Genomic DNA, 115,343 nt, shown 5'->3' with positions numbered 1-115,343 from the left:
CGGGGTGCTTGTGGAGTTTCAGCGGGGTCCTTGGACTGGGCCGGCGAGGTGGGCCTAGCCAGACGCTGGCGCGGAAGGGACGCTGGTGTGCGATGGGGTTCCGGAGGTGGCCCAAAGAGAAGACTGCGGAGGAAGTCGAGCATCAGTGGGGCTTGGTCTCGTTGGCGTTGGCGGGCTCGTCTTTGGAGGGAGGATGAGCGATGAACCAGGCCTTCTGCTCTTCGATAAGCTGCGTGGCGGACTCGCGAAGGTCACGGACGGCTTCTAGGGCGAGCTTGCGGCTTACGCTGTAGGCTTCATTCTCAGCGGGGGTTTTGAGCGCGGTGGCCCAACGATCGGTGGCGGCGAGGAGCTTGGGGAGGGCTTTGCGGATGTCGCGATGGCGAGGACCGAGGTCGTCGAGGTTGTCGTCGAGTTCGTCCGCGATGGACGTGAACTGCTCGTAGAGGTCGTGGAGGTCTTCCTCGCGGCCAGGGCGGCGAGGCTTGGTGGCCAGGGACTGGATGCCGGAGCTGCGGGCGTCGAGGAACTTGACGAAGACAAGGACACGGTCGTTGGCGACGTAGGCTGAGTCGCGGAGAGCTTCGATCTCGCCTTCAGAGAGAGAGGACTCGTGGTCGCGTTGAGCGTGGACAAGGGCCGGCGTGGCAAGAAGGCAGGCGGCGAGGAGGAGGGGCTTCAGCATGGGACTGGTTCAATTGTAGTGGAGCTCCATATTCCGCCATCGAGACGTGGAGCCCCGCGCATTGGTCTGTACGGCTAGTCGATGGGCGAGCTAGTGGCTGAAGACCTGGTCGAGGAGCTCTTCCTGCACGGTATCGAGCTGCTTGAGGGTGGCCTGGAGCGTGGCCTTGTCTTCATCGGAGGCGGAGTGCAGGAATCCGGTGAGACGGTAGGTCGTCTTGTGCATCAGCATCTCGGCGTTTTTGAGACGCTTGGTGTCTTTGGCCAGACCCATGTGAATGAGTCGCGCATAGTGTTCGACCCGCTTGAGAGTCGCACTCGCGTGCTGGGTATCGCCCTCGTTCATCTGATGGGCGGCGACCTCGGTCATGTGGTGCACCAGCTCCGTGTAGAGGAAGCATTGTTCCCGGGGGTTGGCTTGGGCGGCACGGGCCTCAAGCTGGGCGATGGCCTGCTGATCGAGGAGGATATCGTCGCCTGTGGCAGCCCTGGCGGAGGGCAGTGCAAGCATCATGGAGAGGACTGGAAGGATGACGGTGGGAACCGCCATACGGCTTGCGAAACGGAGATGGAATCGCATGGAGCACCTCGAGTACGGGAGCGCGAGGGGAAGGTTCCTTCGGCGGAGGCGGTTGAGCCTGAGCCGTGGTGCTGTGCTTTGAACCGATTGCTGCCTAGCGTACTGCGAAATAGGCAGAGTTGTCATTCTTTTCTTCCTTATTTTTCATCGCATGTGCGCCAAAGTCACTAAACGGTGACGTGCCTCAAATTCTTCGTCGGGAAACTTGCCTTTGGCCGCTGCGAGGAACTGGTTGTAAAGATCGACTGCGAGCTTTACCTCATGCAGCTTGTCGTGTGCAGTCGCGGCGAGGAAGAGGCTGGACGGAGACTGGGGCAGGACTGTGGCACGCAGCGATAGGGCGCGCAAGACCTCCTGGGGGTCGTTGTTGTTGGAGGCGGCGAAGGCGAGATGGGCTGTGGCCTGGCCGTAGTCTTCCTTGGTGGGAAATGCATCGGGCTTCGCGACGGCCTGCTTCAGGAGGGTTTCGGCCTCGGCGTAGCGGCGCAGCTTGATGAGGTTCGCGGCACGGTCGTCGCGAAGGCGCGCGGAGGGGCGGGCGTCGAGGACGGAGATATAGAGCGGATCGGCCTGGGCAAAGGCGCCCGACTGCGAGTAAAGATGCGCGAGGAGGAGGTCGATGTTGAGGTCGTCAGGGTGCGCTGCGTGGAGGGGCTCGATGAGGGGGATGGCTTGGTCGTACTTGTCCTGATTGGCATAAAGGACGGCGAGCTGTGCGGAAAGGGCGGGGTTGCCGGGGTTGGCGGTGAGGGCGGCGTTCAGCAGGGATGCAGCCTCGGTGGGGTTGTTTTTTGCCACGATGCCAGCCAAGGCTGAGGTGGCGTCGGGATCGTTGGGGGTGTTGACGAGGACGCGACGATACTCTTTTTCGGCTGCGGCGGGGTCCTTGGCACGCTCGGCGAGCTCGGCGGCCATGAGGGTGTCATCCGAGGTTTCCGGAGTGAGCTTGAGGGCAGCGAGAAGTTCTTCGCGCGCGGCCTCCGGGTTTGATGCGAGGTCGAGGCGGGCAAGGGCGCGGAGGGCGCGGGCCTTGACGGGGGCGTCGCCGTTGGGGAGGTTCGCGGCCGCGAGGAGTTCGGTATGGGCGTCTTCGGGGCGGCCGGCGCGGGCGAGGAGGAGGCCGAGGCTCACGCGGGCCTCGAGCATATTGGGGTCGGCTTGGATGGCGCGGCGGTAGTTTGCCTCGGCGTTCGAGACCTGGTCGATGGCGTCCTGTGCGTAGGCAAGGTTGTAAAGGAGTTGCGGATCCTGGCGATCGTTGGGTCCGCGGTCGGTGAGGATAAGCAGAAGCTTGATGGCACCCCGGTAATCGCCCTTTTCGAGGGCCTCGTTGGCCTGCGTGCGCACGGCTGAGTTGGCGTCGGGAGCGATGGTCTGGGCTGCATCCGTGGTGCCGGCAGGGAGCTGGGCAAGCGAGGGCAGGGCGGATGCGGCGAACAGGGTAGCGGCGAAGAGGATTTTCTTAGGCATGGACACAACCTTTGGACGGCTTCGGGAGGGATTCTGTGCGGAACAAAAAGGCTATCTCGATAGTAATTGGGATCAGCTCTCGAGGCCGTTTTTGAGCTTGTAGGCCGCACGTTGGCGGGCAAGCTCTTCGTGCTTGCTCTCGGCCCACTCCCAGACGCCGCAGAACGCTGTTTACCGGTTGGGGAATACGGTCATTATTCTGGGCGCCGGAAAGACCTCCTAGAGGAGGCCGTCGAGGCGGATCCGGGATGATCTCCGAGCTGTTGGACATGCCGGATACGGCGGGACTATTGGCGTTTGCGGAGGGTCTTGTGCAGAGGTACCCGGGGTTGAACGCCGTGGTGCATATGGCAGGGATTGGAAGGGCGGAGAGGCTGACTGAGGGAAGCGATGTGGCAACCATCCATGACACGGTGTCGACGAACCCTCTGGCTCCCATGGTGCTGACCGGAGCGCTGCTGCCGCACCTGATGAAGCAGGCGAAGGCTACCATCATAACCGTGACTTCGGGGCTTGCGTTTACACCGCTGGCGATGACGCCGACCTAGAGTGCGACCAAGGCGGCGATCCATGCGTGGTCGGTGTCGCTGCGATACCAGTTGAAGGACACGTCCGTGCAGGTACAGGAGCTTGTGCCACCCTATGTGCAGACGGAGTTGATGGGTAAAGAGCAGGCGACCGATCCGCCGGCTATGCCTCTGGCCGAGTACGTGGATGAGGTAATGACGATCCTGACGCAGGAACCGGGTGCGAAGGAGATTCTTGTGAAGCGGGTGTATCCGCTGCGCTTTGCAGGCAACTCGAACCCGGAGAAGTTTTATGAGTTCTTCGAGCAGTTCAATGCGGCGATGGCCGGGCATTGAGCAGGGGCTCCCATGAAGCGGACATCGTGGCGTGGAAGCCGTTGCATATACTTGGCTGAATGACTAAGAGCGTGTACCGGAGTTCGATGGCAGGTTGTCTGCTCCTGGGAGCTTTGGCGTGTGGGCTGAATGGTGCGTTCAGTCACCATGGTTTCGATGGCTATGACCTGAGCCCGATGATTGACTCAGGCTGGAGAGTCTACTCAGGGCAGGTTCCGGGGCGGGATTTTCTGGTGACATTCCCACCCTCGCACTATCTCCTTACGGCGCTGATGTTTCGCGTATTTGGCGTAAGCTGGCATGCGCTTGTGGTGGGCGCGAGTTGTTTTTTCGGGATGATGCTCCTGCTTGGGCTGCGACTGGCGGCGTTGGTGCGGAAGGTCTACGGGGAGGATGCGGCGGTTTGTGTGGCGGTAGCGTTTACTGCGGGACAGATTATTTTCTTGCTGCCTTACAGCACGATCTGGCACGCGACGATCGCCATGGACTTCGCGATGTATGGGATAGGTGCGACGTATCTGCTGGCCGGGCAGGGAAGGGCAGGGTTGCGGCGCGAGGCGATGGCACATCTTAGTTTTGCCGTCGCGTTTCTGCTTTTGTCGAAGGCGAATACGGCCTATCCGACGATTGTGCTGTGCCTGATTGTGGCGGGGATGTGCAGTGTGGGGAGGCGTGGACTCCTGTTGATTGCCGGTGGTGGACTGGTGATGGCCAGTCTTGCTCTCTGGATGGTCCATATAACGCTCTTTGGCATGCTGGCGAGCTATGGCGGGCTTGCGGGGCGTTTGCTGCCTATTGGGTTTTTCTATGCCATTCTCTACTACCGGAACGACGTGATTGCGCTGTCGAATCTGCTGGTATACGCGATCATGGCTCCTGCGTTGGTTATGGTTTTGGCGCATGCGTGGAAGACGCGGACGCGGCCTGTCGTCGTGCTTGGTGCCGGATCGATTTTGATTGCGTTGCTTGCGATGGGGACGAATATTCAATTCAAGCTTTCAGACACGCCGTTGATGCTCCTGGGCTTCGTCTTGATTGCCTGGTCGGGAGGTGCTTCCTATGTGCGCATGAAGAGGCGCGTGATGTTCACGGTCTTCACGCTAACGTTGGTTGCCCTGTACTTCGGGCGCACACGGATGGCTTTTGTGGCATCGGGAGAATGGAACACCGAAGGATGTACGCAGGTTGCATTTCAGGATGCGTTTCTGGGCGCGATCACGGGATGCCCCGTGATGCAGACGACGCTGAGCGAGGTCGACCGTACGCTGGCGGAGAATCCGGGTGCCAAGGTGTTCTTTGGCTCCGGACTGGAGTTTTTGTATGCGGGGCGAATGCGGCCATCGCCGGGAGGGATACCGAACTGGTGGCATCCAGGAACCTCGTATCCGTTGGTGAAGGGTGATGAGATTGGGGCTGCGTGGACGCGAGATCAGTTCGATGTGCTGATCTTCAATGCAGCCGAGTATCGGGAACAGATGCCTGCGGGGATTGGGGCTGCAATCGATCGCGAATACATGCGCGTCGACGACACGACCTACGCGATCCATGTGTACAAACTTCGGCGATGATAGGTTTCGAGCTGAAATGCGTCCCGGCCTGAGCGATGGGGACCGCTATACTTGGTTCGATGAAACACACGACATACCGGTTCTGGATCCTTGTCTGCATTGTGTCAGGGCTCTTTGTCGCTTGGCTGAACGTTGTCTTTGGCCGCTACGGGTTTGATGGCTATGACTCCAGTCCGATGATCGATGCGGGTTGGAGGGTCTACTCGGGGCAGGTTCCTGGAAGGGACTTTCTGGTCACCTTTCCGCCATCGCTGTATCTCCCGACGGCGCTGTTGTTCCGGGTCTTTGGTGTTGGATGGCACTCTCTCGTTTTAGGCGCTTCGATCTTTTATGGTTTGATGACATTGCTGGGGATCCGGCTTTCAAGTCTGGTGCGGAAGACTCATGGAGACGATGCGGCGATCTGGACGGTGCTCGCGTTCACGGCGGGGCAGGCAATTCTGTTGTTGCCAGGCAATACTCTTTGGCACGCGACGATGGCGATGGACTTCGCGATGTACGGCTTGTATGCGGTCTACGTTCTGTGCGCGGGTGGCGGGCGTTGGTTGCGCGGGGAGGCGGCTGCCCACCTCACGATCGCGATCGCCGCGCTGCTGCTCTCGAAGCCGAATATTGCCTATCCGGCGATACTGCTGTGCCTGCTGGTTGCGTTTCGTGGCGGGGTTGGGAAGCGCCTTGTGGGTGTGATTGCTACGGCTGGGTTGGCACTAGCCTGTCTTACCCTTGCGTCTGTGCATGTTTCCTTCGTCAGCATGCTGGGGACGTACGCCGGGTTGACAGGCCGTCTGATGCCAAAGGCATTTCTGGCCGGGATCTTCTACGACAAGAACACGTCGTTTGCACTGGCGAACCTGCTGGTGTATTTGCTCATCGCGCCTTTGATGGTGGCGATACTGTTCTATGCGTGGCGGAGATGGCGCTCGATATGGGGGAGCCCCGTTTTGCTGCTTGGCTTCGGGGCCATTGGCATTGCGTTGATCGGGATGGGCACGAACTTTCAGTTCAAACTTTCAGATACACCGCTGTTGCTGCTGGGAGTTGCCATGGTCGTAACGGAGGTGCGTGGAGCAGAGGGAATTACACGGCACCGGTTACTGACTGTAGCCTGCGGGCTGTACCTTCTGTCGGTTTATTTTGGGGGGATCCGACTGGCGGTGCAGGTGACCGGCGGGTGGGCTGCGGAGGGTTGCTACAAGATATGGTTCGATGACCCGTTTCTGGGGCGGATGAAGGGATGCAGTATCATCCCGGAGACCTTGGCAGAAGTGGATAGCGCACGGGGTGCGAATCCGCAGGCGAGGGTGTTCTTTGGCCCTGGGATGGAGTTTCTTTATGCGGGTCGGAGGATCCAGTCGCCTCTGCATATGCCGAATTGGTGGCATCCGGGGTCGTCCTATCCGATCTCGAAGAGCGGGCAGATGGCCGAGGAGTGGAAGAAGAACCACTTCGACGTTTTGATCTTAGCGCCAATGGAGGATAGGGCGCAGATACCGCCAGGCATTTTGAAGACGATCGATGAGGAGTATGTGAGAGTCGGACAGACCTCGCTCACCCATGTCTATGCCCGGCGGGATACGGGCAAGTAGGTTCAGCTTCTCTTTGGTGCTTTGAGTCCGAGAACAGGGGCGAGCCAGTGACCTGTGTGACTGGCGGGGTTGGCGGCGATCTCTTCGGGGGTGCCGGCGGCTACGACCTGGCCGCCTCCGCTGCCGCCTTCGGGGCCCATGTCGATGACCCAGTCGGCGGACTTGATGACGTCGAGATTGTGCTCAATGACGAGGAGTGAGCCGCCTCCGTCGATGAGCTTGCGGAATGACGCGAGGAGCTTGGCGACATCGTCGAAGTGAAGTCCGGTGGTGGGTTCGTCGAGGATATAAAGCGTGCGCGATGCGGCCTTCTTGGCGGCCTCGTTGGCGGTGGACCCGCCACGGTTCTGGATGCTGCGTGCGGTGGCCAGATGTGAAGCCAGTTTTACGCGTTGGGCTTCGCCGCCAGAAAGGGTGGTTGCGGACTGGCCGAGGCGTACGTAGCTGAGGCCCACTTCGTCGAGAACGGACAGCTTGTCGACGATCCTGGCATGCCCGGCAAAGTAGACGATGGCCTCCTTGACAGTCATATTGAGAACATCGTGGATACTCTTGTTGCGGTACTTCACGTCGAGGACCGTGGCTTTGTAACGCGTTCCGTTACATTCTTCGCAGGGCAGCTCGATGTCCGCGAGAAACTGCATTTCAACGGTGACGGTGCCGTCGCCTTCGCAGACGTCGCAGCGGCCTCCGGGGACGTTGAACGAGAAGCTTCCGGCGGCGAGGTTCTTGCGCTTGGCGTCGGGCTGCGCGGCGAAGAGGGCGCGGATGTCGTCGAAGGCCTTGATGTAGGTGACGGGGTTGGAGCGGGGTGTGCGGCCGATGGGGGACTGGTCGACGAGGATGACTTCGTTGAGGTGCTGCGTGCCGGAGAGTTCGCGATAGAGATGGCTGGGGTCGCCGGCTCCGTCGCCTTGACCGAGGGCTTGCTGGAGAGCGCGGTAGAGGACCTGGTGGACGATGGTGGACTTGCCCGAGCCGGAGACGCCGGTGACGCAGCAGAGCAGGCCGAGGGGTATGTCGAGGTCGACGCCGCGCAGGTTGTGGATGCGGGCTCCGGTGAGCTTGAGGTGCTCGCGGCCGGGCTCGCGGCGGTGTTTGGGGACGGGGATGGTGAGGCGGCCGGAGAGGTATTTGCCGGTGATGGAGTTGGGGTTTGCGGTGACTTCGGCGACCGTGCCTGCGGCGAGGAGCTTGCCGCCGAGTTCACCGGCTCCGGGGCCGAGGTCGAGGAGATAGTCGGCGGCGCGGATGACATCGGGGTCGTGCTCGACGACGAGTATGGTGTTGCCGAGGTCGCGGAGCTCCTCCATGATGTGGATGAGCTTGGCGGTGTCGCGGGTGTGGAGGCCGATGCTCGGTTCGTCGAGGACGTAGAGGGCTCCTACGAGCCGGGAGCCAAGCGATGTGGCGAGCTGGATGCGCTGGGCTTCGCCGCCGGAGAGGGTGCTGGCGAGGCGGTCGAGCGTGAGGTAGTCGAGGCCGACCTGGTGGAGGAAGTGGGTCCGCTGACGGACCTCTTCGAGGATCTTGCCGGCGATCTCGGTCTCGGCGGGCGAGAGCTGGAGCGAGTTGAAGAACTCGCTGGCCGCAGTGATGGTGAGGCTTGTGACCTCGGTGATGTTTTTGCCTTGCAGCAGGACCGCGCGGGCTTCAGCTCGGAGGCGGGTGCCGCGGCAGTCGGGGCAGCTTGCGTATCCGCGGTACTTCGAGAGGAAGACGCGGACGTGGAGCTTGTATTTCTTGCGTTCGAGCTCGTTGAAGAAGCCGCGTACGCCGGGCCATGAGCCTTTGCCTTCGTAAATGAACTCCTGCTGGGCGGGCGTGAGGTCGTACCAGGGGACGTAGGTGGGGATGCCGGCAGCCTTGGCGGCGCGCTTCAACTCGCCGTGGAAGGGCCTGTACTTGCCCGAGGCCCAGGGGGCGATGGCGTCGTGATCGAGGGACTTGGACTTGTCGGGCAGGATGAGGTTGGGGTCGAAGTCGATGGTGTTGCCGAATCCCTGGCAGCGGGGGCAGGCGCCGAAGGGGTTGTTGAAGGAGAACAGGCGCGGTTCGGGCTCGCGGTAGGCACGGTGGCAGGTGGTGCACTCGAAGGCGGCAGAGAAGCGGAGTCTCACCGAGGCTTCGGAGTCACGGGGAACAGTGTGGAACTGGATCTCGCCGGACTCGCGGTAGCCGGTCTCGATGGCGTCCACGATGCGGGAGCGGCCTTCAGGGGAGATGGAGAGGCGGTCGGCGAGGACGAAGATGGGGAGATCGAAGTTGAGTTCGAGGAGGCTCTCGGGGGTGGAGAATTCGACGATGTTGCCGGGTTGGCATTCGATGGGCTGGTAGAGGCGGTTGTAGCCTCGGCGACGGAGTTCGAGGAGGCGCTCTTTGAGGGTTTCGGTAAGGGTGAGGGCGGCGATGTTGGTGATGGGAGCGGCTGCTTTTTTGGTGGCGGTCTTTTTTGCGGGTTTGGGAGCCGGGGCCTCCTCGACCGAGGGGGCCTGCATGGGCTCCAGCTTGATCTCGGCGCGGACGATGGGGAAGAGAGCGTAGGTGCGTGTGCCTTCTGGCAGGGCCAGGAGCGAGGCTACGATCTCGTCGACGGAGTCGCGTTTGACGATGCCTCCGCAGTGGAGGCAGGTGACGGTGCCGCAGCGAGCGTAGAGGAGGCGGAGGTAGTCGTAGATTTCGGTGGCGGTGGCGACGGTGGAGCGGGGGTTGCGGGTGGTGTTTTTCTGCTTGATGGCGATGGCGGGGGCGAGGCCGTCCATGTGGTCGACGTCGGGCTTCTCGATGCGCTCGAGGAACTGGCGGGCGTAGGCGGAGAGTGATTCGACGTAACGGCGCTGGCCCTCGGCATAGACGGTGTCGAAGGCGAGCGAGGATTTGCCCGAGCCGGAGACGCCGGAGACGACCGTGAGGGCGTTGTGCGGGATGTCGACGTCGATGCCCTTGAGATTGTGGGTGCGGGCTCCGCGGATGGTGATGTGATCGATCGCGGAGACGCGGGAGGTTGCTGGTTCTGCTATTTCTTCAATCATGGCCACTCTCTATTGTCGGTTAGATGGGCCGGGATTGCGAATCGATCGGGCAAAGAATACCGATGCTCTTGAAGCGGGGCTTTTGGAGGAGGTCCGGGCTCTCGCCCCTCTCCCCTGGTCTTTGTGTCTAAAGTACTCCAAACATGAGAGTTAAGTCTGGACTTGCATGCGTTGACAAAGAACTGGCCCCGGATGCTTGCCCGGGGGAAGACCATTTGTGGCCGCAAACTCTAGTTTACCGGATCGCAGTTTCTACGGAAGGATTGCATGTGCCTGAAACGAGGTGGCTTGCGAAATAGTTCTTGACAGAATCCGCACGGGTCAATCGCTGTCGGGATGCCGGTGGCGTTCGAGGCGGAGTTTCCGCCAGGATTCGGCCAGACTCTCCACTTCGGCTTCGTCTCCGGACGGGTCCTGTGCGAGGGTCGCGAAGATTTGCTCTTTGGCACGACGCTTCTGGTCCTGGCGGACGAGGCGGGTGATGTATTCGACGGCGTCTGCATACTCGTCTTCGCGGACAGCCTTGTCGATGACGAGTTGCAGGTCTTCGGAGATGGTGAGGATGGGCATGGTGCTACTCGGCGTCTTTGGGTTGGGGGCGGAGGATTTCGAGCAACAGCAGGCAGGCTCCGGTGACGATGGCGGAGTCGGCGATGTTGAAGCTGGGCCAGAAGTGGGTCTTGATGTGGAACTCGAGGAAGTCGACGACGTGCAGGTAGGCAATGCGGTCGTAGACGTTTCCGATGGCTCCGCCGAGGATGAGGGCGAGAGCTACGCCGGAGGCGTTGAAGATGCGGCCAGTCCGCCAGAGCATCACCAGCACGATGACGATGGCGAAGATGGAGAAGCCGATGAGCGAGCGGCGTACGGCGTCGGGCGACATGGAGTCGGCGAAGATGGAGAAGGCCGCGCCGGTGTTGTAGACGTGGTCGAGCCGGAAGAAGTTCGGGATGATCACGCGGCCGTATCCGCCGATGATGTTGTGCATGATCCAGAGCTTGGACCAGCGGTCGAGGAGGATGATGAGCACCGTGATGCCGAAGAGGATGGGGCGGGCATCACGGGTGCGGGTTTCGATGGTTCGGTCGTACTGGGTCGTGAGTGACATTTAGGCGTTGGACTCCGTGGTTACGGCGTAGGGAGCGAAGGCGATGGCTTCGAGGGCTTCGGCGCAGCGCTGGCAGACGGTGGGATAACTGTTGGAGGTGCCTACGTCGGAGACGTAGCGCCAGCAGCGTTCGCACTTGGGCTGATCGGAGGCGCGAACAGCGATCTCCTCGGTTTCGGAGAATTCCACCTCGGAGACGTTGAAGAGTTCCGGCAGCGCTGAGGCGTACTTTGCCAGGTGTGCTGCCTGGGTGGGAAGCGTGACGATGGCTTCGAGGGATTTGCCGATGATCTTGGCAGCGCGCAGGCCTTCGAGCCTGGCGAGCACCTGTGCGCGTGTGGCGAGGAGCTGTTCCCAGTCCTCTTCGAGGGCCTTGACGCTGCCGGGGATGATCTCCGACATGGCAGGGAAGAGGGCGAGGTGAACGCTGGCTTCGCGGCCTTCTATCTTCGGGAGCAATTCCCACACCTCATCCGCGGTGAAGCTGAGGAGCGGGGCCACGAGGCGGGTGAGGGCCTCGGCGATGCGCCACAGGGCTGTCTGCGCGCTGCGGCGGGCGGGGGCATTGGGGGCGAAGGTGTAGAGCCGATCCTTGAGCACGTCGAGGTAAAGCGCGGAAAGGTCCGTATTCACGTACTCATTAAGGGCGTGATAGGCGCGGTGGAACTCGAAGGTGTCGTAGGCGTGTCGGATTTTCGCGTCGAGCTCAGCGGTGCGGGCCAGGATGTACTGGTCGAGCGGTTCGAGCTTCGCGAAGTCCTGCACGGCGTCCGTGGCCGGGTTGAAGTCGTGGATGTTTCCGAGCAGGAAGCGCAGCGTATTGCGCAGCTTGCGGTAGTTGTCCGAGACGCGCTGCATCAGGGACTCCGAGGCGACTACGTCTTCGCGGAAGTCGACGGATGCGACCCAGAGACGGATGATCTCGCCGCCCAGGCGCTTGGCGACATCGACTGGGTCGACGCCGTTGCCGAGGGACTTCGAGAAGGCGCGGCCCTGCTCGTCGAGGGTCCAGCCGGAGGTTGCGACCATGCGGTAGGGCGCGACGCCGCGGATCGCCACGGAGTTGAGCAGGGAGGAGTGGAACCAGCCGCGGTGCTGATCGCCGCCTTCGGTATAGAGGTCAGCGGGGAAGGAGAGCTCGGGCTCGATGTCGAGGACCGCGTGCCAGCTTGCACCGGACTCGAACCAGACGTCGAGGATGTCCATCTCCTTGCGGAACTCGGTTACGTCGGCGTTGCCGCAGGCGCAGGCGGTTCCGGCGGGCAGGATCTGCTCAGGGGTGTGGGTGTACCAGGCGTCGGCGCCCTGTTCGCGGAAGAGGTCGACGACCTTGGCGTTGATCGCGGGGTCGCGCAGGGGGCTATCGCACTTGTTGCAGAGGAAGACGGCGATGGGCACGCCCCAGATGCGCTGGCGGGAGATGCACCAGTCGGGGCGGGTGGCGATCATGTTGGAGATGCGCTCTTCGCCCCAGGACGGATCCCACTTTACCTTCTTGATCTCGTCGAGCGCGCGCTGGCGGAAGGTGGTTGTGCCTTGAGCTTCGGTGGAATCCCACATCCCAGAAGCGGGATGTGGGGCACCCACGTTTGTGGCGGGCATGGGGGTTTCCATGGCGATGAACCACTGCTCGGTGGCGCGGACGATGACGGGGTTGTGGCAGCGCCAGCAGTGCGGGTAGGAGTGGACGAAGCTGGTCGCGCTGAGCAGGGCTCCGTGCTTTTCGAGGAGCTCGGTGATGACGGGGTTGGACTTGAAGACGGTGAGGTCTTCGAAGGGCTGGCCGTTCGTATTGCGCTGGCGGCCTGCGTTGTCGACGTACTGGATCTCCGGCAGGTTGTAGCGCTTGCCGGTGTAGAAATCGTCGACGCCGTGGGCGGGCGCGGTGTGGACGGCTCCGGTGCCCTGGTCGGCGGTCACATAGTCGGCGGTCACACCGAGAATCTGACGGTCGAGGAAGGGGTGTTTGTAGGTGGTGCCTTCGAGCTGTCGGCCGGCGAGGCGCACGAGGACATCGGCTGCGGTGGCCGGCTCTTCGGGTGCGAGGGCGCTCTTCAGGTTGCAGGCCTTGACGACCGAGTCGAGCAGTTCTTCGGCGACGATGTAGACGCCGGTGGTGCAGGCGAGCGCGACGTAGCTCATCTCCGGGTTGAAGGCGACGGCTTGCGAGGCCGGGATGGTCCAGGGGGTGGTGGTCCAGATGATGGTGTAGACGTCGTCGCGACCGGCGAAGGCTTCGTCGAGGGCGGCGGGGTCGCTCGTGAGTGCGTAGCGGACGTAGATCGAGGGGCTGGTGTGCTGCTCGTACTCGACCTCGGCTTCGGCCAGGGCGGTGCGGTCGTGGATGCACCAGAAGACAGGCTTGAGGCCCTTGTAGACGAAGTCGGACTCGAAGAACTCGTAGAAGGTCTCGAGGATGGCGGCTTCGTAGGGGAATGACATGGTCTTGTAGGGGTTGTTCCAGCGGCCGAAGACGCCCAGGCGCTTGAACTGCTCGCGCTGGAGGTCGACGTATTTGTCGGCGTAGGCGCGGCATGCCTGACGGACGGCGACGGGGTCCATGTCGAGCTTCTTGCGGCCCAGTTGCTCGTCCACCTTGATCTCGATGGGCAGACCGTGGCAATCCCAACCGGGGACGTAGGGGGCGTCGAAGCCTGCCATGGTCTTGGTCTTGACGACGAAGTCCTTGATGCACTTGTTGAGCGCATGGCCGAGGTGGATGGCGCCGTTGGCGTAGGGGGGGCCGTCGTGGAGGATGTACTTGGGCGACCCGGCGCGGGCGAGGCGAATCTGGGTATAGAGGTCCTGCGCTTCCCACGCGGCGAGTCGGATGGGCTCGTTGACGGGGAGGCCGGCCTTCATGGGGAAGTCGGTCTGGGGGAGATTCAGGGTGGACTTCAGAGGCTTTGGCGCGTCTGGATTCGGCTTCACAGGTGCTTCGGTCATTCGTTCCTCTAACTTTTGTAACTTTTGAGTGCGATCGTGCGTATCTTGTAGCGGTCCTGGCCGCAAACCTTTATTGTAGCCGGGATGCAGCCGGTTGACGGTATGCGCAGAGAAGCGTCCAATCTGCTGTCTCATGCGTCTATTAGTCGATGGGTGTGCGAAGGCTGGGATGAAGACTGAAATCTTTTGTAGACTTGAAGATGGAGCCAGGTTCGGTGAGCGAGATGGCGCGGACGGATAGCAGGGCATACGGGACTCGGCAATAAGACCGGGCACGTGCCTGGGAACACTTTAAGATTTGAGAAGGGAAGGCGTATCGGCTAAGACCGAACGCCGATCACGCGCATCACGCTATGGATAATCTGAATCTCGTTCCACATGAAGATGGCACCGAGCACGCAGCGCCGATCTTGAAGCCGGCGAATGAGCCGTTGTGGGGCAATCAAGTCGAAGAGGTCGGTGTCTTTGGTTCGCTCGTCGAGAGCATCAAGGACGTTTTCTTCCCGAAGAAGCTTCCTCCCCTGGTGCTGGAATCGAAGCCGATCGCGGTTGTAGACCGGATGGCGGTCAAGCGCGACCCGAAATCGACTGCGGTGGCGGTCGTAGTTCACGCGCTGGTGATCCTGCTGATCGTGTTTCTGGTAGCGAAGAAGGTGAAGTTCTCGGCGCCTCCGCCGACCATTATGACCAATCTGGAGGCTCCGCCTCCGATGAAGGCCCCTCCGAAAGCGAATGTGATGGGTGGCGGCGGTGGACAGAAGAGCCCTACTCCGGTGGCGCAGGGACGCCTGCCGAAGTTTGCGCAGGAGCAGATTACTCCGCCCAAGGCTCCTCCGCTGGAGCAGCCGAAGATTGCCGTTGAGCCGACGGTCGTGATGCAGAAGGACCTGAAGATGGCCGACAGCAAACTGCCCAACATGGGTATGCCGAACTCGCCGATTGTGGGCACGGGCAGCTTGGGCAATGGCAGCGGGACGGGTATCGGGTCGGGCAATGGTGCTGGTGTCGGTGCGGGTTCGGGTGGCAATACGGGTGGCGGCGCGATGAGGATTGGCGGAGGCGTTTCGGCTCCCGTGCCGATTTCGATGCCGGATCCGGAGTTTTCGGAGGAGGCACGTAAGGCGAAGGTCGCCGGGAATGTGCTGGTTTACCTGTGGGTAGACCAGAATGGCAACCCGACACACGTGCGTGTGATCCGCGGAATTGGCATGGGACTCGACGAGAAGGCGATGGAAGCTGTTCGTCAGTATAAGTTCAAGCCGGCCCGCAAGGACGGTAAGCCGGTTACGGTGGAGATGAACGTCGAGGTGAACTTCCAGATCTTCTAAGCGCTTTCCGGGCGGTGTCTCGACGCCTGGTGAGTTTTTGGATAATTTCGATCAGAACGCAAGAAGGGAGATAAGAACAGGCAAATGCCTTTTCTTATCTCCCTTCTTGCGTTCTTTTGGCTAGAAACGAGCTATTTCCAGCATCGCCTTGTAAAGGTCTTCGGGCTGGGGGAGGATCACGTCTTCGAGGACGGGCGCATACGCGACGAAGGAGTCCATGGCGGCGACACGGCGGACAGGCGCGTCAAGATCGTGAAAGAGCTCCTCGCCGATCTTGGCTGCGATCTCCGCGCCGTAGCCCCAACTCAGCATGTCTTCGTGGGCCACGATGACGCGGTTGGTCTTCTTCACCGAGGTCGAGATGGCATCCCAGTCGAAGGGGCTGAGGCTCCGCAGGTCGATCAGTTCTACGTCGATACCGGTCTCGCGGTGGAGCTTGACGGCAGCCTGAAGGGCGCGGGGAACGACCGCACCGTAGGTGAGGACGGTGACGTCCTTGCCGGGGCGGACGATTTTGGCCTTGCCGAAGGGGATGGTGTAATCCGGGCCAGGGTAGGCGGCGCGGCCGAAGGTCTCGCGGTAGAGGCGCTTGTGCTCGAGGAAGAGCACAGGGTCGTCGCAGCGGATAGCTGTGCGGAGGAGGCCGATGGCATCGAGGGCGTTGGACGGCATGACGACACGGACGCCAGGTGTGTGGGTGAAGATGCTCTCGCCAGACTGTGAGTGGTAGATGGAGCCGCCGGTGAGATAGCCTCCGATGGGCACTCGCATGACGATGGGGGAGCTGAAGGCTCCGTTCGAGCGCCAGCGCATGACGGAGAGCTCGTTACGCATCTGGTGCATGGCGGGCCAGATGTAGTCGAAGAACTGGATTTCGACGACCGGCTTGAGGCCACGGACGGCCATGCCGATGGCACGGCCCACGATGTTGGCTTCGGCGAGAGGAGAGTTCCAGACACGGTCACTGCCGAACTCGGTCTGTAGACCGGCGGTCAGCTTGAAGACGCCGCCCTTGCCCTTGACCTTGCCACCCTTCAGCGCGCCTTCGCGCGTGGCGTCGGCTACGTCTTCGCCGAAGACGACGATGCGTTCGTCGCGGCGCATCTCGTCCTTGAGGCAGGTGTTGATGAGGTCGGCCATGGTGCGCTCGTTCTTGTCGTCCGAGGCTGTTGGCTCGGTTGCGTAGCGCGGGTCGGTTGGCGACAGATCTTCGGAGTATTGGTTCTTCAGGATGGAGCTTGCGACTGGAAGGGCAGCGGCAACGGCGGCGTCGGCTGCAGCCTGGACTTCGGCATTCACGCTGGCTTCGAGTTCATCGATACCGGCCTGATCGAGGATTCCTTCGCGCAGCAGGAGCACCTGCATCTTGGCGATGGGGTCGCGGAGGGCGTCGGCTTCGAGCTCTTCGGCAGAGCGATAGTCCCGTTCGTCCTCCGAGAAGGAGTGCGAGTAGGGGCGAATGACGTGGCCATGGACTAGCGCGGGGCCGCGACCGGAACGGCAGTACTCGACGGCCTCCACGATCGTCCGATAACTCGCTACCGCATCGGTCCCGTCCACCTCGGCGAAGTGGAAGTTAGGGAAGTTGGCGATCAGCCTGGATATATTCCCGCCGGGGGTGTTGGCCTCGACCGGCGTCGAGATGGCATAGCCATTGTCTTCAACGATATAGAGGATGGGCAGCTTGCCGTTCGACGCGGTATTGAGAGACTCCCAGAACTCACCCTGGCTGGTTGAGCCCTCGCCAATGGAGACGTAGGTGACCTCGTCGCCGTGAAATTTGACGTCTTTGTACGCCCGATAATCCGTCTCGCTCTTGGTCGCGGCGGACGGGTGACGGGTAAAGTAGCGTCCGGCTTCGGCACAGCCGACGGCGTGCAGGCACTGGGTCGCGGTTGAGGAGCTTGGTGAGACGATATTCAGCTTTGGACTCGTCCAGTGAGAGGGCATCTGGCGTCCACCGCTGGCCGGGTCTGACGCGGCTCCCACGGCTTGCAGCATCTGGTCTGCGACCGTGTTGCCGAGTGCCAAGCAGAGCGCGCGATCCCGATAGTAGGGAAAGAACCAGTCGTATCCGGGGCGCATGGCCATGCCCGCGGCGACGAGGAGGGCCTCGTGTCCGGCGCATGAGATCTGAAAAAAGATCTTCTGCTGCCGTTTGAGCATGATCTCGCGGTCGTCGGTTCGGCGGGAGAGATACATGAGCCGGTAAAACTCGATCATCTGCTCCCGCGACAGGAGGTTCTTCTCAACCTCCCGGCCACGCACTACGCTCTGCGCCTTCTCTGCCATCTTCGATGTTCCTCGCTCCCAGATTGTAACGGCTCTCTCATACTCAGGGCGACCTCTGTCCGTGTCTCGAATGCGGACATCCCGTTTGCCGTGGCGATCGAGCGCCGATGTGAGTGGTGTGCATTGAGGTATCTCCATGAAACATATCCGCTTTGCCGCTTTCTTCGTTTGCCTCCCCATGGTTGCCCAACAGACGGCCAAGGTTGTGCCGGGGCGCTTTCTCGTGACCTACCGCGACGTGCAGGTTCCAGGTGATGTGAATGAGCCGATTCCTCATGCGCGCGTGGTTGTGACGCATCCGTTACTGGGGATCGCTGTCGTCGATACCACGCAGCCCCGCGGGACGATTACTGCCGTGCAAGACGCCGAGATGCTGGCAAAACTGAAGGCGCAGCCGCATGTCGCCTCCGTGGTTCAGGATCGCGTTGTGAGTGCGCACTCGCTTCTCGTTCGACCGCTTCCCAACACGGATCGTTACCCGGCTCATGTGCCTTCCTCCGCTGAGGGGTTTACGAGCATCGCGGAGCCTGTTCAGTCCGACAGCTTTTATACCAAGAACCCGCAGGACTGGGCCGTGAAACAGGTGGGTGGATATGGGAAAGGTGTCCCGGGAGGGCCGGCCACCGGGCCCTGGGATGTGACGACCGGGACCGGGGTGCGGATTGCGATCCTCGATTCCGGGCTCGATGAGCACCACCCGGATCTTGTGCCGAATCTGAAGCTGAACCTCTCCGAGATCGACGGGCAAGCGATGCCCAGTTCGTGCGACGATGGCACCCCGCAGGATCAACAGGGCCATGGAACGTTTGCCGCTTCGCTGGCAGCAGGGGCGATGGGGGAGAACACGGGGCTGATGATCGGCGTGGCACCCACAGCGACCCTCCTGAATATCAAGGTGCTCCAGCGGACTCCCGGTGCGGGGGCTAGCCTGGCTGAACAATGCAACGCAGGACAGGCCAGCGGGCTGTTGAGCTGGGTGATCAAGGGAATTGAGGACGCCGTCGCCAATCACGCCGACATTATCTCGCTTTCGCTCGGTTCGGTCGTCGACCTCTCCACGGGGGACGGTGCGGGGCTCAAAGCAACGTTCGATGCGGTGACCCACGCGGCCACGAACGCGGGTGTCATCCTCATCGCGGCAGCGGGGAACGACGGGGTGGACCTCAGCAATCCACGCTACGTCGAAATTCCGGCACAGTCGCGCGATGTACTCGCCATGGTTGCCAGCACGAACCCAGGCTGCGCGCAGACGCTGGCCAACGGAGCTGCGTGTGTTTCGGGGCCTGTGTCGCTCGCTTATTACTCAAACTACGGAACTCCTCTGAACGCTCTGGCCGCCCCGGGTGGAAGCTACCCGGCGGGTGACGATATGAGTGTCTCCGGGTGGGTACGCGGAGCATGCAGCGCGGGCTTGCCTCAGACCGAGACCGGATTGCCCGATGCGCAGCACTCCTTCGGGTGCTTCAACCTGGGGCAGAGCCAGTATGTGCAGGCCATTGGGACCAGTGCGTCGGCTCCGCTTGCGGCCGGAGTGGCTGCTCTTTATCGCGCTGCTCATCCTTCGTGGACCGCGGCGCAGGTTCTGTCCGCTATGCGCACAGCCGCTGTTTCGTCGTCGGGCCTACCATTTTCCCTGGTTTCCGCTGCATCGATTCAACCGTGATTTGCCGTTCCGGCGTATAATCCGGTCTCATCCCAGGAATATTGGAGAACTGCGCTTGAACGACGTAGTTATCATAGGAGCCGGACCATACGGCCTATCCCTTGCCGCGCATCTTGCCAAGACGAAACTTAACTTCCGCATCTTCGGAACCCCGATGAAGAGTTGGGCGACCCAGATGCCGCAGGGCTTCCATTTGAAGAGCGATGGAAACGCCTCCAACCTGTCCGATCCCGACAAGTCGCTGACGCTGGGCCAGTACTGCGCGGAAAAGGGAATCCGGTATGCAGACCAAGGCTACCCCGTACCCCGCGACGTTTTCGTGGCTTACGGCGAAGAGTTTCAGCGGCGGTTGGTTCCCAACCTCGATCGGACCGACATCGTCTCCGTGCGCCAGATTCCGGGAGGTTTCGAGCTGCAGAGTGCGGCGGGCGAGACCCTTCAGGCCAAACAGGTGGTGATTGCCGCCGGGATCAGCCATTTTGGCCACGTGCCTCCGCTTCTCTCTGACGTTCCCCCCGAGTATCTGTCGCATAGCCTCAAGATCAATGAGATTGGAGATTTTGAGGGGAGAAAGATTGCGGTGATCGGCGCTGGGGCGTCTGCGATCGACGTGGCCGCGCTTCTGCACGAATCGGGAGCGGATGTTGTTGTCATCGCTCGCCGCCATTACATTGCGTATCACCCACCACACAACCCCAATCCGTCTCTCTGGGAACGCCTCACGCACCCAATCTCGCCCCTTGGCGGGGGCTGGAAATCTGTCCTCGCTACGATCGGACCACTGGCTTTTTACCGCTTGCCACGCAATCTGCGGTTCCGAGCTGTGAAGCGGCATCTGGGGCCTGCACCTGGATGGTTCATGCGGGAGCGTGTCGAGGGCAAGATCGCCCGATATCTGGGAACGCAGTTGAAGGGGGTGCGAGTGGAGGACGGCCATGCCATTGTGGACTTCATCGCACAGGACGGAACCGATACGAGCCTGAAGGTCGATCACGTGATCGCCGCCACGGGCTTCAAGACCGATATTGCCCGTCTCAAGTTTCTTTCCCCGGAGATTCGCGCTTCCATCAAGACGGATGAAGAGGCACCGGTCCTTTCCAATTTCTTCGAGTCTTCTGTGCCCGGGCTGTACTTCGTGGGCTTGGCCTCGGCGTATCACTTCGGACCGCTTACGCGGTTTTCGCATGGCAACGCGTTTACGGCTAAACGGCTGACCCGTCACCTGGCTGGCTGAGACGACTTCCTGGGCTTCATCCGGTATCCTCAGAGAGAGCCGCGATGCCTTTACCTGCCACCTTCAACGATTTCCTTGGGAATACCCCCGCTGTTGACCAGCTTCGGACGGCGATCGCAGCCGGTCGCCTGCCGCATTCGCTGATTCTCGCGGGGCCGGCAGGAGCGGGGAAGTACACGCTGGCGCTGATGCTGATCATGGCGCTGGAGTGTGAGCGGCAGCCACGCGACCTGTGGTCCGGCACCAGCGAGCATCCGGGGCAGTCGCTGGCGAGCTTCTGTGGCGTTTGCCCGAATTGCACGCGGATCGCTTCGGCGTCGGAGTTGCAGGAGCTAGTGGATGCTGCGGTGGCGGCACGGGAAGACCTGCGTGAGACGGATAAGAAAGAGACACGGGTCTTGATTCAGCAGCACCCGGATGTGCTGATCATTCCTCCCGATCCTCCTCAGCTCTTGGTCAAGCTTGGGCAGGTTCGCACGGTCATCCAAAGGGCGCAGAGACATCCCTCGGAGGGGCCGCGGCGTGTGTTTCTGTTTACGGCGGCGAACTTCATGAAAGAGGCAGCGAACTCTCTGTTGAAGATTCTGGAGGAGCCGCCGGCGACGGTCCACCTCATTATCCTGGCGGAAAATCCTGGGGAGCTGCTGCCTACGATTCGTTCGCGCTGCGCTACGGTGCGGTTGGGTGCGCTTCCGGTGGAGGAGTTGGAGATGCTCCTGGCGGATCGCCGTCCGGACGTGACGCCAAAGCACCGATCGCTGATTGCGCGGCTGGCTCAGGGAGCTGCGGGACGAGCGCTGTCCTTCAACCTTGAGGAGTACACCGTCGCGCGAGCTGACGCGATGATGATTTTGCGCAATGCCGCTGCGTCTGCTTCCGATCAGGGCGATCCGGAGCATACGGAGCTGTTCCGCATGACCGAGACCTATCGGGCCGGCGCCGAAGGGCAGCAGAAGACGACCGCTCTGCTTCGGGGGATCACGTTGCTGCTCGAGGATTTGTTGTTGTTGATGTCGGGAACGCCGGAGCTGGTGCGGAACATTGACCTGCGACCGGAGCTCGAGCGAATGGCCAAGATGGTTACGTTCCAGTGGATTGAGCAGGCCAGCCGGGGGCTGGATCAGGTTTATAGCGGGATGCGCCGCAATCTGCTGCGGAACCTCTCGCTGGATAGCTTTGCGACGCAGTTGGCGCAACCCGTTCGGGGGTTCTAACGCGGGCGCGCAGCTTTTTCGAGGCGATCCCGCAGCGCCGCGCCAAGACCCTCGCCAAGGGGGCGGGGGCAGACGATCACCGATACACCTGCGGCATCGAGAGCGCGAAGGCCGGCGAAGACTCTCTGAGCGAGGACTTCCTGATCGGTCCATTCTCCCCAGTCGAAGACTGCGGAGGCAGCGCGAGCTGTCCAACCGGTGGGAAGCATGACTCCCACCTGAGCTTCGAGGCCGTCCACAACCTGCTCCACTTCGGCCTGCCCGGCGACAAGGATGAGTCGGGCCCGGGGGGCGTAGTGACGGATGCCGACGCCTGGGGACGGGAGGCTCTCGGGGGATTCCCCGACTGAACCGGAGAACATGGAAAAACCTTCGCCAAGGACCTCGAGGCTGATGGCGCCGGGGCGATAGACGACCTTCGCAGCGACATCGAGCACGGTCGACTCCACGCCGACGCTGGTTGGGCCTCCGTCCAGAATGGCGTCGATCCGTCCGTCGAGATCCGTGAGGACGTGCGCGGCCGTCGTTGGGCTGGTTCTACCGAATCGGTTTGCGCTGGGTGCGGCGATGGGAACCCCAGCGAGACGGATCAACTCCAAGGCTATGGGATGGTTGGGCATCCGTACGCCGACCAGATCTCTTCCGGAAGTGACGGCATCTGGAACCGTGACTTTTCGGGGCAGGAGGAGCGTCAGGGGGCCGGGCCAGAACCTGGCCATCAGTCTTTCGGCCTCATCGGAAACCTCTGCGATCCGGTCAACCATGAGGCGGGAAGAGACGTGAACAATCAGGGGGTCCCAGCCTGGACGCTGTTTAGCTTCGAAGATTCCCGCAACTGCTGCTGCATCAAGGGCATTCGCGCCAAGTCCGTAGACGGTCTCGGTAGGAAATGCGACGAGTCCTCCGCGTTTCAGGATCTCAGCCGCGTTTCGTATGCCGTCCAAACCCAATCTTTCGGTTAGTTTCATCCTCTTTATCCTATGCGGTCAGGCCTATACTCACGCTATGCAGAGCGCAGAGATTGAGCTGAAGTTCCTCATCGCCGACGCCGCCGACCTCGAAGCCCGCCTCCCAGCCCTGGGCTTCCATCTCGACACTCCCCGGACCTTTGAACAAAATACCCTGTACGACACGCCGGAACGACGCCTCCGGGAATCGCAGCAGATTCTTCGGATTCGCCAGTACGGCGATCTTTGGACCGTGACGCATAAGCGTCCCGATGCGGTGGATGGGGATCCACGTTATAAGGTGAGGATCGAGACCGAGACCCATGTGGATGACGCCCCCGCGATTGCCGAGATCTTTTGCCAACTCGGCTATTGCGCGATGTTCCGGTATGAGAAGTTCCGGACCGAGTGGTCGCATCCGACGGACGATGCCGTTTCGCCTCTGCATCTGGTGATCGACGAGACGCCGATTGGGATCTACGGCGAACTCGAAGGGCCTACGGCGTGGATCGACAGGATGCTCGAGGCGCTCCACATTGATCCTGCCGCCTGCACGACGAAGAGTTACGGCAAGCTCTTTCTCGACTGGAAGGCCCGCACGGAGAGCAGCGCCGAGAACCTGACCTTCGATGAAGTCGAGGCCGGGATGGCGGTTCACTCCGCCTAGGACCAATGGTGCATGGTAGGGTATCGTGGAAGCAATTCCAGGAGATCTCTTTGCGCATTTTTTCGACCCTTTGTCTTGCCTTGATAACCGTTACGGCTGTGTCGCAAGCTCCTATGCGCGGTGTGGCGGCAGAGAACATCGACCGCAGCGCGAATGCCTGCAGCGACTTTGACGCCTATGCGAACGGGGCGTGGAGGGCTGCGCATCCGATGCCGGCGATCCAGACGGTGTGGGCGGTGAGAACAGTCACCCAGGATGAGACGAGAGCGCGACTGAGGGTGATCGCAGAAGAGGATGCGGCGAAGGCCTCAACCCTGGCGAAAGGATCGCCGGGTAGGCTTACCGGAGACTTCTATGGCGCGTGCATGGATCAGGGAAAGGTCAATGCGCTGGGACTGAAACCGGTCGAGGGGGAACTGAAACGCATCGACGGGATCAAGGATGCGAAAGGACTCAGCGCGGAGATCATCCGTCTGCAGGAGATGGCAATCGACGCGCCGGTTCGCCTGCAGTCCACGCAGGATCTGCATGATCCGAAGCAGGTGATTGCGGAGTTGAATCTGGGCGGCCTCGGCCTCCCGGACCGCGACTACTACCTGCGGGAGGAGCCGCGGTTCAAGGATGCGCGCGACAAGTACCTGGAGTACATGAGCACGATCTTTACCCTGGCTGGCGCCAAGGACGTGGATGCTGCGTCTGCCGTAGCGGCTGTGATGAAGATTGAGACGGCGTTGGCCCAGGCACGTTTGAGCCGCGTGGCTCTGCGGGATCCAAAGGTGCAGGACAATCCGATGACCTTCGCGTCTTTGAAGGCACTGGCTCCGCATTTTGATTGGGACGCCGAGTTCAAGTTGTTGGGCGTGACGACCACGGGACATATGAATGTGTCGCAGCCGAAACAGGTGGCGGCCTTCGACACTCTGATCGGTGAGACCTCGATCGGGAACTGGAAGCTCTATTTGCGGTGGCAGCTTTTGAATGTCAGCGCACGGTACTTGTCGACGCCCTTTGAAGAGGCGCGTTTCGGGTTCTACGACACCACGCTGACCGGAGCGAAGGAACAGAGACCGCGTTGGCAGCGGTGCGTGATCGCGACCGATGGAAATCTGGGCGAGGCTCTGGGGCATGAGTATGTCGACCGGTACCTGCCACCCGAAGCGAAGGCACGAGCGCGGACCATGGCGGTGAACATCGTCAACGAGCTGAAGATCTCGATCGAGTCGCGCGACTGGATGACGGCTCCAACCAAGGCGAAGGCCCTGGAGAAGGTCGATGCGCTGACGATCAAGGTTGGGTATCCGGACAAGTGGAAGGATTACTCGGGGGTATCAGTGGAGCACGGGGCGTATCTGGAGAACGTCATGAGCGCGAGGCGTTATGCTGTCCGGGACGATCTAGGGCAGATTGGCAAGCCGGTGGACCACGGACGCTGGGGGATGACACCGCCCACGATGAATGCGTACTACGATCCATCGATGAACGAGGTGGTCGTTCCGGCGGGGTATCTCCAGCCGCCCGGGTTCGATCCTCAGGGGCTGGATGCGATCAACTACGGCGCGGTCGGGGTGAGCATCGGGCACGAGATCTCGCACGGTGTGGACGACGAAGGCGCACAGTTTGCCGCCGATGGCCGCCTGGAGAAGTGGTGGACGGATGCAGACTACAAGCAGTTTGAGGCTCGGACGGGATGCACGACAAAGCAGTATGACGGCTACTTTGTGGAGCCGGGACTGCATCTCCAGGGAAAACTCGTGACTGGCGAGGCACTCGGCGACCTGGGCGGCGTGAATTTGGCATTTCGGGCCTATGAGCGGTCGCGAGTCGGCAAAGGACCCGAACCCACGGTGGACGGGTTCACGCCGGAGCAACAGTTCTTTCTGGCGGAAGGACAATGGCGTGGGGCCCTGGCTCGGCCGGAGTGGCTGCGGGTTTCGACGTCGACCGATCCTCATCCACCGGGGAAGTTTCGTGTGCTTGGACCACTGAGCAATATGCCGGAGTTCGAGAGGGCATTTAGCTGCAAGGCAGGAGACGCGATGGTGCGGCCCGAGTCCGAGCGTTGCGTTCTCTGGTAAGGAATCGGTCCGGTTATCGCAACTGATGGTTCGAAGGCGTGTCTGGAACGACAGACGCGCCTTTCGTCCACTGGAACAGGGTGGTTGGCGTGCCGGAGGTTCCGCTATGCGCTCGTATTGTGCTGGAAATGCTGGGGATGTGAGAACGGCTGTCGTGGCTCTGCTGTGCGTCATGATGGCAGGCCAGCCTTTGTTCGCGGTTGCGTCGGCTCCGTCGAAAAAGGTGGCGTCGAGCGAGATGAAGGGCGACGAGAGGGCGCTTCATGCGCTCAATCGGCTTACGTTTGGACCGCGGCCTGGCGATCTGGCGGCTGTCCAGCGGATGGGGCTGGAGGCCTGGTTCGAGCGGCAGTTGAATCCAGCGTCGATCGATGATACGGCCCTGGACGAGCGACTGGCGGCGTTTCCGGCGATGCAACTCCCGCAGGAAGAGCTGATGCGGAGATTCCCAAACCCTGCGGTGATTCGTATGATTGCGCGCGGGAACCTGCCTTTGCCGAATGATCCCGTGTTGCGCGCGGTCTATGCGGATCAGGTGGAGTTTTACCGGCTCCGGGAGGCGCAGAAAGGCGCCGATGGAGCGACATCGCTGGAGAAGAAGGCCGCGGATGGCGCGATGATGTCCATGGCCAACAACAAGCCGATGGATGAAAAGGGCAATGTGGCTGACCTGGCGAAGGATGGTGTGACCGCAGCCGATCCGCTGGCGGTTGCACCCGAGCAGCACCTGGACGCTTTGTACGCGCAAGACGCCGCTCAAGCTGTGCTGGAGAAGGATCCTACGGCACGGTTGCAGGCGATTCTGGCGATGAAGGCGACAGACCTGGCGGCGTTCCGGCGCAGTCTGAGCAAGCGGGAACTGGCGCAGTTGGGAGCCGGGATGACGCCGGAGCAGAAGGAGACGCTGCTGTCGCTGGGGGGGTCGCAGCGTGTAGTGGCGGGAGAACTGCTGCAGACGCGCCTGCTGCGGGACATCTATAGCGACCGTCAACTTGAGGCGGTGATGACGGACTTCTGGTTGAACCACTTCAATGTGTATGTCCGGAAGAACCAGATCGAACCGTATCTGCTGCCTGCGTTCGAACGGGACGTGATTCGTCCGCGTGCTCTTGGCAAGTTTGAAGATCTGCTGGTGGCGACTGCGAAGAGTCCGGCGATGCTCGTCTATCTGGACAATGCGCAGAGCTTTGGCCCGAATTCCAACCAGGTGAGAAGGGCAGCGGCGCGCGCTGCCCTGATAGACGATCCTGCGAAGCGTGGAGCACGGGGATTGAATGAGAACTATGGCCGCGAGTTAATGGAACTCCACACGCTGGGGGTGAACGGCGGCTATACGCAGGCCGACGTAACACAGGTGGCGAAGGTGTTTACCGGATGGACGGTAGAGCAGCCGTATCGCGGCGGAGAGTACAGTTTTGAGCCGAACCGGCATGAGCCCGGTGCGAAGACAGTGCTGGGAAAGACCATTGGACAGAGTGGCGAGAGCGAGGGGCTGCAGGTGCTGCATATGCTGGCGACCAGCCCTGCGACGGCCAAGTTCATCTCGACGAAGCTGGCGGTGCGGTTTGTCAGCGACGATCCACCACCAGCGTTGGTGGACAGAATGGCTGCATCGTTTCTTGCGAGTGGTGGCGATATGAAGGTGGTGCTACGGACAATGTTTCACTCGCCTGAGTTCTGGTCGCCCTCGGTAGATAAGGTCAAGGTAAAGACTCCGCTGGAGTTCGTGGTGTCGGCCACGCGGGCGAGCGAGGTTAATGTCGTTAACGCACAGCCGCTGGTGCAGGCTCTCGACAAGCTGGGGATGCCGCTTTATGGAATGCAGACGCCTAACGGCTACTCCTGGAAGTCGGAGCCCTGGGTGAGCACAGGGGCGCTGGTCAGTCGGATGAACTTCGCGCTTGTGCTCTCGGGGGACAGAATTCCTGGGGTTCGGACTGACTGGCGTGGTCTGCTCGATGGAGACAGCTCAGGTGTCACGCGTGTCTCGGCTGTGGTTGGAGCTTCGGTGGAGGCAGAGAAAGAACGGAAGCTTGAGAGGATTCTTCTTGGCGGTCCCGTTAGCGAGCGGACGAGGGCGACCGTGCTGGCGCAGTTTGACGATCCCACCACGAGAGCCAACGCGGAGAGGAGCTTCAATCTGCGGGATGGAGACGGCGAGGGAGGGATGCGGGCAGCCAGGCTTCGTCCTGATGGAGTTCAGGACGCGCAGGCCGCTGGAATGGCCGGACTTCTGCTTGGTTCGCCTGAGTTTCAGCGTCGATAATAGAGTGTTCTTGCAACTTCTTCGCCCTAAGCGCGTTTGCATTAACAGCCGATGCTCTGAACGTTCAGCATCATGTGTACGGAGGATGACATGGGAAATCGCAATCTGGGCCTGATGGACGAGAGCAACTGGGGATGTGACATGCACGGGCGCGATCTTGCTCGCCGCGCCATCTCGCGGCGCGGATTCATGAAGAACGGCGCGCTCGCGCTCGTCGGAACGTCGGTGATTCCGGCGTTTCTGATGAAGAGCGTAATGGCCGAAGCCACGACTGCTGCCGCGAACGGCAAGAAACTGGTGGTGCTCTTCCAGCGTGGAGCGGCGGATGGCCTGAACATTGTTGTCCCGTACCAGGAGAAGAACTACTACGCGATGCGTCCCACGATCGCGATCCAGCAAAAAGACGTGTTGGACCTGAACGGTTTTTTCGGGCTGCATCCAGCGATGGCAGCCTTCAAACCTCTCTACGATGGGGGGCACCTGGCGATCATTCATGCCGCAGGCTCACCCGATTCAACGCGTTCTCATTTCGATGCACAGGACTATATGGAGAGCGGTACCCCCGGCGTGAAGGCAACGCAGGATGGGTGGCTCAACCGTGCGCTGGCCGCTGGGCCGGTGGAAGGGAAGCCATCGGCCTTCCGCGCCGTCGCCCTGGGGACCCAGGTTCCGCGTACCCTTCAAGGGAAGCTGCCTGCGATTGCCGTGAACAACCTCGAAGACTTTTCAGTTGGCGGTAAGGGACCGCAGGCCTCGCCGATTTCGAACGCCTTCCAGGCAATGTACGACGAGAGTACCGACGCCGTGCTGCACGGCACCGGACAGGAGACGTTCGAGGCAGTCAAGATGCTGAAGGCGTCTGATCCGGCTCATTACAGGCCGGCGGCGGGCGTTGTTTATCCCGCAGGCCCGTTCGGCAACAGCCTGAAGCAGATTGCACAGTTGATGAAGGCGAATCTGGGTGTCGAAGCGGCGTTCTCGGATATCGGCGGCTGGGACACGCACCAGAATCAGGGGAACTCGACCGGTCAGCTTGCGAATCGATTGAAGGAGTTCTCGGAGTCGATTGCGGCCTTCTGGAAGGACATGGGGCAGGACGCCGACAACATCACGCTGGTGACCATGTCGGAGTTTGGCAGAACCGCCCGTCAGAATGGCACAGGCGGCACCGACCATGGTCACGCGAATGTAATGTTCGTGCTCGGCGGCAAGGTGAAGGGCGGTAAGGTCTATGGGAAGTGGCCGGGGTTATCAAATGATCAACTTAATGAGGGCCGGGATCTTGCTGTGACGACGGATTTCCGCAATGTGCTGGGTGAGGCGGCGTTCAAGACGCTGGGTTCGAAGAACCTCGAAGCGGTCTTCCCAGGGTCTCAAGTGCGCCAGGAAACATTCCTGAACTTCATCTAAGCCCCTTTACTTGCGCAAGTTAGCCGGTTGCAACTATTATCTTAGTTGCAACTTATTTTTTTGGACAACATCTGGAAGACAAGCTGCATCGTAGAACGTTTGTTGCAGAAATTCGGGCTCAGGCTGAAAAGGTCATTATTCTGTTTTCGGGATTATCTTTTTCAAGAAAATACAGAATGGTGGAAATTTAGAACAACTTTTCGCTTTGGTTTGCGTCTGAGTATATGTAGCAAGCAAACGCCGGACTTTCAGTTCCCTCGGTTCCGGCTTCCCCAATCTGCAAGGCAATTCCCATCCTTTAGTAAGGCGCCCTGAACACCGGGCGCCTTCACTCCTTAACGCGGCAGTTGGTCGAGAAAACGGACGATGCTGCCGGACAGGGGATCGGTATTCCCCGGACGGAGTTCCAGGGTCGTCTTGGGATCTGCGGCAGCGAGGAACGCCGCCGGGATGGACGCTGCGGCTGCCGGATAGCTGATGAGCAGCTTGGGCGTCTTGAGGAAGGTTAACGCCGCGAGCGAAAAATCTTCATGAAACAGGAGCCGGACTGGCAACTCGCTCACCCGGGGATCCGCCTCAGCAATCGCAATGGGCGGCGGGCCGGGACTGTCGAGGATGAGGGCGGGCAGGTCGGCGTGCAAGGAGGCCAAAGTGGTCGCAAGGGAAGCACCAACGCCGTTGCCGTAGATCACGATTTTTGCGTTGGGAATCTGGCGGCTTTCGTTCAGGTACTGCAGGGCGTGGGCGGCGTCTTCGGCCATGCGGGCCTGGTTGGGCCGCGTAGCATCGCTCTGGCCGTATCCGCGGTAGTCAAAGGCAAAGACGTTCAGACCGAGATCGTGGAGGAGCGTGATGGATTTCGCGTCGTTTGGACTCTGGGCAAGGGAAGTATCACCGCCCCGCAGGTAAAGCACTGTCAGACCTGGATAATGCGTGAGAGCCGGCGCAGCAATCCACAGACCGGAGAGCCGGGGCGCGCCGGATTCTGCGGCGTCAAAGTGTACCGGCTCGGCGGAGAGCCCAGGAAGGCCGATGAGGGGTTGGGTCGTCCTGGTCGGGTGCAGGATGAGTTGCCACTGGCCTTGATAAAAGAGCAGGCAAAGGGTGAGGTAGCCACAAAACAGGGCAGCTACGGCGACCACCCCGACAGCTTTCAGAAGCCAGATGGGATTGACGACTTCGATCTGTGCGGGAGGCTGCTGGGGGGCGGGGCGGGTAGTTTTCTTCGGCGGCATAGCTCTGGATTTACAGTAGCAGGTTGAGAAAATGGAACGGGTTAGAATCTGGAAGCGAGGATTCGGATTTGGCGCATTGGGTAAAGGTGTGCGACGTAGCGGGAGCTCCCGCATCAGGCGCCGTGATGGAGTGCGAGGTTGAAGGAATCGGTGTCTGCCTGGCGAATGTCGGAGGGAAGTTGTCGGCTCTCGACAATTGGTGCCCACATCGCCGGGGGCCTCTGGGACAGGGGTGGATCGAAGGCAATGCCGTTCTCTGCCCCTGGCACTCATGGGCTTTCGATGCGGATACAGGAGTGGCGGAGTATCCCGAGGGCGAACGTGTTGCCGTGTTTCCTGTTCAGGTACAGGGTGACGATGTGTTGATCGAGATCAGTTGAAATTGGGGTACATCCCCGATAGGCTTTCATCCATCCAAGTCAATATCGGGGTTGATATCCGGAGAGTTTTTTAGGAGAGTGCCATGAAGATTCGTCATTTGTTGCTCGGCGCGATTGCGCTGATTGTGCTGGTTGGTTCGGTTGTCCCAGCGGAAGCTCAGTACCACCGTCATCATCGTCGTCACCACCGTCATCACCGCGTGTATCGCCGCCGCTAGACTTCGGTATTTTTTGCATAAAAAGCCCGGCCTTCGCGCCGGGCTTTTTTCGTGTGGCCGGAATGCTTAAGTTCAGGGCTCAATGCTGATAGAATCAATTGAATCCACTCCTTTTTGGATTTGCACCTGTTGTTCCAACAGGTCAGGAGAGGCAATGCTGGCAATGCTGGCGCTCGAAGACGGGCGCATCTTTCGCGGTAAGGGCTTTGGCGCGGCTGTAGAGCGCACAGGCGAAGTGGTCTTCAATACATCGCTGACCGGCTACCAGGAGATCTTCACGGATCCCTCGTACGCGGGACAGATCGTGGTTTTGACGAATCCGCACATTGGAAACTATGGGACGACCCCGCATGACGCGGAGTCGTCGAAGCCATACATCGAGGGTCTCGTGACGCGGGAGTTTTCCGTGATGAGCTCGAACTGGCGTTCAACCCAGGTGGCTGATGAGTATCTGGAGCGCAATGGCGTTCCGGTGATCGCGGGCGTCGACACGCGGGCTGTCGTGCGGCACCTGCGTGCCAACGGCGTGATGCGTGGCGTAATCGCCTCAGGCGAGAACCTGAATGCGGATGACCTGGTCGCAAAGGCCCGGGCGATTCGCAAGATGGACGGCACGGATCTGGCCTCGGTGGTGAGCACGAAGGTCGTGTACGAATGGAGCGAGAGCGAACCTAAGAACCAGACGGGTGACAAGCTGCTTGGTGCTTCGTCGGACAAAGCTGTGAAGCACGTGGTGGCCTACGACTTCGGCATCAAGGAGAATATCCTCCGCATGTTGACCCGTGAGGGGTGCCGCGTGACGGTTGTGCCTGCGCGCACGCCGGCGGAAGATGTGCTGGCGATGAATCCGGATGGCGTCTTCTTCTCGAACGGCCCCGGCGATCCCGAGCCGCTCGACTACGCGATCGAAAACGTACAGAAGCTGAAGGGCAAGGCACCGTTGTTCGGCATCTGCCTCGGCCACCAGATCTTCGGACTGGCGCTTGGCGGCAAGACCTACAAGCTGAAGTTCGGACACCACGGCGGCAATCATCCGATCCTGAATCACGAGACCGGCAAGGTTGAGATTACGGCGCAGAACCACAACTTCAACGTCGATCCGGCGTCGCTGCCCGACGATGTCGAGCAGACGCACACGAACCTGAATGACGACACGCTGGCCGGTCTGAGGTCGAAGAGCGACCCGATGTTCAGCGTTCAGTATCATCCGGAGGCTAGCCCCGGACCGCACGACTCGCACTATCTGTTCCGCGACTTCCGCACGATGATGGATGAGTGGAAGGGATGACGGCAACAGCAGCCAACGCGCCATGGACCGGAAAGCTGAGGACGATGTTCTCAGACGACCGGTCGTTTTGGCGTTTGGCTGCTGCGGTTCTCGGGTTGGTTGCGCTCTTGAAGGGAATCAGAATTCCGAATCTCTGGTCGGCGACACAGGCTATGGTGAACTACGACCACGGGACGGTGAAGCGCGGGCTGTTCGGTGCGACGTTCGGCCACTGGTTCCATCTTGAGCGGTATGTGCGCTTCACGATGTTCTCGAGTGTGCTGCTCCTGATGTTCATCGGTCTGCTTGTATGGCTGGTTGAGGGAAGCGGCATCTTTTCGCGGGTGGAGCTCGGTGTTCCTGTGGTGGTCTTTGCTTCGAGTTACGCTGTCACCTACCTGGCATCGCTCATCGGCTACCTCGATATCCCGCTTGGCATCCTTGCGGTCGGTACGCTTCTGGTGCGCAACACGAAGCTGCGCTTCCTCCTTGCGGTGCCGGTATGCATCGTTGCGCTGATGATTCATGAGCTCTTCTTCATCGTCTTCCTGCCGGTCATCCTCTTCAGCTTCGTCCTCGATGCAGCGCTGATGGAAGACAGTCGGGGACGTCTCCGGATTTGGGCGATGTGCGCTGTGCTGTTCTGCATTTCGGGGGCGGTCACGGTGCGATTCGCTCAAGATAAGCTCATCACCATGGCAGAGGCCAAGGCCCTCTACGCGGAAGATGCGGCCCGCGCCGATTTTCCGGTCAAGCCTGACTTCTTCTGGGTCCTTACGCGGTCCAGCGGAAAGAATCTTCGCGTGATGAAGATCGTTTACGCGAACCGAGCCTGGGACTTTTACCTGATGATGAACGTGGTCCGGCTATTCGCGGTTGGCACCCTGTTGATGCTGCCGATTCTGGCGATCATCAGGACGTTTCCAGACAGACCGACTCGCACGGTGCTCAAGTTTGCGGCCTTCGTGGCGGCGTTCTCTCCACTCCTGATGCACGTGATCGGGTGGGACAACGCACGCTGGAACGCGCTGGTCTGCCTCACGATGTTCCTTGTCCTCCTCACGCTTACGCGCAGCCTGCCTGTGCCGTCCATTGCGCTCTCTGCCGGCTACCGCAACGCGGCGATCCTGTTTATCGCGATCAGTATGGCTACCGGCGGCGGCCTGCTCGATGACCAGGAAATCAAGACCTTTCCCTTTGCCTCTCCCGCGCGCGAGATGCTGAACATGATGCGGCACGGACGATGGGATCCACCTGCTCCAGATCCCCATCCCATCGACACGAGTTCCGCCCTCAACTAACCAAGAAGCGACACGAAGAAACGGAAGAGAAGAATGCCACGCAGGAACGACATCGCAAAGATTCTGGTAATCGGCTCGGGGCCGATTGTGATTGGCCAGTCGGCCGAGTTTGATTACTCGGGGACGCAGGCGTGTAAAGCGCTGAAGGCCGAGGGCTACGAGGTGGTGCTGGTGAACTCGAACCCGGCCTCCATCATGACGGACCCGGAGGTAGCGGATCGCACCTACATTGAGCCGCTGAACACAACGTACGTGGAAGAGATTCTGCGGGTTGAAGCGGAGATGCTGAAAGAGTCTGGCAAGCCGGGCGTCTTCGCTGTCTTGCCGACAGTCGGTGGCCAGACGGCGCTGAATCTCGCGGTCGATCTCGCCGACTCCGGTGTACTCGAAAAGCTGGGGATTGAGCTGATCGGCGCGAAGCTCGAAGCGATCAAGAAGGCTGAAGATCGCCTGCTGTTCAAAGACGCGATGAACAAGATCGGCCTCGATATGCCGAAGTCGCAGTTGGTGAACAACGTGAGCGCAGGGCTTGAATTCGCGGCCAAGATCGGTTTCCCCGTCGTGATCCGGCCTTCGTTCACGCTGGGTGGATCGGGCGGCGGCATTGCCTACAACCGCGAAGAGATGACGGACATTCTCTCGCGTGGCATCGACCTCTCGCCGGTGTCGGAGTGCCTGATCGAAGAGAGCGTTCTTGGCTGGAAAGAGTACGAGCTTGAGGTCGTGCGCGACCTGAACGACAACGTCATCATCATCTGCTCGATCGAGAACTTCGATCCGATGGGTGTACACACGGGCGACTCGATTACTGTGGCCCCGGCGCAGACCCTGACCGACCGCGAGTACCAGTGCATGCGCGATGCGGCGATTGCGGTGATTCGCGAGATCGGCGTTGAGACCGGCGGATCAAATGTGCAGTTTGCGGTGAATCCCCAGAACGGCCGGATGACCGTGATCGAGATGAACCCGCGCGTGTCGCGCTCGTCCGCATTGGCGTCCAAGGCGACGGGCTTCCCGATTGCGAAGATCGCGGCTCGCCTTGCGGTGGGCTACACGCTGGACGAACTGAAGAACGACATCACCAAGGTGACGCCGGCCTGTTTCGAGCCGACCATCGACTATGTCGTCGTCAAGATTCCCAAGTGGCAGTTCGAGAAGTTCCCCGGTGCCGACGAGGGCCTGGGGCCACAGATGAAGTCGGTGGGCGAAGTGATGGCCATCGGGCGCAGCTTCAAGGAAGCGATGATGAAGGCGGTCCGCTCGCTGGAGACGGGCAAGAAGGCAACTGCTGCGGATATTGAGCCGCGCCGCCTGACGCAGCGTCTTGTAACGCCGCATCCGGAGCGTTTGCAGTATCTGCGATACGCGTTTGAGAAGGGCATGAGCGTTCGCGAAGTTGCCCGCTTGACTGGCATGGACCCGTGGTTCCTGTCCCAGATGAAGGAGATCACGGATGAGATCAAGGCCATTGGCGAGATTCCTTTCGCGTCGGTGACTGAAGATCAATTGCGCGATGCGAAGAAGATGGGGATCTCCGATGAGCGGCTTGCGGATAGCTGGGGTGTGAGTGCGGCCGAGGTACGGCAGAAGCGCGCGAAGCTTGGTGTGATGCCGGTCTTCAAGCTGGTCGATACCTGCGCCGCTGAGTTTGAGAGCGAGACTCCTTACCTCTATAGCTGCTACGACGAGGAAGACGAGGCACCGCCGACGAAGCGCAAGAAGATCATGATTCTGGGCAGCGGACCGAACCGCATCGGGCAGGGGATCGAGTTTGATTACTGCTGCTGCCACGCCGCGTTTGCGCTGCGTGAGGATGGCTACGAGACCGTCATGGTCAACTGCAATCCTGAGACGGTCTCGACCGACTATGACACCAGCGACCGCCTCTACTTCGAGCCGCTGACGCTTGAGGATGTGCTTTCGGTCTACGAGCACGAAGCAGGCTCGGGCGCCAACATTGGGATGATCGTGCAGTTCGGCGGACAGACGCCCTTGAATCTCTCGCTTCCTCTGAAGAAAGCCGGCGTGCCGATCATCGGGACCTCTCCCGAGTCGATCGATCTTGCGGAAGATCGCAAGCGCTTTGGAAAGCTGATTACGGAACTCGCGATTCCGCAGCCTGAAGGTGCCATGGCGACCTCCGTCGAAGAGGCTCTGGCTGGGGCGAACCGTGTGGGCTACCCGGTGCTGGTGCGGCCCTCGTATGTGTTGGGCGGACGGGCCATGGTGATCGCGTACGACGATGAGGCGATCGTCAAGTACATGAGCACCGCTATCGAGTATTCTCAGGAGCGGCCGGTGCTGATCGACCACTTTCTCGAGGATGCAACCGAGGTGGACGTCGATGCGCTGTGCGATGGTGACGACGTTCTGATCGCGGGCATCATGCAGCACATCGAAGAGGCCGGCATCCACTCGGGCGACTCGTCCTGCGTGCTGCCTGCTGTCGATCTTTCGGCCGACGTGCTGGAGACGATCCGGAAGCATACCCGTGCACTGGCCAAGGCGCTCAACGTGATCGGTCTGGTCAACATTCAGTTTGCCATCCAGCGCGGCAAGGTATTCGTCATCGAGGTGAACCCACGTGCCTCGCGGACGGTGCCGTATGTTTCGAAGGCCACGGGTATTCCGCTCGCGAAGATTGCCTCCCGCCTCATGGTGGGACAGAAGTTGCAAGATCTGCTTCCGGCGGAGGTTGCGTCGGGCAAGGATCTTGGTACGGGATCGCACTTCTTCGTGAAGTCGCCGGTCTTCCCGTGGGGCAAGTTCCCGGGGGTCGATACGGTGCTCGGACCCGAGATGAAGTCGACGGGCGAGGTGATGGGTGTCGCCGACAACTTCGGCGAAGCCTTCGCCAAAGCGCAGATCGCCGCGGGCCAGTTCCTCCCTGTCAAAGGCACGATCTTCCTTAGCGTCAACGATCATGACAAGGAAGGCGCTGTGTCCCTCGCGAAGGAGTTCACCAACATGGGCTTCCACCTGGTTGCGACGCACGGCACCGCCGATGTGCTCGAAGAGGCGGGGCTTCAGCCGGAGCGGGTGTACAAGGTGAAGGAAGGCCGTCCCAACGTGGTCGATCTCATCAAGGGAGAGCGCATTCAGTTGATTGTCAACACGCCGCGCGGGCAGGACACCTTCTTCGACGAGAAGGCGATTCGGCGCGCTGCGGTGCTGGCCCGCATCCCCACCATTACGACGCTCGCGGCTGCTCGTGCCGCCGCGGAAGGCATCTCCGCTCTACAGGGCGGTACGTTGACCGTCGTCGCGTTGCAGACGTTGCATGCGGAGCGAGTTGCGGCGGGTGAGGCTTAGGCTTGGATCGTAGGTTCACCCGGGGCCTCGCCTGTTCCTGATCTGCGCAGGCGAGGTTTCCCCGCGAGGTGTATGTTGTGCATCCCCCCCCCCCCCGGAAAGATGCAAAGTATTCAAAAATCGAGGCTTAGCTCCGGACTTGATCTACAGAGTGAGTGCCACGCAGCAGGGTCCGACTTTCTGAGTCTGACCCTGTTTTTATTTTAGGAGATGGGACGGATGGAGTAGTTCACGCGCAATATCTTTAAATTCAACGACTTAGCTTGCTTTCGGGCTTGACATGCCATTTTGCAACGCTTTTTGAGATTTGAATTTTGAGTTCGTCGCTACGCTAGTCGTTATCGGTCTTGAAAGCGAGCTTCGCGCCCATCGAATACGCGATGATCGACAATGGCAGAAGACAGCCCACCAGGAAGCCGTCGCCACCCATTAAGCCGGAGCCGTTGTTGATCTCGAAGAAGGTGCGTGTGAGCTTGGAGATCGCTCCGCACTTCTCGCAGAGGCCTGGTCCCGTAGGCAGATCGAGGACCCAGACGCAGACGACGGAGAAGAGCAAGAGACCGGAGATCCAGACGTACCCGGCGACCGAGCCACCCTGGATCTTCGCAATGAAGAAGCCGCCGATCAGAGGGACCAAAGCGCCCAGTCCGAGTCCAATGAGCTTTGGTCCGGAGGAGTCCTGATCGAGTTGCATGAAGTACATCGTCGCGACAACTGCAGCGAGCAGAACGAGCGCGATCATCGTGTGCAGGACAAACCACATAGCCTCGCGGCCCAGGTCGCCTACGGTTTTGCCTGCTATCAGTTCTTCGTCAAGCATAGGGTCGCTCTTTTTTGAGTCGGTTCTTCGCGCTGTTCCAATGGAAGATACGGTCTCCCTAGCTTACTTGCACAGGGTGCGAATTGCGAAAAAGTATCATGAGGTTTTCTGCGCGAGAGAATCCTGCTTGCACTAATCCCTGTGGGTTCGCACTCGATAGACTGCAGCCGGACCCTCGTTGAAAGTTCAGCATATTGCACGACCAGGTTTAGATTTTGATGGCCCCCATCTTCAATCTAGATATGTTGTCGGGACGACAAAGATGCTTTATTCTCCACGGACGGGGTGCTGCATGGCTTTGACATACGTTTCGGAAGGTGTTCCCCTCGCTGGCCTGGATTGGTGCGGGCGGCACAGGGTCACCGTTACCGGGACCAAAGGACCCCTGGTGGTATTGCAGCACGGTTTTGGGACAGATCAAAGTTGCTGGCACAAGGTGCTTCCGTCGCTTACCGATGACTACCGTATTATCCGGATGGATCTTGCCGGTGCAAGTTCGCCGGAGGCCTTTGACGCCCGTCAATACGACCAGATCGATGCTTACGCGGACGATCTGCTAAGGGTGCTTCACGAGCTGGAGGTCGAAGAGTGTCTCTACATTGGCGCTTCGGTCGGATGCATGGTGGGCATGCTGGCCGCGCTCTCACAGCCTTCCATGTTCACCAAACTTATCTTCATCGCCGGATCGCCACGCTATCTGAATGATGGTGCCTATACGGGCGGGTTCGAACAGAGCGATCTCGACGGACTCTACGCGGCGATGCACAACGACTACCAGGGATGGATCTCCGGATTTGCGCCTCTTGCGGTACGAAGCGTTCCTCAGAGTGCAGCGGTCAAAGAGTTTTCGGAGAGCCTCTTCCGTTATCGTCCGGACATTGCGTTGAGTATGGCGCGGACGATCTTTCAAAGCGATTTTCGAGCCCATTTGCCTTTGCTCCAGACACCGACCGTTCTTCTGCAAACGAAGAACGACATCGCGGTGCCTGAGGCGGTCGGCGAATATCTTCGGCAGCACATCAGGGACTCCAAACTAGAGTTGCTGCCGGTTGAAGGACATTTTCCCCATCTGGTTGCGCCGGATCTCGTTGCCGGTGCTCTACGCAGGCACTTGGCATGAGGTCTGGATGAGCGATGTAAGCAGGGCTCCGATTCTGGATCAAGCCCTCAATGATGACGAAGCCGCTCTGCCGGCATTGCTGGAACTCCTTGTGATCTCCGCCGGGGCCGATGGCGCGATGGTCTCCGTGGGGGCTGGAACGCAGCAGCAGACGGTGTTGAGCTCGATGCCGTCCGGTCTGGGCGGCCGCCAGCAGCAGCTTAGCGCTGAGCTTCTCGCGACATGCGGGAAGGGGATCACGCCCACGGGAAGGATGCTGTTGCCCGTTTCGTTGCTGTCCTGGCTGGGATTTCTGCCGAAGGCGGTATGCAGCGTGCGGGTTACGGATGATCCTGGCGCACTCATCTACTTGTTTTTCTGGTGGAGGGAGATGCCGGTGCCGCACCCGAGTTTGCCTGCCATCGAGCGCCAGGGGATTCTTCTGCTCCGCAGCTTTGCCGGACGCTATGGTTCGGCTTTGCGTCTGCTTCGCCTGCAGGAGCGTCTCGATACCGTGCTGCTGAACGTATCGCTGGGGATCGTCTTTATGGATCTGCTTGCGGGGAGCCTTTTGAATCCGCTCGCGGCAGAGTGGCTCGGGCTACCGGTGGAGACACGGGAGACCGCCAAGGTCGTCGCAGCCATGAGGAGAGTACAAAACTCCTGCACTGTGGTGCCCGGAGAGTCCAGCGAAGAGGATGGCCAGAAGGGGACGACAGAATACTGGATTTGGGAGAAACGCGGCTTGGTGCTTCGCGTGGAAAGCCATCCGATGGGAGAAGCGAGTTCGCCGGGGCGTTTCTGGGTATTTACGGATGTGAAGCCGTTGTGGGACTCGGGCGAAAAACTGAAGTCGGCGAACAAGGTGCTCCAGCGCAACATTGGCCTGCTGGCCGAGGAGATGCAGCGTCGCATGGAGGCCGAGGAGGAGCTACGCCGTTACAACCTGGGTCTCAAAGAGCAGAATGCGGAGCTCGAAATCGGCAAGCTGCAGAGCGACCTGCTGGCGAATCAGGATGCGGTGACGGGACTGGCAAACGGACGTCGGTTTCGCAGCGGCCTGGAAGAGCTTCTGGCTGAGGCACGGCGCGATGGGGACCGTGTGGCTGTGCTGTTCCTGGACCTGGATCGGTTCAAGGCTGTGAACGATATTTGTGGCCACGAGCAGGGAGACGTTTTGCTGCGCAAGGTTGGCGAGATTCTAACGACGTCGCTGCGCCGGGACGATGTGGTCGCCCGGATGGGCGGCGACGAATTTACCTGCGCGATGAAGGTGAAGGGCGACGAGGGTTATGCGGACCTGACGGCGACTACGGAGCGTCTTTGCGACGCGCTGCGGATCGATGTCGACGCTCCAGGGCACGCGATTCAGGTGAGCGCAAGCATCGGTCTTGCGGTCTTTCCGGAAGATGCCGGAGACTCAGCGAGCCTGTTGCGAGCCGCCGACAATGCCATGTACCTGGCGAAGCGAGGCGGGGGACGCGGAGTGGTCTTTTTCGGGGAGAGCAGGGGCGGATTCGGTCCCGGAGCGCGCGGTTGCCCTCTCCGGGAAGAAGAAACGAGTTTAGGGCTTCGCTTTGACCTTGCTGCTGGAGGGCTTCGGCGGACTCGCCGCGCGAGCTGCCTGCAGACGAGCCGGCGGGATAAAGATGCCGGTCAGACGCGAGAGCCCCTTTCGTCGCGGTGCAGGAGGAATAAAGGGCTGTTCGTTGCTCGAACGTGGCGTGGCCTTCTCGACGAGGAGAAGCAGATCGAGCACCGTATCGGCGTCGACATCCTCATCGCCGGGCGGCATATGACGGTCGGTCTGGTAGAGCAGATTTGCGTAGAGATCGGCGATCTGGACCCGGTTCAGCTGAAGAACGGTGGTCAGCGAATCGCTCAGGCGGGTTCTCATGCGGTTGCGATAATAGGGAAGCAGAAGCTTGAACGCCTCCTTTGCCACCTTGGGGCTGACCCCCCTGTTTCCGACATGTTCGGTGAACTCCTGCAGCGTGATCTCCTTGCGCGGCGCAAGCTGTTTCGTCGTCTTATGCGAAGTGAGGGCGCTGCTGATGCCCTTGAGGATCGCGTAGAGGACAATGAGCGCAATAAAGCCCACCGCATAGGGAATCGCTGCTACAACGCCGGACTGCACGGCGTGATTCTGCGCGTGGGCGGCATCGTTCCAGCCGTTGAAGAGCGCATCGAGATAGGTCGCGGTGCCATTGAAGTTGAAGATATAGGCCGCGAAAAGCACGCCGCCGAGTCCCATCATGAGGGTGCCGGGATGGGACATGATCCCCGTGCGCGTGAGGGAAGGATCGGTCGCCCGTCGCTGCGGATCGGTCGCGCGGCGATGAGGATGAGCGGCTCCCGGATTGCGATCGGCAAAGCGACGTTGCTGGGGCTGCGGGGTTTGCGGCGTCGGGGTTCTGGGAGTCTGCTCCATGTCAAGATCCTTTAGCCCGTTCGTGCGGGGCACTCTCTGCGTACTTTGAATGTCCGGTGTGTGACATGTGAATCCTACGTGGGTGAGCGCGCAGGGTCAACGAAGTATTGTAACCACGCTGGTTCCATTGCTTTTGCCAACGAAAAAAAACGGATCGCGCATGCGGTCAAAAAAAACCAGAGTGAAATCACTTTCGCGCACGCCCGCATGAATCTTGCGGATGACCCGAGTGATGCAGCCGGAACGCTCTAAAATAGAGGGATGTTGCTCGATGGAATTCATGTACCCCTTACGACTCCGTTTTATCCGGATGGCCGCCTCAATCTACGCAAGCTGGAACACAATGTAGACCGCTACTCGCGCACTCCGGTTGCGGGGATGATTGTGCTGGGTGCGAACGGCGAACCGAACACGCTGAGTGACGTCGAGACCCGCGAAGCGCTCGAAGCTGCTGTGGCGATGGCTGCGGACGAGAAGGTGATGCTCGCGGGTGTGGCCCGGGACGGTGTGTCCTCGGCACTCGAGGTTGCCGCGATTGCGGCCGGGCTGCGATACGACGGAGTTGTGCTGCGCCTGCCGCCGACGTTACTCGGAGGAGGTGTGCGGGAGATTCTGACTTATTTCCAGGCCATCGCGGACGGCTCCGCGCTGCCTGTGCTGCTGACCAGCGCACCTGGCCGCGAGTTGACCGTGGAGACGATTGCGGAGCTGGCGGGTCATCCCCAGATCATGGGAGTTGTCGAAGGAAGCGGACGGATCGCGGCGCTCAAGGCGGCAACCTCCTTCGTCAAGCGCACGGCGACGGTGACGACGATCTTTGCCGCCGTGACGGAGCGGATGCTCGCGAAGGCGATCGCTCCCGTCGCGGGTTCTGGCAGCTATATTGCTCTCGAAAGCCTTGGCACCGGGACCGCAGTGGCGGTGGCGCCTCCGGTGGCGGGTCCGGGACTGAAGACGCGCACGCGTGAGACGGGGTTCCAGGTGCTTGGCGGATCGACCGTTGAGATGCTGACCGCCTTTCGTGCGGGTGCCCTGGGGGCCGTGCCGCGGATGGCAGCATGTGCACCTCAGGCCTGTTACGAGGTGTTCGCGGGATGGAAAGATGGTGACGAGGGGCTGGCCGAAGAGAAGCAATCCCGGCTCATCCAGGCATCTCACCGGATCGAAGGGGAACTGGGTGTGCCCGGCTTGAAGTACGCGTGCGACCTGAACGGATACTTCGGTGGACGTCCTCGACTCCCGTTTGTGATGGCCTCCGGCACGGAGAAGGCCGAGATCGACGAGTTGATGCGGGGGATGAGGAACTAATGGCGAAGCCAGTTGTTTTGACGATTCTGGACGGATGGGGCTATCGGGCCGAGACGCACGGCAACGCGATTGCCATGGCGCGCAAGCCTGTCTATGACGGCCTGATGCGCGACTATCCCAATACGCTGCTGCGCGCAAGTGAGCACTTCGTCGGCCTGCCAGACGGGCAGATGGGGAACTCGGAGGTCGGTCACCTGAATCTTGGGGCCGGTCGCATTGTGCGTATGGATATGACGCGCATCGACACCGCCATTGCGACCGGGGAGCTCTTCAAGGACCCCACACTGGTGCGTGCCTATGAACTTGCCGGGCAGAAAGGAAGGGCGCTGCATCTGATTGGGCTTCTCTCCGATGGTGGGGTTCACTCGCACCAAAGACACCTCTTTGCCTTGCTGCGAATGGCCGCCGAGCACAAATTGACCCAGGTCTATGTACACGCCTTTATGGATGGCCGGGACACCATGCCTTCGAGCGGTCTCGCGTCACTCGAGGAGCTGGAGCAGAAGTTCGCGGAGTACGGGGTGGGCCGCCTGGCGAGCTGTTCGGGCCGGTACTTCGCCATGGATCGCGATCTACGCTGGGAGAAGGAGAAGCAGGCCTTCGATGCCATGGTTACGGGTACGTCTGAAGGCGGAGCGTATCGCGACGCGGCGGCCCGCATCCGGGAGTGCTACTCGAATGGTGTGACGGATGAATTCATTCCGCCGTTTACCTGTCTGGATGGCGAAGACAAGCCGGTTGGACTGATCCGCGATGAGGATGTGGTCGTCAACTTCAACTATCGCGCGGACCGCGTGCGGCAGATCACCCGCGTACTGACGCGGCGCTCCGGATTGACCCAGGACCCGGTTGGCAGCCAAGGTCTGGCGCTGCCCAAGGGCGTGGAGTTGGATGAGGCGATCCCTCTCCACGCTGTGCCGAAGGACCTGCACTATGTCTGCATGACGCAGTACGACAAGAACTTCAAGCTGCCTATCGTCATCCCGGCCGAGAGCATGGACAATCTGCTCGCTAACCTGATGGCGCAGGCAAATCTCCGCAATCTGCGTGTCGCTGAGACCGAGAAATACGCTCACGTCACGTACTTCTTCAATGGCGGAATCGAGAAGCCGTTCCCCGGCGAGGATCGCGCTTTGGTGCCATCCAAGAAGGTCGCGACCTACGATCTCGCGCCGGAGATGTCGGCCGCGGGGATCGCGGACGCCGTCATCAAGGCAGTCAACGACACCGCCTTCGACGTTGTCATCGTCAACTTTGCGAACGCCGACATGGTGGGTCACTCGGGCAAGATGGAGCCGACCGTCAAGGCCGTCGAAACCGTCGATACCGAACTCGGTAGAATCTACCGGGCCGTGCAACAGCGGGGTGGCTCCCTTCTCGTTACCGCCGACCACGGCAACGCCGAGATGCTGATCGATCCGCTGACCGGCGGCCCGCATACCGCGCACACCACCAACCCCGTGCCGTTCCTGCTGATTACAGAAGACGGTCGCAAGGTAGGAGTCAGGGATGGTGGAAGCCTTCGCGATATCTCTCCGACCATGCTCGGTCTGCTTGGACTCGACAGGCCTGACCAGATGACCGGCGGCGATCTGCGCGTGAGGCTCAGCTAATGGGAGTGCTGCAGCGGGCAAAAAAAGTGGGGAAGCAGTTCCAGAATCCCGTCCCAACGATGGTCGGCGGCCTGAGCATGATGTTCAAGGTGCTTCCTCTCTACCTCTTCAACAAGGAGGAGAAGTCCCCGATTCTGCCCATTGGCCCGTTTCAAACCGATCCCAAGGTCTATCTCACCCCACCTCCAAGCGGGTTGCGGGTCACTTGGTTCGGTCACAGTTCCAGCCTGGTGGAGATCGACGGTCTCCGGGTGCTGATCGATCCGGTCTGGGACGAGCGGGCGTCGCCCGTGCAGTGGAGCGGTCCGAAGCGGTTCTTCGCGCCGACGATCGATCTGGAGGCGTTGCCAAGGGTAGATGTTGTGCTGATCTCGCACGACCACTATGACCATCTTGGCGAAGGCTCGGTGCGGCGGCTCGCTTTGGCGATGCCGGGCACGCGATGGGTCACTTCGCTCGGGGTCGGGGAGATTCTCTCGAGATTTGGGGTGCCTGAAGGGCGCATTACGGAGCTCGATTGGACGGGCGAGACCAACATCGATGGCCTCACCATCACCTCCGTCCCATCCCGCCACTTCTCCGGACGGAGCCTTTTCAACCGATTTGAAACCCTTTGGGGTGCCTTTGTGCTGAAGGGGTCGCACCACACCGTCTACTTTGGAGCGGATACCGGCTGGTGGGACGGCTTTGGCGAGATCGCCGCTCAATACGGGCCGTTCGACCTGACCATGCTGGAGATTGGCGCCTATCATCCGCTGTGGGGCGACATCCACCTCGGACCCGACCATGCACTCCGTGCCTTTGAGGCGATGGGTGCGCACGGCCTGATGATGCCGATCCACTGGGGCCTCTTCGACCTGGCGCTGCACGGCTGGAAGCAGCCGATCGCGCGCTTGACCGCAGTCGCCAGCGAGAAGAACATCCCTGTCTGGTCGCCCGAACCCGGCCTGCCCAGCGACGTTTTCCCGGGTCAAGAACTACCGGCAACATGGTGGCAAAAATAGATTTGCCTTGTAAGGTTGTGGAAAAGACGGTACAACGGTTGGGCTGAGTGGTTTTCACCCCAAAGGAGTTTGCGATGGCTGGAGCGGTGCAGGTGATGGTCCGTGAGGTGATGGATATCCGGCAGGCGGCGGAGTATCTGGGAATCAGCGGGGACACGCTTTATCGCTATGCCTCCGAAGGATTTGTCCCGGCGTTCAAGCTTGGGAACCGCTGGCGCTTCAAGAAGAGCCTTCTCGACGGCTGGATGGTGGAGAAGAGCGGTGGCACGCCTGCTCCCGCGGCACCCGTTGTGGTCGAAGAAAAGAAGCCGGTGCGACGGGCTCGTTAGTCCGTGAAAGCGCTGATCCCGGATCAGGCACGTGACAGCGTGATCGTCGTAATCTCCGGGGGGCAATTGAAGCGAATCGGCACTCCGACGGTTCCTAGGCCCCTGTTCACATAGAGTTGCAGCGATCCAAACCGATAGTGCCCGTGGGCATACTTCTTTCCCATGGGGGGAAGAATCAGCGGACCGATGCCCGGTAAGCGAACCTGTCCGCCGTGCGTGTGTCCGGAGAGCACAAGATCCACTTTTCCGCCGTCCGGGTGCCTCAGAACATCGTCCACGTAGTCCGGGGCATGCGCCATCAGGATGACAGGTGCATCCGGGTTTCGGGGCATGGCAAGCCCGAGATTCGGCCGGCTCGTTGCCGGGTCAGCGACTCCGCCGATCCAGATATGCTGGCCGCTCCGCTCAATCGGAACGTACTGATTGACCAGGACCGGGGTGTCGCGCCCGCGCAGGATGCCGGCGATATAGTCCGCGCCGACCGCAGAGTCGTGATTTCCCAGGCATCCCATCCGCTGGGGACAGGTAAGTCCCCGCAAAGCCTCCGCGACCTGGTAGATGTCCTGCTCCGGGACATGGCGGGGCGGCCCATGCGTGATGAAGTCCCCGGTGATTAGCACCAGATCAGCGGATAAGGCATTGACTTCCTGAATAATGTGATTGAAAAACGAAGGCTCGGTGTACTCGTCGAAGTGAATGTCCGAGATCTGGACGATGCGAAATCCCTGGAAGGCTTCGGGTAAATTGCGGACGGCAACCGGAACTTCGATGTGCTGGAGTGCGTGGCGCGCAAATTCGCAGGAATAGAGGGTAGTTCCCGCTACTGCAAGGCCCGCACCCATCAGCAGACTGCGCCGCGTGACGGATCTTGAATGAAGGGCCGGCGTTTCAGTCTTCTGCTCTTCTGCAAAAGGGCGCATACCTCCATCGTATCTGGTTGTGGCGAGCAAAGGATACGGCCTCCGAAATATCGGAGGCCGTATCGAGGGGGAGGACATGAAATTCTGGAACGTGCGAGGCGCAAACGCCTCGGGTCACTCAGGATCTCAAGTAGCTCCGATGAGACATAGCGATGGATGGTTGCCCCTCCCCCCACGAATCTTCTTCGCTTACTCGAGGGGAGATATGATGATGGGATACCTGAACATTGGATGTGAGGAGAACACGTGAGGATCAAGACGGGGACGTGGCGCGTGACCGCAGTAGCGGTGCTGGCGAGTGTGTGTGGTTTGACGGTTGGGGCACAGGCACCGTCAGGACGAACGAGAGCCGTCACGACCACTGAGGAGACCAAAGACGAGACCTCGACCCCTGTCCCGATCGAGTCGTCCGCCGTCACGAAACACGACCTCACGATTGAGGGAAAATCGATCCACTATACGGCTACCGCTGGCAACCTGCTCATCAAGGATGACAAGGAGAAGGCCAACGGAAGCATCTTTTATGTTGCCTACACCGAGGACGGCGCGGAAGCAAAGACGCGCCCAGTCACTTTCTTCTATAACGGAGGCCCAGGCGCGGCGACCATCTGGCTGCACATGGGCTCCTTTGGCCCGGTGCGCGTCATTACGGCCAGCCCAGACGCGACGGGGGGCCCGCCATTCAACTACGTTCCAAACGAATATAGTCTTTTGAATCAGTCGGATCTGGTCTTCATCGATGCTCCTCTTTGCGGCTTCTCCCGCGCCGTCGGCAAGGGTACGGCGAAGGACTTCGCGGGAACGGATGAGGACATCAAGGCGTTCGAGAAGTTCATCATGCGCTGGATTACGGTCAATCAGCGTTGGAACTCTCCCAAGTTTCTCTTCGGGGAGTCGTATGGAACAACCCGCTCGGCCGGTCTTGTCGCTGCACTGAACAACGACGGCATTGAGTTTAATGGCGTCACCCTGCTCTCGACCGTGCTGAACTACAACCGGCAGAATCCGGGGTACGATACCCAGGCGGTCGGCTATCTGCCGTCATTTGCCGCGATTGGGTACTACCACGGCAAGGTGCAGAAGAAAGGTTCACTCGCAGACTGGGTGGAACAGGCTCGGGAGTTCGCCCGTGGCCCATACACTACCGCGCTCCAGCAGGGAGACGCGCTGCCCAAGGCAGAGTTCGATGCAATTGCCGCGAAGGTCGCTGCTCTCACCGGCCTCAGTGTTGCCTACGTCAAGGAAGCAAAGCTTAGGATTGATGCCTCGCGCTTCCGCAAGGAACTCCTGCGCGGCGACGAAGAGATCCTGGGCCGATACGACGCTCGCTTTGCGGGGTTCGACATAGATGCCGCCGGCGAGACCCCCGGCTTCGATCCGTCCGACACCGGCATCTCCGGCGCCTACGTCGGAGCCTTCCACGACTACATCGTGAAGGAGCTGAAGTACATGAGCCAGGACAACTATTACCTTTCGGGCCCCGGGGTTATTCAGGAGTGGAACTTCAAGCACCGTGCTTTAGGCGGTGGCCGAGGCGGGGAGCAAACCTCTCCGGATGTCGCGATTGACCTCTCGGACGCTATGCGCAAGAACCCAAAGCTGAAGATCTTTTCAGCCAACGGCTACTTTGACCTCGCTACGCCGTTCTTCAACACCGAGTACGACCTGCACCACATGCTGTTGCCGGAGAAGATTGCGAAGAACATCTCCTACGGCTACTATCCGGCGGGGCACATGGTCTACTTGAACGTCGATGCCCTGAAAGAGATGAAGCGGGATATGGATAAGTTCTACACCGGGGCCCTCGCCCACTAGGCCTGTTCGGGAAGCGCCTTGCGGATGATCGGCGCAAGACGTGACCCAAGGAGTTCCGTCGACCGGAGCAGCTTACGGTGAGGGAGATTCGCCACGGACATCTGGAAGCTGAGCCGAGCTACTCCGCCCAAAGACTCATGCATCGACAGAACCTTTTCTGCGACCGATTCCGGGCTGCCGACCATGAGTGCGCCGGTCGGTCCAAGCAGCGCGTCGAACTGACGGCGCGTCACCGGAGGCCAGCCGCGCTCCTGGCCGATCTTCGTGAACGCCTCCGCGTATCCGGGAAAGAACTCGTCCGCGGCCTGCTCGTAGGTGTCGGCCACATACCCCAGGGCGTGGATCCCGAGCTTAAGCTTCTCCTTCGGCTGGCGGGCCCTGGATCCTGCTTCGTAGTAAAGATCGATCAGCGGACGAAAGCGGTGCGGCTCTCCCCCGATGATCGCGACCATCAGTGGCAGGCCAAGCGCCCCAGCACGGGCAAACGACGCTGGTGTTCCGCCGACACCGAGCCAGATTGGGATCGATGGCTGCATTGGGCGGGGGAAGACAGGCTGTCCGCTGAGCGCGGGCCGATGCCGCCCCGACCAGTGCGGCCTTGGCTCATCGCGGAGCGTCAGAAGAAGATCGAGCTTCTCCTCAAAGAGAGAGTCGTAGTCCCTGGTGTCCAGTCCGAAGAGCGGAAACGACTCGATGAAGGACCCTCGCCCCACGACCATCTCGGCCCGGCCCTTCGAGAGCAGGTCCAGCGTGGCGAACTCCTGAAAGACGCGGACCGGATCGGCAGCAGAGAGTACTGTGACGGCGCTGGTCAGCCGGATCGTTTTGGTCAACGCCGCAGCCGCTGCCAGGATGACCGCCGGAGCGCTGTCCAGGTATTCCGCGCGATGATGTTCGCCGAGGCCAAAGTGGTCCAGTCCCGCGACATCGGCGGCTGAGATCTCTTCCAGAAGATTGGCCATGCGGTCGACAGGTGCGATCGTGGGCGAGATGGCGGCAAAGCTGTCAATTCCAATTTGCATACTGGTTGGATGTTAGCAAGCGAACTCAGATTCAGAGGGCTATGATGGTGCAATCAAGGTTGGGAACTTCATGGGGTGGCAGTTGGTCAGACGTACGTTGGTGATCGTGCTTGGAGCCGTGCTGGGCGGCCTCATCGCCGGTTCCATCGTGCGTGCTATCCAGATACGTGACGGCCAGGTGGGTCTGGCGCGCTATGCTGAGCGGCTTTTGAAGAGCGAGCAGCAGCTTACCGAAGATATGGAACAGGTTAAAGCGGCGGTGGACGGCGATGGACTCTCGTTCTGCTCCGACCAGGAACTCACTCTAATGCGGGAGATCGTCTACCGTTCGGCCAATGTCCGCGATCTTGGCCGCATCCGAAACGGACACCTGCTTTGCTCTACCAACGCTGGACGCCTCTCGGTACCACCCAGCAATACTGCCCCGGATTTGAGCATCGGAACGACGCAACTCTACATCGACGGACCGCTCCTCTTCTCCGACCACGCGCGCGGTTTCGTGGCGAACATGGCTGGCGTGTCGGAGGTGATCAATCCTCTCGTGTTCAAGGTGCTGGATGCACCGCCGCTCTTTTACAGCGTTCTCCTCTACGATCGCGACACGCGCGTTGTGGTGCCCGCCTTCGGGCATGCTGCACCACTCAGCAGCGACCAGGTCATCGCGGGCAGGATGGTGGAGAAGGATGGAATCTTCTACCTGCCGGTCTGTCCCGAGCAGGGGATGCTTTGCGCCGTCGCCTCTGAGTCTCGCAGTGCTATGCTCGAAGGCAATAGCGGCCTGGTGCTGGGGTATCTGGCCAGCGGTGCGCTTCTCGGAGGCGCCCTCGGCGTGATCGCCGTGTTGATCTATCGGCGCGAGCGGTCGTTTGAGCGCCAGTTGCGACGAGCCATCAAGACGGGGGATCTGACACTCGTCTATCAGCCAGTCGTGGACCTCGACACCGGAAAGATCGTTGCTGCGGAGGCGCTCGTCCGCTGGGTCAACGACCGTGGCGAGACCGTGAAGCCGGCAGCCCTCGTCTCTATCGCAGAGGAGAGAGGCTTTGTCGGAGAGATCACGACCCTCGTTCTGGGGAAGGCAGTCGAGGAACTCGGGGATCTTCTGGCAACGAGCGACTTCCGCATCACGCTGAACATCACGGCAGAGGATCTGATGAATGGTCGCTTCCTCCCGCAACTGGCACGGAGCATGTTAGCCGCTGGCGTGAAGGCACGTTCCATCGGGCTGGAACTGACCGAACGTTCGACCGTGAACCAGGAGGCCGCCATCCAGGCGCTCTCCCAGCTTAAGAAAGCCGGGCATACCGTCTACATCGACGACTTCGGCACCGGATACTCCAGCCTCGCCTATCTGCATCGACTGGATGCCGGCGCCATCAAGATCGACCGCGTCTTCACCCAGACCGTTGGCACGCAGGCCGTAACCGCATCGGTGGTGCCACAGATCCTCGATATGGCGTCGAAGTTGCGTCTTCTCGTCGTCGTCGAAGGCATCGAAACCCGTGAACAGGCGGACTACTTTCGTGCGGCCGGCAGCGGAATTCTCGGGCAGGGCTGGTTCTTCGGCCATCCCGTCCCTGCCGCCCAGTTGATGAAACTGGTGCAGCAGGCTCCGGAAACCCTCTTAACGACTTGATCGTTTTGGCCTAGACCTCGAAGTCCAATTCCAGGGGCTCAATCAGAGGAAGCAGCCAACCGAGGAGAGCCGCATGCGCTGGGTGGGGGTTGTAGCGTTCAAACGTTGCCTGGTCTTCGAACTTCATCACTCCACCAAACTCATATCCCTGGCCTCGAGGCGAAAGATTCGTTCCGACAAAGGTCTCGATCAGTCCCGGGATCTGTCCCTGAAGACTGCGAATCGCTGCGGCGACCTGCTCCTTCTGGGCTGGGGTGACGCCGGGCTGCCAGCGGAAGGCGAAGACGTGAATGAACATGCGTTGCGCTCCTGATGTCCTGATTCTACTTAGAGTTTCATCACGCACGCGTTTGGTATCGCGGGCAAAACCGAGTTATACTATTTTGTGGCGTATAGCGTCCAAATGTGTTGTACGGCCGAGAGTAACCGGCAGATTATCTGAGGGGAAATTTAGTATGGCGAAGCGTCGTGGAAATCCGAACTGGGGCAAGCCCGAGCCGATCGGCCCGGTTGTCCCGACCGTCACCTCCTTTGAACAGGTGGTGAAAGAGTACAAGTTGACGCCCGACCAGTACATCCGGTCGACCCGTCTGCGGGAGTGGGCACGCCGTAACAAGAACTCGAAGTACATCCCGGAGGCGCTGCTCGAGGCCTGGGGTTTTGAGATCGAGTCCACCCTGTAGTTCGCAACCGGTCTGTTGTCAGACGCCATCCCTCCAACGGGATGGCGTCGTTGTTTTTGGACCGTCAGGACTATGATGGGAATCTAGTGATAAGAGGGGATTCAAGCATGTTTGCAAGCGTGGAAGAGGCAGTCAAGGAGTTCCGAGCCGGACGAATGGTCGTTGTCGTCGACGATGAAGACCGCGAAAATGAAGGAGATCTGACGCTCGCAGCCGAGTTCTGCACCCCTGAGGCGGTCAACTTCATGGCTCGCTTTGGCCGCGGACTGATTTGCCTGACCCTGACCGAAGAGCGCGCCGACCACCTGCGTCTCGGGCCCATGACGCAGGACAATACATCGCGCTTTGGAACGGCCTTTACCGAGACGATTGAGGCCCGCGAGGGAGTCACCACGGGAATCTCCGCCGCCGACCGCGCCCACACCATGCGCGTGGCCATCGATCCCAGGTCTACCGCAGCCGATCTCGCGCGGCCCGGGCACGTGTTCCCGCTACGGGCCCGGAAGGGCGGGGTTCTCGTACGCGCCGGCCAAACCGAAGCCTCCGTCGATCTCGCTCGCATGGCTGGTCTGATTCCCGCGGGTGTCATCTGCGAGATCATGAACGAAGACGGTACCATGGCCCGCGTACCGGATCTGGTCAAGTTTTGTGCCGAACACGGCCTTCTAATGGTCACGGTAGCCGACCTCATCCGTTATCGTCTTCAGAACGAGCGCTACATTCGCCCGGTCGCGGAAGGCGTGCTGGCGACCGAGTTTGGCGAGTTTCGGATGATCGCGTATGAGAGCGAAGTTGAGGTCGGCGAATCGCACGTTGCCCTCGTCTATGGCGACGTTGCCAGCGACCAGATCGCAACCGTTCGGGTTCACACCCACAATCTGGCTGGGGATGTCTTCGGCGATGGTCGGCGCGTTATCGACGATGCGCTTCAGGCGATCGTCGAAGCCGGACGCGGCGCGTTCATCTACCTGCATAACGGCACTGCCGGCTTTGGCTGCGAGACGATGCCCGGCATCGGCATGAAGCGAATTGTCCTGCGCGAAGGCCGCGGTCGCGACGGCGCTGAGCAGCGTACCCTGCGTCAGGTCGGTCTAGGCGGACAGATTCTTTCCGACCTGGGCATTCACAAGATCCGTCTGCTGACCAACACGCCAACCCACGTGCCCGCGCTCCAGGGGTTCGGGATTGAAATCGTCGAGCAGGTTCCTCTTGGGCGGGTCACGACCGCGAGATAGTGCGCTACTTCGTGACCACGAGCGTCAACGTGACTGATCGCGAGATCTGCACTCCGCTGGTGGAATTGGCCGTGGCTTGGAACTGGTAGGTTCCGGGTTGCGTGTATCGCAAATTCGGATCCGGACCTCCTCCGCAGCCTGCTGGCAGAATCACACACGTCAGCAACGCGAGAATCGGGAGTAGCCTTCTTCTCCTCCATGCGACGAGAAAGAACGGAGCGAGGAAACAAAGAAACGTCCGGGCGTTGGCCAAGGAGAGGGAACTCCTCTGAACGGCGGTCAATGTGTTGATCGTCAGGGCGGTGGTCTGGGCGGTTGAGGTCGCCAGTGTGATGCTTGACGGCAGAATCGAGCAACTCGCAAACTCCGCAAGGCTGATTGGAGTGCAGTTCAGGACTACATTTCCAGCGAAGCCTCCCGTCGGAGTCACGGCCAATGTGTAGGTGGCCGGGGCGCCCTGGTGAACCGACACACTCGCCGCACCTCCTCCGTTGACGGTAAGTAGGAAGCTCCCGCTCTGAGTGCCTATTCCAGAGAGAGAAATGCTGGCAGGGGAACCGGGGTCGGAGCTGGACACGATGAGTGAGCTCGGGCGCGACCCTGTGGCGCTTGGCGTAAACATTATTGTGAGATTGCAGCTCTGTCCCGGAGCCAGGGACGGCGTTGAGCACGGCACCGTCACGGCATAATCTCCGCTGATACTGAGCGAGAGATTCGTGACTGGAGCGGTGCCTTCATTCTTAAGGATCAGACTGAGATTCGAGGACGCTCCGATGGCAATTGGCCCAAAGTTGAGCGTAGAGGGCGCGATCTGAAGCTGTCCTTGCGTTCCGACACCCGCGAGCGTGACGGTAAGCGGAAGAGTTGAGGCTGACGTCGAAAGGGAGAGCTTGCCTGGACGCGGCCCCGTCGCGGTTGGCGAGAATCCAACCTGGATCGTGCAACTGGTCGCTGCGGCCAGGGATCCACCGGGCGAAGGGCAGTTGCTCGAAGAGGAGTAGTCCCCGCTCACTGTAACCCCATTGAATTGAACAGGAACAACTCCGGTGTTGGTGACCTGGATGGTCATGGATGCGTTCTGCCCCACGAGGACGGATCCAAAATCAAGGCTGGTCGGAATCACGCCGATCTGAGCTGGTGAAGACACGCCGAAGAGCGAAACATACTCAAGCGAGGTCCCGGAGTCGCTGGCTATCTCCAATGTTGCGTTACGGATAGCGGATGCCTGGTCTTGCAACTGTGGTGTGAAGGAGAGCGAGATCGTGCAGGTGGAGGTGACTGGCTGATCGCATTGGTTGATTGCTGTGAAATCGGACGTAGATGTGAGTCCGATAATGCGAAGAGTTGAGGTTCCGGTGTTGGTGAGGGTGATGATTTGTGAGGGAGAAGCGTTGCCAGTGGCCGTCGGAGGGAAGGTCAGAGATCCCTGGGATGCTGTGAAGCTACTGATAATGATTGGGTTATCTGGGGAAGCAACGGTTATGGGTGATGCAGAGGCGGTCAGATTGATAGTGGCGGGGCTGGTGAGGGCATCACCTTCTATTGTGACCAAACCTGTGCTGATAATGGGTGGGGTGGGGGTAGAACTGGGGGATGTTTGGTTGTTGGCGGTGTATGTGAGGGTGACTGTGCAGTTTTGGCCCGGATTTAGAGGCTTTCCGCAGGTGTTTGTGGAGAGAAAGGGTGGTTCGGAGGTGATGCGGCGTACGGTAATTTGCGTGGAAATGCTGGTTAGCGTGATGGTGCGGGTGGCTTGCTGTCCGGAGACGATCTGCCCGAAGTCGAGGAGGCCCGTTCCGGGTGAGAGCGGTCCGGTGATGCCGAGGGTGGCGTTTGGTGGAGGAGTCCCGTACCCCTGGAGGTAGGCGATCCCGGTCAGGGGTGCGGAGCCGTCCGATGGGGTAGCCTGGACAAAGATGGTCCCTGTGGCGGATCCCGATGTCGCGGGAAGGTATGTGACCGAGAAGCTGCATGAACCGTTCGCCGCCAGGGATGGGCAGGGAGCAGTCGTGGTCAGGGCGAACTGACGGGGGAGGGACAGCACGACGGCTACCGGCTTGGCGGTGAGGTTGTTGAGGGTGAAGGTGCGAGTCAGGCCGATGGTGTCGACGAGCGCGGGGCCGTAGTCGGTGGTGTTGGGTAAGATCTGCAGACCGGCCGTCTGGCTGGTGTAGGCCCCGGTCAGAGGCACGGTGTAGGTGCTCGGGATAGGAGCGCCTCCGATGGTGGCCGTGATGGGAATGCTGAGAGCTCCCGAGGCGGGGGCCGAGGACGGCTGGTAGGTCACCGTCGCCGTGCAGTTTGCTGCGGGCGCGAGGGCGGTGCAGGCGCTGGTTGCGGTGAACGAACTCGTTGAGGCGGAGACCGTCCCTACGGAGAGGGTCGTGGAGCCGTTGTTGGTGATCGTGACGGTTTGTTGTGTGGCGGTTCGTCCGGGAACATTCTCGAAGGTGAGGGCGTTCGGGCTCAGGGAGACCCCGGGGTCGGGTGATCCGTATCCGGTGAGGTGTGCGGTGGCAGTCCCGGAGGAGCTCTGGACTGTCAGGGTTCCGGTGCGGGTTCCGGTGGCGGTGGGGGAGAAAGCGACGCGAACGTAACAGTTGGCAGCGATTCCCAGGGTGCCGGTACAGGATGGGCCGCCGCTGGAGTCGGAGCTGACCGCGAAGTCCCCGGTGACGGCGACGCTCGAGAGGGTAACCGGGGAGACCGACGGGACGAGATTGGTGAGCGTGAACGGGAGGCTTGGGCTGGTGCTGTGCACCGGAACGGTGCCGAAGTCCTGAGCCGCAGGGGTGACGAGCAGACCCGCCACGGGTAGACCCGATCCCGTGAGCGATAGCACGTAGGCTGTCGAGGCGCTCGCCGAGGCGAGTGTGAGCGATCCCGTTTGATCGCCGGTCGCGGTTGGCAGGAACTGGACGCCGAGGTAGCAGTTGAAGCAGGTTCCGGTCTGGCTGGTGAGGAACGCCGACGATGCCGGGCTGGCGTGACCGTAGCCTATATCTTCCGACAGAACGACCTTCCATGCGCCCGTAGCCGTGGCCGAGAAGGCGGGGAAGGATTGCGTCACTTTGAACCACTGGACGACGGGTTCTCCTGTCGGTGTCGCACCAAAGGGGAGGGTGCCGTTGTTGCCCGCAAGGATCGAGGTTCCGGTTCCGGTGAGCGCGACGTAGACGGGGGATGTGCCGGCCCCGGCGGTGACGGCGAGTACACCATCCCGAGTTCCCGGTGCGGTCGGAGCAAAGGTCAGGGTGACGGAGCAGCTCGTATTGCTGGCCAGGATGGCCGGACAGTTGCTCGTCGAGGTGAAGTCGCCTGTAAGGTTCAGGTTGAGGGAAAAGCTGGATGTGCCTGTATTGGCGATGATTGCGGATTGCGTAGTGATGGAGTGAGCGGTCACAGCAACGGGTGTGGCAAAGGTGATCGTCGCCGGGGTAACGGAGAGATTGGGATTGACAGCGGCGCCGGTGGCCCCTGGCGGCGGTAGCGTCTGCCCTGTGACCAGTGCGGTAAGCCCCTGGTCGAGCGAAAGCGTTGTGGCGTCGTTGCTTGCGCTGGCGGGGGAGTGATAGGCGAGTTGGAGTTGGCAGACAGAGTGCGGAAGAAGGGAGAGGGGGCAGAGGTCGATCACCGTGAAGGGCGAGGTCGCCGTGAGCGTGACCGGGGTATGCGAGATGGCGGTATCGGAGTTGTTCGAAAGGAAGAGCGATCGCGTAGTCCGAAGTCCGGAGACGAACTGGGTTCCGAAGTCGATCTCTGAGGCCGAGAGGCCGAGACTCGCGGACTGAGCATAGCCAGTGAGCAACACGTCATGGGTGCCGGTGGCGGCAACCGTCCAGAAGGCCTGCACGGGGCCATCGGGGGTTGCGCTGTTGCGGGCAAGGACGAAGTGGATGTGACAGGAAGCCCCGGGATTGAGGGTGTAGATCGTGGCGGAGGAGGTCGCTGGACAGTCCGTGGCGGCCTGCGAGAACGGGGAGGATGCGGTCTTAGCCAGAAGATCGAGTACGGAGCCGAAGGTCTGGGTCTGCTGGCCAACATTGCTTACGGTCAGAATCCGGGAGATGGGCGCACTGCTTCCGGTCTGGATGCCGAAGTCCAACTCCCGGGGAGAGAAGACGATCGAGGTCGGCACGGCAGACGTTGCGGCGAGGGTTGCGGTCTGCGTGGGCGCGTTGCTCGCCTGGACGCGCAGCGAGCCCGGTCCCCCTCCGTTGAGGGCAATGGCGCACTGGGCTCCAGCGGCCAGCGCTCCGCCGCATGTCGACGAAAGGGAGAATCCCGTCGCAACGATCTGGAGATTCTCGGCCTGTACAGATCCCAGATTGCGCAGCAGGATATCCGGGGCGGCTCCTGTCGAAAGGACCAGGGCGGCATTGCCGGCTGCGGTTCCGAGTTTGGCGACGTAGGCGGCGGAGCCCGGGCGGAGGCTTCCGTGGCATGTGCTGACCGGGACGTCGGAGACGGCGGACGGAAGAACCGCCGTGGACGGCTGCGCGAGCGGTAGATCATATCGTTCGGTGGGGAGAAGGCTTGCGTCCGAAGAGGGGGTGAAGGCCCCTGCCACGATGGGTTGACCGCTGGCGTCGACCGCAACTGCCGTGAGGAGGACCGGAGCGGAGGCGTAGTTCGGATCGGTGGCAGGCAGACCTCCGAAGCGGGCGGTCTGGTCGATCGTGTTGGACGCGGTGACGCGAGCGGCGAAGGCGGTTCCGGTCTCGGAGAGCGTCGCCAGCGGGAGAAGAGGCGTGCTGAGGGTGCCGTCCACCCATGCACCGCCGTCCTGGGATGGCGTGACGAAGGACTGGGTTCCGGGTGCGACGACCGTTGCCGAGAGCACGCTTGCCAGATTGAGCGGGAGTCGCAGGAGTACCTGGTAGGGGCTTGCAACAAGAGGAAACTGAACGTTCGTGATGGGGAACTGCCCGAGCGCGACCGTTCCGGTGAGGAGTAGATTCTGAGCGGGGGTGTCCAGCGCCATGGAGGTGATTCCCGTGCCGGGAATGAAGGTCGAGGCGGTGATGGCATCGCCCATGGGCGTGAGCCTCGTCAGGAAACCCGATGCCGGGCTGCTTCCGGCGGGAGGCGGCTGGATGCGCGGGACGAGGGCGGCCACGGTGGGGTAGCCCGAGGCGGAGGTGGACCCGGCGATATAGGCGTCGCCGGAGGCGTCGGCCACGATGGCGGCTGGGCTGGTATCGCCTTGGGCCCCGCTGAGATAGGTGGCATAGACGAGCGTGCTGCCATCGGAGGAGAAGCGTTCCACGAAACCGTTCTGCTGACTTCCATAGGCGGGGGATTGGAGGATGCCGTTCGGGGTGACTGGCAGGCCGGACCCGAAGACGCTCCCGGTGAGGAAGATGGCGTCCATCGTGGCGGCGATGGAGGTTGCGGCGATGCGGCCGGTTCCGGCAAAGGTGACGAAGACCGGGTTGAGGTTCGCATCGAATTTGGCGACAAACGAGTTCGTGCTGGTGCCGATTCGGGACGGGAAGGCAGCGCCCGGGGTTCCCGTCAGGCTGGATGAGGTGGTGGTTCCAGCAACGTAGACATTTCCGGCGGGGTCGAGTGCGAGCGAAAGGCCAATGTCACCCCTGGCACCCAGCAAAGCCTGTGCGAGGACGGTGGCCGCCGTGGGATCCGACTTGAGGATGCGGACGCCATCCTTCTGATCCAGCAAGAGATAGAGGTTTCCGGACGCATCTGTTTTGACCGCGTTGCACTGTCCCTGACTGGCTGTGCCACGGAGTCCTGCGAAGAGGAGCGACTGCGAACCGGTCACGGTTTGGGCTTGCGCAATGGCTAGCAGGACGAAGAAGAGGAACAGGAGACGCGCGGCGATATTCAGAGACGGCGGGGCTATCGTGGTCATCATGGGCCTTGTGGCTGCGGGGAAGCTCAGGGTGCAGCCTGTCCTCAATATCCATGGTGGGGCCTGTTCTATGGCGAAACTTTAGCAAAAGGCGGAGATAAATGGAATTGGGATGGCCCATTTTGGAACGGGTAAGATTACCGCGACGGGTGGAGAAGGGAATCCAGCCCACGGACATGCATCTCGGCCTCAAAGGCCTGGTGGGTGGTGTAGAGCAGGGTCTGAAGCCCCGCTTGCTGGGCACCCTGGATGTTCTCTTCGCGATCATCGAGGAAGAGGATGTGGGCGGCAGGGGTGGCGAGTCCGGCGACGGCGTGGGCGTAGATCTGCGGCTCCGGCTTGGCGTGGCCTACGGTGTAGGACCAGGTGCGGTGGTGGAAGGCAGCGAAGTCGAAGCGCGAAAGGACGCCCTCGGTCATGGCATCGCCGAGGTTGGAGAGGATGCCGGTGCGGATGCCGGCATGCTGGAGGGCGCGAGCCCACTCGAGCATGGGCGGGTTGGGCTGGGTCCAGAGATCGGTGTCAGCCTGGATGAGGAGATCGATGGTGGCGGCGTCGGACGCGGGGGAGACGGCCTGCCAGTAGGCCCGGCCTGTGAGGGCTCCGCGGTCGTAGTCGCGGCGGGGCGCCCAGTAGGCTGCGTCGAATGCGTCCGGGGAGAGGCCGGTGAGTTGCTGCATATGGGCCCAGACGGGCGGGTGAGCAGGGCCGGAGAGGACCATGCCGTAGTCGAAGAGGACTGCCTGAATGTCGGTCATGCTCGCACCATTTTAGGGGAGATTTAGGATTGGGAGATGAAGGGTTTTTCACGGCGGACGGGTTGGGATACGGGGGAAAGCGGGTTTGCGGCGGCAGTGAGGGAGGCGCGTGCTTCAGGACGGGAGGTCGTCGACCTAACCCTCTCGAATCCCACGGTGTGTGGCTTTGCATACGATGCTGAGGGGATTCTGGGCGCGTTGGCCGACCGCGCGGCGCTGGTCTACGACGCCGATCCGATGGGGATGCGATCCGCCAGGGAGGCCGTCTGCGGGTATTACGCGGATCATGGAGCATCGGTTGACCCCGCGCAGGTGATGCTCACGACGAGCACGTCAGAGGCGTACGGGTATCTTTTCCGGCTGCTCTGCGATGCGGGGGATGAGGTGCTGGTGGCGCGGCCGGGGTATCCGCTGTTCGACTTTCTGGCGGATGTGACGGATGTGACGGTCAGGAGCTATCCGCTGTTCTGGGACTTCGGCTGGTGGATCGACTTTGCGGAGCTGGAACGCATGATTGGGCCGCGTACGAAGGCGATTCTGGTGGTGAATCCGGCGAATCCTACGGGGCACTGGACGCGGCTGGCTGAGCGGGAACGGCTGGAAGAGCTCTGCGCACGGCACGGGCTGGCGCTGATCGTCGATGAGGTTTTTCTGGATTATCCGGTGACGGGGGAGGGTGGAGAGAGCTTTGCGAAAGGTAAGCATGGTTGCTTGACTTTTGTTTTGAGTGGCTTGAGCAAGGTCGCGGGGCTTCCGCAGATGAAGGTGGGTTGGTGTGTCACGTTTGGGCCGGGGGCGGACGAGGCGCTGCGGCGGCTGGAGGTGGTGGCGGATACGTTTCTCTCGATGGGGGCTCCGGCGCAGAGGGCGTTGCCGCATTGGCTCGCGGGTCGCTGGGGGATTCAGGCGCAGATTCGTGAGCGGGTGCGGGAGAATCTGGGGCTGGTGCGTGGGAGACATCTGCCGGTTGAGTCCGGGTGGTGCGTGGTTTTGCTGCTCGACGGCGGGGGGACGGCGGAGGATTTGCTCGCGGAGACGGGCGTTTTGGTGCATCCAGGGAGCTTTTATGGGTTGGCAGGGCCGGGGAGGGTGGTCGCCAGTCTGCTTGGACCGGTGAAGGGTTTCAGGCGTGCCATGGCGTTGCTGGGGTGAACCAAGGTTGTTAATACTTCGAGCGATGCGTGTAAAGTTCCGGTTGATGGTTTAAGTCGGAAAGTGCTGTTTTTGCTGGGGTTGGAGAAATGGGTTGCCTTCGCGCTCGCTGCCAATGGTGGTTGCGGGGCCGTGGCCTGCGATCACCTGGGTGTCGTCGGGAAGGATGAGGAGGCGGTCACGGATCGAGGTGAGGATCGTCTTCGGATTGCCGCCGGGGAGGTCGGTGCGGCCGATGGAGCCGGCGAAGAGGGTGTCGCCGGCGATGAGGAGGCTTTCGGTGGGGAGATGGAGGCACAGGCTTCCGGGAGTGTGGCCGGGGGTGTGGAGGACGGTCGCGGGGATGGATCCCAGGTGGAGAGTGCGGTTGTCCTGAAGGTGGTCGTCGGGAGGGAGAACCTCCGGAGTCGCGATGCCGAGCCAGCCGGCCTGCGTGTCCATGATGGCGACGAGGGGAAGGTCCTGCTGGTTGTAGAGGATGGGGGCACCGGTGATGCGCTTGAGTTCAAGTGCGCCGGCGATGTGATCGATGTGGGCGTGGGTGATGACGATCTGCTTGACGGTGAGTTGGTGGGCGGCGAGACGGGCCAGGATGCGGTGGATGTCCGCGCCGGGATCGACGACGATGGCCTCGCGGGTGGTCTCGTCGCCGAGGATGGAACAGTTGCACTGGAGCATGCCGACGGGGAGTGTTTCGCGGATCATAGATCTCCTTTTTTCGTAGAAAAGCAAAACCCCACCGCTGGGGTGGGGTTGAGAGAACCTGGTCTGTGGTTGCTTACTTCTTGGCCGGGGTCGTCTGGGTGGTCTTCGTCCCGGAGAGGACCGAGTGGTCACCGCTGGAGCGCGAGAGCAGAATCGTGAGGCCGATCGAGGTGAGCATGAAGATGACCGCGGAGTAGGTGGTCAGCTTGGTGAGAAGGTTCGAAGCTCCGCGAGGACCGAAGGCAGTCTGTGAACCCTGGCCGCCGAAGGCTCCGGCGAGATCAGCGGACTTGCCGGTCTGGAGAAGAACAACACCGATGAGGAACAGGCAGACGACAATATGGATGAAGACGAGAAAATAAACCATCGGGTGCTCTGGAACCTCTTTTTAGCTGCCGAATCCCCGAGGGGACGGCTCAAATGGGTGGATTGGTGCGGAGGAGGGGACTTGAACCCCTATGCCTTGCGGCGCTAGCACCTCAAGCTAGTGCGTCTGCCAATTTCGCCACCTCCGCTCGGAGTCGCCTGCACATAGTGCGGTGCAGGACAGTGACGTAAAACCATCAATCCGAGGTTGAGTATAGCACCACGAAAGCTAAAAATGAAGCAACAGATCGGAGAAGCGCGCGAGCTCTAAAAGATGTTGTCCGGCGGATGGCTGATTGACCGTCTCGTGCTCCAGCACCCAGGTGTAGTCATGTGGGATAAACACCGCATGAAGACCGGCTGCGAGCGCAGGATTGATGTCCGAGCGAGGGCTGTTTCCGACCATCCAGGTGTTGGCGCTGTCGCATGCGTGACGCTGAATGACTGTGCGATAAGCGGTATCGTGCTTCTCTTCCAGCACCTCGACGGCGGAAAAGAGGGGGGCGAGTCCGGAGCGGTGGAGCTTTTGCGTCTGTTCTTCCACATTGCCCTTGGTGACAAGAATCAATCTGTGCCGTTTCGAGAGCTCGGCCAGCGTCTCCGCGACGCCGGGCAGAAGCTCGATGTTCGCGTCGGAGATGGAGTTGGTAAAGCTGACGATGCGGTCGTGCTTCTCCGGCGTCATCGGCGCGTCGGAGAGTTTCTCGAAGCAGTTGACCAACGACTTGCGGAAGCTCTTGAGTCCGTATCCATGCGCCGCGATTGTGGCTCGCTCGCACAGGTTGAGGTGTTCGCGCACCTCGTCGGCGGAGTGGACGCGGTGGTCGAGGTAGGAGATGAAGGCGGCGATGGCCTGCTCAAAGTAGATATTGTTCTCCCACAGCGTGTCGTCGGCGTCGAGCAGAATGGTCTGGCGCTCCGCCTTGCAGGTGCCACTGGGTGCCTTCGGGGAGGGAGTCAAGCCGCGGTTGGGATCGGTGTTCTGCGTGCTGTACAGGATGTTCGAATCGGACATGTTCGGGGTCTCGTTGCGCCTTGCGCGGGTTTGGCGTCTTCTGCGGGGACCGAGGTGCGAGCTAAAAGGTTACCTCGTACAGTTCGTGATCTTTATAGGAGTCGGAAACGCGCTGGAGGACGCGGAGATTTGCGCCATCCGCCTGAAGTTTTCTCAGCAGCCAGTCCTCAGGGTAATCGAAGGTCCCGAGGACGAAAAAGTGAGCGTGCTGACGGCGAAACACTTCGTAGTTTTGGACGTGGCCACGCAATGGAAAGACCCGCGCCTCGTCGCCCATCCCTTCGAAGATATTCGCATGCGCATACTGCAGAGACGCCGAAGGATCGGTGAGGTAGAAGATCCGATCCAGAGTAGAGGGGGATTCGCGGTGATTCATCTCCAGGAAGGCGAGGCCGCTGGCGTCGACGAGGGGGAGCGAAGGATCCAGCGCTGCCGTGACGGCGCAGGCCGCGCACGGAGCGACGACGGGCTCCGTGTGGGCAAGCCGTGCCGGGTGGAGCAGTTCGTCGATGGCAGTGGGAAGCTGTCCCTGGATAAGGAGAGCGACCAGGATACCGAGCAGGGCGGCGCGCGGGTCACGGTCGGTCCACCACGCCACAAAGACTGCCGTGAAGATCGCGATGGCGAAGCTGGCGGCGATTCCGTAGCGAGGAAAGAAGGCGGCGTTCGACAGCATCAGCCAAGCCATCAGCAGGGCGGGGATGAGCATCAGGCCGATCGTGGCGGTCCACTCCGCACGGTTGAGGACGAAGGGACGGGCGGGACGCAGGGCGGCGCGGCCGAGCAGAAGCAGGATGGCGAGTGCGGTGAGCCATAGGGCGACCAACTCGCGGTCGACGTGCGAGATATAGAAGAGGAAGACATCGTCGCCGCCCGGCACAAAGGCCGCAGGGAAGTAGGAGCGTGCGTGGTTGCGGAGCGCCGGCAGATAAGCCGCGACCGAGACCAGAGGAATGAGCCACACGAGCGCCGGAAGCAGGCTCGGACGAAGCCTTCGGCGTACGAGCAGATGCGAAATCTCGCCTGCGCCGAGGGCCGCCCAGGCGAGAAGCCCGAAGATGTGACTCATCAGCAGGCCGGCCCCAGCCAGAGCCAGCACGGCGAGGGTCCATCCACGATTCCGCGGAGGAAGTGGGTCCCAGAGGCTCTGCCACGCGGCAAACGAGATGCCGAGGAAAGCCAGCAGCATGGCGTAGGGCCGGGCCTCGATAGCCAGTTCTGAAGCCAGTCCGCCCAGAAAGAAGGCGGCGGCGAGGCCTCCGTAGAGGACACCCGCCCTGCGCTGCACGATCCGGTAGACCGCAAGCATTGCCACGAGAAACGCGATGATCTCGGGAAGGCGCGTGGTGAGGGTACTGATGCCAAGGAGCTTGAAGGACAGCCTGGTGGCCAGGTAGACGAGTGGAGGGTTCAGGTCGACGATGCGAAGTTCGGCCAGCAGGTCGCGCAAGGTGGGTGCCTGGGCGATCCAGAAGGTGAACAGTTCGTCATGCCAGAGCGGCTTCGACCGGGAGGCGGCCAGCGCGGATAGAAGATAGACCGCGCCGAGGAAGGCGATCGGAATCCAGGGTCGGCCTTCGAGAAAAAGTGCTGTTCGAGTGAGGAGGCGAGAGCGTATCGTGCTGGGTGGAGTCGTCACTCTGGGGTAGCGGCCTCTGGATTCAGTATAGATGCGGGTTTGAAGAGGTCCCATGCAGTTGAAACGGGCGTGGGAGCTTGATGCGTGCGGTGGGAAGATCCAGGAACCAGGGCTTTGCCTGCCTGCTCCTTCTTGGGACGCACGTTTTTCGTGATCGTTTCGGTCCAGAGGAGGCGAACTTGGTGCGGGGGATTACCTAGGCGGCAGGATATCGGTATGATGCGTAAAAGCAAATTCATTTGAGCAGTCCTCGAGTTCGACAACTCGCGGTAGTCCTTGGTGGGGATCCTATCGTCCCAGGAGTGCAGGATTAATCGGCAGGAAGGCATTAGGGAATGATTCCGGACGTTGGGCAAAGATTCGGGCCGTACGAGATTCTTGGGCGACTGGGAAGCGGCGGGATGGGTGCGGTCTTCCGGGCGTGGGATGGACGGCTCATGCGTGAGGTGGGCCTCAAGGTCCTGCACGACGATAACGCGATGCCCGGCCATAAGGAGCGTTTCCTGCGTGAGGCGCGGGCCGCTTCGGCGTTGAATCATCCTAATATTTGTACGATCTTCGATATCGGCGAACAGGACGGCGAGCCATATCTTGTGATGGAGCTGCTCGAAGGCGAGACGATCAAATCCCGTGTCGCGCATGGAGCGCTTCCGGTTGAGGAGCTCGTCCGCTATGGGCAGGAGATCGCCATGGGGCTTGGTGCAGCGCATGCGCGTGGCATCATCCATCGCGATATCAAGCCGGCGAACATCTTTCTGGTGGACCTGCCCAACGGGCAGAGGCAGGCGAAGATTCTGGACTTCGGCCTGGCCAAGTTCGATCTCGCTTCGAACTCCAGTCACTCGCGGGATCTGACCTCGACGGGCGCAACCGTCGGTACGGTCGCCTACATGTCGCCTGAACAGGCTCGCGGCGAGCAGCTCGACGCCCGTTCAGATCTCTTTTCCGTCGGCGTTGTGCTGTACGAGATGGCAACCCGACAGGTGCCGTTCCAGGGAACTACGAGCGCTCTGGTGTTCGTGCAACTGCTGAGCCAGCAACCGGAGCCGGTTCGCGATTGGAACGACTCTATCCCCAAGGATCTCGAAAAGGTCATTCACAAGCTGCTGGCAAAGGAACGGAAGGACCGCTACCAGTCCGCGACAGAACTCTACGAAGCGCTGGGGAAGGTTGGAGGCAAGGGTGGCGGTGGATGGTTCAGCAAGTCCGCGCCCGCGACCCCCCCGGGTGTTCCGCTGGTACGTGCTGCGGATCCGGTTGCGCGGGCCAAGAGGCCGTTCAAGAAGCCCGATGCGAACTATGCACCGGTGCATCTGGAGGCCAGCCGGGAGCCGTTCCAGCCACGCTCGGAGGTCCGCTCCGAGGTCCACGATCCCGATGTGATTCGCCCCGCGAAGCTTTCCGATGGATCGCGTGGAAGCCAGGCGTCGCGTCCGCCTTACATTCCGCCTCCGTCGCCGCAGCCGGCACCTCCTTCCGCGCCAACTCCGCCGCCTCCAACGATGCGTCCGGTGTCTGGCGCGTCGACGATCCGAAGTGCTTCGGGAATGTCGACGGCAGGACAGCCGCTGGCCGGCTCTCCGAAGCACGAGGATCCCGGCTCGCGTGGATCCAGCCTTCGCGAGAGTGGCTTCCAGCCTCGTCACGTCTCCTATACCGAGGTGGACGAGGAGGAGGAGGAAGACTATGACGAGCCGGCGTCCGATCTGCCGGCGGGACGTCTGAAGCGAGAGCGTCGAGCACGAAGGTTGCGTGTTCTGGCCGTTTTGCTGGTACTGGCCATCGGTGGAGGATTCTATTACTGGTCGTCGCATAAAAGCCGGTTCAGTCCGCTGCTTGCTCCGCAGGACGCTCTGCTGATTACGACGATCCAGAACAAGACCGGCGACGAGACACTGAACGGCGCGCTGAATGCCGGGCTCGCGATCCAGTTGCGGCAGTCGCCGTACCTGAAGATCCGCGGTATCGAGGCCTACGAAGCGGGCCTGCGGCTGATGGGCGTGGACGGCAGCCAGAGCACGGATCCGACGCTTCCTCAGAAGGTCGCGCTGAAGCTGGGCGCGAAGGCGTACCTCAGCGGTGTTGTCAGCGGCTCCGGTCCGTATGCGATCAGCATCTCGGTGCTGGACGTGGCGTCGAACCAGAAGATTGCGGGGATTGACGAGACGGCGGCGAGTCGTGAACAGATTTCGGATGCCATCGGTCGTATCTCGGACACGGTCCGCAGCGATCTCGGCGAGACGGGGGACTCCATCCAGAAGAGCGATGTGGCCCTGCGGCATGAGGGAACCTCAAGCATCGACGCCCTGCATGCGGTGGCTCTGGCTGAGGCGGCGAAGCCGTATGGCCGGTCGGCGGATGTGCTGTCCTACTACCAGAAGGCGGCTACGCTCGATCCCAAGTTTGCCGAGGCGCAGATCGGACTTGCCTGGGCTCTGCGCGATCAGTACGCGGAAGTTGCGGCGGCCGATGCCGCGCGGCTGGCGCAGGATGCTGTCGAAAACGCGAGCGATCGCACCAAGCTGCTCGCCCAGTACACCTACGAGATGAACGCGAGCGGCGATTACAACCGCGCGCTTGCCGCGGTCCGCCAGGTCCTGACCGCGTTACCGTCGGATGCCGAGGCGCTCTGCGATCTGTCGCGTGTGCTTCGTCTTCAGGGTCATCTTGCCGATGCGCTCGACGCGGCCCAGAAGAGTATCGAGTCCGATCCTTACCACCCGGAAGCCTACCTGCAGGCGGAGTTGGCCATGCTGGGCACGGATCGCTACGAGGCTGCACTCCAGATGGAGCAGCAGGCGCAGCGCGCCGGTCTCGTCCATACCGGGACGCACCTGCTGGCGTCTTACCTGATCGGGCATGGCGACGACTCCGTCATGCAGTTCCAGAGCAATCAGGGTGCGGCTCTGCCTCTGGCCGAAGGCGCCGGATATCCTGTGTATCTCGACAGCACCGGGCAGATGATGCTGGGTCGCGAAGCATGGCGTGCCGTGGCTGCAAAGCTGGACGGCGTCAAGGGGTTATCGTCGGGTGCGGCATTCCTGCTGAGCCAGGCAGCGCTGAATCGTGGGCTGGCCGGCGACTGCGATGGTGCGCTCGAGCTGGCGCGTTCGGCGTCTACCCGAGGCGAAGGCATGCACGGCACCTTCAACAGCGCGATGGCCGAAGCTCTGTGCGGCGATTCGGTATCGGCCCAGAAGGGCGCGGACATCCTGGCGCAGATGTATCCGCAGAGCACCGCGGTGACGGGATTTTATCTGCCCGACCTGAATGCAGCGATTCTATTGAAGGCGGGTGACCCGGCGGCGGCGCTGACGGCGCTGAACGCGGCAAGGGCCTATGACCTGGTTTCGCTGACACCTTACCTGCGCGGCCGGGCACGCGTCGACATGCACGACACCAAGGTCGCACTCGTGGACTTCCAGATTGTACTGGCGCATCGCGGCGTCGCGGCGATGCTCATGAACGATGTGTATCCGCTGGCCCAGCTTGGTGAGGCGAGGGCCTTTGCGCAGAGCGGCGATGCAGGCAATGCGACCACCGCTTACAAGAAGTTCGTCGATCTGTGGCCGAACGGCGACGTAAGGATTCCTGCGATGGCGGAGGCCGTCCGGGCTGCCAAGTAGAGGCCGCGTCCGGTCTTCCTCGAAAGTCTAGACGCGCCCTGTTTCCTTCTGCGGCATTTGTGCGGGCGGTGAGGTCGCGAATAGCTTCTTCGCATTCAGCACCGTGTTGTAGACGCCCCATCCCGCAGGGATCCCTACGACCAGCCAGGCGAACAGAATCAAGGTGGCTGGCGTCTTCTTGATGCGTGTTGTTTCGGTCATCATGACCTCCTCAGGCTTTCGGCATCCAGTATTTTTCAGCGACGGGTTTCACCATCAGATTTGCCAGCAGTCCCAGAACCAGAAGCCCGGACATGATATGCAGGATGACAGGATAGGCCTGCTGCTTCGGGATACCCCGCGCCACGGAGTGGTCGAGTATTCCGTTGACGATGAGCGGTCCGACGATGCCGGCGGTTGACCATGCCGTCAGCAGACGTCCGTGAATCGCACTGACGTTATAGCCTCCGAAGAGATCCTTCAGGTAAGCCGGAATGGTGGCGAATCCGCCTCCGTACATCGACAGAAGAAGACATGCGATGGCCACAAAGCCAAATACGGAGTGCAGGCTGGGCAGCACAAAGTACAGCACTGCGCCGATCGAGAAGAAGCAGAAGTACGTGGCCTTACGACCGATCAGATCCGAGATCGCTGCCCAGAAGAACCTGCCGCCCATGTTGAAGAGGCTCAACAATCCCACGAAACCCACCGCGGCAGCCGTGCCGATCGTGCCTTTGAAGAGATCCTGGATCATCGGCGAGGCCTGCTCGAGGATGCCGATCCCCGCAGTCACGTTCGTGCAAAGAACGATCCAGAGCAGCATGAACTGCGGTGTCTTCCACGCCGTCTGCACGTCGACGTTGTGCGTGCTGATCATCGCGGACTGCTTCGCGGCAGGAGTCCATCCTTCGGGCTTCCAGTCTGGCTGCGGCACTCGGATCGTGAAAACTCCGAACATCATGAACACGAAGTAGAGCGTGCCCATAGCGATGAATGTGGCCGGGATGGCGGCCTGCCCGTGCGATTTGAAGTACGCCATCAAGTTGCTGGCGAGTGGCCCGCCGATCATGGCGCCGCCGCCGAATCCCATGATGGCCAGTCCGGTCGAGAGCCCTGGCCTGTCGGGAAACCACTTGATCAGCGTCGACACCGGGGAGATGTAGCCGAGTCCAAGCCCTATGCCGCCGATGACGCCATATCCCAGATAAATCGAAGGAAGCGAATGCATCTGCGCCCCGAGCGCGGACACGTAGAATCCTGCGCCAAAGCAGATTGCGGCATAGAACATGGCGCGTCGGGGTCCTGCCTTCTCCAGCCATGCACCGAAGAGCGCGGCCGATATGCCCAGGAAGGCGATCGCGATCGAAAAGATGTATCCGACCTCCTTCAAATTCCACACACTGCCGTCGGCACCGTGCAATGCCAGCAGAGGGTTCTTGAAGACGGAGAAGGCGTACGCCTGACCGATGGAGAGATGAATCGCCAGGGCGGCGGGCGGTACCAGCCAGCGGCTGTAGCCCGGTGCTGCGACGGATCGGTCACGATCAAGAAATGAGAGTGCCAAGTTTGCCTCTCCTGGAGCTGAGGTACCGCTGGTCGCGGTCCGCTCCGCGTGGATTCGCGAAGAGGTATGAACGTACGCTCCCCTCGTAGCAAAACGCAATGGCAACCCCGCGAAATTAACATTGCGTCGAGGCAGTTTGTAACCAGAATCTATCGTGCCCGGTGGTAGAGCGTGTAGGGTCCGAAGGCATGCACGGGCTTCCAGTTGGTGCTGAGGTTCGAGAAGAAGACACGTCCGGGATCGTAGGGAGGCGGATTGCGCAGCGGGTAAGGGAAGGCGAAGCCCTGCACTCCGTCGATGTCCGCCGGTGTCTCTACAAACGGGTCGTCCGGATCGGTGGGGAGAAGAGCCCACTCGAACTCGTTCATACGCACCGCTTTGGCAGTCTCCGCCGCAGGGTCCATCACATCGACAAAGAAGGCATAGTATTCGGGCTCGTAGTGCCTTGACCTCTTCAAAGCGTCTTCCACCGGGAGGCTGATCTCGACCGGAATCGCAACGGCTGCGCCGCCAACCTCTCGCTCCAGTCCAGGCAGATCCAGGACATAGTCCTGATCGTCGGGGTGTACCGTGCGGGTGAGCGCAAGGCGCACGGTGTCCATTGTTCGTTCCACATAAAGCCTGTCATTGACCCAGTGAACCCAGAAGATAAAGACAAACAGAGCGGCCAGCCAAACGTTGCGCCGAAGCGTCGTGGCAGACCGCATGGCAACCAGCGAAAGGATCAGGATGCCGGCACCGTTGAAGAAGACGTGCAGTGGATCGCAGCGGCCAAAGGCAGCGGGTAAAAGCGCAATCGAGAGAATGTAGCAGGAGACGATACGTATGCCATCGCCGCCAGGGTCACGAAGATGCGGGCCCAATGCCAGCGGGACGAGCCAGACCAGCGCGAACAAAAAGATGACGACGTGCGGATACGGAGCAACCGGCAGATTCAGAGCACCGTGTGCCACCGATTGCAGCATTTTCAGATACGACGGCCCTGCCAGCAAAAGGAAGACACCCACGCCAACAGGCGGAGCCGCGGCTACGGCCAGCCAGCGCAGGCCGTGCTTCCATGCCGCGAGACCCGCAAAGAGGATGCTTGTGAACAGGAAGATAAAACCCATCTCGGGCGAGATGCCGAGTTGCAGGACTTCGCCGAGGGCCAGCAGAATCGCCGTGCGCGGCAGGTTTTGGGAGCGGGTCGCAAACAGCAGAGTCGCAAGCGGCGTCAGAAAGCGAAAGAAGGTGTAGTTGAGCCCAAGCAGGGGATTGATCGCACCCACAACCAGCAGCACGAACGCGATGCGTCTGTCGCGTGCTCGCATGGGTAGCGCATTCATGATGAAGGCGAGCAGAAGAATGCCGACCGCCTGGTTCAACGCGAGCGTGGCGAAGTAAGCCGTCTGCCAGGAGGAGCGGAGCAGGGAATGAACGAGCGACGCGGGATAAAAGAGCAGGGGGCCGTAGGCGAATTCGAGCTGTGTGTAGAGGGTCCGGCCATAGTCGCCATGGGCCTCGAGTTGCTCCATGAAGTACCCGGCGTCCGCAAGGTAGCGAAGGTGTGAGCGCGCTACCAGCCACCCCACACAGGCGGTGAAGAGGCAGGTAGCCACGACCGCACACGCGATGATGCGCCAGGTGATCTTCGCTTCCGTGTCTTCTTCGCGCAGCGCAAACGGCGACCGCCACCAGCTCCACAGCAGCACAAGCGCACCGAGGCCTGCGGCGGAAAGAATTGCAACCCGGTTGTTGAAGCCGGCGATGTACGACGCTGAGATCGTATGGACGAGCGGCACCGGCACGGCGAACGGAAGCACGAAGACCAGCAGTGCAGAAACCGCGAGGACGGTCCACGCAAACCACATCGGAGGCCATGGATTTGCTGTCTTCGTCGGCTCGGAGGAGGGGGTCATAAAGGACTATCGGTATCGTACATGGCTACGTCGCGCGCAGCCGAGCCAGCTCCTGCTTCAGCTTCACATTCTCCCGCTCCAGACCGTGAACCTTGTCTTCGAGGGGGTGCATCGCTTCAGCGATCTCCTCCGCGGTATACCGTGGCGTGATGTGTTGGGGACAGTTCCAGTCGAAGGCTTCGATATGGATGACAAACACGCGCTCGATGACCGCCTTGTACCCAGGCATCGTCACCCGTTCCAGCCACGGTTCAGCCTGTGGCCCTTCCAGAATTTCGACATGCCCCAGGATCTTCAGCCGGGCCTGCCTCGGGTAGTCCACCAGGATCATCGCCACGCGATCGTCGCTGAGCAGATTGCCTGTGCTGATGTACTGCTTGTTGCCGCGAAAGTCGGCGAGCGCAAGCGTGTGATCGTCGATCACCTTCAGAAAGCCCTTCGGTCCGCCGCGATGCTGGACGTACGGCCATCCTGTCGCGCCCGTCGTTGCCCAGTAGAAGCTGTCGCGTCCCTCAAGAAACTCCACCTCGAACCCAGAGAAACGGTCCGGCTTCATGCGGGAGTCTTCCATCCTCTGGTACTGCAGCCTGCTGCCATAACGCTCCTGCAACTTCTTGATGAGCGGCGTAAAGATCAGCGAAGCAAAGCTCATGGCAATGCACCTCTCTTCAAGCAGACTCCCGGAACGAAGTGTTGGTTGCAAAAACCAAGGGGTGCTATGTTTAAGGCTTGCGACGCCTGCTCTCCATCCTGTTGCTGCTCGCCTTCGGCCTGCCTGGGGTCACACCCCTGTTTGCGCTGAGCAGCGCGGAAGGAACCGTACCCGTATGCTGCCGCCGGGCCGGAGCGCATCATTGCGCCGCCAGCGCGGATGCGACGCAGGGAACACGTGTCTCCGCACCGGGCATGCACTGCCCGTTCTGCCCATCGACCGCACCGGGCGCCGGTCATGTGTCGCCGTTGATGGTGTCTTCCGTGCAACAGGAACTACCGAGCATCGCCAGTCACCCCACCGGCGTCGCCCAGACGGAGTCGAAGCTTCGTATCGCCGAGAGTCGCTCCCGCAGTGAACGCGGACCACCCCAGCTCACCTCTCTCTAAGCCTTCCCTCATCGCGCAGTCTGCCGTACTTCATGCTCCTTCCCGGGGTTGAGGTCCGTGGATCGCACCCCTCCCGATGAATCCGCAACGCAATGCAGTCGCGTGCGAGGCACCTGTGGCTCTCTCTCTCGGTCCGAGGTTTCCCGGACATAGAACGGCGAAGGCAACTCAGCGCATGGGCGCTGGGACATTGCTGCTCGCCTTCCTGCTGCCTCTGCTCGCATGCATCATCGGCACCGGACCGACTGAAGAGTTGTCGCTCCCCGCCTGCTGCCGCACCCATGGCAAGCACCATTGCATGGCGTCGGAAGACCTCACGCACGGCACCCACGTCCGTGCGACCGGAAGCCACTGCCCCTTCTGTCCTGGCGCGCTCCCGTCGATGCAGCACCAGACTCTCTCGCTGCTTCGTGTCCCGCGTCTCTTCACCGCCAGCGCGACACACGCACTCCTCCCGTCGCGGAGCGAGTCCCATGCCCGCACCCGGCACCGAGACGTCACACAAACACGCGGTCCCCCCGTACTCTTCCTCTCCTAGCTGGCTTTTTCACCCCACAACGCTAGAGCACCTCAAAGCACCCGGCCGAGCCGAAGTGCCGCAGTCCCGGGAGGACGAACGTGTACCGCAGACTATCTCTCGTTTTACTTGCCATCCTTGCCTTCCATGCAACCCTCTCCGCGCAGGAGACGATCAACAACGCCTCCCTTGCAGGCCGGATCACCGATACCACCGGTGCCATCATCCGCAACGCCTCCGTCGCCGTGCGAGCCACCTCCACCGGCATCATCAGCAGGACAGAGACCGATGCCGCGGGCCGCTTCCGCTTTCCGTACCTGCAAGTTGGCACCTACGAACTCGACGCACACAGTGACGGCTTCGCCGATTCGAAGCGCTCGCTGACCCTTACCCTTGGCGCAGCCTTCGATCTTCCTATTACCTTGACTGTGGGCGCGTCCCAGAGTGTGACCGTCAACGCCGAAGCGCCGGTTCTCGAGGCGAGTCGCAGCCAGATCGCGGCAACGATCTCCCAGAACGAAGTCGCCAACCTGCCGTATAACGGGCGCAACTTCCTTGACCTTGCACTCCTCGTCCCTGGGGTGTCACCGACGAACACTGCGGCCAATCAGCTCTTCGCCGAAACCTCGGCAGTCGGCGGACAGGGCATCTCCGTCAGCAGCCAACGCAACTTCTCCAACAGCTTCATCGTGGACGGACTCTCCGCCAACGACGACGCTGCGGGCCTCGTCCAAACATCATTTGGGCTCGATGTTGTCCGCGAGATGCAGGTCGTCACCAGCGGCGGGCAGGCGGAGTTCGGTCGCGCCCTCGGTGGATACATCAACTTCGTCTCGAAGAGCGGAGGCAGCAAGGTCCATGGAGATCTTTATGCCTACCTGCGCGACAAAAACCTGAACGCACAGAATCCTCTCTCGCAAACGCTGCTGCCTTACACGCAGGTGCAGTCGGGCGCGTCGCTCAGCGGCCCCATCCGCAAGGACCGCACCTTTTACTTCGGCAACTTCGAGCAGCGCCAGCTCAACCAGACCGGCATCATCACCATTACCGCAGCGAATGCAGCCGCCATCAATACTGCGCTCAAGTCGTTCGGCTATCCCGGCCAGTCGCTGAATATCAGCACGACGACGCCCACGACCATCTACGGCAACCCCGTCCGCGCGAGCAACTTCTTCGCCAAGCTCGACCACAAGGTGAGCGACCGCGACCAGCTCAGCGCACGGTACAGTCTTTATCACGTATCGAGCGTCAACTCCCGCGGTGTGGGGAGCACAAGCTACACCAGTGCTGCGGCAGGTCTTGAAGATCTCGACCAGACCGTCGCCGTCAGCAATATCTTTACCCTCAACCCGCGCACCGTCGACGAGACCCGCGCACAGTTTACCAACAGCAATCTGCGTGCGCCTGTGAACGATCCCGTCGGCCCAGCCGTAAGCATCTCCGGCGTGGCCAGCTTCGGCACACTCTCGGGCTCACCCACCGGACGCTACGACCGCCTCTACGAAGTGGTCGACAACATCTCGCGGCAGGCCGGAGCACACGCTCTGCGCGTCGGAGCGGACTTCCTCTACAACGACCTCACCATCACCTTTCCCCAATCCATCCGTGGCAGCTACGCCTTCTCCTCGCTGGCCAACTTTCAGGCCGGACGCTACACCACCTTCACGCAGTCGTTTGGGAACTACGTTGTTCCGCAGACGAACCCGAACCTCGGAATCTATGCCCAGGATGAGTGGAAGGCCAGCCAGAAGCTCACGCTGAATGCGGGCCTTCGCTACGATCTCCAGTTCCTGAAGACGCTCTCCACCGACACCAACAACATCTCACCGCGCATTGGCTTCGCGTACGCTCCGTTCACGAACCGCCGCACCGTCGTCCGTGGCAGCTTCGGTCTTTTTTACGACCGCATTCCACTCAGGGCGCTTTCCAATGCGCTCGAGTCCAGCCAGAACACCACGGCCATCAACAACCAGACCTTCACGACCATTGCGCTCTCCTACGGACAGGCAGGCGCGCCTACATTCCCCAACATCGCCAGCGGTTACACCGCAACCACCATTCCATCGAATCTGCGCCTCAGCCTCACCACGATGGATCCGCACATGCAGAACGCTTATTCCGAGCAGGGCAGCCTCGAGGTGGACCAGCAGCTCACCGCGACCAGCAACCTCGCCATCAGCTACCAGCACGTCCGTGGTTTGCACCTGCTGATCTCCGTGAATCTCAACACGCCCACCTGCTACGCAACGGTCGACCCCATCAACCTGTGCCGGCCTAACTCCGCCTACGCCAATAACAAGCAATACGCCTCTGCCGCAGACTCTTACTACGACGGGCTCTCCGTTTCCTACGTGCAGCGTCCGGTCCGCTGGGGAAGTTATCGCGTCTCGTACACCTGGTCGAAGGCCATCGACAATGTCGGGGAATTCTTCTTCTCATCGCCGGTCAACAACTTCAATCTCCAGGAAGATCGCGGCCTTTCCGATGACGACCAGCGCCACCGCGTCGTCTTCGATGGCACCATCCACAGCCCGCTGACGCCAGCAAACCATCTCGCAGGCAAGCTGACGCATGGCTTCCAGCTTGGAGGCATCCTCCAGTATTACTCCCCGCTTCCGTTCAACATCACCACCGGACAGAACAGCATCCAGACGACGACCCTGCGTCCTTGCCTCCCTGGCTATGTCCTTACCCCAACCGCCGCCAACACCTGCGCTAACGCGCTGCCCGGCACGATGATCGGACGCAATGCAGGCGTGGGCTTCAACAGCTTCACGCTGAACGCTCGCCTCAGCCGCACCTTCGCACTTGGAGAACGCGTCCGTCTCGAGGGCATCGCCGAGGCTTTCAACGCACTCAACCACCGCAATAACCAGATCCCGAACGGCACCTTCGGGACTGGAGCCTACCCCACCACTCCCTCGTCCACCTTCGGCCAACCCACCGCCGTCGGCGATCCGCGCAGCGTGCAACTCGCAGCTAAACTGAGCTTTTAAACGGAGACCACCATGAAGACCGCATCCTCTGGACTCGATCATCGCACCGTCTGGCGCTGGCACTTCTACGCCGGTCTCTTCTGCATCCCGTTCATCCTGTGGCTCTCGGTCACAGGCACCATCTTTCTCTTTCATCCCCAGATCCAACGCTGGCTTGATCGTCCCTATGCTCACCTCACCACGATCGGGGCACCTGCTCCGGTCAGCGATCAGGTCAGGGTGGCCCTCGCGGCCGTCCCAGGATCCGGCCTCCACGCCTACCAACTCCCCTTTACCGACGAGGCACCTGCACAGGTCCTCGTCGGGAAGGGCCTCAAGGAGTTTCGCGTTTACGTCCACCCGCGCACGCTGCAGGTGCTCAAGGTGGATGACGAAGACAAGCGCATCGACAAGTTCGTCTCCCGGCTGCACGGCGAGTTGCTCATCGGCAACCTCGGTTCGTGGATCGTCGAGCTTGCGGCCTCCTGGGCAGTCATCATGATCGTCACCGGCCTCTTCCTGTGGTGGCCCACCTCGTCGAAGGGGGTGGCTGGCGTGCTGTATCCACGCCTCCGCCAGGGGCAGCGTATCTTCTGGCGCGACATCCACGCCGTCACCGGCATCTACATCTCCGTCTTCGCTCTCTTCCTGCTCTTCACCGGTCTTCCCTGGGCAAAGAGTTGGGGAGGCTATCTCAAAGCCGTGCGACGCATCACCGGAACAGCCCCGGTCAAGCAGGATTGGGTCACAAGCAGCAAGGCTGAGATCGCCGCACGTTCCACCCCCGCCGACACCATGGACGGAATGGATATGGGCGGCATGGACATGAGCTCCCCCGAACACGCCGAGCATAGGAAGCATATGACCACGGCGGGACAGGGAAGCGCGTCTTACGGGCAGATCGACACCATGGTCGGCGTGGTCGCGCCGCTCCACCTCACCAACCCGGTCCTTGTCTCGCCGCCCAGACGCCCCGGCGGTAACTGGACCGCCAAGTCCGATACTCGAGACCGTCCCCTCCGTGTTGACCTTGTCCTCGATCCCCACACAGGGGCGATTCTCCAGCGCACTGACTTCCGCCAGAAAGCCCTTCTCGACCGCATAGTAGGTACAGGCATCGCAGCCCACGAAGGCCAGCTCTTCGGCCTCGCCAATCAACTCCTCGGACTGTTCACCACCCTGGGACTCGTCACCCTCAGCCTCAGCGGCCTGGTCATGTGGTGGCGACGCAGACCCGAGGGCGTTCTCGGCGCACCTGCGCCCATCCGCCGCATCCGTTTCTCAGCTGGACTCATCGTGTTCCTGGTCGTCTTCGGCGTCTACATGCCGTTCCTGGGCGTTTCTCTTGTTCTCGTCGCTCTCACGGAACGCTTTGTCCTGCGCAGGATTCCGGCAACGCGTCTATGGCTGGGCCTTTACCCTGGAATCCCAAAGGAGGCTGCTACACTACGCGTGTAAACGCTCCTCCAAACCAGCTCAGAGGTTTTCATGGTTGAAAATCCGGAAGTCCTCTTTGGCGGAACAACCCAGCTCCTCGCCCTCATCGAGATGATCTACGCCAGCGTGCATGACCCGACGCTCTGGCCAGCGATCCTCGATCGCATCGGCGTCGCAGCACAGGGGCGCCAGACCTTCATGTTCACCCAGACCTCCGACCCCGCACTGCCCAGCGCCTTGATCAGCACATCGACCGATCCGGAAGCTCTCACCCAGTTCATCGACTACTATGCCGCCATCAACATCATCGCGGAGCCGGCCGACGCCGTCTTCCGCGATGGCGACATCCGCTACAGTCACTGGGTAATCGCCGACGACGAGCTCGAACGTTCCGAGTTCTACAACGACTTCTTCAAGCCCTTCGACATGCACTACAGCTACGGGGTTAAGATCCCGCTCCCGCAGCAGCCGTCCATCTACATCAGCTCGCAGCGCTCGAAGCTCGAGGCACCCTTCGCTGATCGCGAAGGCCATGTCCTCAAGGTTCTGATGCCACACATCGCGCGCGCCTTCGATATCCATCATCGCTACCGTTGCCTCAACGCCCACATCAACGCCGTCGCCACCGCTCTTGAGACGATGGACCATGCCATCATGGGTCTGAACGAGGAAGGGAAGGTGGTCCTTTCCAACCGCCCCGCCGACGAGATCGCCAGGACCTCCGACGCGCTCCACCTTGTCAACGGCTCTCTCAGCAGCCCGGACCTCCAACAGGACCAGCACCTCCAGAACCTCATCAGCGGTGCCGTCCAGACGCGGCAGATCCTCGGCGTCGCTCCAGGCGGTTCGATCCTCCTGCGCTCGCCATCCGGCCGCTCCCCGTTGCAGTTCACGGTCTCGCCCTGCCCGACGCCCTTCGGCCAGGGGCGCAACCGCATCGTGGCGATCGTGATGCTGCACGATCCTGAGCAAGTGCCCATGTCCCGCGCCGAGATACTGCGGTCGCTCTATGCGCTCACCCCCACGGAGGCACGCCTTGCCGACATGCTCTTCCAGGGCAAGAATATTGTCGAGGCTGCCGAGGCCCTTCGCACCACGCAGGAGACCGCCCGCTTCCACAGCAAACGCATCCTGGCCAAGACCAGCACCCACCGACAAGCCGAACTCATCCGGCTGATGGCCTCACTCCCTGGAAGCAGAACCGCCTGACTCCGTTCCTGCTCGCAGGTTCTCGCGCAGAAGGTCCCGGTTCTCAACAGACCACTGCTCGGCGACCACACGACAAGGGGTTCATTTGTGTTAGATTCAATAAGTCCGCTACCCCGCGGAGAGATGGCCGAGTGGCTGAAGGCGCACGCTTGGAAAGCGTGTATACCGCAAGGTATCCAGGGTTCGAATCCCTGTCTCTCCGCCATTCCTTCCTACAAAGCGAGCAACAAACTACGGAGCGATGGCCTGAACCGCAGGATGGACTGTGGCTGACGCCGTGAGGTCCAGCGGCTCTCCTTGCAGCAGGTACGGTCGCAGCGTTCCGACGTCGCGCCAGTTCACCTCCCACCCATGGTCGATCACCAGCAGGATGTACTGCCCCGGCATCACGTTCGTCATCTGGAAGCTGCCGTCGGTCGCAGTCTGAGCCCTGCGCTCGAACAGTAGATTCGCCGGGTCTCCCATGGTCGCCGGCACAAGAAGCACCATCGCGCCTGAAGAGGGCTTGCCCTGTCGCATGGCGGTCCCGTCGATCGAGGCCAATCCAGCCGCCATGTGTACGGTCAGATGCGGGCTTCCTTCCGCAATCTTGACCACCCTCCCTGTCACCTGAGCACCGGTAGCCGTTACCCCCGTCAGAAAGCTGTTCCGTCCCGCAACCGTCACCTCATAGCTGCCCGCCGGAGCATAGATCGTCACCTCGTCCGAAGCGCCGCCACCATCACGCCGCCCGCGCCCACCCGGGTCTACCCCACTATCGGCCACGCCCATCATCCTGCCACGCGTTGCGGTCCACCCAGTCGTCGTATCCGTCAACGAGACCTGTCCCGCTGTCACCGTAGGATCGCCATCCACCCTGATGACCACCGGAACCTCCGGCACGCTCATGGACGTATCGCTCACAGAACCAGCCAACCCTATATGAAGCACCGAGAAAGTCGCCGGGCTATTGATCGAAGCCGCTGGTTCTGAAATTCGGTACGTCCCCGGAGCTAGCCCGCCAATATCGAGCTGCGGCGTCTGTCCCGCCCCCATCCCTCGCATGCTCATGGAGATTCCCTCCACCATCCCATCCGCACCAATCCTCTGAATGACCGGCCTAACCTGGTAAGACCCCTGTACCCGCGCATCCCCTCCCGGAGCAGGTGTTTGCACCGGAACGCTCAACAATACGTGAGCCGCCGGAATCGCAGTCAGACGAAAGTCCACCTGGCGCCTCTCCCCATATTTCAGCGCGATCTTCTCCGCGGAACGCTCGTCGTCGGTTCCCGGAAACCACATTACCGGATAGACCACATCCAGTGAGGGATCGAGTGGCGGCACAACCACTCCATTCACGACCTGTGCCGGAGGGCTCTGCGTCGTGTACCAGGGCCGCCCCGTCACGCTCACCTCATAGCTTCCCGCCTGCAATCCGGTCAGCTCATAGTGCCCACGATCGTCCGTTTGGGTCACGTTTCGCATCTGCAGCCGAGCCTCCTCCGCCGTGCGCGTCGGATCGGCAGCCAGATATAGCCTCACCTGCGCACTCCGGACAGCCTCACCCGCCTCGTCCGTCACCTCGCCGCTGATCGTCGCGTCCGAACTCGCCCGAAACACCACCGTATGTACCGGAGCCGCCTTCGTCAGTACCACCGCCGTCGAGAAGGCTCCATGCGCCTCATAAAACTGCACCCGGAACCCCTTAGCGCTCCCACTCAGGCGATACTTACCCTCCGACGGAACCTCCAGCGCAAAACGCCCACGCGCATCGGCATCCGCTTCGACGGCGTCCTGCCCACGTCCGAACCTGCCGCCACCTTCCTCCCCTGGCCGCTGTCCAAATCCCTGGCCCGGACGTGCCGCAACGATCAAAGAAGCGCTCATGTGGCAAAAGGGAATCGGCTCTCCATTGCGGTCGTTCAGCGCCGTCCCCGTAATCCGAAAATGAACCGCGACTTTCGTTCCCTGCCCCTGCGCGAAAGGGAACTGTCCGAACAACAACGCGATCAGCAAGAGCGCCTTCATTGCGGCATCTCCAACGCGCCCACCGCCTGCAGGGTGAGCGTCTGGGTCGCGCCCGCCGTCAACGTCACCGTCTGCACCTTGCCCAGAAACCGCGAGATCGTCGCTGGATCCCGGAGGTCCGCCTGCACTTTTTGCTGCGTCGCTAAAACCCGATAATCTCCCGGCGGCAGATTCCCCCGGTTGAAAGTGCCATCTGCATTGCCTCGTGACATCAGCACCGGTGTCGCCGAAGGACTCGTCGCCACAAAGTACAAGAACGCCTGCACCGGCTGATCGCCCAACATCACCGACCCCGAGACCGCAGCCGTCTGGTTCGAGATCCGTATCCGAACCGTCTGCGCTCCGCCGCCCAAAGCGACCGTCAGATTGTCCGTCAGCAGGTTCGTCCCGCCATAGTCCGCCGCCGTCACATACCACTGTCCGTTCGCCCGAGCCTGCAGCCGATAGCTTCCCACCGGTACCGCGAAGCCGTCCGGCTGCCCCTGCGCGCTCGTCAACGGAAAATTCTGCTCCACACCGTCGCCGTTGGTCACCGTCGACACTAACATCAGCCCCAGCGACCGAGCCGCTGGAATCGTCAAGCTATCCGTTGCCACCCCAGGCTCCACCGCTAACTCAACCGGCAGTCGCGGAGCCTGGCTGTAGTGCAGCGACACGCCGTCAACGTCGCGCCCCGCGACGGTCACGTGCGCCTCACCCTCCATGGTGCCCTCACGCGCTTGCATCGTCGCGACCAGCCGGTACGTTCCATTCGGAAGCAAAACCCTCAACGTCCCTGGATCACCGCGCTCCGGGATCGGAGTCGCCGGAATCGCCAGCCCGCTCGTGTTGTACGCCACCAGACGCGGAAAACCTCGTGTCGCATCCGAGTCGCTTGTCAGCGTGACGACATACGCCTTTCTGGACTCGGGTCGAAGATTCACCTGCACCTGGTCTCCCGGCCTCAAGTGCAGTGCGTCGGCAATCGAGCCGCTGTCGGCCGGAACGGACACAGGCAGATAGATCTCGCTATCTCCCCTCGTCCTGCCGTTTGAGCGCGCCTGCACCGTATAGTCTCCCGCAGGAACCGCCTGCCGGTATGCTCCCGCGCTATCCGTCCTCGCAGTGCCAGCCTGCGTCCAGTGATGCCCGTTTTCGTCGTACGAGCTGCGCCGCACCGTCACCGTAAAATTCGGCAAACCCTCACCAGCCGCATTCGCCACCGTGCCCGCAATCAGGGCTTCGGGATACACCAACAGATCCACCGGTGTCCCCGGTACGAACGTCTGCGATGGCAGATACGTATCGTTTCCGCTCGGACTCGCATAATACCCCGGCTTGCTCGCCACCAGCGTCCCGGCCGTGCTGGTCACCTGCGGAAACGTGAACACGCCATCCTGGTTTGTCAGTACAGCCCTCTGCCCCAGCTTCACCAGAGCGCGCGCAATTGGCACATTCGACCGCGCATTCAGCACTCGCCCCCTCAGTTCAAAAGGATCAGTCGTGCTTCCGCTCGTTGTACTCAAAGGAGATGTGATGTTCTGCGAACTGCTCGTTTGCGTCTGCGTGCGCCTCTGTCCACCCGTGCCCGTCTGCGCGCGTCCACCCACGACTACAGCCAGGAACATCAGCAGAACGAGTGGTTGCGCCAAGAACGAAACCTCACAGAATCAAATTCGATGCAACGTATAGACGCCAATGACCGCAGAAGGATGTGGCCTTCATCATAAATGCGTTAGGGTGAACTCACCGTCACCACGATCACCGCCGGCGCCTGCACGACCCTGGCGCTTGCCAACTGCATCGGTGCCGATATCACACGGTAACTACGCCCATCCAGAAACTCCTCCACCGCCACCCGACAGGCATGCAGTGAAGGTTTCTTCTCGCGCAGGACGAAGTTACCCCCGGAGTCGGTAAAGCCGATCGTACCGCCCATGTCGATCGCCGCCCCCTCCACCGGTCTTCCGGCCTCATCCACGACCCGCACCGCAAGCACACTCTCCCCCACCTTATGGTGCGTCGCTTCCGTCCGGGGAGCGTGCGAGAAACCCTGCGCCGCTCTCGCATCCGCCGTATACAACAGCTTGCCCGTCGGTCCCACCAGCGTCCCCACATGGACCAGCATCCTCCCCAGAACACTCATCTGCACATCCAGCATCAGACTCTGCTGAAACGGATTCTCCGGCCGAGTCGCCACGTACACCGTCTGGTAGTCCACCGAGACACTCCCAAACCCCGACAACAACGCTCCGCCGAAGCCGACCGTAGCCTGTCCACCCGAATAATTGATCGTTTCGCTCACGCTGAGCCTGCCAGTCAGTCGCTCTCGCACCGTCGTTACCAGCGACGAGACAGACCTTCCGCCGCTTCGCAGCAGGTAGCTCTTGAAGAAGCTGCCCTGCACCTCGGCCCTCCGCGTCAGTGGCATCGTCGCTGCCACGGCAAACGCCACATTGGATTCTCCCTCGTAGCTCGAATGAAACACCGACTGCGAAAGCTGGAGCTTCTTCACCTGCTCCACAAGCGACACCTCGTCCAGCCCGCTCACCGCCGCCGGAACAACCACCGGCTCGGGAGCAGGGAAGTCCGTGCTGATCGGATACGTCGCGACCGGAACCATCGTCGATCCTGGGACGAGGAAGTTCTGCCGAATCAAGGTAAACGTGAATCGTGGAGCCAGAGAAGACCGGTAGGTGTAGGAGAGATTCTCGCGGATAAACTCGAGAGCTTGATCCGCCTGTGTTCCCGTCCGTTTGAACTCATCCCCAGCGCTGATGTACTCCACCGCCAGATCCTGCCGTGGCCGCTTCATCTCCATGCTGGCCGCGGCATAGTGCTGGTTGCCCGCAAATCCTCCGGAAACCGCGAACGCCAGCGCACGCTGGGGTTTCCATTCCGCACTTTCGATCAACGTAAGCTGCTTCGAATCAAACAACTGCGTCGAAATACTCAAGCTGCGCGAAAGCGAAGTCTTCATCAGCACCGCAGCCGCAGGCACAAGACGTGTGAATCCCTGGACAAACGGGCTGTCCATCCGCGGGGAGCTGGCACCCAGGAACCCCTGCACCTGTGCCACACCGACCTTCGTCTTCACCCCAAGCCCAACCATCGTCAGCCGGTGGTCACCACTGAAGAGGTCCGTCGGCAGATTGAAGTTGAAGTCCTGCATGCCAGCTGTGTAGGTCGATTTCGGCGTCACTCGCCGAAAATAGGCCCCGGCCAGCAGATGCCCATCCGCCATCCCGCCGCTCAGCCCACTCTCATAGCCATCGCCATGCAACTTCAGCATCGCTCCCTGCGACTGGTACAGCGTGGACGTCCCACCACTGAGTTCCACCACCTGACCACGCAGAACAGGAGCCAAAAGCAGCACCATCCAGCCCAGCCGGACACCCCATCCGACCTGGAACACACCTTCCATCATTCGTTCCCGGCAGACGCCGCCTCCTCCACTGCATAGTCCAGTGCAGGCTTCAGCGTGAAGTGTTCAAACCGAATCTTCAGTGTGGTCGGCGGCTCATTGCTCTCCCACGGAATCTCCAGGTGCCGGTGGAGCCCAGGCAAAAGAGGGAAGCCGGCCATCATCGCCGGTTCGCCATGCGGCCCGGAGAGTTGAACATCCTGCACCCGTCCCAGTGCGCTGCCGTTGTTCTCCAGATCGACCAGCAGCCTGTGTTTCTGCACGATGTAGCGAGCTGCGGTCACATGCACGTTTCCCTGCGTCAGAGCCTCTTTCTGGTAGAGATAGACGGTGTGCGGAAGCTGAAACCTCACATTGAGCGCCGCGCCCTTCCGCATGCCGGTAAAGGTGGAATAGATTGTGAACCAGGCAGGATAGGTCTCCGCGCTGGCCTTATAAAACACCCAATACGTCTGCAAAGGCTGCAGCCGCACACTCATCGTCGAGAGTTCGACCCTGATCCCTGGATCGAGGCCACGGAACGTCCCTCGCCCATCGGGCGCGATCGAAAAGCTCCTCGGTTCCATCACCACCGTCATCGGGTCGTTGGTGTTGTTCGTGACGGCAAATCGCCCCTCCGCCCTGCTCCCATACTCCATGATGGTCGGCTGCACCGTCTGCGCAGGCATCGAAACGCCCGAAAGGATCACAAAATAGAAAGCAAGAGAAAAGAGATGTCTCATGGATGGTCCTCGCTCGTACAGTGCCGCTATCCCATTGATCGACTGCAACAGCTCCGGCACGAGTGCGTCCCGAACGCTGCGCCGGAGCTAAAGTGCCTGTGCGGCCAGAATCAGCGAACCCGAATAGCTGGCCGCCGGTAGCTGCGGAATGCTCGTGAGGTTGATCTGGAGTGACAAGTTATCCGTACGGTTCGCATTGCGGTTCGAAGACGTCAACGCCTGCGTGAACAGCGTCAAACCGGCACTCGCCGTCCCCAGAGCCGCCGTCTGTGTAAACGCCGTATACGTGGTTGGGGTACCCGTCGACATGAGCCCATAGACCGCCGAAGAAGGGATGTTCGAAACCGGAGCGCCGCTGGCAAGCGCCGCCGTAGAGCTGGCAAAGTAGCCATCCAGCACCACGTTCGCGCGCCCCTGCGCCAGTACCCAGGTCGTCGTGATCGCCACCGGAGCGCTCCCGGTCGCCGTACCGCCCGCCACCAGCGTAAAGTTCACGTTCGAGGGTGTAGCCGCAATCGTCAGTGACTCCGACAAAGTCGCATTCAGCGTCACCGACGGGGTATTGGAAAGAATCTGTCCATAGCTCTTCGTGGCTCCGGCAAACGCCGACGCCAAAAGACCAAACGAAAGAAGACGATAGCAAAGCTTCATAGGACTGCTCCGGGAGGAAGATGACCCGTCCCAGCAACTCCTGCAGGACGGGTGATGTTCTCTTCTTCGGCGGAAATCGAAAATTCCTGAGAAGGGAATTCGCTTCTCAAACCAAGGTAATCAATCGTGTTGAAGCATCCCTGCCTGCCGATAAGCCACTCAGGAGTTCCATGCGCGGCGCCGTACTCTGCTTTTCGCTGTTTCTGGCACCACTGGCCATCAGTCAGGCGCCCATCCGTGTCGCCGGCCTCCGACCGCGCCCTCAGTTGACCGTAGGCGATACCATCACGCTCTCCGCCACGCCGTCCACTGTCAGCTTCGCTCTTATCCCTGGAGGCGTCACCTCCGGTTCAGCCCCCGTGTCGATCACCACCTCATGGGCCGGCATCTCGCTCCTCTCGAACCTGTACCTGTATGCCAGCCTCGGCAGCTCCACCGCCGCGCTCTCCGGAGGCTCCCCGGTCGTCTACAACATCCCCAGCTCCCACGTATACGGATCCGACCCGAGTGGCGGGATCGTCAACAGCATGACCGCCTTCACCGGGACCAACCCCGCAAACGGCTCCACCGCCAGTTTGACGCTGTACCAGCTCAACACCTTCCTGTCACTCTATGGCAGCCACACCGACACGCTCTCATTACAGATCGACCTCACCAGCCAACCCCAGCTCCCAGCCGCCACGTACACAGGAACCCTCACCCTCACCGCACAGGCCTTCTAACTGCCCTACATGATTTACGTCCGATAACACATATTATGTATAGCTATGGATTTACTGCTGATGAACCAGCTACCTTCCAGCCCTCTGCTCAGCCAACTGCTTCTCAAAGGCCTTCTCTCCGCCGTCGATCGTATCCCTGTATCCTTGTGGGTCCACCCAGACCTCACTCCCTTCGCCGCCCATGCGAGCCACCTTCTCCAGCATCCCAAAGTGCTCTCCATGGTCACCCAGGAATACATCGCATGGCAGCGACCGGTACACCGCAAACGTCCGGTGAAAGTCTTCCGTGATCCCCGGATACGACATGGGCCGGCCCGGCGCATCCACGAGCCTGAAGTCGGACCAGAGCGTATACCCGCCCACGATCACGACATCCCGCAGCCTGCCCGCAGATTCCCCCGGCAGATGCGCCTTCATCGTCCAGGTCGTGCAGCCGCGGGTGTGCCCAGCGGTTCGGTGCGCCGTCAGCGTCACCCCACCCAGCGTTACGGTATCCCCGTCGTGCAGCACGCGGTCGACCCGCGCTGCCGGAAACGTGGGTACCGATCCGGTTCCATGCAGAAAATCCGTCTCGCCGCCCGACCTGATCACCTCCGCGTCATACTCCATGACCATCGACTTGGCGTGCGTCTCACGGAGTACTTCGGCAAACCCACCGGCATGGTCGAAGTGCGCCTGACCGGTCAGCAGAATCTTCGTGTCCTTCCATCGGAACCCAAGCTTCTCGACGCTGGCCCGAATCTGCTTTGGCGACGAAGGCAGATTCGCGTTGATCAGGATGTTCCCCTCCGGCGTCGTCACCAGGTACGCCGCCAGATCCTGACTCCCCACATAGTAGAGATCGTCGGCAATCTGAAACGGAGCGAGCATAGCCGTCCACTTCGGCTTCACCTGCGCGTCAAGGCGCGCTCCGGCAAAGAACAGGACACAAAGGAGCGCAACACGGCCAAAGGCAAAGGTTCTCATTTCTAAGGAATAAGCCATTCCCCTGCGGAGAACCCAACCCCGTATTCATGTCATTAACCCGACGGCGTATCATAGGGGGTGATATGGCTTTCCCGATCAAAGTATGCGTCGCCTGTGAAGAAGAGTTCGAACTCAAGCCCGGTAAGCCCGGTTTCGCCAACCGCTGTCCCGAATGCAGCGAGCCTGAAGCAACCGGCGACGGCAAGCAGCGCATGGATGCCGACGAGCGCAAGAACATCGCCGAGGTCAACGAAGCTCGCCGCCAGTCGATGCGCAACCTCCTCTACCGCAAAGACAGCTAGCTGCACCGCGCATAGCAGGCCCCTCCGGCTGGACAGTCTTCATGGACTTAAGCCTCTGGCATGGAATCGTTTCGAAGGGTAAACTTCGGACGACTTACCATGGAGCCTCTGACCGCATGCGAAAGATCGCCACTCTGCTGTTTTCCTGCGTCGTAGCCACTGCAAGCGCCGCCCCCATCGCCCTTCGCACCAATGGCCTCAACAGCCCCATCGGACTGGACACGCCCCACCCCGTCTTTTCCTGGCGCAGCGACGCCACGCGCGCCAACTGGACCCAATCCGCCTACGAGGTCCTTGTAGCCACCGACGCCGCTCACCTCTCACCCGGCAAGACCGACACCTGGGATTCTGGCAAGATCCCATCCTCCGAGTCCGTCAACATTACCTACGCCGGCCCCACGCTCAAGCCCCAGCAGCGCTATCTCTGGACGGTCCTCACCTGGGACGACAAGGGCAAGGAGACCACCTCAAAGCCCGCCACCTTCGAGACGGGCCTCAGCACCTGGCAGGCCCAGTGGATCACCCGCAAAGACCCCGCCAACGAGGCTGAGCTAGCCGCAATCCGCTGGGTTTGGCTTCCGGGAACCGATGCCATGCACGTCGGCAAAGGCGTCACGGCACACTTCCGCTATATCCTGCACCTGTCGGCTGCACCAACCGCCGCCAGCCTCCACGTAGATGCCCGCGGCAAATTTGTAGCCCACGTCAACGGCTACGAGACCGGCCACCACGACGAATGGAGCGCCTTCGACCGCGAAGAGATCGCGTCGCTCCTTCACGCCGGCGACAACGAGATCCTGATCGACGAAGAGTCCCGACCTCGCGCCAAGGAAGGCACACCCGCCGCCCTTGCTGCCTCCATCCACGTCACCGACGCCTCCGGCACCGAGCAGCGGATCGTCACCGACAAGACCTGGCAATCCCGCGCGAACGACAACGCTTCCTGGCAGCCCGCCAATGAGATCGGCCCCCTCTCCCTGCCGTTCGGCATCGCTACCGACCGCAACTCCTCCGTCCCGGGGCCGGACCGCATCGCCGACGATGTCTCTCTCCTCCGCAAGGAATTCCCTCTTGCGGAAAACATTCGTTCCGCTCGCCTCAGCGTGACCGCCCTCGGTGCCTACGAGGCCTTTGTCAACGGAAAGTCCGTCTCACCCGATGGACTCCTCGCTCCTGGCTGGACTGATTTTCACAAACGCGTTCTTTATCAGACGTACGATGTCACCTCCCTGCTCAATAAAGGACCCAATGCGATCGGCGTCACGCTCGGTGGCGGCTGGTACAGTTCACCCATGACCTGGGCCGGCTTCCGCTATACCCCAGGACCGAACCTCCTTCGCGCTCAGCTCGACGTAACCCTCGCCGACGGCACCCACCAGATCATCGCCACCGATCCCTCCTGGGTGACCGCCCCTGCGCCCATTACCTTCTCCGAGATCTACGGCGGCGAATCCTACGATGCGCGCCTCGTCCAGCCCGGCTGGAATGCCCCCAACTTCCCTGCCACCCACTGGACGCCCGCCGAAGCCGGCACGCCCCCGCAGGCTGACATCGCACTCACCGCCCAGCCTGATCTTCCCATCCACACCACCATCACCCTCACCCCGAAGACCATCACTCCTGTCGGTTCAACCTTCATCTACGACATGGGACAGAATATGGTCGGCAATGTCCGCCTCCACATCCAGGGACCACGCGGCGAGGTTGTGAAGCTCCGTTACGCCGAGCGCCTCAACCCAGACGGCAGCATCTATACCCAGAACCTCCGCAACGCAGATGCGACCGACACATATGCACTCTCCGGAGTCCATCACGACGAAGTCTGGATACCCGCCTTTACCTTCCATGGCTTTCGTTATGTCGAACTAAGTTTTCTCGGCCCCGACCCAATGCCCTCTCCAACGTTGGCGACCATTGAGGGCGTCGTCTACAACTCGCTCCCCGCCACCCCCTCCGTCCGTCTCTCCAGTTCCAGTGAAACGCTCAACAAAATGAATGGGTTAGGAGCATGGGGCCAGCGCGGCAACTTCGTCTCCATCCCCACCGACTGCCCCCAGCGCGACGAGCGTCTCGGCTGGATGGGAGACGCCGGCGTCTTCTGGCGCACCGGAACCTACAACTTCGACATCGACGCCTTCACCCACAAGTTCATGCTCGACGTCGAAGACGCCCAAACCCCCGCCGGTGCCTTCACCGACGTCTCCCCCAACATCCTCGGCCGTCTGGAGGGCGCGCCGGGCTGGGGTGACGCCGGCGTCTTCATCCCCTACGCCGCCTGGCTCCAGTACGGCGATCTCAATACGGTGAAGCAGGCCTGGCCCGCCATGGAGCGCTGGATGACCTTCATCCTCGAGACCAACCCCAACTATCTCCGCCAGAAGAGTCTCGGCAACAACTACGCCGACTGGCTCGCCCCCGACCAGAACACCCCCAAGGACCTCATCGCCACCGCCTACTGGGCCCTCATCGCCCGCGAGATGGTCGAGATGGCCAAGGCTCTCGGCCGTCCCGAAGACGCCGCGAAGTACCAATCTCAGTACGACCACATCGCTGCCGCCTACCGCGCCGCCTACGTCAAGGAGGATGGCACCGTGGCCGGCAACACCCAGGCCAGCTACCTCGCCACGATCGCAACCGGAATCGCGCCCGAATCCCAGCGCGCCGCCATGGTCGACAAGGCCGTCAAGGACATCGAGGCCCACGGTAACCACCTCACTACCGGCTTCCTCGGCACGCCGTTCCTCTTGAACGTTCTCGACGAGAACGACCGCTCCGACATCGCCTTCAGACTCCTGTTATCGGACACATATCCCTCCTGGGGATACATGGTCAAGAAGGGTGCTACCACGTGGTGGGAACGCTGGAACGGAGACACCGGCGATCCCGGCATGAACTCCTACAACCACTACGCCTTCGGCTCCGTCATGGCCTGGGTCTACCGCCGCGCCGCCGGCATCGACACCGACGCCACCGGACCGGGCTACCACCATCTCACCGTTCACCCCCACTTCAACGCAGCCCTGCCCCAGCTCCACACCGAGTACGACTCCGTCTACGGAACCATCGTCTCGGACTGGAAGCAGTCCAGCAAGAAGTTCACCATTACGATCCCACCCAACACGACCGCGACGGTCATCCTGCCCTCTGGCAAGACCGACAACATCGGAAGCGGGACCCACACCTACACCGTTTCGGAATAGTCACCAGGCGCAAACCCCACATCTCACCTCCGAGATGTGGGGTCTTGTGCCTCAGGCCTGGGCCATGCCTCTTCGCCGCGCCCGAAACTCTCCCCAAACCGCATCCAGCCCAAACAGCGGCACCGCCAGCCCCAGCAAAGCCGCACCATTCGCAATCGCGATCCCAATCTGCACCGGCAGCGCCATGGCCCTCGTATACGGGAGAAATACCCACGCCCCCGCCAGAAAGCTCACCGAAAGCATCGCAAGCCGCCACAGATATTTCTTATCCAGCACCTCAAAGTGCGCAAAGAACCCAGCGTTCAGATGGATGAGATACACAAGCTGCGCCAACTCCACCGCGAACCAGCACCAGAGCAACCCAAGCACCCCAAACCGGGGGATAAACACGATCCAAAGCCCACCCAGCAGCACATACGTCCCAAACATGAATCGCGCCAGCGCCTGATGCGTATTGGTCGAAAACTGGAATTGGAACTTGTGCTCCTTGGTAGACATCACGATGGACGAAGCCGCGCTGATCAAATACAAACGAGGATCGAACAACCCCGGTTGCTTCAGCCAGATCGTCAGCAGAAACGGCGAAAGGTAGAGCACACCCACGTTCGCTGCCGGAATCACCGAAAAGATCAGCCGCTCCGAGTAGTTGTAGATCTGGCTCAGCCCCTTCCAGTCGTTCTTCGCGAACAGGTTCGTCACCTCCGGCCCCATCGACTGCGTCAGCACATTCAGCATGTTCCGCGTCATCGAGAAGACTGTCCGCATCAGCGAGAACACCGTCACAAACGCCCCGCCCGCCGTGCTCTGCAGAATCAGAATCGGAAGCTGGTACACCAGAAAGTTGCTCGAGAAGATCAGCGCGAAGTATCCCGAAGGCTTCAGGATCTTCGGCACCAGCGCACTATCCCAGTGTTTCAGCGTGGGAAAGATATCCGGCCCCATCCGCCGCAGATGCCATAGCTGCGCTACCAGGCACGTCAGCAGCCCACCCCACTGTGCCATCGCAATCTGCGCGAACGAAGCGTGGAACAGCACGGCCACCAGCGTCGTCCCAATCCCCGATAGCGTCCGCGCGTTATTCCAGTTCGACCCCACATAGGCCTTGCCCAGCACCATGAACGTCCCAGCAAAGTACCCGTACACCACATGCGTCAGCGCCACCATCGCCATGAAGAAGAGCGCCATCTGCACCACCAGCGGAGCCACCACCGGATCCCCGTGCACCCCGTCCATCTTCAGCAGATGCTGCATCGGTAGCACAAACACCACCGTCGCCGCCACCGCGGCGACTGACACAATCCCCAGCAGCAACCTCAGCGCGGTCGACTGGTTGACATGAAAGTCCGCCATATCTCCCCGGTGATACCGCACCGTCAGGTCCTGGTTCACAAACGTCTGCACCCCAAAGTCCAGCGTACCCAGGTACGACACCGCGGCCGAGATCGCCAGCCATTCTCCATATCCAGCCTTGCCATATCCATGGATAAACAGCGGCACCAGGGCCACCTGTTGCACCACTGTAATCGCATGCGAAGAGAACAGCGCCGACAGATTCTTGGCGATGCCCCTGAGTCCGCTCAAGCGCCGGAGCCTCCGCCCACAAAGTGAACCATCTCCACCTTGTCGCCGTTCGCCAGGGACGCCTCCGCCCACCGCGCGCGCGACACGATCTCGCCATTGAGCTCTAGAGCCACCCGGTCGCCCTTCACGCCCAGCGCATCCACCAGCTCGGCAAGATTGGAGTCAGGCACAAGGCCTTCGAAGGTACGGTTCTGTCCATTCAATGTCAGGGTAAGCGGCATACTGCTTCCAGCCTAGCAGACCCGCCTACGCGATCCGCCGGTCCACCGGATGCCCATCAATCAACCGCAACAAACCGTCGCTCACGCGCCGCCGCATCGTCACAATCTCCGGGCAGCTTTCAAACACCAGGCGATTCATCTTCATCAGAATCTGCACCGCCTCTTCCTCGGCGTTTGTGTACGGCACATGGGTCAGAAACATCCGCGAGTCGATCAGGTACTCGACCGCATGCCCAAGCCGCTCCAGTGCCTGTCCCTCTTCCCTGCCCAGCCGTCTCCGCTCCGCTCGGCGCGCACGCCTGTCTCCACCACGGTCCGGATACGGCGTAGGAGCCGGGTACAACGCTCCCTCCATCGAATCGTCATCCTGCATTGCGAACGGCATAGGCAAACTCCTCTAGCCTGCTCATCGGCTATCCGTCCCGCAACATCAGTGGCGAACCGGCCTGCGCGGTACCAAAGGCTAGCCTCGCAATGGCCAAAGGTGATTCATCGGCCCATGCCCCTGTCCCATGGGGGTAGCTCGTCGCAGTGCCTCGGTCACATACTCCTTGGCCGCCCGAGCCGCCTCCACGGGGCCATCTCCCATCAACAATCGGCAAAGCAACGCACTCGAAAGCGCGCACCCCGTGCCATGCGTCGAAGTCGTCTCCACCCTTACCCCGGGAAGCCAGGTCTTACTCCCATTCACCACTACAAGATCATCCGGCGTCTCCCGGTCCCCGCCCGTCACAATAACCGAGTTCCCTTGCAACGCCACGAGTCCACCCAGAACCTCCAACTCCACCGCATTCGGCGTCACCCAGTCCACCAGGGGCAGCAGCTTCTCTCTCAGCACTCCCAGACCGGCACCATCCAGCAGCTCCCTCCCTGAAGTAGACCGCAGCACCGGATCCAGCACCACGACCGGCCTATCCTTCAGCCCTTCCAGAAACTCCGCCACAGCCTCAATACACCCGGCAGTGGCCAACATGCCGATCTTGATCCCAACAGGTGGCAGATCCTCCTGCAGACAACGCAGCGTCGCCCCCACGACCGTACCACACACAGGATGGACCCCCACCACGCCGACCGTGTTCTGCACCGTCAGCGCCGTGATGCACGACGTGCCGAACATCCCGTGCGCGGCAAACACCGCAAGATCCGCCGTCACACCCGCCCCCGAAGAGGGATCGAAACCCGCAATCGTCAATACCGTTCGCATCCAGCCATTATCGCCGTTATCATGAACAGGAGGCACACCATGACCACCATCGCGCCCCTCAAAGACGACTCCGCCCTGCGCCACGACCTCGGCGACGCTCCGGAAGAGAAGCTCGCCGTTGCCCTCGATTTTCAGACGGCCCGCGAAGCACTCGACCTCGTCGACCGCCTTGAAGGCTCCTGCCGCTGGATGAAGGTAGGCCTCGAACTCTACTGCGCCTCCGGCAATGCGCTGATTGAAACCCTCCGCAACCGCGGTCTGGAGGTCTTCCTGGACCTCAAACTCCACGACATCCCCAACACCGTAGCTGGGGCCATCCGCTCCGTCGCCAACGTAGGCGCGGGTCTCCTTACTCTGCACGCCGGGGGTGGCGAAGCCATGCTCCGTGCCGCGGCCAAAGCCGCCACCGAAAACCCATCTTCTCCCCGTCTCCTGGCCGTGACCGTCCTCACCAGCATGGATGCAGTCCAGATGCAGGGCGTAGGCCTCGACGTCACCCCCGCCCAGCAAGTCCTTCGCCTCGCCCGGCTTGCTGGGGAGTGCGGTATCGAAGGCCTTGTCTGTTCCTCTGAAGAGACAACCAGTCTCCGCCACGAGCTCGGCCGAAAGCCCTTCCTCGTCGTGCCAGGCATCCGCCCCAGCGGCTCCGAAGCCGGCGATCAAAAGCGCATCGCCACACCAGCCGACGCCATCGCACGCGGCGCATCCATGCTCGTTGTAGGCCGCCCCATCACCCAATCCCGCTCCCCAGGCGATACCGCCCGAGCTATCCTCGCTGAAATAGCCGGCAAAGGATGAGAGGCGACCGAGAAGGCCGCCTCTCATCCATCCTTTGGGAAGAGCACATCTCGATCTTGAGACGTGGTTGACCCAGCCTAGAACGCATCCCCATGCGTCACCTTGGAATCGCTCAACCGCAGCGCGAGCGACTTCGCCGAGGCGCCACCCCGCAGAAACTCCGAAAGCTCCAGCTCGGTCACATCGAAGCCCACCTCCGCCAGTCTCTCCGCGAGGTTCGACCGCACGGTTCCCATAAGGATCGACCGCCCCACATTCAGCACATTGCAGCCAAACTGTGTGGCCTCGCTCTCTGTGACGGCAATCCTCTTCTCGGCGGGATACACGGCCTCGATCTTTGCGATCGACTGCGCATCGAACGCCCCGGGGAAGTAGAGCAAATACCCACCTGCTAACGGCGCAAAGCAAATATCCAGGTGATAAAACCGCGGATCCACTAGATGCAGGCTCGTCACCGGAGCATGCCAGGCATCGGCCACATGCCGATGGCTCTGCACGCACGTTCGGGAGCCATGCGCCGCCCAAAGCCCATGTCCTTCGGCGTCGAACAGAACATCGCCCTCACCCTCGAACGCGGTCTCGCGCGCCGTGTCCCAGATCAGGAATCCATGCTGCAATAGCCACTCGCGCAGGTGCTGCTCTTCGGGCTGTCTTTCCGTGTGGGCAAAGCTCGATACCGCGGCAATGCCGTGCTGCACCAGCGCTGCATGCGCCACAAATACCATATCGGGGGCGCCCGGACGCGCCGTCAACAGACGCACATCGGCAATCCGCTGCAGTGCCTGGTAAAGGCTCTTCCACTGGCTGAATGCGATGTCGCGCGAGGGGCGGTGCAGGTTTCCAGCCATCCATGGGTTGATGACGTAGTCCACGTCATACCACTGCGGAGGGCACATCAGATAGGTCGGTCGGGTAAGCTGCGGTGCCGGAATGTGATCGTGCGCAGTCTTTACGGGGGTGGTCACGGGGGTTGCTACTAACGTACGTGTGGTGCTCAACATAAAACGGTTCCCTGCCTTCGATAAGGAGTCTGCCCCTCACGAAAGACGATCGTCAAGTGAAGATATGCACAAAAGGCGGTGCGGATAACCAAAGGTATCGGAAGCGGTAACGGACGGGTGACGGCGCAGCAAAAAGGGCCCGTCGCCGGACCCTCTCAGGTGCTGCCAAATTCCATAGGTTTGACGCGAAAGCTGGGTCTACAGCTTCTCGAAGAAGTCGCACGCCGAGCACGAGATGTACACGCCACCGGGGATGCTGCGCTCACGATCCTTCACACGCTTCACAATGCGGGTGGGCTTCGAACACTTCGGGCAATCCGTGCTCTTGTTGGTGTCCATGACCTTCTTACGGTCGCCGGTCTTGGCAATCTTCGCCATGTGGTTCTCTCCCTGAAACGAATCTGTGTCGTCTCCGCACGCCGCACGTCCACCTAAATCAAGCGTTCTCTTTTGATCGAGAGGGGTTTGCGAGGCTCGCCTGGCGCTTTCGGCTCAGGGCAGCGGATACGCAAGCCTTAGTTTACACCAACAGCCACAAAACCGGGTGCCCCACGTCTCGATTCTGAGTTGAGGGCTGCTAAGGCACCACAGACGTTACCGCACCGAAGCCATAAACGGACTAGATGGAGGAGCGGGAGGCGGAGGAATAGGAGCCGGAACAGCCGGCTTCGCATCCGGAAACAGCACCTTACCCTGCGCATTCGGTGTCGCGGCCTCGGGTTCCCCTTCCTTCCGAAGCGTCGGCGGAGCCTTCCTCTGCGCATCATCCGGCCCCTTCAGGTCACCCACCATGATTTCGTGCGTCTGAACTGGAGTCTGATCGCCCAGCAGCGCCGCAATCTCATCCTTGTCCCGCAGTTCGATCGGCTTGCCCAGGGCCGCGATCTTCACCTGGGTCACCTTGTCGCCGGTAAACCGGATGAACCGGATCGTCTTCGGCATCTGTCCGTAGATCCATTCCTCATACCGAGCCTGCGATGGATCGTCCGCCGTATGCTCACGAATCTTGCTGTCCGGAGCCCCTAGTGCCGCCAGCACCATCTTCCGGTCCATTCCCACCAGCACATCATGCTGCGCGATCGCCTTCTTCACCGGTACGGGAAGTGTGTCCGCATACGCCTGCACGCTCGTCTTCGACCCAAAATCGATCAGCGGCTGCAACAGCGCCTTTACCTCCGGAGCCGACACATCCGGCAATCCGCCCTTGAAGACCAGCGTGATCCGTGAACCCGTTGCCTTCGGGGCATCCGGATTCCCGGTCGACATCCCATTCAGTTCGAGATGGTTCAAAAAACGATGCTTCGCGTACGGACCGCCGTTCAAATCGATCACCAGCCGGTCGCCTTTAAACTCGAGCGCAGTAATCACCACCCGCTCGCCTGGCGCCGAGGAAACACCCTTCTCAAACACGATCCGCTTGTATTGCTCGGGATTCTCCTTCAGAGGTCCATTCGCCTCCAGCGTCAGTCCCGCTCCCATCGGGAGCGCCCTGTGCGCAAATCCCTGCTCTGCATCCAGATCCCGAATCAACTCCCGGCGTCCGCGCTCGCCCATCCTGCCCGAAGGCAAAGGCAGATCGGTCACCGGAAAATCCGTGGCCAGATCGGCCATAGCCGTCTTCTCACCCACCACGAAAACCTGCCCCCGCGCCACCACCGGAGCAGACACCAGAACCGCAAGCAGGAAAACTTTAGGGAAAGACATGGCCGTGACCCTCAACCGAGCCGGAATGAAAGCATCTTGCGCCTTTTCTTCGTTTCTTGCAAGCGAGATCGAACGAAGGGTCAGAGCATCGACATCCGCCTCATCCCACTTTGATCCGGCTAAAAGACTACTGCGCCCGATCCGGCAAGGGTGGCGGAGGAGGAGCAACCGCCCCGTCCCCTGTCTTGGAAAAGCCCTGTGGCGTGCTCGCCAGAATCTGCACCAGCGCCGGAGCCTTCGCGGCGGCATCTTCCATCGCGGTATGCGCCGCCGGAGGAGCCACCGTTACCTCATACCCCCCGGCAACGATCGGAGCATGCGTGTAGCTCCACGCAAAGTCCCGTGTCACGCGGTAAAGCACCGGAACCGCCGCCACCAGCACCACCAGCGCAAACAAGCTTGCCGCCGGTCCGAAGTCTCCACCCGTGAGCCAGTCCGGGCCGTACGTGCTTCCCTGGACCGCCGACGCAAACTCCGTCTTGCCCCCCAGAGGCAGACCGAACAACACACCGGTAGAAGCCGCGAGCCCGAAGTGCAGGCCCCACGCCAGCCAAACCGCATGGGTCCTCAGCCACGTCAGCGAGAGCAGAGCCGTCAGTAACATCGTTGTCACCACCGCCGCGCCCGAGGCATACGGATCACGCCACCGCGCAAAACCGGCCAGCAGCATCAGCAGCAGAATCGCAAACGAACTCCCGAACGCATCGGTCAAACACCGAAATGGATATCCGCGGAACGTAATGTCATTTGCCAGCGTGGCGAGCGCAAGCGTCAGCAGCGCGAGTAGCGTTGTTCCCAGCATGGAAGGACGCAGTGAAACCTCCGCATGCAGTCGCAACGAGAGAATCAAGGGCAGCACGCACGCCACCACGATCCCCCATCCCAGTGCCGCACCGGTCAGCCACTCACGCTTCGCCGTCGCTCGCTTCGGCATCGCCATCAGCTCACGCAGTGGAGCCGACTGACGCGCCATCGTCTGCAAAGCCATGAAACCGATCACCAGCAGAAACAGATGGCAGCAAGCCTCCACCAGCCCATGCCCGGCAGGAAACCGCAGCGTCAGCCCATTGGCGGCTTTCGTCGCCAACGCCCCGGCCCCGAAATACCACGCCGCAAACCCCGCGAACAGCAGCAGGCTAGGCAGGCGACGGCGACGATCTGGGGCTCCGGACAACGGCAACGAGAGTTCTCTTTCGTACTGGTTTTGGCGTCTTAGGCCGTCGTATAAAACTGAGCGATATTGCGAAACTTCTCATACCGCTTCTGCAGCAGCGCTTTCAGTGGCATCGTGCGAATCTCGTTGAAGTGCGCCGTCAGCCGCGCATCCACCATCCGCATCGCCAGCGGAAGATCCATCTGGGTCCCACCAGCCGGCTCATCGATCACGTCATCCACGCAGCCAAGCCGCTTGACGTCGTACGACGTGTACTTCAATGCCGCAGCCGCCTGCTGTTTCTTGGACGCATCCTTCCACATAATCGACGCGCATCCTTCCGGAGAAATCACCGAATAAATCGCATTCTCCAGCATCAGCACGCGATCCGCGACCGCCAGCGCCAACGCTCCACCCGACCCGCCTTCTCCGGTAATGGTCGCAATCGTCGGCACCTTCAGTCGCGACATCTCCAGCAGGTTCCGCGCAATCGCCTCGCCCTGCCCACGCTCCTCCGCGCCAATCCCTGGATAAGCCCCAGCCAGGTCCAGAAACGTAAACACCGGCCGGCCAAACTTCTCCGCGATCTTCATCGCGCGCAAGGCCTTGCGGTACCCCTCAGGCTCAGGGCTGCCGAACTTGCGCGTCACGCGCTCCTTCAGCGTACGTCCCTTCAGATTGCCGACCACCATCACAGGTTCCCCGTGGAAGTAGGCCATCCCGCACGTCATCGCCGGATCGTCGCCGTAGGCACGGTCGCCGTGAATCTCGCTGAAGTCCGTAAAGAGCGCTTGGATGAAGTCCATGGGATAAGGGCGCTGCGGGTCCCGGGCCAGCTCCGTCTTGGTCCACGCCAAAGGCGTTGCAGGGGCCGGAGTAGGTATAGCTCGTGTCGCTTCGAAATCAGCCATCGTGGTGTCCTCTTACGATTGTATGTCAGCCGCTCCAACCTGCGTCGATTCATCCAGCACAGGCACAACTGTTCCTTGGTGAAACACCATCTGCCACCGCCCATCGCGCCTCACCCAGATCGAGGATCGCAGCGCATGCCTCACAGCCTTGCCCACCTCCGAACGGCTCGACCGGTACGTCAGCAGCACGATCCCCTCGCCAAGCGGCTCCGCACGGAAACTGTCCGCTGCAAGCGCCACAGGACCTTCGTTGCCTAACTCCGCAAGAATCTCCTCTCGCGTGTAGGTCCGTCCTGAAGCCCCATACTCGCGGAACTCCTCGGCCAGAAGCATCCGCAGAGCCACCGGATCTCTCCGCACCGTGCCGGTCAGCAAAGCCCGTTCCAGCACCTCGAGTTCATCGCGCTCGCTCTGTGTCACGAAGACTTCCGTAGTTTGTACAGCGCCCACCAACGCGTGTCATACGAAGCACGCAGAAAAAGCAGAAGGGAGAATACGACCGAATAGTTCAGCTGCAACCCGGCCGTACTCCAGTCCTGCCGCAACACCGTCCCGAACATCAACGAAAGCATCACCAACGACCCAAGAAGCAAAGCCTCCCACGTCAACACCCCAAGCACAAGTAACAACCCAACCGTCAGTTCCACAAACGGAAGCACCAGCCCAAACCCATGCACCAGCGCAGCCGGCAGCGGCGTATCCGCCATCGTCTTCACCATGCCCGCAGCGAATGCGCCGTCGCCATGCATCAGCCGCACCCCACCATGACCCAGGAAATCAAGACCAAGCATCAGCCGCAACAACACATACGCCAGCCTCTTCTCGAACAGGGCGGACATTATTCGATCACCCGCACAGCACCTGCGCCCACGACTTCTTCCACACGGTCGATGAACAGCTTATCCGCCGCCACCATGCATCCCTGCGGTTCCAATACCACGCAGAACTCACCCGGCTCTTCCAGATCGAGCAGCATCTTGGCGCCTCCCGGCGAGCCCTGGAAGACCGCATAGAGCTTATCCAGCATTGCCTCATCCGGAGCGTGCAGCGGAATCTTGATCCGCAGCGCCACCGGCAGCTTCAGCTTCACATCTTCAAGCGCCTGGATGCTGTTGATCGCCAGTTTCGGAGCCGAGTCCTCTTCACCGCGCAACACGCCCCGCACCAGCACCGGCACATCGATCTTCAGCTTCTCCGCGAGCTTCTCATAGCTCTGCGGAAACGCAATCAACTCGATCTTGCCGACCGTATCTTCAAGCGCGGCCTGCGCATACATCTCACCCGACCGCTTCGACTTCGCGACCTTCAGTCCAGTGATCACACCGGCAATCGCAATCTCACCCTGCGTGTCGTTTCCACCACCCCGCCGAAACACCTGCGGCTCCGGCTTCATCTCGATCGCCCGGGCCGTGTCGACGACCTTCATATTCCGTAACTTTTCCCGATACTTATCCATCGGGTGCCCGCTCACGAAGAAGCCCAGCACATCCTTCTCGTTCTGCAACCGCGTGTGCTCATCCCACTCCGCAGCGGCAGGCAACTCGTGCGCCTTCGAAGCGCCTCCAGCAACCGGGCCATCGTCGAAGATACCGAACAGCCCATGCTGTCCCGCTGCCGCATCCTTCTGCGCCTTGATCGCACCTTCCATCGCCTTGTCGAGAGCAGCCATTACCCGCGCGCGCGGCCCGAACTCATCCATCGCGCCAGCCTTGATCAGCGACTCCAACACCCTCTTGTTCAGCAGACGCAGGTCGACCTTCTCGCAAAACTCCCACAGAGAATCGAAACCCTTCTTCCCTTCTGCCTGCAGTGCGTTCCTCGCGTCGATGATCGACTGAATCGCATTGTGCCCCACGTTCTTGATCGCCGACATCCCAAACAGAATGGTGTCCTGCACCGGAGTAAACGCAGTCGCCGAAACCTGCACATTCGGGGGCGTCACCGAGATCGCCATCTCGCGGCACTCCTGAATGTACTTCACCACGTTCTCCGGCTTCGACGTTTCACTCGTCAGCAGCGCCGCCATGAACTCTGTCGGATAGTGTGTCTTCAGCCACGCCGTGTGATACGCCAGCAACGCATACGCCGCCGAGTGCGACTTGTTGAAGCCGTATCCCGCGAACTGCGCCATCAGATCGAAGATCTTCCCGGCCATATCCTTCGGGTGCTTGTTCTTCGCCGCACCCTCCATAAAGCGCTGCCGTTGCTTATCCATCTCGGCCGCGTCTTTCTTACCCATCGCGCGCCGCAGAAGATCCGCGTCGCCGAGCGAATAGCCTGCAAGCACGTTTGAGATCTGCATGACCTGCTCCTGGTAAACGATGACGCCCAGCGTCTCCTTCAGCAGGCCCTCAAGCTCCGGCAGCAGATACTCCACCGGGCGCCGTCCCCACTTGCGCTCGATGAAGTCGTCGATCATACCGCCCTGAATTGGCCCCGGACGATAGAGCGCATTCAGCGCGGTCAGATCCTCCACCGTAGTCGGCTTATAGCGCCGCAGCACATCGCGCATGCCACCCGATTCAAACTGGAACACACCCGAAGTAAGCGCACGATGATAGACCTTCTCATAGGTCTCCATGTCGTCCAGCGGAATCGTCGCAAGATCGACATCCTCACCACGGTTCGACTTGATCAGCTTCAGGCAGTCATCGATGACCGTCAGCGTAGTCAGCCCAAGAAAGTCCATCTTGAGCAGGCCCATCTTTTCGACGGCCTTCATGTCGTACGCCGTCACAATGGACTCGTCCTTCGTCCGCGTAACGGGCACCAACTCCGTCAAAGGCTGCGGCGCAATCACCACACCGGCAGCATGAACACCCGCTCCACGGACCAGCCCCTCCAGCCTCAGAGCGGCGTCGATCACTTCCTTGATACGCGCGTCACTCTCATACGCTGCGGCCAGCGGCGGCGAGTCCTTCAAAGCCTGATCGATTGTGATGCCGATCGTCGGCGGAATCATCTTCGCAATGCGATCGACCTCACCGTACGGCATGTCCAACGCGCGTCCGACGTCCTTGATAGCAGCCTTCGCCGCCATCGTATTGAACGTGATGATCTGCGCGACCTGATCGTTGCCGTACTTGCGCCGGACGTACTCGATCACTTCACCACGGCGGTTCATGCAGAAGTCGATATCGATATCGGGCATGGACACGCGTTCCGGATTCAGAAAGCGTTCAAACAGTAGTTCATTCTGCAACGGATCGACGTCCGTGATCTCCATTACGTAAGCCACCAGCGAACCCGCCGCCGAACCACGGCCCGGGCCTACCGGAATGTTCTGCTCTCGTGCATAACGGATAAAGTCCCACACGATCATGAAGTAGCCCGGAAACTTCATGCTCTTGATGATGCCAAGCTCGCGATTCAACCGCGCCTCATAATCCGCAATCGTCTTCTTGAGCAGTCCGCGGCTCTGAAGATGAGCAATGGCGGTATCCAGACGTTTACGTAACCCTTTTCGGCACACATCCTCGAAATACTCATCGAGCGTCATCCCATCCGGGCATTCGAACACCGGGAACGGATCGGCAACCTTCGTCATCTTCAGGTTGCAGCGGTCGATAAACTGCATCGTCCGCGTGCACACCTCGGGCGTCTGCGAGAACGTCCGCAGCATCTCCTCAGCCGACTTGATGTAGAACTCCTGCGTGTCGAACTTGAAGCGGTTCGGATCGTTCATCGACCCCGCCGTCTGCACGCACAGCAGAATCTCGTGCGCGCGCGAGTCGTCCGCCCCCACATAGTGCGCGTCATTCGTCGCGATCAGGGGGATGTCGAGATCCTTCTCCATCTTGAACAACTGATCGCAGACATTCTTGTCCGGCTCGAGACCATGGTCCTGAATCTCCAGAAAGAAGTTGCCCTTCCCAAAGATGTCCTGGTACTGCCCTGCCGCCCGCATGGCCTCGTCGTACTTGTTCTGCATCAGGTGCTGGTTCACCTCACCCGCCAGGCACCCCGAAAACCCGATCAGCCCCTCCGAGTGCTTCGCCAGAAAGTTCTTCGACACACGCGGCTTGCGATAGAACCCATGCAGCGCCGCCTCGGATGTCAGCCTCACCAGATTGCGATACCCGGCCTCATTCTCCGCCAGCACCAGCATGTGGTTGTACTTATCGCCCTCCGGCGCGGCCCGATGGTCCTCGTTCTTGCAGATATAAAGCTCACACCCCAGGATCGGTTTGATCCCCTTCTTCTGCATCGCGTCGAAGAAGTGGACAGCTCCGAAGATGTTGCCATGATCGGTCATCGCCGCCGCCGTCTGGCCGATCTTCTTCAAATGTCCGGCTAGTTTGTCGACGTCGCAGGCTCCATCGAGGAGCGAATAATCAGTGTGGAGATGAAGGTGGGTAAATTCTGCAGCCATCCCCCTAGTTTATTCCTTGGTTAACGAGGAAATCTCGTCCCGAACCCTGCTACACTTTTGGCACTGATGGCCACCTCGACCCAAATCCCGCTCGCCGAGTACCTCGCAACCTCCTACCGGCCCGACCGCGAGTACATCGACGGTGAAGTCGTGGAGCGGAACATGGGCACATGGGAGCACGGAAGGCTACAGATGCTGCTGGGGATTTGGTTTGGCCAGCATGAAGCTGAATGGGGAGTGATGGTCGCCGCGGAGTGGCGCACCCAGGTCAGTGAAACGCGCATCCGTATCCCAGATGTCACCGTAGTCATCTCCGGTCCACAAACCCCGGTCCTCCACGACGCTCCCCTCCTTCTCATCGAGATTCTCTCCCCCGACGATACCTACTCCGCCACCGAGCGTAAGGCTCAGGATTACATGCGGATGGGCGTAAACACCGTCTGGATCATAGACCCTGAGACCCGCACTGGTCGCATGTGCATCGGAGCCACCTGGACCGCGGCCACCCGCCTAGAAGTCCCCGGCACACCGATCTACGTCGAACTACCCAACCTCTTCGCCGGCCTCGCTCCCACCCGTTAGAGACGCGCGACAATGCCCGGAGACCGACTGCCCTTTTACGCATTCTGTATTGGTCTCTTGGGAAATTTCATCTTCCGCTTCTTCCGACAACGAAGCGAAAGCCGCGATCGGGAAATTTCCCTCTATCAGCCAGTCACTCCTTCGTCCGCCCCGGTGACATCCAGCATCCGCCTCTTCTCCCTGGAGGAGATGTACCATCTCACACCTGAGCTTCTGGCTGCGCTCTGGATGCTCTACCAAGTCCGCAGCGAAGAAATCCCGGAGCTCGCAGCCAGTCTTCTGGAACGTGGTTTCGACACGCCATCTCTGCGCAGGCTTGCCGGGGAAAACCGCCCCACCCACGCCGATGTCGCTGATCTCGTCGCGGATACTCTACGTGCGCTCCACTCCCGGCTCCCAAAGGACGAAGTGCACGCCCGAACGATTATCTGCCGTTACCTAGCCGCAGAGGCAATTGCAGGACGCATTGCTCCTTTTGAGGCAGGCGATAAAATCGCCTCCCTACACGACTGGGATACTCTCACCTATTCTGGCCAAATCGCAATCACGAGCATCGAAGCAGAAGAGTGGAACACAAATCAACGGATCGAAAACGAACCCCAGATGCTGGAAGCGCTCCAGAATTATCTGAAAGCGGCTACTCCTTCACCAACCCAGTAGCCAGCTCGACATAAAGCTCAACACACTCCAGCAGTTCCTTTTTGCTCACTCGTTCATCCCACGTGTGCGCCACATGGATCGACCCCGGACCCAGCAGAAACGGCTCTCCCCAGTTCGTCAAACTCGGAATATCCGTAGCAAACTTCGCAATCATCGTTGGCAGCGTCCCCACCCGCCGCATACGGATAAACGTCAGATCCAGCGAAAACGTAACCTCCGCTCGCCCTGCAACGGCCGCAAGAATCGCGTTCTTCACGATCTCCGACGGCCCCACCGTCCGGATCAGCAGATGCGCCTCCGCCTTATCCGCCACGACATTCGGAGCCCGCCCCCCCGAGATCACTCCTACATTCACCGTGGTCGGCCCAATCTCCTCCTCAATCGGCAGGTCCAGCATCTGAATATCCGCCAGCACGCTCACCAGCTTGTCGATCGCTGACTCTCCCAGCTCCGGATACGCCGAATGCGCCATCTTGCCACTTGCCCGCAGCTCAACACGCAACGCACCTTTCGTCGCCAACGCCATCCGATTATCCGTAGGCTCTCCGTTGATCAAAAACTTCGATCCCTTCGGCGTCTGGTTCGCCACCGCGGCCCCAGCCGAATCGCGCTCTTCCCCCACCACAAACAGCAGACCAACCTTCACCCCAGCCGCGATCAGCCTCTCCGCCGCCGCCACCTGCACCGCGATAATTCCCTTCGCGTCGCACGTCCCGCGCCCATACAGATACTCCTCGTCCTCCGTGCAATGAAAGAAAGGAGGCACCGTATCCATATGCGTCGACAGCACCACATCCGGAGTCACCCCGGGCATCGCCGCATACACGTTGAACCGCTCGCCCGTACCCGCCCCGGGAGTCAGCGCCAGGTCCGGCTGCGGCACCGGCTGCTTCTCCACGTCGTACCCCAGCCCGAGCAGGAAATCATACAAAAAGTGCCCTGCGGGAGCTTCATGGTAGGTCGTGGACTCGATGTTCACCAGCTGCCGCGTCAGTTCGATAGGGTCGATCTTCAGTGTGCTCATTCCACCCAAGAATACCCTGCCTCACGCCGCCGTGGTGTTCCCGCCGCGTGAACAGTAAACTGAAAGTCCATGCCGACAGACTCTTCCTTCGCATCCCGCGTCCAGACCATCGACGACCTCCAGGGCCCAGCCGGCCGCCTCGAAGCCCTCCTCAACACCGGCCGTCCCGACGCCCCCTACGCTGCCCTCGTCTGCCACCCGCACCCACCCTCCGGGGGCACCATGCACAACAAAGTCGTCTACAACGCCATGAAGGTCTTTACCTCCTTCGGCCTACCCGTCCTGCGCTTCAACTTCCGCGGCGCAGGTCTCAGCGAAGGCACCTACGACGAAGGCCACGGCGAACAGAACGACGTTCGAGCCGCACTCTCCTGGCTGGAACACAACCTCAAGCTCCCGATTCTCTTCGCGGGCTTTTCCTTCGGGTCCAACGTCGGCATGCGTGCCTGCTGCGGAGACCTCCGCGTCAAAGGGATGATCGGCCTCGGCCTCCCCGTGCGCGCCGCCGGACGCGACTATACCTACGGCTTCCTGCCCAAGTGCGACGTCCCCAAACTCTTTATCTGTGGTGACCACGACGAGTTCTCTCCAAGGGACGTCATGGAGCAGGTACTGGCGACCGCGAACGAACCCAAGAAAATGGTCTGGATCGAAGGCGCCGACCACTTCTTCCAGGGCATCCCCACATCGCCACGCGCCAAGCTGGACCAGATGCAGGTCGAGATGCGCACCTGGCTCCAGGATGAGTTCGCTCTCGACTAGCCACAAAGCCGGATGCCCCACATCTAGCTTCTAGGAAGTGGGGCATCCGAGCCTCTCGATTTCAGGGAGCCGCTAAGCCGTCAGCATCCGCCCGGACAGCCACCCATGCATCGCCCGGTTGCACTCCTCCGGCATCTCCTCAAACGCGATATGCCCGGCCCCTTCCACCACCACCAGTCGCGAGCACGGCAACATCTCCTGCAGCCGTCCCGCCGACGAAAGACCCACTGCCCGATCCCGATCGCCCCACACCAGCAGCGTAGGCGTCTTCGCCAGCCGAGCGAGCTCACGCTGCAGGATCCGCATGTCCTCGTGCCACAGGCTCACGATCCCCATAATGTGCTCCATCGTTCCAGGAACACGCAGGCCGTCCGTATAGCCCTCGAGCGATCCCTCGGTCACCCGCGCCGGATCACCATACATCCGCCGCAGAGAAACCGCATGCAGACGCTTCGGCAGATACGGCACCATACGGGCGAAACCCCGTCCAATCCTCGTCTGGTAAAACCTCACCAGCACATGCCCCAGGTCGCAGAACGGATTCGCCGGCGCAAACAAAATCAAACTCCTTACCCGTTCCGGATGCCGCGCCGCAAACATCATCGACACCGCACCACCATGCGAGTGCCCCGCGATGTCCGCCGTATCGAGTCCTAGCGCCTCCATCAAACGCGCCAACCGGTCCGCTGCACCCGCCATGCTCGCGTCCAGCCCCTTCACCCGCTCCGACTGTCCCATATTGGCCATATCCACGGCATAGATAGTGGCATCCTTGGCAAGCTCATCGATATTGCGCCGCCAGTTCGTGACCGATCCTACCAACCCATGCACCATCACCAGCGCAGGCCCGGAACCCGCCGTTCCATAGTGAACCCGAACCCCGTCCACCGTAACAAATTGTTCCTGAAGTTGACCCGACAAACCCTGCACCCGTCCCCGCAAAGGCGGGTTCCTCATCCACTTCAATGTTACGGGACAGTTAATTTTCCGTAAACCAGAAACAGACCCGGACAAAAAGCCATACTGCAATTTCAAGATCATGAGCAACGCCTTTATTCCCGACAATCGGTCTCACACTCGTTTACACAGAGACCATCGCTTTGTCGCCGCATCACAAAATCCACTATTCAGTACCGCCTATGATTTACAGAATCATCGGAAATTCTCGAAAGGAACAAAACTTCCTGAATCACCTCCTACCTCCGTCCAATGTCCTAGATTCGGCGCACGGTTGCCGTATCGGTTTGGCCCTCCAGTTGCATATAGTGGTGTAGTCAGATGAAAGAAGTTTTCCAGACACGGGTTCTCGCACTGGCTCTCGCGATCGCGACGCTGGGAGCCTGCGTCCTCGCGGGTCTCAATCTTTCCTACGAAAGTTCCTTCGAGGTGCCCTCCGACGGTATCTGGTGGATCGAGGCACAAAACGGTCTCCGTGCCGAGCACGTACCCGCGGGCTCCCCGGGCGAGCGAGCCGGTATCCGCAAAGGCGACATCCTCCAGTCCATCACCTCGGGCGTCATTCATCCCACGACCCACCTCGCCGCCTACGAGCGCGAACTCCAGCACAGCGGCACCTGGTCCCACGCTCTGTACAACATCGCCCGCCCGCTGAACGGTTCCGTCCAGAATCCGCAGCAGTTCGCCAAGCTCGATATCCAGGTCTACCTCGAACCCGTCGACCGCAGCGTCTACCAGCCCTTCCGCCTCATGGCGCTCGTCTACCTCGCCATCGGCCTTTACGTCCTCTTCCGTCGTTGGACCGCACCCAAATCTACGCATTTCTTCGTCTTCTGCCTGGTCTCCTTCGTTCTTTACACCTTCCGGTACACCGGCCAGTTCGATACCTTCGACTGGACCATCTTTTGGTGTAGCATCGTCGCCTCCGGCCTGCAGCCCGCACTCTTCCTGCACTTCGCCCTCACCTTCTCCGAGAATCCCCGCCGTCACGGGTGGCTCCGCCGCAACCTCGCGGCCCTGGCCCTCTACGTGCCCGGAGCCGTCCTCCTCATCCTCCAGATCGTCGCTATCCAGATCTGGTCCGCGACCGAACTCCTCCGCCACCGCCTCGACCAGCTCGCCGTCGGCTACCTAGCCCTTTACTACGTCATCGCAGCGGTCGTCTTCTCCATCCGCTACCGCCGCACCCAGTTCCCTCTCCAGCGCCAGCAGCTCAAGTGGCTCACCCGCGGAACCCTCCTCGCGGTCGTTCCATTTACCGCCCTCTACGTCATCCCCTATCTCGCGGACTGGAACGTCCCAGCCCTCCTCGTCAAGATATCCGGGCTCTCGCTGGTGCTCATCCCCCTCACCTTCGCCTGGGCCATCGTCCGCTACCGCCTGATGGACGTCGACCTCATCTTCAAGCGTGGCGTCACCTATACGCTTGCCACAGCCACGATCGTCGGTCTCTACTTCGGCGTCGTCGGCCTCACCGCCGACATCCTGCGCTCGCGCCTCCAGTCTCTCGGCAACTGGGGTCTCATCACCGCCATCGTCGTCACCGGACTCCTCTTCGACCCTGTCAAACGCTGGATCCAGGGCCAGGTCGACCGCATCTTCGACCGCAAGCGTTTCGACTACCGCGAGACACTGGTCGACTTCGGCCGCGGACTCAACTCCCAGACCGACCTCAATGCGCTTCTCTCCGCCATCGTTGAGCGTCTCCCCCAGACGCTCCTCGTCTCCCGCGTAGCCGTCTTCCTCGACGAGAGCGAAAACGGCACGCACGGCCGCCAGAACTTCCGCCTAGCCGCCTCGCACGGCCTCAACAACTTCCGCACCGGCGAGGCAGAAACCCTCGACACCAGCTTCTTCCACTTCGACCAGTACGGCGCCGAAAATCATCTCTTCCTCGAGAATCCTCATCACGCCCTCTCCCTTCCCGACACCCAGCGCGAAGCCGCCAGCCGCCTCGACCTCAACTACTACCTGCCCTGTCGCGTCGCCAACCGCGAAGGTGCCGGAACCCGCACCGTAGCCGTCATCGGCCTGGGTCGTACCAACGACGGTGCCTACCTGTCTTCAGAGGATGTTGAACTCCTCGAATCTCTCGCGGGATACATCGGCATCGCCATCCAGAACGCCAAGCTCTACTCCCGCCTCGAACAAAACCTGGCCGAGTTTGAGCGCCTGAAGGAGTTCCACGAGAACATCGTCGAATCCATCGAGATCGGTATCTTCGCTGTGGACCTCGATGACCGCATCGAGAGCTGGAACGCCCAGATGGAGACCATGTACGGCACACCACGTGTCGCTGCGCTGCGCCAGCATCTCTCCGCCATCTTCCCGCCCGAGTTCGTCGCGCGCCTCGACTCCGTCCGCGAAGACACCGGCACCCACACCCTCTATAAGTTCCACGTCACCCTGCCCTCGGGCGAGACGCGCATCGCCAACATCGCCATCGCACCCCTCGTCACCCGCGACTTCCTCAAGGTGGGCCGCATCATTCTGGTCGACGACATCACCGACCGCATTCAGCTCGAGACACAGCTCACCCAGGCCGAAAAGCTCTCCTCCATCGGCCTGCTCGCCGCCGGTGTCGCGCATGAAGTCAACACCCCGCTTGCCGTCATCTCCAGCTACACCCAGATGCTGGCCAAGCACCTCCGCGACGACGCCAAAGTCGCCCCGGTCCTCGAAAAGATCATCCAGCAGACCTTCCGCGCCTCCGAGATCGCCAACGGCCTCCTCAACTTCTCCCGTACCTCCGGCTCGGAGTTCACCTCGCTCGATGTCAACCAACTTCTGCGCGACACCACCACGCTCCTCGAGCATCAGTTCAAGACCACGCAAATCCAGCTCCACATCGAACTCGACCCTCACCTTCCGCGCATCCACGGCAATCAGGGCAAGCTCCAGCAGGTCATCCTCAACCTCATGCTCAACGCCAAAGACTCCATGCACGGCAAACCCAACGCCACCATCACCATCCGCACCGGACAGGAGCCCGGCAAGGTCTTCGCCATCATCCAGGACTGCGGTGCCGGCATTGAGCGCGCGCACCTCAACCGCATCTACGACCCCTTCTTCACCACCAAGGTCAAACCCCAGGAGGGCCAGCACAAGGGCACCGGTCTGGGCCTCGCCGTCACCTACGGCATCATGCAGGAGCACGCCGGCAAGATCCAGGTCGAGAGTGAACTCGGCATCGGCACCACCTTCCGTCTCGAATTCCCCACCGCAGGCGTACGCAAAGCAGAGAGCGGCATCCCCCTAACCGCCACGACATTATCGGAAGCCAGCAAGGACAAGATTCATGCCTGAAATTCTCGACTCGCCAGTCGGTAACCCCTCCGAGATCGCCCCAGCGATCCTCCCTCGCATCCTCATCATCGACGACGAAGCCGCCATTCGTGAGTCCCTCGAGACCCTCCTCACCTTCGAAGGCTTCGACGTCACCATGGCCGTCGACGGCCCCTCCGGCCTCAACACCCTGGCCAAACACACCTTCGACCTCCTTCTGCTCGACCTCGCCCTCCCCGGCGAAACCGGTATCGAGCTCCTGCCGCGCATCGTCGAGATGCACCCCGACCTGCCGGTCATCATGATCACCGCCTACGGCACCGTCGGCAACGTCGTCGAAGCCATCCAGGCCGGCGCCTCAAATTTCGTCCAGAAGCCCTGGGACAATGAGAAGCTCCTCGCCGACATCCGCTCCGCGATCGCCCGCCACAAGGCCGAAGAAGAGGTCGTGCAGCTCAAGCGCACCCTCAAGCAGCGCTACAACTTCGAGAACATCATCGGCAAATCCGAGCCCATGCTCAAGCTCTTCGACCTCGTCGCCCAGGTTGCCCCCAGCCGCTCCACCGTCCTCATCCAGGGCGAATCGGGCACCGGCAAGGAGCTCATCGCCAAAGCCCTCCACGCCAACTCCCCTCGTCGCGACCGGCCCTTCGTCCCAGTCAACACCGGCGCAGTCCCTTCAGAACTCCTTGAATCCACCCTCTTCGGCCACGTCAAGGGTGCCTTCACCTCCGCCAACGCCAGCAAGAAGGGCCTCTTCGAGGTCGCCAACGGCGGCACCCTCTTCCTCGACGAAATTGGCACCATGACCATGGATATGCAGGCCAAGATCCTGCGCGTCCTCCAGGACCGCCGCTTCATGCACCTCGGCGGCACCACCGAGATCCAGGTCGACGTCCGCATCATCGCCGCCACCAACGTCGACCTCCAGGTCGCCGTCCGCGAAGGAAAGTTCCGCGAAGACCTCTTCTACCGCCTCAACGTCATCATGTTGGAGCTCCCACCCCTCCGCGCTCGCCGCGAAGACGTTCCGCTGCTCGCCGCGCACTTCCTCAAGGTCTACGCCGAGGAGAACGGAACCGGCGACCGCGCCCTCTCGCCCGACGCCCTCCGCGTCCTGCTCGACTACGAGTGGCCCGGCAACGTCCGCGAGCTTGAGAACGCCATGGAGCGCGGCGTCGTGCTCTCCACCGGTCGCCTCATCAGCCCCGACCTTCTTCCCCGATCCCTCACGGGCAGCACCTACTCGGCGGCCCTCCTGGAGCACCGCCCTGGCGCTAGCCTCTTCGACCTCATGGAAGAGATCGAGCGCCGCATCATCTCCGACCGCCTGGAACGCTGCCACTGGAACCAGACCGACGCCGCCGAGTTCTTCCGCATCCCTCTCAGCACCCTCAACCAGAAGATCAAGCGCCTCAATATCGAGGTCAAAAAGCGCAGCCGCGACTAGCGAATCGATCACTTCACCGGAGAAGCCGCCAGAGACCGCAGAATCGCCTGGTAGTTATCCGGCATAGCCCGCGTCAACGCATCCTGCGCCTTCAGATAGTCGGTCGCGCTGTTCCCATCCACATCCCGCTTCGTCGGATCGGCCCCCAGCTTCATCATCGCCGCCACCAATGCAGGGCTCTCCACCCGCTCGGACGCCAGCATCAGCGGCGTCACCCCTCGGTTATCCGCCGCGTTGATGTTCAACCCTGCGGTCCATAGCGCCCTGACCTTCTCCTGAGGGTTCGGCTCTGCCGTCGAAGACACGGCCGCCGACATCGCCGTCTCCCCTGCGTTCGACCGCCTCAGCACATCCGCCCTGCCTGCAATCAGCATCGTCAACGCATCCAGCGTCCCCGCCTGCGCCGCATACATCACCGCTGTCCACCCGCTGGAATCCACCGCATTCAGGTCCAGCGACGTATCCGCCATCATCTCCTTCAACTCGCCCAGCCTTCCGCGCGCCGCCACCTTCATCAGGCGCGTCACGCCCTTCTTCGGCCAAACCGTGTCGACCATCGCCCGGTCTTCGCCGAACGTCTCTTCACGCGGCCCACCATGCCGCCACTGGTGGGTATCCGCCAGCGCATCGATCTCCAGGTCCAGCTCGCGCAGCCACGCCGGACCGATCGCGTCCGTCGCCTCCACCGTCTTCGTCTGCTCACCAATCGACAGGCTCGTCACCATCCCGCCCGACCCACTATCCGCGCGCGCATATCCCGAGCACAACATCCAAAACCCGCGATCCGCCAACTGCTGCAGCATCGCCCGAGCGCCCACCGCGTCGATCGCCGCTGCTGCATGACCCAACACCGTCACATCCGCCTTACCGGACCAACTCACACTTCCGTCTCCGGTCACCCGCACCGTATACGCCGGACACCCAGCCGCACACTTGGTCCGTGTCAGCTCCAGAAAGTCGCCCGTAGACGCCGAGACATTCCCCGTAACCGGCACATCGCTGCGCGGACATCCCCACGTACTTGTATGCGGGTTCACAGGCCGCTTAATGCCGGGCACAACCTGGGCGCCCAGCACACCAGCCCAGGCACCAGACAAGACCCCAGCCAGCAGACCGCACGCGACGCATCCCCGGCCAAACACCATCCCGCGCCCCCCAACTTCCACTCCTATAGGACGTACGAAAACCGTTATCCGCCGCAGCACTTCTTGTACTTCTTCCCCGACCCGCACGAACACGGATCATTCCGCCCCGGTGCCATCTCCCGGACAATCGGCGAAACCCGCATCTCCCGCAAACGCCAGAAGCCGTAAATCCCCACCGCGCACTCTGGAATCATCTCCAGCGCGTCCGCGAACTGCTCCTCGCTCGGTCCCTCCTCGCCCTCCTCCACCGGCATCAGCGGGTTGCCTTCCTCGTCACGGGCCAGGAGCAACATCGGCGTCAGCATCGCCTTATCTCGCTTGCGCTCCAGCAGAGGCATCCACGCCTCCTCGCGCAGGTCGATCGCCTGGAGGAACCCCTCGACCCAGTCCGTGGCGTCTTCTTTCCCATCCTCCGACTCCCAGAACACCGGCAACACCGCCTCCGGTCCCTTCTCTAAACCCGCCGCGATATCAGCCAACAGCGCCACAATCGACTTCACCACCGGCGCGGAGTTCTCCCCATCGAAGCCCGGCCCCTCACCACCCCAAATCACCGGCAGAAACTCAGCCGGCGGAATCCTCTCCGGCCCCGCGGCAATCCCGGTCAAAAAGCCATCCAGCTCCGAGAGCCACATGCACGTCTCAGGCGTAGCATCCGACTCCAGCAACTCTTCCAATGCATCCAGGTCAACCCCACCCGCTGCAGTCCCATCGCCTTCAAGCGTTTTATCCATATCGTTTAGACTAACGCCGCTCTCCCGTTGAAATCCAACTTGTCACCCCAGGACGTCGGAAGGCTCTGCCTCTAGGACCCCACAATAGGGAAAGGCCCACCTTTGAGCGTCAGCACGCTCCGCCCGGATGCTGACGCTATCGGCGTTTCAGGACTTACCCTGCTTTCAAGTTGCCTTGGCGCTGCTACATCGCGGCCATCGCCTTGTAAGAACGGTAGTCCCTTCGTATAGTGAGGCGGTACGACTAAATCCTAAATTGCAGGGGTTTCCCGAATGCAACGAGTTGCCGTCATTGGGGCAGGACCAGGTGGAATCGTCGCAGCGCGTTATCTCAAGTCGGAAGGCCTTGAGCCGGTTGTTTTCGAGCAAGGCGCACGCCTTGGCGGACAGTGGAGCGGCGAACCGGGCCATAGCGGCGTGTGGCCTTCGATGCGCACAAACACCAGCCGCATCATGACCTCCTTTAGCGACTTGCCGCATAACGGCTCCACACCCACCTACCCAACGAATACGGCGATGGGCGAGTACCTTGAGCACTATGCCCGTCAGTTCGATCTCCTCCCATCGATCCGCTTAAGAACACCCGTACGCGAGGTGTCACAGGATAGCGACGGCAAGTGGGTTGTCCGCACAGATGCCGGCGAGGAGACATTCGAGCAGGTCATCGTCGCCACCGGACGTTACAACAAGCCTGCGTATCCAAAAGTGGCGGGTCTCGACTCCTTTTCTGGCTCCGGCGGCATAAGCCACGCCTTTTCCTACAAGCGTCCGGAAGCCTTTCGCGGATCTCGGGTACTGGTCGCGGGATGCAGCATCAGTGCGCTGGAGATCGCAAGCGATCTCGCAATGCTGGGTGCGAGCCGCGTAGTCGTCACCAACCGCAAGCAGCGCTATGTCCTGCCGAAACTCATCTCCGGCGTGCCCACCGACCACGTCGCCTTCACCCGATTTGCCGCACTCGCGGAAGAATCGTTCCCAATGGCCGCCGTAGGAGAAGGCTTGAAGGGCTTTATCCTTGCCTCTGCCGGAAACCCTGAGCAGTTCGGCGCTCCCAGGCCCCCGGAGAACATCTTCGAAGCCAACATCAGCCAGAGCCAATTTTTCCTTCCCCTGGTTGCCGAAGGCCGCATAGCGACGAAGCCTTGGATCGAGTCGGTCGATCGTCAGACCGTCCACTTCACTGACGGAACCAGCGAAGACTTCGACGCCATCGTGTTTGGGACCGGGTACGATTTAAACCTTCCCTTCCTGAGCGCTGACATCCTCCGCGCGCTGAACGCTGACGAGCATCATCTGGACCTGTATCAGTTCACCTTCCCGGCTCGGCTTCCCGGTCTCGCCTTCCTCGGCATGCTGAGTGTTGTCGGCCCTTACTTTCCGGTCCTTGAACTGCAGGCCCGCTGGATCGCTTACACCTTCAGCGGTGCGCAACCGGCGCCATCGGCCCAG

At 61.1% G+C, this 115,343-nt stretch carries 91 protein-coding genes and 2 tRNA genes (1 of these 93 running past the window's edge); 45 read left to right on the top strand and 48 right to left on the bottom strand.

All coding sequences use genetic code 11. From position 1 onward, the window contains the following. Positions 1-142: 142 nt before the first annotated feature. The 3 genes from BM400_RS14365 to BM400_RS14355 form a co-directional block, all read right to left on the bottom strand. A complete protein-coding gene (locus BM400_RS14365; RefSeq protein WP_089839947.1) occupies positions 143-685 on the bottom strand; it encodes a hypothetical protein in 543 nt (180 codons plus the stop codon). A gap of 90 nt (positions 686-775) precedes the next feature. Beyond that, a complete protein-coding gene (locus tag BM400_RS14360; RefSeq protein WP_141223941.1) occupies positions 776-1,264 on the bottom strand; it encodes a hypothetical protein in 489 nt (162 codons plus the stop codon). A 144-nt stretch (positions 1,265-1,408) separates the two neighbouring features. Continuing rightward, positions 1,409-2,734: a tetratricopeptide repeat protein gene (locus BM400_RS14355; protein ID WP_089839943.1), complete on the bottom strand. Its 1,326-nt coding sequence runs from the start codon at positions 2,732-2,734 to the stop codon at positions 1,409-1,411. A 248-nt stretch (positions 2,735-2,982) separates the two neighbouring features. On the opposite strand from BM400_RS14355, the gene BM400_RS14350 reads away from it, so the two are divergent. The 4 genes from BM400_RS14350 to BM400_RS14335 are packed head-to-tail and all read left to right on the top strand — an operon-like array spanning position 2,983 to position 6,751. Next, positions 2,983-3,282: an SDR family NAD(P)-dependent oxidoreductase gene (locus BM400_RS14350; protein WP_089839941.1), complete on the top strand. Its 300-nt coding sequence runs from the start codon at positions 2,983-2,985 to the stop codon at positions 3,280-3,282. A 33-nt stretch (positions 3,283-3,315) separates the two neighbouring features. Then, positions 3,316-3,597: a hypothetical protein gene (locus tag BM400_RS14345; protein ID WP_141223940.1), complete on the top strand. Its 282-nt coding sequence runs from the start codon at positions 3,316-3,318 to the stop codon at positions 3,595-3,597. A gap of 59 nt (positions 3,598-3,656) precedes the next feature. Beyond that, the gene (locus tag BM400_RS14340; RefSeq protein WP_089839937.1) at positions 3,657-5,165 is read left to right on the top strand and encodes a hypothetical protein; all 1,509 of its coding nucleotides are present in this window, start codon (positions 3,657-3,659) and stop codon (positions 5,163-5,165) included. Between the two features lie 59 nt (positions 5,166-5,224). Then, positions 5,225-6,751, top strand: coding sequence for a hypothetical protein (locus tag BM400_RS14335; RefSeq protein WP_175529041.1), 1,527 nt, complete (start codon positions 5,225-5,227; stop codon positions 6,749-6,751). 2 nt (positions 6,752-6,753) lie between these two features. Here the strand turns inward: BM400_RS14335 and uvrA are convergent, their stop codons facing one another. The 4 genes from uvrA to ileS form a co-directional block, all read right to left on the bottom strand. Beyond that, positions 6,754-9,783, bottom strand: coding sequence for an excinuclease ABC subunit UvrA (uvrA, locus tag BM400_RS14330; protein ID WP_089839933.1), 3,030 nt, complete (start codon positions 9,781-9,783; stop codon positions 6,754-6,756). A 321-nt stretch (positions 9,784-10,104) separates the two neighbouring features. Continuing rightward, positions 10,105-10,353, bottom strand: coding sequence for a hypothetical protein (locus BM400_RS14325; protein WP_089839930.1), 249 nt, complete (start codon positions 10,351-10,353; stop codon positions 10,105-10,107). 4 nt (positions 10,354-10,357) lie between these two features. Beyond that, a complete protein-coding gene (gene lspA, locus BM400_RS14320) occupies positions 10,358-10,891 on the bottom strand; it encodes a signal peptidase II (RefSeq protein WP_089839928.1) in 534 nt (177 codons plus the stop codon). After that, positions 10,892-13,837: an isoleucine--tRNA ligase gene (ileS, locus tag BM400_RS14315; protein ID WP_089839926.1), complete on the bottom strand. Its 2,946-nt coding sequence runs from the start codon at positions 13,835-13,837 to the stop codon at positions 10,892-10,894. Positions 13,838-14,190: 353 nt separating this feature from the next. Between ileS and BM400_RS14310 the strand changes: the two genes are divergently transcribed. After that, a complete protein-coding gene (locus tag BM400_RS14310) occupies positions 14,191-15,165 on the top strand; it encodes an energy transducer TonB (RefSeq protein WP_089839923.1) in 975 nt (324 codons plus the stop codon). Between the two features lie 120 nt (positions 15,166-15,285). Here BM400_RS14310 and BM400_RS14305 read toward each other — a convergent pair whose 3' ends face one another. Continuing rightward, the gene (locus BM400_RS14305; RefSeq protein ID WP_089839921.1) at positions 15,286-17,457 is read right to left on the bottom strand and encodes an alpha-ketoacid dehydrogenase subunit alpha/beta; all 2,172 of its coding nucleotides are present in this window, start codon (positions 17,455-17,457) and stop codon (positions 15,286-15,288) included. A 136-nt stretch (positions 17,458-17,593) separates the two neighbouring features. Here BM400_RS14305 and BM400_RS14300 point away from each other — a divergent pair, with 136 nt between their 5' ends. The 3 genes from BM400_RS14300 to BM400_RS14290 are packed head-to-tail and all read left to right on the top strand — an operon-like array spanning position 17,594 to position 21,568. Further along, on the top strand, positions 17,594-19,120 hold the full coding sequence (locus BM400_RS14300; protein WP_089839919.1) for a S8 family peptidase: 1,527 nt from the start codon (positions 17,594-17,596) through the stop codon (positions 19,118-19,120). A gap of 55 nt (positions 19,121-19,175) precedes the next feature. Next, positions 19,176-20,354 carry an NAD(P)-binding domain-containing protein gene (locus BM400_RS14295; RefSeq protein WP_175529040.1) on the top strand — a complete coding sequence of 393 codons (1,179 nt, stop codon included), beginning with the start codon at positions 19,176-19,178 and terminating at the stop codon, positions 20,352-20,354. Positions 20,355-20,398: 44 nt separating this feature from the next. After that, entirely contained in the window at positions 20,399-21,568 is a 1,170-nt protein-coding gene (locus BM400_RS14290; protein ID WP_089839915.1) for a DNA polymerase III subunit, read from the top strand. On the opposite strand, the gene BM400_RS14285 is transcribed toward BM400_RS14290, so the two are convergent. Further along, on the bottom strand, positions 21,565-22,536 hold the full coding sequence (locus tag BM400_RS14285; RefSeq protein WP_089839913.1) for an L-threonylcarbamoyladenylate synthase: 972 nt from the start codon (positions 22,534-22,536) through the stop codon (positions 21,565-21,567). The genes BM400_RS14290 and BM400_RS14285 overlap by 4 nt on opposite strands. Positions 22,537-22,573: 37 nt before the next feature. On the opposite strand from BM400_RS14285, the gene BM400_RS14280 reads away from it, so the two are divergent. The 4 genes from BM400_RS14280 to BM400_RS14265 all read left to right on the top strand — a co-directional run bounded on the left by BM400_RS14280 (position 22,574) and on the right by BM400_RS14265 (position 28,933). Further along, entirely contained in the window at positions 22,574-23,182 is a 609-nt protein-coding gene (locus BM400_RS14280) for a class IV adenylate cyclase (protein WP_089839911.1), read from the top strand. Between the two features lie 80 nt (positions 23,183-23,262). Beyond that, on the top strand, positions 23,263-25,257 hold the full coding sequence (locus BM400_RS14275) for a M13 family metallopeptidase (protein WP_175529039.1): 1,995 nt from the start codon (positions 23,263-23,265) through the stop codon (positions 25,255-25,257). 106 nt (positions 25,258-25,363) lie between these two features. Continuing rightward, entirely contained in the window at positions 25,364-27,523 is a 2,160-nt protein-coding gene (locus BM400_RS14270) for a DUF1800 domain-containing protein (RefSeq protein ID WP_245781877.1), read from the top strand. A 90-nt stretch (positions 27,524-27,613) separates the two neighbouring features. Continuing rightward, positions 27,614-28,933, top strand: a complete 1,320-nt coding sequence (locus BM400_RS14265; protein WP_089839908.1) for a DUF1501 domain-containing protein — start codon at positions 27,614-27,616, stop codon at positions 28,931-28,933. A 335-nt stretch (positions 28,934-29,268) separates the two neighbouring features. Here BM400_RS14265 and BM400_RS14260 read toward each other — a convergent pair whose 3' ends face one another. After that, positions 29,269-30,168, bottom strand: coding sequence for an alpha/beta hydrolase (locus tag BM400_RS14260; protein ID WP_175529038.1), 900 nt, complete (start codon positions 30,166-30,168; stop codon positions 29,269-29,271). A gap of 86 nt (positions 30,169-30,254) precedes the next feature. Here BM400_RS14260 and BM400_RS14255 point away from each other — a divergent pair, with 86 nt between their 5' ends. The 5 genes from BM400_RS14255 (at position 30,255) to carB (ending at position 36,646) form a co-directional block, all read left to right on the top strand. Next, positions 30,255-30,548 (top strand): Rieske (2Fe-2S) protein, encoded by a 294-nt coding sequence (locus BM400_RS14255; RefSeq protein ID WP_281245517.1) that lies wholly within the window; start codon positions 30,255-30,257, stop codon positions 30,546-30,548. An 83-nt stretch (positions 30,549-30,631) separates the two neighbouring features. Then, on the top strand, positions 30,632-30,766 hold the full coding sequence (locus BM400_RS22820; RefSeq protein WP_281245504.1) for a hypothetical protein: 135 nt from the start codon (positions 30,632-30,634) through the stop codon (positions 30,764-30,766). A gap of 154 nt (positions 30,767-30,920) precedes the next feature. Then, entirely contained in the window at positions 30,921-32,054 is a 1,134-nt protein-coding gene (gene carA, locus BM400_RS14250; RefSeq protein ID WP_089839904.1) for a glutamine-hydrolyzing carbamoyl-phosphate synthase small subunit, read from the top strand. Next, positions 32,051-33,334 carry a hypothetical protein gene (locus BM400_RS14245; RefSeq protein WP_089839902.1) on the top strand — a complete coding sequence of 428 codons (1,284 nt, stop codon included), beginning with the start codon at positions 32,051-32,053 and terminating at the stop codon, positions 33,332-33,334. The genes carA and BM400_RS14245 overlap by 4 nt, the downstream gene beginning before the upstream one ends. 33 nt (positions 33,335-33,367) lie before the next feature. Beyond that, a complete protein-coding gene (carB, locus tag BM400_RS14240; protein ID WP_089839899.1) occupies positions 33,368-36,646 on the top strand; it encodes a carbamoyl-phosphate synthase large subunit in 3,279 nt (1,092 codons plus the stop codon). Positions 36,647-36,977: 331 nt separating this feature from the next. On the opposite strand, the gene BM400_RS14235 is transcribed toward carB, so the two are convergent. Beyond that, the gene (locus BM400_RS14235) at positions 36,978-37,466 is read right to left on the bottom strand and encodes a hypothetical protein (RefSeq protein WP_089839897.1); all 489 of its coding nucleotides are present in this window, start codon (positions 37,464-37,466) and stop codon (positions 36,978-36,980) included. Between the two features lie 292 nt (positions 37,467-37,758). Here BM400_RS14235 and BM400_RS14230 point away from each other — a divergent pair, with 292 nt between their 5' ends. Then, positions 37,759-38,586: an alpha/beta fold hydrolase gene (locus BM400_RS14230; protein WP_175529037.1), complete on the top strand. Its 828-nt coding sequence runs from the start codon at positions 37,759-37,761 to the stop codon at positions 38,584-38,586. Positions 38,587-38,593: 7 nt separating this feature from the next. After that, a complete protein-coding gene (locus BM400_RS14225; RefSeq protein WP_089839893.1) occupies positions 38,594-41,011 on the top strand; it encodes a GGDEF domain-containing protein in 2,418 nt (805 codons plus the stop codon). 81 nt (positions 41,012-41,092) lie between these two features. On the opposite strand, the gene BM400_RS21730 is transcribed toward BM400_RS14225, so the two are convergent. Beyond that, positions 41,093-41,278, bottom strand: a complete 186-nt coding sequence (locus BM400_RS21730; protein ID WP_141223936.1) for a hypothetical protein — start codon at positions 41,276-41,278, stop codon at positions 41,093-41,095. Here BM400_RS21730 and BM400_RS14220 point away from each other — a divergent pair. The 4 genes from BM400_RS14220 to BM400_RS14205 all read left to right on the top strand — a co-directional run bounded on the left by BM400_RS14220 (position 41,258) and on the right by BM400_RS14205 (position 45,250). Then, positions 41,258-42,304 (top strand): dihydrodipicolinate synthase family protein, encoded by a 1,047-nt coding sequence (locus BM400_RS14220; RefSeq protein WP_089839891.1) that lies wholly within the window; start codon positions 41,258-41,260, stop codon positions 42,302-42,304. The two genes, BM400_RS21730 and BM400_RS14220, sit on opposite strands and share 21 nt — an antisense overlap. After that, positions 42,304-43,917 (top strand): 2,3-bisphosphoglycerate-independent phosphoglycerate mutase, encoded by a 1,614-nt coding sequence (gene gpmI, locus BM400_RS14215; RefSeq protein ID WP_089839889.1) that lies wholly within the window; start codon positions 42,304-42,306, stop codon positions 43,915-43,917. The genes BM400_RS14220 and gpmI overlap by 1 nt, the downstream gene beginning before the upstream one ends. Further along, a complete protein-coding gene (locus BM400_RS14210; RefSeq protein ID WP_089839887.1) occupies positions 43,917-44,921 on the top strand; it encodes an MBL fold metallo-hydrolase in 1,005 nt (334 codons plus the stop codon). The genes gpmI and BM400_RS14210 overlap by 1 nt, the downstream gene beginning before the upstream one ends. A gap of 74 nt (positions 44,922-44,995) precedes the next feature. Then, the gene (locus tag BM400_RS14205; RefSeq protein WP_089841946.1) at positions 44,996-45,250 is read left to right on the top strand and encodes a helix-turn-helix domain-containing protein; all 255 of its coding nucleotides are present in this window, start codon (positions 44,996-44,998) and stop codon (positions 45,248-45,250) included. Between the two features lie 23 nt (positions 45,251-45,273). Here BM400_RS14205 and BM400_RS14200 read toward each other — a convergent pair whose 3' ends face one another. Then, a complete protein-coding gene (locus BM400_RS14200) occupies positions 45,274-46,170 on the bottom strand; it encodes a metallophosphoesterase (RefSeq protein ID WP_089839885.1) in 897 nt (298 codons plus the stop codon). Between the two features lie 246 nt (positions 46,171-46,416). Between BM400_RS14200 and BM400_RS14195 the strand changes: the two genes are divergently transcribed. Then, a complete protein-coding gene (locus BM400_RS14195; protein ID WP_089839883.1) occupies positions 46,417-47,985 on the top strand; it encodes a S10 family peptidase in 1,569 nt (522 codons plus the stop codon). Here the strand turns inward: BM400_RS14195 and BM400_RS14190 are convergent. Then, complete coding sequence (locus BM400_RS14190) at positions 47,982-49,007, bottom strand: Atu2307/SP_0267 family LLM class monooxygenase (RefSeq protein WP_089839880.1); 1,026 nt, start codon at positions 49,005-49,007, stop codon at positions 47,982-47,984. The two genes, BM400_RS14195 and BM400_RS14190, sit on opposite strands and share 4 nt — an antisense overlap. Before the next feature lie 82 nt (positions 49,008-49,089). On the opposite strand from BM400_RS14190, the gene BM400_RS14185 reads away from it, so the two are divergent. Further along, positions 49,090-50,643: an EAL domain-containing protein gene (locus tag BM400_RS14185; protein WP_175529036.1), complete on the top strand. Its 1,554-nt coding sequence runs from the start codon at positions 49,090-49,092 to the stop codon at positions 50,641-50,643. A 10-nt stretch (positions 50,644-50,653) separates the two neighbouring features. Here BM400_RS14185 and BM400_RS14180 read toward each other — a convergent pair whose 3' ends face one another. Next, positions 50,654-50,941: a Dabb family protein gene (locus tag BM400_RS14180; RefSeq protein ID WP_089839877.1), complete on the bottom strand. Its 288-nt coding sequence runs from the start codon at positions 50,939-50,941 to the stop codon at positions 50,654-50,656. Between the two features lie 157 nt (positions 50,942-51,098). Here BM400_RS14180 and BM400_RS14175 point away from each other — a divergent pair, with 157 nt between their 5' ends. Next, positions 51,099-51,326 carry a hypothetical protein gene (locus BM400_RS14175; RefSeq protein WP_013579892.1) on the top strand — a complete coding sequence of 76 codons (228 nt, stop codon included), beginning with the start codon at positions 51,099-51,101 and terminating at the stop codon, positions 51,324-51,326. Positions 51,327-51,433: 107 nt separating this feature from the next. Next, positions 51,434-52,561, top strand: coding sequence for a 3,4-dihydroxy-2-butanone-4-phosphate synthase (gene ribB / locus BM400_RS14170; RefSeq protein WP_089839875.1), 1,128 nt, complete (start codon positions 51,434-51,436; stop codon positions 52,559-52,561). Between the two features lie 4 nt (positions 52,562-52,565). On the opposite strand, the gene BM400_RS14165 is transcribed toward ribB, so the two are convergent. Together BM400_RS14165 and BM400_RS14160 are read right to left on the bottom strand one after the other, a co-directional pair. Beyond that, a complete protein-coding gene (locus BM400_RS14165; protein WP_089839872.1) occupies positions 52,566-58,439 on the bottom strand; it encodes a choice-of-anchor D domain-containing protein in 5,874 nt (1,957 codons plus the stop codon). A 134-nt stretch (positions 58,440-58,573) separates the two neighbouring features. Further along, positions 58,574-59,194, bottom strand: a complete 621-nt coding sequence (locus BM400_RS14160; RefSeq protein ID WP_089839870.1) for an HAD family hydrolase — start codon at positions 59,192-59,194, stop codon at positions 58,574-58,576. A gap of 36 nt (positions 59,195-59,230) precedes the next feature. Here BM400_RS14160 and BM400_RS14155 point away from each other — a divergent pair, with 36 nt between their 5' ends. Continuing rightward, positions 59,231-60,346, top strand: a complete 1,116-nt coding sequence (locus tag BM400_RS14155) for a pyridoxal phosphate-dependent aminotransferase (protein ID WP_089839868.1) — start codon at positions 59,231-59,233, stop codon at positions 60,344-60,346. Between the two features lie 51 nt (positions 60,347-60,397). On the opposite strand, the gene BM400_RS14150 is transcribed toward BM400_RS14155, so the two are convergent. From BM400_RS14150 to BM400_RS14130, 5 genes are all read right to left on the bottom strand, one after another. Beyond that, positions 60,398-61,051, bottom strand: a complete 654-nt coding sequence (locus BM400_RS14150) for an MBL fold metallo-hydrolase (protein WP_089839865.1) — start codon at positions 61,049-61,051, stop codon at positions 60,398-60,400. Between the two features lie 73 nt (positions 61,052-61,124). Continuing rightward, a complete protein-coding gene (gene secG, locus BM400_RS14145) occupies positions 61,125-61,418 on the bottom strand; it encodes a preprotein translocase subunit SecG (RefSeq protein WP_089839863.1) in 294 nt (97 codons plus the stop codon). 63 nt (positions 61,419-61,481) lie between these two features. Continuing rightward, a tRNA-Leu gene (locus BM400_RS14140) sits at positions 61,482-61,566 on the bottom strand. 80 nt (positions 61,567-61,646) lie between these two features. After that, positions 61,647-62,432 (bottom strand): HAD family hydrolase, encoded by a 786-nt coding sequence (locus BM400_RS14135; protein ID WP_089839861.1) that lies wholly within the window; start codon positions 62,430-62,432, stop codon positions 61,647-61,649. 61 nt (positions 62,433-62,493) lie between these two features. Continuing rightward, positions 62,494-64,071 carry a glycosyltransferase family 39 protein gene (locus BM400_RS14130; RefSeq protein ID WP_175529035.1) on the bottom strand — a complete coding sequence of 526 codons (1,578 nt, stop codon included), beginning with the start codon at positions 64,069-64,071 and terminating at the stop codon, positions 62,494-62,496. A gap of 335 nt (positions 64,072-64,406) precedes the next feature. Here BM400_RS14130 and BM400_RS14125 point away from each other — a divergent pair, with 335 nt between their 5' ends. Further along, a complete protein-coding gene (locus BM400_RS14125) occupies positions 64,407-67,697 on the top strand; it encodes a protein kinase domain-containing protein (protein ID WP_089839856.1) in 3,291 nt (1,096 codons plus the stop codon). A gap of 27 nt (positions 67,698-67,724) precedes the next feature. Here the strand turns inward: BM400_RS14125 and BM400_RS21725 are convergent, their stop codons facing one another. From BM400_RS21725 to BM400_RS14110, 4 genes are all read right to left on the bottom strand, one after another. After that, the gene (locus tag BM400_RS21725; protein ID WP_175528789.1) at positions 67,725-67,901 is read right to left on the bottom strand and encodes an MFS transporter small subunit; all 177 of its coding nucleotides are present in this window, start codon (positions 67,899-67,901) and stop codon (positions 67,725-67,727) included. A 7-nt stretch (positions 67,902-67,908) separates the two neighbouring features. Then, the gene (locus tag BM400_RS14120; RefSeq protein WP_089839854.1) at positions 67,909-69,240 is read right to left on the bottom strand and encodes an L-lactate MFS transporter; all 1,332 of its coding nucleotides are present in this window, start codon (positions 69,238-69,240) and stop codon (positions 67,909-67,911) included. Between the two features lie 149 nt (positions 69,241-69,389). Next, positions 69,390-71,138: a hypothetical protein gene (locus BM400_RS14115; protein ID WP_141223935.1), complete on the bottom strand. Its 1,749-nt coding sequence runs from the start codon at positions 71,136-71,138 to the stop codon at positions 69,390-69,392. 25 nt (positions 71,139-71,163) lie between these two features. Continuing rightward, the gene (locus BM400_RS14110) at positions 71,164-71,790 is read right to left on the bottom strand and encodes a pyridoxamine 5'-phosphate oxidase family protein (RefSeq protein WP_089839849.1); all 627 of its coding nucleotides are present in this window, start codon (positions 71,788-71,790) and stop codon (positions 71,164-71,166) included. Positions 71,791-71,867: 77 nt separating this feature from the next. Here BM400_RS14110 and BM400_RS21720 point away from each other — a divergent pair, with 77 nt between their 5' ends. The 6 genes from BM400_RS21720 to BM400_RS14085 all read left to right on the top strand — a co-directional run bounded on the left by BM400_RS21720 (position 71,868) and on the right by BM400_RS14085 (position 78,582). Continuing rightward, positions 71,868-72,239, top strand: coding sequence for a hypothetical protein (locus BM400_RS21720; RefSeq protein WP_141223934.1), 372 nt, complete (start codon positions 71,868-71,870; stop codon positions 72,237-72,239). Between the two features lie 175 nt (positions 72,240-72,414). Beyond that, the gene (locus tag BM400_RS14105; protein ID WP_089839847.1) at positions 72,415-72,777 is read left to right on the top strand and encodes a DUF2946 family protein; all 363 of its coding nucleotides are present in this window, start codon (positions 72,415-72,417) and stop codon (positions 72,775-72,777) included. Between the two features lie 80 nt (positions 72,778-72,857). Continuing rightward, positions 72,858-75,752 (top strand): TonB-dependent receptor, encoded by a 2,895-nt coding sequence (locus tag BM400_RS14100; protein ID WP_089839845.1) that lies wholly within the window; start codon positions 72,858-72,860, stop codon positions 75,750-75,752. Between the two features lie 12 nt (positions 75,753-75,764). Continuing rightward, positions 75,765-77,189 (top strand): PepSY-associated TM helix domain-containing protein, encoded by a 1,425-nt coding sequence (locus BM400_RS14095; protein ID WP_089839843.1) that lies wholly within the window; start codon positions 75,765-75,767, stop codon positions 77,187-77,189. A 30-nt stretch (positions 77,190-77,219) separates the two neighbouring features. After that, positions 77,220-78,377, top strand: a complete 1,158-nt coding sequence (locus BM400_RS14090) for a helix-turn-helix transcriptional regulator (RefSeq protein WP_089839841.1) — start codon at positions 77,220-77,222, stop codon at positions 78,375-78,377. Positions 78,378-78,494: 117 nt separating this feature from the next. Continuing rightward, positions 78,495-78,582, top strand: a tRNA-Ser gene (locus BM400_RS14085). Between the two features lie 26 nt (positions 78,583-78,608). Here the strand turns inward: BM400_RS14085 and BM400_RS14080 are convergent. The 5 genes from BM400_RS14080 to BM400_RS14060 all read right to left on the bottom strand — a co-directional run bounded on the left by BM400_RS14080 (position 78,609) and on the right by BM400_RS14060 (position 85,160). Further along, on the bottom strand, positions 78,609-80,384 hold the full coding sequence (locus tag BM400_RS14080; RefSeq protein WP_089839839.1) for a carboxypeptidase-like regulatory domain-containing protein: 1,776 nt from the start codon (positions 80,382-80,384) through the stop codon (positions 78,609-78,611). After that, positions 80,381-82,015 (bottom strand): carboxypeptidase-like regulatory domain-containing protein, encoded by a 1,635-nt coding sequence (locus BM400_RS14075; protein ID WP_141223933.1) that lies wholly within the window; start codon positions 82,013-82,015, stop codon positions 80,381-80,383. Before BM400_RS14075 ends, BM400_RS14080 begins: the two co-directional genes overlap by 4 nt. Before the next feature lie 83 nt (positions 82,016-82,098). After that, the gene (locus tag BM400_RS14070; protein ID WP_089839834.1) at positions 82,099-83,790 is read right to left on the bottom strand and encodes a hypothetical protein; all 1,692 of its coding nucleotides are present in this window, start codon (positions 83,788-83,790) and stop codon (positions 82,099-82,101) included. Continuing rightward, positions 83,787-84,509, bottom strand: coding sequence for a hypothetical protein (locus BM400_RS14065; protein ID WP_089839831.1), 723 nt, complete (start codon positions 84,507-84,509; stop codon positions 83,787-83,789). The genes BM400_RS14070 and BM400_RS14065 overlap by 4 nt, the downstream gene beginning before the upstream one ends. An 87-nt stretch (positions 84,510-84,596) precedes the next feature. Next, positions 84,597-85,160 carry a hypothetical protein gene (locus BM400_RS14060; RefSeq protein ID WP_089839829.1) on the bottom strand — a complete coding sequence of 188 codons (564 nt, stop codon included), beginning with the start codon at positions 85,158-85,160 and terminating at the stop codon, positions 84,597-84,599. A 170-nt stretch (positions 85,161-85,330) separates the two neighbouring features. On the opposite strand from BM400_RS14060, the gene BM400_RS14055 reads away from it, so the two are divergent. After that, positions 85,331-85,882 carry a hypothetical protein gene (locus tag BM400_RS14055; protein ID WP_089839827.1) on the top strand — a complete coding sequence of 184 codons (552 nt, stop codon included), beginning with the start codon at positions 85,331-85,333 and terminating at the stop codon, positions 85,880-85,882. A 69-nt stretch (positions 85,883-85,951) separates the two neighbouring features. Here BM400_RS14055 and bla read toward each other — a convergent pair whose 3' ends face one another. Further along, positions 85,952-86,848, bottom strand: a complete 897-nt coding sequence (gene bla, locus BM400_RS14050; protein WP_089839825.1) for a subclass B3 metallo-beta-lactamase — start codon at positions 86,846-86,848, stop codon at positions 85,952-85,954. An 83-nt stretch (positions 86,849-86,931) separates the two neighbouring features. On the opposite strand from bla, the gene BM400_RS14045 reads away from it, so the two are divergent. Both BM400_RS14045 and BM400_RS14040 read left to right on the top strand, forming a co-directional pair. Next, positions 86,932-87,150, top strand: coding sequence for a hypothetical protein (locus BM400_RS14045; protein ID WP_089839823.1), 219 nt, complete (start codon positions 86,932-86,934; stop codon positions 87,148-87,150). A 116-nt stretch (positions 87,151-87,266) separates the two neighbouring features. Continuing rightward, positions 87,267-90,350: a family 78 glycoside hydrolase catalytic domain gene (locus BM400_RS14040; protein ID WP_089839821.1), complete on the top strand. Its 3,084-nt coding sequence runs from the start codon at positions 87,267-87,269 to the stop codon at positions 90,348-90,350. A 51-nt stretch (positions 90,351-90,401) separates the two neighbouring features. Here the strand turns inward: BM400_RS14040 and BM400_RS14035 are convergent, their stop codons facing one another. The 4 genes from BM400_RS14035 to thiD form a co-directional block, all read right to left on the bottom strand. Next, positions 90,402-91,931 carry a lipopolysaccharide biosynthesis protein gene (locus BM400_RS14035; protein ID WP_089839819.1) on the bottom strand — a complete coding sequence of 510 codons (1,530 nt, stop codon included), beginning with the start codon at positions 91,929-91,931 and terminating at the stop codon, positions 90,402-90,404. Further along, positions 91,928-92,152 carry a sulfur carrier protein ThiS gene (thiS, locus tag BM400_RS14030; RefSeq protein ID WP_089839816.1) on the bottom strand — a complete coding sequence of 75 codons (225 nt, stop codon included), beginning with the start codon at positions 92,150-92,152 and terminating at the stop codon, positions 91,928-91,930. The genes BM400_RS14035 and thiS overlap by 4 nt, the downstream gene beginning before the upstream one ends. Before the next feature lie 25 nt (positions 92,153-92,177). Continuing rightward, positions 92,178-92,537, bottom strand: a complete 360-nt coding sequence (locus tag BM400_RS14025) for a hypothetical protein (RefSeq protein ID WP_089839813.1) — start codon at positions 92,535-92,537, stop codon at positions 92,178-92,180. A gap of 78 nt (positions 92,538-92,615) precedes the next feature. Then, on the bottom strand, positions 92,616-93,356 hold the full coding sequence (thiD, locus tag BM400_RS14020) for a bifunctional hydroxymethylpyrimidine kinase/phosphomethylpyrimidine kinase (RefSeq protein ID WP_089839810.1): 741 nt from the start codon (positions 93,354-93,356) through the stop codon (positions 92,616-92,618). Positions 93,357-93,395: 39 nt separating this feature from the next. Here thiD and pyrF point away from each other — a divergent pair, with 39 nt between their 5' ends. Then, the gene (gene pyrF / locus BM400_RS14015; protein WP_089839807.1) at positions 93,396-94,154 is read left to right on the top strand and encodes an orotidine-5'-phosphate decarboxylase; all 759 of its coding nucleotides are present in this window, start codon (positions 93,396-93,398) and stop codon (positions 94,152-94,154) included. Between the two features lie 77 nt (positions 94,155-94,231). Here the strand turns inward: pyrF and BM400_RS14010 are convergent, their stop codons facing one another. The 8 genes from BM400_RS14010 to dnaE form a co-directional block, all read right to left on the bottom strand. After that, positions 94,232-95,155: a dimethylarginine dimethylaminohydrolase family protein gene (locus BM400_RS14010; RefSeq protein WP_089839805.1), complete on the bottom strand. Its 924-nt coding sequence runs from the start codon at positions 95,153-95,155 to the stop codon at positions 94,232-94,234. 198 nt (positions 95,156-95,353) lie between these two features. Further along, positions 95,354-95,533 carry an Rcat domain-containing protein gene (locus BM400_RS14005; protein ID WP_089839801.1) on the bottom strand — a complete coding sequence of 60 codons (180 nt, stop codon included), beginning with the start codon at positions 95,531-95,533 and terminating at the stop codon, positions 95,354-95,356. A gap of 216 nt (positions 95,534-95,749) precedes the next feature. Beyond that, a complete protein-coding gene (locus BM400_RS14000; RefSeq protein WP_089839799.1) occupies positions 95,750-96,859 on the bottom strand; it encodes a hypothetical protein in 1,110 nt (369 codons plus the stop codon). Between the two features lie 127 nt (positions 96,860-96,986). Next, positions 96,987-98,039 (bottom strand): CPBP family glutamic-type intramembrane protease, encoded by a 1,053-nt coding sequence (locus BM400_RS13995; RefSeq protein WP_141223932.1) that lies wholly within the window; start codon positions 98,037-98,039, stop codon positions 96,987-96,989. Positions 98,040-98,071: 32 nt separating this feature from the next. Continuing rightward, positions 98,072-98,923 (bottom strand): acetyl-CoA carboxylase carboxyltransferase subunit alpha, encoded by an 852-nt coding sequence (locus BM400_RS13990; RefSeq protein ID WP_089839795.1) that lies wholly within the window; start codon positions 98,921-98,923, stop codon positions 98,072-98,074. Between the two features lie 12 nt (positions 98,924-98,935). Continuing rightward, positions 98,936-99,343, bottom strand: coding sequence for a nuclear transport factor 2 family protein (locus tag BM400_RS13985; protein WP_175529034.1), 408 nt, complete (start codon positions 99,341-99,343; stop codon positions 98,936-98,938). Beyond that, complete coding sequence (locus tag BM400_RS13980) at positions 99,340-99,762, bottom strand: DoxX family membrane protein (protein ID WP_089839790.1); 423 nt, start codon at positions 99,760-99,762, stop codon at positions 99,340-99,342. The genes BM400_RS13985 and BM400_RS13980 overlap by 4 nt, the downstream gene beginning before the upstream one ends. After that, positions 99,762-103,295, bottom strand: a complete 3,534-nt coding sequence (gene dnaE, locus BM400_RS13975) for a DNA polymerase III subunit alpha (protein ID WP_089839788.1) — start codon at positions 103,293-103,295, stop codon at positions 99,762-99,764. The genes BM400_RS13980 and dnaE overlap by 1 nt, the downstream gene beginning before the upstream one ends. Positions 103,296-103,361: 66 nt before the next feature. Between dnaE and BM400_RS13970 the strand changes: the two genes are divergently transcribed. Both BM400_RS13970 and BM400_RS13965 read left to right on the top strand, forming a co-directional pair. After that, the gene (locus BM400_RS13970; RefSeq protein ID WP_089839785.1) at positions 103,362-103,877 is read left to right on the top strand and encodes a Uma2 family endonuclease; all 516 of its coding nucleotides are present in this window, start codon (positions 103,362-103,364) and stop codon (positions 103,875-103,877) included. A gap of 57 nt (positions 103,878-103,934) precedes the next feature. Then, positions 103,935-104,537 carry a hypothetical protein gene (locus tag BM400_RS13965; protein ID WP_141223931.1) on the top strand — a complete coding sequence of 201 codons (603 nt, stop codon included), beginning with the start codon at positions 103,935-103,937 and terminating at the stop codon, positions 104,535-104,537. Here BM400_RS13965 and BM400_RS13960 read toward each other — a convergent pair. Further along, a complete protein-coding gene (locus BM400_RS13960; protein WP_089841944.1) occupies positions 104,515-105,552 on the bottom strand; it encodes a M20/M25/M40 family metallo-hydrolase in 1,038 nt (345 codons plus the stop codon). The genes BM400_RS13965 and BM400_RS13960 overlap by 23 nt on opposite strands. A 78-nt stretch (positions 105,553-105,630) precedes the next feature. On the opposite strand from BM400_RS13960, the gene BM400_RS13955 reads away from it, so the two are divergent. Beyond that, on the top strand, positions 105,631-106,323 hold the full coding sequence (locus BM400_RS13955; protein ID WP_089839779.1) for an alpha/beta hydrolase: 693 nt from the start codon (positions 105,631-105,633) through the stop codon (positions 106,321-106,323). A gap of 72 nt (positions 106,324-106,395) precedes the next feature. On the opposite strand, the gene BM400_RS13950 is transcribed toward BM400_RS13955, so the two are convergent. Beyond that, the gene (locus BM400_RS13950) at positions 106,396-107,280 is read right to left on the bottom strand and encodes an alpha/beta fold hydrolase (protein WP_089839776.1); all 885 of its coding nucleotides are present in this window, start codon (positions 107,278-107,280) and stop codon (positions 106,396-106,398) included. Positions 107,281-107,601: 321 nt separating this feature from the next. Here BM400_RS13950 and BM400_RS13945 point away from each other — a divergent pair, with 321 nt between their 5' ends. Next, positions 107,602-110,586, top strand: a complete 2,985-nt coding sequence (locus BM400_RS13945; RefSeq protein WP_089839774.1) for an ATP-binding protein — start codon at positions 107,602-107,604, stop codon at positions 110,584-110,586. Then, a complete protein-coding gene (locus BM400_RS13940; protein ID WP_089839772.1) occupies positions 110,579-112,015 on the top strand; it encodes a sigma-54-dependent transcriptional regulator in 1,437 nt (478 codons plus the stop codon). The genes BM400_RS13945 and BM400_RS13940 overlap by 8 nt, the downstream gene beginning before the upstream one ends. Positions 112,016-112,023: 8 nt before the next feature. Here BM400_RS13940 and BM400_RS13935 read toward each other — a convergent pair whose 3' ends face one another. Next, the gene (locus BM400_RS13935) at positions 112,024-113,160 is read right to left on the bottom strand and encodes a DUF6438 domain-containing protein (RefSeq protein WP_089839769.1); all 1,137 of its coding nucleotides are present in this window, start codon (positions 113,158-113,160) and stop codon (positions 112,024-112,026) included. 44 nt (positions 113,161-113,204) lie between these two features. Beyond that, positions 113,205-113,894 carry a YecA/YgfB family protein gene (locus BM400_RS13930; protein ID WP_089839766.1) on the bottom strand — a complete coding sequence of 230 codons (690 nt, stop codon included), beginning with the start codon at positions 113,892-113,894 and terminating at the stop codon, positions 113,205-113,207. A 273-nt stretch (positions 113,895-114,167) separates the two neighbouring features. Here BM400_RS13930 and BM400_RS13925 point away from each other — a divergent pair, with 273 nt between their 5' ends. Further along, on the top strand, positions 114,168-115,343 hold the 5' portion of the coding sequence (locus BM400_RS13925; RefSeq protein ID WP_089839764.1) for a flavin-containing monooxygenase. 360 nt of this gene lie beyond the right edge of the window; only the first 1,176 of its 1,536 coding nucleotides appear in the window; it begins with the start codon at positions 114,168-114,170; its stop codon lies beyond the right edge, outside the window.

Origin of the sequence: Granulicella pectinivorans, from assembly GCF_900114625.1 — a bacterium.
GTDB classification, from domain to species: domain Bacteria; phylum Acidobacteriota; class Terriglobia; order Terriglobales; family Acidobacteriaceae; genus Edaphobacter; species Edaphobacter pectinivorans.
This window is presented reverse-complemented; position numbering and strand designations above follow the sequence as displayed.

Bases quoted from the DNA above. Each gene is read 5' to 3' on its own strand.
- BM400_RS14165 (WP_089839872.1), bottom strand. From the start codon at position 58,439: ATGATGACCACGATAGCCCCGCCGTCTCTGAATATCGCCGCGCGTCTC.
- BM400_RS14055 (WP_089839827.1), top strand. From the start codon at position 85,331: ATGCGCGGCGCCGTACTCTGCTTTTCGCTGTTTCTGGCACCACTGGCC.
- BM400_RS13990 (WP_089839795.1), bottom strand. From the start codon at position 98,923: ATGGCTGATTTCGAAGCGACACGAGCTATACCTACTCCGGCCCCTGCA.
- ribB (WP_089839875.1), top strand. From the start codon at position 51,434: ATGTTTGCAAGCGTGGAAGAGGCAGTCAAGGAGTTCCGAGCCGGACGA.
- BM400_RS13940 (WP_089839772.1), top strand. From the start codon at position 110,579: ATGCCTGAAATTCTCGACTCGCCAGTCGGTAACCCCTCCGAGATCGCC.
- dnaE (WP_089839788.1), bottom strand. From the start codon at position 103,295: ATGGCTGCAGAATTTACCCACCTTCATCTCCACACTGATTATTCGCTC.
- BM400_RS14310 (WP_089839923.1), top strand. From the start codon at position 14,191: ATGGATAATCTGAATCTCGTTCCACATGAAGATGGCACCGAGCACGCA.
- BM400_RS14285 (WP_089839913.1), bottom strand. From the start codon at position 22,536: ATGAAACTAACCGAAAGATTGGGTTTGGACGGCATACGAAACGCGGCT.
- BM400_RS14260 (WP_175529038.1), bottom strand. From the start codon at position 30,168: ATGCCGCCGAAGAAAACTACCCGCCCCGCCCCCCAGCAGCCTCCCGCA.
- BM400_RS14300 (WP_089839919.1), top strand. From the start codon at position 17,594: ATGAAACATATCCGCTTTGCCGCTTTCTTCGTTTGCCTCCCCATGGTT.
- BM400_RS13955 (WP_089839779.1), top strand. From the start codon at position 105,631: ATGCCGACAGACTCTTCCTTCGCATCCCGCGTCCAGACCATCGACGAC.
- BM400_RS14355 (WP_089839943.1), bottom strand. From the start codon at position 2,734: ATGCCTAAGAAAATCCTCTTCGCCGCTACCCTGTTCGCCGCATCCGCC.
- BM400_RS14325 (WP_089839930.1), bottom strand. From the start codon at position 10,353: ATGCCCATCCTCACCATCTCCGAAGACCTGCAACTCGTCATCGACAAG.
- BM400_RS14070 (WP_089839834.1), bottom strand. From the start codon at position 83,790: ATGATGGAAGGTGTGTTCCAGGTCGGATGGGGTGTCCGGCTGGGCTGG.
- BM400_RS14205 (WP_089841946.1), top strand. From the start codon at position 44,996: ATGGCTGGAGCGGTGCAGGTGATGGTCCGTGAGGTGATGGATATCCGG.
- BM400_RS13935 (WP_089839769.1), bottom strand. From the start codon at position 113,160: ATGGTGTTTGGCCGGGGATGCGTCGCGTGCGGTCTGCTGGCTGGGGTC.
- BM400_RS14150 (WP_089839865.1), bottom strand. From the start codon at position 61,051: ATGATCCGCGAAACACTCCCCGTCGGCATGCTCCAGTGCAACTGTTCC.
- carB (WP_089839899.1), top strand. From the start codon at position 33,368: ATGCCACGCAGGAACGACATCGCAAAGATTCTGGTAATCGGCTCGGGG.
- BM400_RS14000 (WP_089839799.1), bottom strand. From the start codon at position 96,859: ATGTCTTTCCCTAAAGTTTTCCTGCTTGCGGTTCTGGTGTCTGCTCCG.
- BM400_RS14220 (WP_089839891.1), top strand. From the start codon at position 41,258: ATGTTGCTCGATGGAATTCATGTACCCCTTACGACTCCGTTTTATCCG.
- BM400_RS14095 (WP_089839843.1), top strand. From the start codon at position 75,765: ATGAAGACCGCATCCTCTGGACTCGATCATCGCACCGTCTGGCGCTGG.
- BM400_RS14060 (WP_089839829.1), bottom strand. From the start codon at position 85,160: ATGAAGCTTTGCTATCGTCTTCTTTCGTTTGGTCTTTTGGCGTCGGCG.
- BM400_RS13970 (WP_089839785.1), top strand. From the start codon at position 103,362: ATGGCCACCTCGACCCAAATCCCGCTCGCCGAGTACCTCGCAACCTCC.
- BM400_RS14065 (WP_089839831.1), bottom strand. From the start codon at position 84,509: ATGAGACATCTCTTTTCTCTTGCTTTCTATTTTGTGATCCTTTCGGGC.
- BM400_RS14040 (WP_089839821.1), top strand. From the start codon at position 87,267: ATGCGAAAGATCGCCACTCTGCTGTTTTCCTGCGTCGTAGCCACTGCA.
- BM400_RS14360 (WP_141223941.1), bottom strand. From the start codon at position 1,264: ATGCGATTCCATCTCCGTTTCGCAAGCCGTATGGCGGTTCCCACCGTC.
- lspA (WP_089839928.1), bottom strand. From the start codon at position 10,891: ATGTCACTCACGACCCAGTACGACCGAACCATCGAAACCCGCACCCGT.
- BM400_RS13930 (WP_089839766.1), bottom strand. From the start codon at position 113,894: ATGGATAAAACGCTTGAAGGCGATGGGACTGCAGCGGGTGGGGTTGAC.
- BM400_RS21725 (WP_175528789.1), bottom strand. From the start codon at position 67,901: ATGATGACCGAAACAACACGCATCAAGAAGACGCCAGCCACCTTGATT.
- BM400_RS14045 (WP_089839823.1), top strand. From the start codon at position 86,932: ATGGCTTTCCCGATCAAAGTATGCGTCGCCTGTGAAGAAGAGTTCGAA.
- BM400_RS14235 (WP_089839897.1), bottom strand. From the start codon at position 37,466: ATGCTTGACGAAGAACTGATAGCAGGCAAAACCGTAGGCGACCTGGGC.
- BM400_RS21730 (WP_141223936.1), bottom strand. From the start codon at position 41,278: ATGAATTCCATCGAGCAACATCCCTCTATTTTAGAGCGTTCCGGCTGC.
- BM400_RS14160 (WP_089839870.1), bottom strand. From the start codon at position 59,194: ATGACCGACATTCAGGCAGTCCTCTTCGACTACGGCATGGTCCTCTCC.
- BM400_RS14175 (WP_013579892.1), top strand. From the start codon at position 51,099: ATGGCGAAGCGTCGTGGAAATCCGAACTGGGGCAAGCCCGAGCCGATC.
- BM400_RS14290 (WP_089839915.1), top strand. From the start codon at position 20,399: ATGCCTTTACCTGCCACCTTCAACGATTTCCTTGGGAATACCCCCGCT.
- BM400_RS13945 (WP_089839774.1), top strand. From the start codon at position 107,602: ATGAAAGAAGTTTTCCAGACACGGGTTCTCGCACTGGCTCTCGCGATC.
- BM400_RS14305 (WP_089839921.1), bottom strand. From the start codon at position 17,457: ATGGCAGAGAAGGCGCAGAGCGTAGTGCGTGGCCGGGAGGTTGAGAAG.
- BM400_RS14010 (WP_089839805.1), bottom strand. From the start codon at position 95,155: ATGTTGAGCACCACACGTACGTTAGTAGCAACCCCCGTGACCACCCCC.
- BM400_RS14210 (WP_089839887.1), top strand. From the start codon at position 43,917: ATGGGAGTGCTGCAGCGGGCAAAAAAAGTGGGGAAGCAGTTCCAGAAT.
- ileS (WP_089839926.1), bottom strand. From the start codon at position 13,837: ATGACCGAAGCACCTGTGAAGCCGAATCCAGACGCGCCAAAGCCTCTG.
- BM400_RS14230 (WP_175529037.1), top strand. From the start codon at position 37,759: ATGGCTTTGACATACGTTTCGGAAGGTGTTCCCCTCGCTGGCCTGGAT.
- BM400_RS14245 (WP_089839902.1), top strand. From the start codon at position 32,051: ATGACGGCAACAGCAGCCAACGCGCCATGGACCGGAAAGCTGAGGACG.
- BM400_RS14080 (WP_089839839.1), bottom strand. From the start codon at position 80,384: ATGAAGGCGCTCTTGCTGATCGCGTTGTTGTTCGGACAGTTCCCTTTC.
- BM400_RS13950 (WP_089839776.1), bottom strand. From the start codon at position 107,280: ATGAGGAACCCGCCTTTGCGGGGACGGGTGCAGGGTTTGTCGGGTCAA.
- thiS (WP_089839816.1), bottom strand. From the start codon at position 92,152: ATGCCGCTTACCCTGACATTGAATGGACAGAACCGTACCTTCGAAGGC.
- BM400_RS14225 (WP_089839893.1), top strand. From the start codon at position 38,594: ATGAGCGATGTAAGCAGGGCTCCGATTCTGGATCAAGCCCTCAATGAT.
- bla (WP_089839825.1), bottom strand. From the start codon at position 86,848: ATGAGAACCTTTGCCTTTGGCCGTGTTGCGCTCCTTTGTGTCCTGTTC.
- secG (WP_089839863.1), bottom strand. From the start codon at position 61,418: ATGGTTTATTTTCTCGTCTTCATCCATATTGTCGTCTGCCTGTTCCTC.
- carA (WP_089839904.1), top strand. From the start codon at position 30,921: ATGCTGGCAATGCTGGCGCTCGAAGACGGGCGCATCTTTCGCGGTAAG.
- BM400_RS14105 (WP_089839847.1), top strand. From the start codon at position 72,415: ATGGGCGCTGGGACATTGCTGCTCGCCTTCCTGCTGCCTCTGCTCGCA.
- BM400_RS14365 (WP_089839947.1), bottom strand. From the start codon at position 685: ATGCTGAAGCCCCTCCTCCTCGCCGCCTGCCTTCTTGCCACGCCGGCC.
- thiD (WP_089839810.1), bottom strand. From the start codon at position 93,356: ATGCGAACGGTATTGACGATTGCGGGTTTCGATCCCTCTTCGGGGGCG.
- gpmI (WP_089839889.1), top strand. From the start codon at position 42,304: ATGGCGAAGCCAGTTGTTTTGACGATTCTGGACGGATGGGGCTATCGG.
- BM400_RS14110 (WP_089839849.1), bottom strand. From the start codon at position 71,790: ATGAGCTTTGCTTCGCTGATCTTTACGCCGCTCATCAAGAAGTTGCAG.
- BM400_RS14270 (WP_245781877.1), top strand. From the start codon at position 25,364: ATGCGCTCGTATTGTGCTGGAAATGCTGGGGATGTGAGAACGGCTGTC.
- BM400_RS14125 (WP_089839856.1), top strand. From the start codon at position 64,407: ATGATTCCGGACGTTGGGCAAAGATTCGGGCCGTACGAGATTCTTGGG.
- BM400_RS14090 (WP_089839841.1), top strand. From the start codon at position 77,220: ATGGTTGAAAATCCGGAAGTCCTCTTTGGCGGAACAACCCAGCTCCTC.
- BM400_RS14155 (WP_089839868.1), top strand. From the start codon at position 59,231: ATGAAGGGTTTTTCACGGCGGACGGGTTGGGATACGGGGGAAAGCGGG.
- BM400_RS14135 (WP_089839861.1), bottom strand. From the start codon at position 62,432: ATGTCCGATTCGAACATCCTGTACAGCACGCAGAACACCGATCCCAAC.
- BM400_RS14190 (WP_089839880.1), bottom strand. From the start codon at position 49,007: ATGCAAATTGGAATTGACAGCTTTGCCGCCATCTCGCCCACGATCGCA.
- BM400_RS14200 (WP_089839885.1), bottom strand. From the start codon at position 46,170: ATGCGCCCTTTTGCAGAAGAGCAGAAGACTGAAACGCCGGCCCTTCAT.
- BM400_RS14265 (WP_089839908.1), top strand. From the start codon at position 27,614: ATGGGAAATCGCAATCTGGGCCTGATGGACGAGAGCAACTGGGGATGT.
- BM400_RS14340 (WP_089839937.1), top strand. From the start codon at position 3,657: ATGACTAAGAGCGTGTACCGGAGTTCGATGGCAGGTTGTCTGCTCCTG.
- BM400_RS14005 (WP_089839801.1), bottom strand. From the start codon at position 95,533: ATGGCGAAGATTGCCAAGACCGGCGACCGTAAGAAGGTCATGGACACC.
- pyrF (WP_089839807.1), top strand. From the start codon at position 93,396: ATGACCACCATCGCGCCCCTCAAAGACGACTCCGCCCTGCGCCACGAC.
- uvrA (WP_089839933.1), bottom strand. From the start codon at position 9,783: ATGATTGAAGAAATAGCAGAACCAGCAACCTCCCGCGTCTCCGCGATC.
- BM400_RS13980 (WP_089839790.1), bottom strand. From the start codon at position 99,762: ATGTCCGCCCTGTTCGAGAAGAGGCTGGCGTATGTGTTGTTGCGGCTG.
- BM400_RS14350 (WP_089839941.1), top strand. From the start codon at position 2,983: ATGATCTCCGAGCTGTTGGACATGCCGGATACGGCGGGACTATTGGCG.
- BM400_RS14180 (WP_089839877.1), bottom strand. From the start codon at position 50,941: ATGTTCATTCACGTCTTCGCCTTCCGCTGGCAGCCCGGCGTCACCCCA.
- BM400_RS14280 (WP_089839911.1), top strand. From the start codon at position 22,574: ATGCAGAGCGCAGAGATTGAGCTGAAGTTCCTCATCGCCGACGCCGCC.
- BM400_RS14025 (WP_089839813.1), bottom strand. From the start codon at position 92,537: ATGCCGTTCGCAATGCAGGATGACGATTCGATGGAGGGAGCGTTGTAC.
- BM400_RS14335 (WP_175529041.1), top strand. From the start codon at position 5,225: ATGAAACACACGACATACCGGTTCTGGATCCTTGTCTGCATTGTGTCA.
- BM400_RS22820 (WP_281245504.1), top strand. From the start codon at position 30,632: ATGAAGATTCGTCATTTGTTGCTCGGCGCGATTGCGCTGATTGTGCTG.
- BM400_RS14115 (WP_141223935.1), bottom strand. From the start codon at position 71,138: ATGACCCCCTCCTCCGAGCCGACGAAGACAGCAAATCCATGGCCTCCG.